The sequence below is a fragment of the Pararhizobium polonicum genome (assembly GCF_001687365.1).
In the GTDB taxonomy this organism is placed as follows: domain Bacteria; phylum Pseudomonadota; class Alphaproteobacteria; order Rhizobiales; family Rhizobiaceae; genus Pararhizobium; species Pararhizobium polonicum.
The window spans coordinates 55,803-170,417 of sequence record NZ_LGLV01000010.1 but is presented as its reverse complement, the minus strand read 5'-3'; the positions used below and the strand labels follow the sequence as shown (position 1 = coordinate 170,417).

The 114,615-nt window shown below is 61.9% G+C and carries 109 protein-coding genes, 1 tRNA gene and 2 riboswitches (2 of these 112 running past the window's edge); of the genes, 47 read left to right on the top strand and 63 right to left on the bottom strand.

The annotated features are described in order from the left end of the window. From atpA to ADU59_RS17040, 4 genes are all read right to left on the bottom strand, one after another. Positions 1-1,418, bottom strand: the 5' portion of a protein-coding gene (atpA, locus tag ADU59_RS17055) for a F0F1 ATP synthase subunit alpha (RefSeq protein ID WP_068955337.1). Its footprint begins 112 nt before the window's first position; 1,418 of the gene's 1,530 nt are visible here — the first part of the coding sequence; it begins with the start codon at positions 1,416-1,418; its stop codon lies beyond the left edge, outside the window. Beyond that, positions 1,418-1,984, bottom strand: a complete 567-nt coding sequence (locus ADU59_RS17050) for a F0F1 ATP synthase subunit delta (protein WP_068955336.1) — start codon at positions 1,982-1,984, stop codon at positions 1,418-1,420. Before ADU59_RS17050 ends, atpA begins: the two co-directional genes overlap by 1 nt. Positions 1,985-2,246: 262 nt before the next feature. Next, positions 2,247-2,633, bottom strand: a complete 387-nt coding sequence (locus ADU59_RS17045) for an AGROH133_08824 family phage infection protein (RefSeq protein ID WP_068955335.1) — start codon at positions 2,631-2,633, stop codon at positions 2,247-2,249. A gap of 254 nt (positions 2,634-2,887) precedes the next feature. Further along, positions 2,888-5,092, bottom strand: coding sequence for a primosomal protein N' (locus ADU59_RS17040; protein WP_068955334.1), 2,205 nt, complete (start codon positions 5,090-5,092; stop codon positions 2,888-2,890). 82 nt (positions 5,093-5,174) lie between these two features. Here ADU59_RS17040 and fsa point away from each other — a divergent pair, with 82 nt between their 5' ends. Further along, entirely contained in the window at positions 5,175-5,828 is a 654-nt protein-coding gene (gene fsa, locus ADU59_RS17035) for a fructose-6-phosphate aldolase (protein ID WP_068955333.1), read from the top strand. A gap of 60 nt (positions 5,829-5,888) precedes the next feature. Here fsa and ADU59_RS17030 read toward each other — a convergent pair whose 3' ends face one another. Beyond that, positions 5,889-7,022 (bottom strand): AAA family ATPase, encoded by a 1,134-nt coding sequence (locus ADU59_RS17030; protein ID WP_068955332.1) that lies wholly within the window; start codon positions 7,020-7,022, stop codon positions 5,889-5,891. Between the two features lie 9 nt (positions 7,023-7,031). Beyond that, the gene (locus ADU59_RS17025; RefSeq protein WP_068955331.1) at positions 7,032-7,958 is read right to left on the bottom strand and encodes a GNAT family N-acetyltransferase; all 927 of its coding nucleotides are present in this window, start codon (positions 7,956-7,958) and stop codon (positions 7,032-7,034) included. 128 nt (positions 7,959-8,086) lie between these two features. On the opposite strand from ADU59_RS17025, the gene ADU59_RS17020 reads away from it, so the two are divergent. The 3 genes from ADU59_RS17020 (at position 8,087) to ADU59_RS17010 (ending at position 11,348) form a co-directional block, all read left to right on the top strand. After that, the gene (locus ADU59_RS17020) at positions 8,087-9,028 is read left to right on the top strand and encodes a tyrosine recombinase XerC (protein WP_068955330.1); all 942 of its coding nucleotides are present in this window, start codon (positions 8,087-8,089) and stop codon (positions 9,026-9,028) included. A 70-nt stretch (positions 9,029-9,098) separates the two neighbouring features. Beyond that, on the top strand, positions 9,099-10,157 hold the full coding sequence (locus ADU59_RS17015; RefSeq protein WP_068955431.1) for a TraB/GumN family protein: 1,059 nt from the start codon (positions 9,099-9,101) through the stop codon (positions 10,155-10,157). Between the two features lie 99 nt (positions 10,158-10,256). After that, positions 10,257-11,348: a TraB/GumN family protein gene (locus ADU59_RS17010; RefSeq protein ID WP_068955329.1), complete on the top strand. Its 1,092-nt coding sequence runs from the start codon at positions 10,257-10,259 to the stop codon at positions 11,346-11,348. Positions 11,349-11,856: 508 nt separating this feature from the next. Here the strand turns inward: ADU59_RS17010 and ADU59_RS17005 are convergent. Continuing rightward, on the bottom strand, positions 11,857-12,348 hold the full coding sequence (locus tag ADU59_RS17005) for a type II toxin-antitoxin system YhaV family toxin (protein WP_068955328.1): 492 nt from the start codon (positions 12,346-12,348) through the stop codon (positions 11,857-11,859). Between the two features lie 2 nt (positions 12,349-12,350). After that, the gene (locus tag ADU59_RS17000; protein WP_068955327.1) at positions 12,351-12,683 is read right to left on the bottom strand and encodes a type II toxin-antitoxin system PrlF family antitoxin; all 333 of its coding nucleotides are present in this window, start codon (positions 12,681-12,683) and stop codon (positions 12,351-12,353) included. A gap of 251 nt (positions 12,684-12,934) precedes the next feature. Between ADU59_RS17000 and ftsZ the strand changes: the two genes are divergently transcribed. Continuing rightward, positions 12,935-13,966, top strand: coding sequence for a cell division protein FtsZ (gene ftsZ / locus ADU59_RS16995; RefSeq protein WP_083198314.1), 1,032 nt, complete (start codon positions 12,935-12,937; stop codon positions 13,964-13,966). Positions 13,967-14,091: 125 nt separating this feature from the next. On the opposite strand, the gene ADU59_RS16990 is transcribed toward ftsZ, so the two are convergent. The 20 genes from ADU59_RS16990 to sdhC all read right to left on the bottom strand — a co-directional run bounded on the left by ADU59_RS16990 (position 14,092) and on the right by sdhC (position 34,159). Further along, the gene (locus tag ADU59_RS16990; protein ID WP_068955326.1) at positions 14,092-15,360 is read right to left on the bottom strand and encodes an adenylate/guanylate cyclase domain-containing protein; all 1,269 of its coding nucleotides are present in this window, start codon (positions 15,358-15,360) and stop codon (positions 14,092-14,094) included. A 145-nt stretch (positions 15,361-15,505) separates the two neighbouring features. Beyond that, positions 15,506-16,003: a DUF2867 domain-containing protein gene (locus tag ADU59_RS16985; RefSeq protein ID WP_068955325.1), complete on the bottom strand. Its 498-nt coding sequence runs from the start codon at positions 16,001-16,003 to the stop codon at positions 15,506-15,508. Positions 16,004-16,094: 91 nt separating this feature from the next. Further along, positions 16,095-17,501 (bottom strand): dihydrolipoyl dehydrogenase, encoded by a 1,407-nt coding sequence (lpdA, locus tag ADU59_RS16980; RefSeq protein WP_068955324.1) that lies wholly within the window; start codon positions 17,499-17,501, stop codon positions 16,095-16,097. A gap of 23 nt (positions 17,502-17,524) precedes the next feature. Beyond that, complete coding sequence (locus ADU59_RS16975) at positions 17,525-18,283, bottom strand: SDR family oxidoreductase (protein ID WP_068955323.1); 759 nt, start codon at positions 18,281-18,283, stop codon at positions 17,525-17,527. Next, the gene (locus tag ADU59_RS16970) at positions 18,280-18,774 is read right to left on the bottom strand and encodes a hypothetical protein (protein ID WP_068955322.1); all 495 of its coding nucleotides are present in this window, start codon (positions 18,772-18,774) and stop codon (positions 18,280-18,282) included. Before ADU59_RS16970 ends, ADU59_RS16975 begins: the two co-directional genes overlap by 4 nt. Positions 18,775-18,776: 2 nt before the next feature. Further along, positions 18,777-19,418, bottom strand: coding sequence for a LysE family translocator (locus tag ADU59_RS16965; RefSeq protein WP_068955321.1), 642 nt, complete (start codon positions 19,416-19,418; stop codon positions 18,777-18,779). Between the two features lie 37 nt (positions 19,419-19,455). Further along, positions 19,456-19,869: an MAPEG family protein gene (locus ADU59_RS16960; protein ID WP_068955320.1), complete on the bottom strand. Its 414-nt coding sequence runs from the start codon at positions 19,867-19,869 to the stop codon at positions 19,456-19,458. Between the two features lie 178 nt (positions 19,870-20,047). Beyond that, the gene (gene odhB / locus ADU59_RS16955) at positions 20,048-21,286 is read right to left on the bottom strand and encodes a 2-oxoglutarate dehydrogenase complex dihydrolipoyllysine-residue succinyltransferase (protein ID WP_068955319.1); all 1,239 of its coding nucleotides are present in this window, start codon (positions 21,284-21,286) and stop codon (positions 20,048-20,050) included. A gap of 77 nt (positions 21,287-21,363) precedes the next feature. After that, positions 21,364-24,360 carry a 2-oxoglutarate dehydrogenase E1 component gene (locus ADU59_RS16950; protein ID WP_068955318.1) on the bottom strand — a complete coding sequence of 999 codons (2,997 nt, stop codon included), beginning with the start codon at positions 24,358-24,360 and terminating at the stop codon, positions 21,364-21,366. 159 nt (positions 24,361-24,519) lie between these two features. Then, positions 24,520-25,422, bottom strand: a complete 903-nt coding sequence (gene sucD, locus ADU59_RS16945; protein WP_068955317.1) for a succinate--CoA ligase subunit alpha — start codon at positions 25,420-25,422, stop codon at positions 24,520-24,522. An 18-nt stretch (positions 25,423-25,440) separates the two neighbouring features. Then, a complete protein-coding gene (gene sucC, locus ADU59_RS16940; RefSeq protein WP_068955316.1) occupies positions 25,441-26,634 on the bottom strand; it encodes an ADP-forming succinate--CoA ligase subunit beta in 1,194 nt (397 codons plus the stop codon). Between the two features lie 32 nt (positions 26,635-26,666). Continuing rightward, positions 26,667-27,629, bottom strand: coding sequence for a malate dehydrogenase (mdh, locus tag ADU59_RS16935; RefSeq protein WP_068955315.1), 963 nt, complete (start codon positions 27,627-27,629; stop codon positions 26,667-26,669). 195 nt (positions 27,630-27,824) lie between these two features. Beyond that, on the bottom strand, positions 27,825-28,979 hold the full coding sequence (gene zapE / locus ADU59_RS16930; protein ID WP_068955314.1) for a cell division protein ZapE: 1,155 nt from the start codon (positions 28,977-28,979) through the stop codon (positions 27,825-27,827). Between the two features lie 66 nt (positions 28,980-29,045). Next, entirely contained in the window at positions 29,046-29,594 is a 549-nt protein-coding gene (locus ADU59_RS16925; RefSeq protein WP_068955430.1) for a protease inhibitor Inh/omp19 family protein, read from the bottom strand. 411 nt (positions 29,595-30,005) lie between these two features. Next, complete coding sequence (locus ADU59_RS16920; RefSeq protein WP_068955313.1) at positions 30,006-30,785, bottom strand: succinate dehydrogenase iron-sulfur subunit; 780 nt, start codon at positions 30,783-30,785, stop codon at positions 30,006-30,008. Then, positions 30,778-31,236 carry a type II toxin-antitoxin system VapC family toxin gene (locus ADU59_RS16915; RefSeq protein WP_068955312.1) on the bottom strand — a complete coding sequence of 153 codons (459 nt, stop codon included), beginning with the start codon at positions 31,234-31,236 and terminating at the stop codon, positions 30,778-30,780. The genes ADU59_RS16920 and ADU59_RS16915 overlap by 8 nt, the downstream gene beginning before the upstream one ends. Then, a complete protein-coding gene (locus tag ADU59_RS16910) occupies positions 31,233-31,466 on the bottom strand; it encodes a FitA-like ribbon-helix-helix domain-containing protein (protein ID WP_068955311.1) in 234 nt (77 codons plus the stop codon). The genes ADU59_RS16915 and ADU59_RS16910 overlap by 4 nt, the downstream gene beginning before the upstream one ends. A gap of 53 nt (positions 31,467-31,519) precedes the next feature. Further along, the gene (sdhA, locus tag ADU59_RS16905; RefSeq protein WP_068955310.1) at positions 31,520-33,364 is read right to left on the bottom strand and encodes a succinate dehydrogenase flavoprotein subunit; all 1,845 of its coding nucleotides are present in this window, start codon (positions 33,362-33,364) and stop codon (positions 31,520-31,522) included. 6 nt (positions 33,365-33,370) lie between these two features. Continuing rightward, positions 33,371-33,751 (bottom strand): succinate dehydrogenase, hydrophobic membrane anchor protein, encoded by a 381-nt coding sequence (sdhD, locus tag ADU59_RS16900; RefSeq protein WP_068955309.1) that lies wholly within the window; start codon positions 33,749-33,751, stop codon positions 33,371-33,373. Positions 33,752-33,766: 15 nt separating this feature from the next. Continuing rightward, entirely contained in the window at positions 33,767-34,159 is a 393-nt protein-coding gene (gene sdhC, locus ADU59_RS16895; protein ID WP_068955308.1) for a succinate dehydrogenase, cytochrome b556 subunit, read from the bottom strand. 303 nt (positions 34,160-34,462) lie between these two features. Between sdhC and ADU59_RS16890 the strand changes: the two genes are divergently transcribed. Continuing rightward, complete coding sequence (locus ADU59_RS16890) at positions 34,463-35,050, top strand: hypothetical protein (RefSeq protein WP_068955307.1); 588 nt, start codon at positions 34,463-34,465, stop codon at positions 35,048-35,050. Here ADU59_RS16890 and ADU59_RS16885 read toward each other — a convergent pair. The 5 genes from ADU59_RS16885 to tsaD all read right to left on the bottom strand — a co-directional run bounded on the left by ADU59_RS16885 (position 35,037) and on the right by tsaD (position 38,780). Next, positions 35,037-35,702 carry a class I SAM-dependent methyltransferase gene (locus ADU59_RS16885; RefSeq protein WP_068955429.1) on the bottom strand — a complete coding sequence of 222 codons (666 nt, stop codon included), beginning with the start codon at positions 35,700-35,702 and terminating at the stop codon, positions 35,037-35,039. The genes ADU59_RS16890 and ADU59_RS16885 overlap by 14 nt on opposite strands. 221 nt (positions 35,703-35,923) lie before the next feature. Then, complete coding sequence (locus ADU59_RS16880) at positions 35,924-36,355, bottom strand: EVE domain-containing protein (protein ID WP_068955306.1); 432 nt, start codon at positions 36,353-36,355, stop codon at positions 35,924-35,926. Positions 36,356-36,357: 2 nt separating this feature from the next. Then, on the bottom strand, positions 36,358-36,651 hold the full coding sequence (locus ADU59_RS16875; protein WP_068955305.1) for a YciI-like protein: 294 nt from the start codon (positions 36,649-36,651) through the stop codon (positions 36,358-36,360). A 29-nt stretch (positions 36,652-36,680) separates the two neighbouring features. Beyond that, complete coding sequence (locus ADU59_RS16870; RefSeq protein ID WP_068955304.1) at positions 36,681-37,682, bottom strand: NAD(P)H-dependent glycerol-3-phosphate dehydrogenase; 1,002 nt, start codon at positions 37,680-37,682, stop codon at positions 36,681-36,683. Further along, the gene (gene tsaD / locus ADU59_RS16865; protein ID WP_068955303.1) at positions 37,683-38,780 is read right to left on the bottom strand and encodes a tRNA (adenosine(37)-N6)-threonylcarbamoyltransferase complex transferase subunit TsaD; all 1,098 of its coding nucleotides are present in this window, start codon (positions 38,778-38,780) and stop codon (positions 37,683-37,685) included. It lies immediately after the preceding gene. Between the two features lie 91 nt (positions 38,781-38,871). On the opposite strand from tsaD, the gene hemC reads away from it, so the two are divergent. From hemC to ADU59_RS16835, 6 genes are all read left to right on the top strand, one after another. Beyond that, positions 38,872-39,801, top strand: coding sequence for a hydroxymethylbilane synthase (gene hemC / locus ADU59_RS16860; RefSeq protein WP_068955302.1), 930 nt, complete (start codon positions 38,872-38,874; stop codon positions 39,799-39,801). Positions 39,802-39,805: 4 nt separating this feature from the next. Further along, positions 39,806-40,528: a uroporphyrinogen-III synthase gene (locus tag ADU59_RS16855; protein WP_158515731.1), complete on the top strand. Its 723-nt coding sequence runs from the start codon at positions 39,806-39,808 to the stop codon at positions 40,526-40,528. Positions 40,529-40,665: 137 nt separating this feature from the next. Continuing rightward, entirely contained in the window at positions 40,666-41,934 is a 1,269-nt protein-coding gene (locus ADU59_RS16850; protein WP_068955300.1) for a COG4223 family protein, read from the top strand. A 10-nt stretch (positions 41,935-41,944) separates the two neighbouring features. Next, positions 41,945-43,624 carry a heme biosynthesis protein HemY gene (locus tag ADU59_RS16845; RefSeq protein ID WP_068955299.1) on the top strand — a complete coding sequence of 560 codons (1,680 nt, stop codon included), beginning with the start codon at positions 41,945-41,947 and terminating at the stop codon, positions 43,622-43,624. Between the two features lie 29 nt (positions 43,625-43,653). Then, positions 43,654-44,139: a tellurite resistance TerB family protein gene (locus ADU59_RS16840; RefSeq protein WP_068955298.1), complete on the top strand. Its 486-nt coding sequence runs from the start codon at positions 43,654-43,656 to the stop codon at positions 44,137-44,139. A gap of 1 nt (position 44,140) precedes the next feature. Next, the gene (locus ADU59_RS16835; RefSeq protein WP_068955297.1) at positions 44,141-44,884 is read left to right on the top strand and encodes a glutamine amidotransferase; all 744 of its coding nucleotides are present in this window, start codon (positions 44,141-44,143) and stop codon (positions 44,882-44,884) included. A gap of 3 nt (positions 44,885-44,887) precedes the next feature. On the opposite strand, the gene ADU59_RS16830 is transcribed toward ADU59_RS16835, so the two are convergent. Then, positions 44,888-46,129 (bottom strand): MFS transporter, encoded by a 1,242-nt coding sequence (locus ADU59_RS16830; RefSeq protein WP_068955296.1) that lies wholly within the window; start codon positions 46,127-46,129, stop codon positions 44,888-44,890. A 129-nt stretch (positions 46,130-46,258) separates the two neighbouring features. Here ADU59_RS16830 and ADU59_RS16825 point away from each other — a divergent pair, with 129 nt between their 5' ends. Beyond that, entirely contained in the window at positions 46,259-46,552 is a 294-nt protein-coding gene (locus ADU59_RS16825; protein ID WP_099050855.1) for a YggT family protein, read from the top strand. Positions 46,553-46,873: 321 nt separating this feature from the next. On the opposite strand, the gene ppa is transcribed toward ADU59_RS16825, so the two are convergent. Then, complete coding sequence (gene ppa / locus ADU59_RS16820; RefSeq protein ID WP_068955295.1) at positions 46,874-47,407, bottom strand: inorganic diphosphatase; 534 nt, start codon at positions 47,405-47,407, stop codon at positions 46,874-46,876. Positions 47,408-47,558: 151 nt separating this feature from the next. Between ppa and ADU59_RS16815 the strand changes: the two genes are divergently transcribed. Continuing rightward, on the top strand, positions 47,559-48,209 hold the full coding sequence (locus ADU59_RS16815) for a hypothetical protein (RefSeq protein WP_244506453.1): 651 nt from the start codon (positions 47,559-47,561) through the stop codon (positions 48,207-48,209). A 57-nt stretch (positions 48,210-48,266) separates the two neighbouring features. Here ADU59_RS16815 and ADU59_RS16810 read toward each other — a convergent pair whose 3' ends face one another. Beyond that, positions 48,267-48,773, bottom strand: a complete 507-nt coding sequence (locus ADU59_RS16810; protein ID WP_068955294.1) for a GNAT family N-acetyltransferase — start codon at positions 48,771-48,773, stop codon at positions 48,267-48,269. Between the two features lie 535 nt (positions 48,774-49,308). Between ADU59_RS16810 and ADU59_RS16805 the strand changes: the two genes are divergently transcribed. Together ADU59_RS16805 and ADU59_RS16800 are read left to right on the top strand one after the other, a co-directional pair. Next, positions 49,309-50,172 (top strand): RNA polymerase factor sigma-32, encoded by an 864-nt coding sequence (locus tag ADU59_RS16805; protein WP_068955293.1) that lies wholly within the window; start codon positions 49,309-49,311, stop codon positions 50,170-50,172. Between the two features lie 374 nt (positions 50,173-50,546). Further along, positions 50,547-52,286 carry a peptidoglycan D,D-transpeptidase FtsI family protein gene (locus tag ADU59_RS16800; protein WP_068955292.1) on the top strand — a complete coding sequence of 580 codons (1,740 nt, stop codon included), beginning with the start codon at positions 50,547-50,549 and terminating at the stop codon, positions 52,284-52,286. Between the two features lie 29 nt (positions 52,287-52,315). Here ADU59_RS16800 and ADU59_RS16795 read toward each other — a convergent pair whose 3' ends face one another. Further along, on the bottom strand, positions 52,316-53,374 hold the full coding sequence (locus ADU59_RS16795) for a LacI family DNA-binding transcriptional regulator (protein WP_068955291.1): 1,059 nt from the start codon (positions 53,372-53,374) through the stop codon (positions 52,316-52,318). A gap of 147 nt (positions 53,375-53,521) precedes the next feature. Between ADU59_RS16795 and ADU59_RS16790 the strand changes: the two genes are divergently transcribed. Then, on the top strand, positions 53,522-53,740 hold the full coding sequence (locus tag ADU59_RS16790; protein WP_139093183.1) for a hypothetical protein: 219 nt from the start codon (positions 53,522-53,524) through the stop codon (positions 53,738-53,740). 45 nt (positions 53,741-53,785) lie between these two features. On the opposite strand, the gene ADU59_RS16785 is transcribed toward ADU59_RS16790, so the two are convergent. The 4 genes from ADU59_RS16785 to thiB all read right to left on the bottom strand — a co-directional run bounded on the left by ADU59_RS16785 (position 53,786) and on the right by thiB (position 59,146). Then, positions 53,786-55,309, bottom strand: coding sequence for a M48 family metalloprotease (locus ADU59_RS16785; RefSeq protein ID WP_099050847.1), 1,524 nt, complete (start codon positions 55,307-55,309; stop codon positions 53,786-53,788). Between the two features lie 290 nt (positions 55,310-55,599). After that, entirely contained in the window at positions 55,600-56,322 is a 723-nt protein-coding gene (locus ADU59_RS16780) for a thiamine ABC transporter ATP-binding protein (RefSeq protein WP_068955288.1), read from the bottom strand. After that, entirely contained in the window at positions 56,309-57,952 is a 1,644-nt protein-coding gene (thiP, locus tag ADU59_RS16775; protein WP_083198312.1) for a thiamine/thiamine pyrophosphate ABC transporter permease ThiP, read from the bottom strand. The genes ADU59_RS16780 and thiP overlap by 14 nt, the downstream gene beginning before the upstream one ends. 171 nt (positions 57,953-58,123) lie before the next feature. Next, positions 58,124-59,146, bottom strand: a complete 1,023-nt coding sequence (thiB, locus tag ADU59_RS16770; protein ID WP_083198311.1) for a thiamine ABC transporter substrate binding subunit — start codon at positions 59,144-59,146, stop codon at positions 58,124-58,126. A gap of 38 nt (positions 59,147-59,184) precedes the next feature. Next, positions 59,185-59,301: riboswitch (TPP riboswitch) on the bottom strand. 773 nt (positions 59,302-60,074) lie between these two features. On the opposite strand from thiB, the gene ADU59_RS16765 reads away from it, so the two are divergent. Both ADU59_RS16765 and ADU59_RS16760 read left to right on the top strand, forming a co-directional pair. Further along, complete coding sequence (locus tag ADU59_RS16765) at positions 60,075-60,551, top strand: hypothetical protein (RefSeq protein WP_139093182.1); 477 nt, start codon at positions 60,075-60,077, stop codon at positions 60,549-60,551. A gap of 59 nt (positions 60,552-60,610) precedes the next feature. After that, positions 60,611-62,245: a M48 family metallopeptidase gene (locus tag ADU59_RS16760; RefSeq protein WP_158515730.1), complete on the top strand. Its 1,635-nt coding sequence runs from the start codon at positions 60,611-60,613 to the stop codon at positions 62,243-62,245. Between the two features lie 123 nt (positions 62,246-62,368). Here the strand turns inward: ADU59_RS16760 and ADU59_RS16755 are convergent, their stop codons facing one another. Next, entirely contained in the window at positions 62,369-63,868 is a 1,500-nt protein-coding gene (locus tag ADU59_RS16755) for an MDR family MFS transporter (protein ID WP_068955285.1), read from the bottom strand. A gap of 134 nt (positions 63,869-64,002) precedes the next feature. On the opposite strand from ADU59_RS16755, the gene ADU59_RS16750 reads away from it, so the two are divergent. From ADU59_RS16750 to ADU59_RS16740, 3 genes are all read left to right on the top strand, one after another. Next, positions 64,003-64,533 carry a MarR family winged helix-turn-helix transcriptional regulator gene (locus ADU59_RS16750; RefSeq protein WP_099050846.1) on the top strand — a complete coding sequence of 177 codons (531 nt, stop codon included), beginning with the start codon at positions 64,003-64,005 and terminating at the stop codon, positions 64,531-64,533. A 222-nt stretch (positions 64,534-64,755) separates the two neighbouring features. After that, a complete protein-coding gene (locus tag ADU59_RS16745) occupies positions 64,756-65,406 on the top strand; it encodes a thiamine diphosphokinase (RefSeq protein WP_068955283.1) in 651 nt (216 codons plus the stop codon). Positions 65,407-65,408: 2 nt separating this feature from the next. Continuing rightward, positions 65,409-67,235, top strand: coding sequence for an ABC-F family ATP-binding cassette domain-containing protein (locus tag ADU59_RS16740; protein ID WP_068955282.1), 1,827 nt, complete (start codon positions 65,409-65,411; stop codon positions 67,233-67,235). A 134-nt stretch (positions 67,236-67,369) separates the two neighbouring features. On the opposite strand, the gene ADU59_RS16735 is transcribed toward ADU59_RS16740, so the two are convergent. The 3 genes from ADU59_RS16735 to ADU59_RS16725 all read right to left on the bottom strand — a co-directional run bounded on the left by ADU59_RS16735 (position 67,370) and on the right by ADU59_RS16725 (position 72,113). Continuing rightward, positions 67,370-68,176 (bottom strand): DNA adenine methylase, encoded by an 807-nt coding sequence (locus tag ADU59_RS16735; protein WP_068955281.1) that lies wholly within the window; start codon positions 68,174-68,176, stop codon positions 67,370-67,372. A gap of 1 nt (position 68,177) precedes the next feature. Beyond that, entirely contained in the window at positions 68,178-70,532 is a 2,355-nt protein-coding gene (locus ADU59_RS16730) for a DGQHR domain-containing protein (RefSeq protein ID WP_158515729.1), read from the bottom strand. A 1,149-nt stretch (positions 70,533-71,681) separates the two neighbouring features. Next, positions 71,682-72,113: a DUF4345 domain-containing protein gene (locus tag ADU59_RS16725; protein ID WP_244506452.1), complete on the bottom strand. Its 432-nt coding sequence runs from the start codon at positions 72,111-72,113 to the stop codon at positions 71,682-71,684. 134 nt (positions 72,114-72,247) lie between these two features. Then, positions 72,248-72,325: riboswitch (SAM riboswitch) on the top strand. A gap of 51 nt (positions 72,326-72,376) precedes the next feature. On the opposite strand from ADU59_RS16725, the gene metA reads away from it, so the two are divergent. From metA to ADU59_RS16705, 4 genes are all read left to right on the top strand, one after another. After that, complete coding sequence (gene metA / locus ADU59_RS16720) at positions 72,377-73,303, top strand: homoserine O-acetyltransferase MetA (RefSeq protein WP_068955279.1); 927 nt, start codon at positions 72,377-72,379, stop codon at positions 73,301-73,303. Positions 73,304-73,391: 88 nt separating this feature from the next. Beyond that, positions 73,392-74,414 (top strand): aldose epimerase family protein, encoded by a 1,023-nt coding sequence (locus tag ADU59_RS16715; protein ID WP_068955423.1) that lies wholly within the window; start codon positions 73,392-73,394, stop codon positions 74,412-74,414. Positions 74,415-74,487: 73 nt separating this feature from the next. Beyond that, positions 74,488-75,471, top strand: coding sequence for a D-erythronate dehydrogenase (denD, locus tag ADU59_RS16710; RefSeq protein WP_068955278.1), 984 nt, complete (start codon positions 74,488-74,490; stop codon positions 75,469-75,471). A 3-nt stretch (positions 75,472-75,474) separates the two neighbouring features. Beyond that, positions 75,475-76,242: an SDR family oxidoreductase gene (locus ADU59_RS16705; protein WP_068955277.1), complete on the top strand. Its 768-nt coding sequence runs from the start codon at positions 75,475-75,477 to the stop codon at positions 76,240-76,242. Positions 76,243-76,270: 28 nt separating this feature from the next. Here ADU59_RS16705 and ADU59_RS16700 read toward each other — a convergent pair whose 3' ends face one another. Together ADU59_RS16700 and ADU59_RS16695 are read right to left on the bottom strand one after the other, a co-directional pair. Then, positions 76,271-78,250, bottom strand: a complete 1,980-nt coding sequence (locus ADU59_RS16700; protein WP_068955422.1) for an ATP-dependent nuclease — start codon at positions 78,248-78,250, stop codon at positions 76,271-76,273. A 195-nt stretch (positions 78,251-78,445) separates the two neighbouring features. Next, positions 78,446-78,520 (bottom strand) — tRNA-Gly (locus tag ADU59_RS16695). Between the two features lie 249 nt (positions 78,521-78,769). Between ADU59_RS16695 and ADU59_RS16690 the strand changes: the two genes are divergently transcribed. From ADU59_RS16690 to ADU59_RS16675, 4 genes are all read left to right on the top strand, one after another. Continuing rightward, positions 78,770-79,279: a prolyl-tRNA synthetase associated domain-containing protein gene (locus ADU59_RS16690; protein ID WP_083198310.1), complete on the top strand. Its 510-nt coding sequence runs from the start codon at positions 78,770-78,772 to the stop codon at positions 79,277-79,279. Between the two features lie 59 nt (positions 79,280-79,338). Then, positions 79,339-80,331, top strand: a complete 993-nt coding sequence (gene trxA / locus ADU59_RS16685; RefSeq protein WP_068955276.1) for a thioredoxin — start codon at positions 79,339-79,341, stop codon at positions 80,329-80,331. Positions 80,332-80,468: 137 nt separating this feature from the next. Continuing rightward, on the top strand, positions 80,469-81,149 hold the full coding sequence (locus tag ADU59_RS16680) for an LON peptidase substrate-binding domain-containing protein (RefSeq protein WP_068955275.1): 681 nt from the start codon (positions 80,469-80,471) through the stop codon (positions 81,147-81,149). 10 nt (positions 81,150-81,159) lie between these two features. Continuing rightward, positions 81,160-81,348 (top strand): Trm112 family protein, encoded by a 189-nt coding sequence (locus ADU59_RS16675; protein WP_060638452.1) that lies wholly within the window; start codon positions 81,160-81,162, stop codon positions 81,346-81,348. A gap of 106 nt (positions 81,349-81,454) precedes the next feature. On the opposite strand, the gene ADU59_RS16670 is transcribed toward ADU59_RS16675, so the two are convergent. Continuing rightward, positions 81,455-82,750: a ubiquinone biosynthesis hydroxylase gene (locus tag ADU59_RS16670; RefSeq protein ID WP_425332025.1), complete on the bottom strand. Its 1,296-nt coding sequence runs from the start codon at positions 82,748-82,750 to the stop codon at positions 81,455-81,457. Between the two features lie 22 nt (positions 82,751-82,772). On the opposite strand from ADU59_RS16670, the gene tesB reads away from it, so the two are divergent. The 6 genes from tesB to ADU59_RS16640 all read left to right on the top strand — a co-directional run bounded on the left by tesB (position 82,773) and on the right by ADU59_RS16640 (position 89,924). Continuing rightward, a complete protein-coding gene (tesB, locus tag ADU59_RS16665) occupies positions 82,773-83,657 on the top strand; it encodes an acyl-CoA thioesterase II (protein WP_068955273.1) in 885 nt (294 codons plus the stop codon). A 223-nt stretch (positions 83,658-83,880) separates the two neighbouring features. Then, positions 83,881-84,231: a P-II family nitrogen regulator gene (locus tag ADU59_RS16660; RefSeq protein ID WP_062581476.1), complete on the top strand. Its 351-nt coding sequence runs from the start codon at positions 83,881-83,883 to the stop codon at positions 84,229-84,231. Positions 84,232-84,260: 29 nt separating this feature from the next. Next, a complete protein-coding gene (locus ADU59_RS16655) occupies positions 84,261-85,625 on the top strand; it encodes an ammonium transporter (protein WP_068955272.1) in 1,365 nt (454 codons plus the stop codon). Between the two features lie 267 nt (positions 85,626-85,892). Beyond that, the gene (locus tag ADU59_RS16650) at positions 85,893-88,571 is read left to right on the top strand and encodes a DNA translocase FtsK (protein WP_068955271.1); all 2,679 of its coding nucleotides are present in this window, start codon (positions 85,893-85,895) and stop codon (positions 88,569-88,571) included. A 151-nt stretch (positions 88,572-88,722) separates the two neighbouring features. Then, a complete protein-coding gene (locus tag ADU59_RS16645) occupies positions 88,723-89,391 on the top strand; it encodes an outer membrane lipoprotein carrier protein LolA (RefSeq protein WP_068955420.1) in 669 nt (222 codons plus the stop codon). Between the two features lie 14 nt (positions 89,392-89,405). Beyond that, positions 89,406-89,924 carry a P-loop nucleotide/nucleoside kinase family protein gene (locus ADU59_RS16640; protein WP_068955419.1) on the top strand — a complete coding sequence of 173 codons (519 nt, stop codon included), beginning with the start codon at positions 89,406-89,408 and terminating at the stop codon, positions 89,922-89,924. Positions 89,925-89,968: 44 nt separating this feature from the next. Here the strand turns inward: ADU59_RS16640 and ADU59_RS16635 are convergent, their stop codons facing one another. Then, positions 89,969-90,475: a GNAT family N-acetyltransferase gene (locus tag ADU59_RS16635; RefSeq protein WP_068955270.1), complete on the bottom strand. Its 507-nt coding sequence runs from the start codon at positions 90,473-90,475 to the stop codon at positions 89,969-89,971. A gap of 181 nt (positions 90,476-90,656) precedes the next feature. Between ADU59_RS16635 and ADU59_RS16630 the strand changes: the two genes are divergently transcribed. Both ADU59_RS16630 and ADU59_RS16625 read left to right on the top strand, forming a co-directional pair. After that, the gene (locus ADU59_RS16630) at positions 90,657-91,463 is read left to right on the top strand and encodes an exodeoxyribonuclease III (RefSeq protein ID WP_068955269.1); all 807 of its coding nucleotides are present in this window, start codon (positions 90,657-90,659) and stop codon (positions 91,461-91,463) included. Between the two features lie 217 nt (positions 91,464-91,680). Further along, the gene (locus tag ADU59_RS16625) at positions 91,681-93,840 is read left to right on the top strand and encodes a TonB-dependent siderophore receptor (protein WP_068955268.1); all 2,160 of its coding nucleotides are present in this window, start codon (positions 91,681-91,683) and stop codon (positions 93,838-93,840) included. A gap of 25 nt (positions 93,841-93,865) precedes the next feature. On the opposite strand, the gene ADU59_RS16620 is transcribed toward ADU59_RS16625, so the two are convergent. Continuing rightward, on the bottom strand, positions 93,866-94,321 hold the full coding sequence (locus tag ADU59_RS16620; RefSeq protein WP_068955267.1) for a cyclic nucleotide-binding domain-containing protein: 456 nt from the start codon (positions 94,319-94,321) through the stop codon (positions 93,866-93,868). Positions 94,322-94,371: 50 nt separating this feature from the next. Further along, positions 94,372-95,055: a response regulator transcription factor gene (locus tag ADU59_RS16615; protein ID WP_068955266.1), complete on the bottom strand. Its 684-nt coding sequence runs from the start codon at positions 95,053-95,055 to the stop codon at positions 94,372-94,374. A gap of 145 nt (positions 95,056-95,200) precedes the next feature. On the opposite strand from ADU59_RS16615, the gene ADU59_RS16610 reads away from it, so the two are divergent. Next, positions 95,201-95,752: a L,D-transpeptidase family protein gene (locus tag ADU59_RS16610; protein WP_068955265.1), complete on the top strand. Its 552-nt coding sequence runs from the start codon at positions 95,201-95,203 to the stop codon at positions 95,750-95,752. Positions 95,753-95,896: 144 nt separating this feature from the next. On the opposite strand, the gene leuC is transcribed toward ADU59_RS16610, so the two are convergent. The 3 genes from leuC to ADU59_RS16595 all read right to left on the bottom strand — a co-directional run bounded on the left by leuC (position 95,897) and on the right by ADU59_RS16595 (position 99,191). After that, the gene (gene leuC / locus ADU59_RS16605) at positions 95,897-97,306 is read right to left on the bottom strand and encodes a 3-isopropylmalate dehydratase large subunit (protein WP_068955264.1); all 1,410 of its coding nucleotides are present in this window, start codon (positions 97,304-97,306) and stop codon (positions 95,897-95,899) included. A 255-nt stretch (positions 97,307-97,561) separates the two neighbouring features. Next, the gene (locus ADU59_RS16600) at positions 97,562-98,383 is read right to left on the bottom strand and encodes an amino acid ABC transporter permease (protein WP_068955263.1); all 822 of its coding nucleotides are present in this window, start codon (positions 98,381-98,383) and stop codon (positions 97,562-97,564) included. Between the two features lie 10 nt (positions 98,384-98,393). Then, positions 98,394-99,191: a transporter substrate-binding domain-containing protein gene (locus ADU59_RS16595; RefSeq protein ID WP_068955262.1), complete on the bottom strand. Its 798-nt coding sequence runs from the start codon at positions 99,189-99,191 to the stop codon at positions 98,394-98,396. 286 nt (positions 99,192-99,477) lie between these two features. Between ADU59_RS16595 and ADU59_RS16590 the strand changes: the two genes are divergently transcribed. Next, positions 99,478-99,984: a nuclear transport factor 2 family protein gene (locus tag ADU59_RS16590; RefSeq protein WP_083198308.1), complete on the top strand. Its 507-nt coding sequence runs from the start codon at positions 99,478-99,480 to the stop codon at positions 99,982-99,984. A 108-nt stretch (positions 99,985-100,092) separates the two neighbouring features. On the opposite strand, the gene rplS is transcribed toward ADU59_RS16590, so the two are convergent. Both rplS and ADU59_RS16580 read right to left on the bottom strand, forming a co-directional pair. Next, positions 100,093-100,653 carry a 50S ribosomal protein L19 gene (rplS, locus tag ADU59_RS16585; RefSeq protein ID WP_068955261.1) on the bottom strand — a complete coding sequence of 187 codons (561 nt, stop codon included), beginning with the start codon at positions 100,651-100,653 and terminating at the stop codon, positions 100,093-100,095. Further along, entirely contained in the window at positions 100,650-100,955 is a 306-nt protein-coding gene (locus ADU59_RS16580; RefSeq protein ID WP_068955260.1) for a hypothetical protein, read from the bottom strand. The genes rplS and ADU59_RS16580 overlap by 4 nt, the downstream gene beginning before the upstream one ends. 20 nt (positions 100,956-100,975) lie before the next feature. Here ADU59_RS16580 and ADU59_RS16575 point away from each other — a divergent pair, with 20 nt between their 5' ends. Next, the gene (locus ADU59_RS16575) at positions 100,976-101,701 is read left to right on the top strand and encodes a sulfite exporter TauE/SafE family protein (RefSeq protein ID WP_193427089.1); all 726 of its coding nucleotides are present in this window, start codon (positions 100,976-100,978) and stop codon (positions 101,699-101,701) included. Between the two features lie 100 nt (positions 101,702-101,801). Here ADU59_RS16575 and ADU59_RS16570 read toward each other — a convergent pair whose 3' ends face one another. Then, a complete protein-coding gene (locus ADU59_RS16570) occupies positions 101,802-102,107 on the bottom strand; it encodes a hypothetical protein (RefSeq protein WP_068955258.1) in 306 nt (101 codons plus the stop codon). Between the two features lie 442 nt (positions 102,108-102,549). Continuing rightward, a complete protein-coding gene (locus tag ADU59_RS16565; RefSeq protein ID WP_068955257.1) occupies positions 102,550-103,146 on the bottom strand; it encodes a TetR/AcrR family transcriptional regulator in 597 nt (198 codons plus the stop codon). A gap of 141 nt (positions 103,147-103,287) precedes the next feature. On the opposite strand from ADU59_RS16565, the gene ADU59_RS16560 reads away from it, so the two are divergent. Next, a complete protein-coding gene (locus ADU59_RS16560; RefSeq protein WP_068955256.1) occupies positions 103,288-104,511 on the top strand; it encodes an MFS transporter in 1,224 nt (407 codons plus the stop codon). A 112-nt stretch (positions 104,512-104,623) separates the two neighbouring features. Here ADU59_RS16560 and trmD read toward each other — a convergent pair whose 3' ends face one another. The 5 genes from trmD to ffh all read right to left on the bottom strand — a co-directional run bounded on the left by trmD (position 104,624) and on the right by ffh (position 108,271). Beyond that, positions 104,624-105,304: a tRNA (guanosine(37)-N1)-methyltransferase TrmD gene (gene trmD, locus ADU59_RS16555; protein WP_068955255.1), complete on the bottom strand. Its 681-nt coding sequence runs from the start codon at positions 105,302-105,304 to the stop codon at positions 104,624-104,626. A 3-nt stretch (positions 105,305-105,307) separates the two neighbouring features. Then, complete coding sequence (gene rimM, locus ADU59_RS16550) at positions 105,308-105,871, bottom strand: ribosome maturation factor RimM (RefSeq protein WP_068955254.1); 564 nt, start codon at positions 105,869-105,871, stop codon at positions 105,308-105,310. 92 nt (positions 105,872-105,963) lie between these two features. Next, positions 105,964-106,326, bottom strand: coding sequence for a 30S ribosomal protein S16 (gene rpsP, locus ADU59_RS16545; protein ID WP_068955253.1), 363 nt, complete (start codon positions 106,324-106,326; stop codon positions 105,964-105,966). A gap of 63 nt (positions 106,327-106,389) precedes the next feature. Next, positions 106,390-106,692 carry a chorismate mutase gene (locus tag ADU59_RS16540; protein WP_068955252.1) on the bottom strand — a complete coding sequence of 101 codons (303 nt, stop codon included), beginning with the start codon at positions 106,690-106,692 and terminating at the stop codon, positions 106,390-106,392. Between the two features lie 13 nt (positions 106,693-106,705). Then, on the bottom strand, positions 106,706-108,271 hold the full coding sequence (ffh, locus tag ADU59_RS16535) for a signal recognition particle protein (RefSeq protein ID WP_068955417.1): 1,566 nt from the start codon (positions 108,269-108,271) through the stop codon (positions 106,706-106,708). Between the two features lie 314 nt (positions 108,272-108,585). Here ffh and ADU59_RS16530 point away from each other — a divergent pair, with 314 nt between their 5' ends. From ADU59_RS16530 to ADU59_RS16510, 5 genes are all read left to right on the top strand, one after another. Beyond that, entirely contained in the window at positions 108,586-109,605 is a 1,020-nt protein-coding gene (locus ADU59_RS16530) for an MBL fold metallo-hydrolase (protein ID WP_068955251.1), read from the top strand. Between the two features lie 139 nt (positions 109,606-109,744). After that, complete coding sequence (dapF, locus tag ADU59_RS16525) at positions 109,745-110,665, top strand: diaminopimelate epimerase (protein WP_068955250.1); 921 nt, start codon at positions 109,745-109,747, stop codon at positions 110,663-110,665. Then, positions 110,662-111,942: a tRNA (N(6)-L-threonylcarbamoyladenosine(37)-C(2))-methylthiotransferase MtaB gene (gene mtaB, locus ADU59_RS16520; protein ID WP_068955249.1), complete on the top strand. Its 1,281-nt coding sequence runs from the start codon at positions 110,662-110,664 to the stop codon at positions 111,940-111,942. The genes dapF and mtaB overlap by 4 nt, the downstream gene beginning before the upstream one ends. Before the next feature lie 90 nt (positions 111,943-112,032). Beyond that, positions 112,033-113,721, top strand: coding sequence for a signal recognition particle-docking protein FtsY (gene ftsY, locus ADU59_RS16515; protein ID WP_068955248.1), 1,689 nt, complete (start codon positions 112,033-112,035; stop codon positions 113,719-113,721). A 332-nt stretch (positions 113,722-114,053) separates the two neighbouring features. Continuing rightward, on the top strand, positions 114,054-114,615 hold the 5' portion of the coding sequence (locus tag ADU59_RS16510; protein WP_068955247.1) for a septation protein A. Its footprint extends 71 nt past the window's final position; the window shows 562 of its 633 coding nt (coding positions 1-562); its start codon is at positions 114,054-114,056; its stop codon lies off the right edge, out of view.

Sequence of the window (114,615 nt, the reverse complement as noted above, 5' to 3'; positions counted from 1 at the left end):
CGCATGTACGACAGCAGACCCTGCTCGAACGCGCCAACCTGGTTGACGGCGATCTTGTCGAGGTAACCGTTCACGCCGGCGAAGATGACTGCGACCTGTTCTTCCGTCTTCAGCGGCGAGAACTGCGGCTGCTTCAGAAGTTCGGTCAGGCGTGCGCCGCGGTTCAAGAGGCGCTGCGTCGCAGCGTCAAGGTCCGAACCGAACTGGGCGAACGCCGCCATTTCGCGATACTGGGCAAGCTCGCCCTTGATCGAGCCGGCAACCTGCTTCATCGCCTTGACCTGAGCGGCCGAACCGACGCGGGAAACCGACAGACCGACGTTCACCGCCGGACGGATGCCCTGGTAGAACAAGTCGGTTTCAAGGAAGATCTGGCCGTCGGTGATCGAGATCACGTTGGTCGGGATGAACGCCGAAACGTCGTTGCCCTGGGTTTCGATAACCGGCAGAGCGGTCAGCGAGCCAGCGCCGTTGGCGTCGGAAAGCTTTGCAGCGCGCTCGAGAAGACGCGAATGCAGGTAGAAAACGTCGCCCGGATAGGCTTCGCGGCCCGGCGGGCGGCGCAGCAGAAGCGACATCTGGCGATAGGATACGGCCTGCTTGGACAGATCGTCATAGCCGATCAGCGCGTGCATGCCGTTGTCGCGGAAATATTCGCCCATGGCGCAACCGGCGAACGGCGCGAGATACTGCATCGGAGCCGGATCGGACGCTGTTGCCGCAATGATGATCGAGTACTTCAGGGCGCCGCGCTCTTCGAGCACCTTGACGAACTGGGCAACCGTCGAACGCTTCTGGCCGATAGCGACATAGACGCAATACAGCTTTTCGGCATCCGGGCCATTGTCGTGAATGGCCTTCTGGTTGAGGATCGTGTCGAGAATGATGGCGGTCTTGCCGGTCTGGCGGTCGCCGATGACGAGCTCGCGCTGGCCGCGACCAACCGGGATCAGGGCATCGATGGCCTTGAGGCCGGTCGACATCGGCTCATGAACCGACTTGCGCGGGATGATGCCCGGAGCCTTGACGTCAACGCGCGAGCGCTGCCTGGCATTGATCGGCCCCTTGCCGTCGATCGGATTGCCGAGCGCGTCAACGACGCGGCCGAGCAGTTCCGGACCAACCGGAACGTCCACGATAGAACCGGTCCGCTTGACGGTGTCGCCTTCCTTGATGCCACGGTCGGCACCGAAGATAACCACACCGACATTGTCGGCTTCAAGGTTCAGCGCCATGCCGCGAATTCCACCCGGGAATTCGACCATCTCACCAGCCTGAACATTGTCCAGACCGTAGACGCGGGCAATACCGTCACCGACGGACAGAACCTGACCGACTTCGGAGACTTCCGCCTCCTGGCCGAAGTTTTTGATTTGATCTTTAAGAATTGCGGAAATTTCCGCGGCGCGGATATCCATCAGCCGACCTCTTTCAGTGCAAGCTTAAGGCTAGAAAGCTTTGTGCGAAGGGAAGTGTCAATCTGGCGGGACCCGACCTTGACGATCAGACCACCGAGAAGAGAGGGTTCAACCGTGACGTTGAGCGTCACGTCTTTGCCGGTGACGCCCTTGAGCGCCGCCTTCAATTCAGTCTGCTGCGCTGCCGAAAGCGCATGCGCCGAAGTCACCTCAGCGGAAACTTCGCCACGATGACGGGCTGCGGTTTCGCGATAAGACTTGACGATGCCGGGCACCGCAAACAGGCGGCGATTGCGTGCAACCACCTTCAGGAAATTGCCGACCAGACCTGTGATACCGGCCTTGGCGATAATCGCCGAAATGGCCTTGAACTGGTCGTCGGCAGAAAAGATCGGGCTGACGATGAGGCGCTTCAGATCGGCGCTTTCGTTGATCAGCGACTGGAACTTGTCCAGATCAGACCCAACGCTCTCCACCGATCCTGCTTCCAGCGCGAGATCGAAAAGCGAAGACGCGTATCTTTCTGCAACACCGGAAATAAGCTGGGATGTGTCTGCCACGGGCACAAGCTTCTCTCATTTTAATCCAAGGGCGATGTCTGCGGAGATCCGTAAACCCAACACCTTGAATTTGTTGCTATATTTTAAAGGATATACAGGCCGGGCGGCCTGTTTCCCCCACAAGTCGCGGTTCGTCTAGCATAGGATATCTGGACTCGCAACACGCGAACGGCACGAATGCGCGATAACTCTGCATCTTCGGCCAAATTTTGACAAAAATGGGGTATGAGCTGGCGAGGTCCACACTGCATGGACCTGCCGGCCGGCTTCAAACGAAACCGAACACATAGGCCAGAGGCAGAGCCGACAGCACCATCTGGACGACCAGAAAGAGCCAGTTCACAACCGTATTGCCGCGATCCGACAGCATCGACAGGATACGGCCAAAAGCCGCAAGCGCAAAGGCGGCCCCGAGCGCCAGATAGACCATCGGCTGGGCAAGAAGCAGCGCAGCGATGCCAAGCCCCAGATGAAAGCCGCCCATCGTCGAGCGCGCCTCGGCATAACCGCCGCGCCGGCCTTCGCGGAGATCGATCCCGAGCGCGCGAAAGGCGATGCCCGGCGCAAAGAGAAAAACAAGGCCGAGCAGCGACGTCGCAACTGCCGCGCAGAACGCCAGGAACTCTCCCGTTTCCGTCGGAATGTAGAATTCCATCTTATCCTCTTGACCCAAAGCCGTTGTTGCAACGAGGCAGCATTAACCCAGCGCAACGAAAAAGGGAATCGGGTGACGGCAGTAATCAGGCCAAGTGGGAATCACCATCTCAATATCGGATGCGGTAACCCGGCCCCTCACCCTCTCCCCGCAAGCAGGGAGAGAGGACAACAGAGTTTGCCGCGGGTCCTTCTCCCTGTGCACGGGGAGAAGGTGGCCGACAGGCCGGATGAGGGGCGAAGCCGGATACATCCTCACAAAAAACTCTGCGGATCGATGTCCAGCTGGACGCTGACCGAGCCACGCATCTTCGGTCCGTTGGCCATCATCGTTTTCACGAATGCCTGCATGTCGCTGTTGCGGCGGCCGTGCACCAGCAGCCGGAAGCGATGGCGGCCGCGGATGAGCGCCAGCGGTGCTTCGGCCGGACCGAGAATGCCGATACCGCTGACCTTTGGGGCGGCCTGGCGCAGGCCTCTTGCATGCCCCTCGGCGTCGGCGCGCGTATCGGCCGAAACGATTACAGACGCCAGCCGGCCGAACGGCGGCAGCAGCGCTTTCTCCCGCTCGTTGATCTCGCGCTCGTAAAACGCCTGCGAATCGCCGGAAACGATTGCCTGCATCACCGGGTGCTGCGGCTGATAGGTCTGCAGCAGGCCAAGCGACTTCAAGCCCGTTCGCCCTGCTCGGCCGGTCACCTGGCTCAGCAACTGGAATGTCCGCTCGGCGGCGCGCGGATCGCCATTGGCAAGGCCGATGTCGGCATCGACGATACCGACGAAGGTCATCATCGGAAAATTGTGCCCCTTGGCGACCAGCTGCGTGCCGACGACGATATCCGCCTCGCCCCTGGCGATGGCCTCCAGCTCCAGCCGCAGCCGCTTGACGCCCATCAGGTCGGAGGACAGCACGATGGTGCGCGCATCGGGAAAATGCCGGTCGACCTCCTCGGCGATGCGCTCGACGCCGGGACCGCAGGCAACCAGATGGTCGAACGTGCCGCATTCCGGGCAGCTTTCCGGTGTGCGTTCGGCATAGCCGCAGTGATGGCACTGGATCTGGCCGCGAAAGCGGTGTTCGACCAGCCAGCTCGAACAATCCGGGCACTGGAAGCGATGGCCGCAGACGCGGCACAGCGTCAGCGGCGCATAGCCCCGCCGGTTGAGAAACAGCAGCGCCTGTTCGCCGCGCTCCACTGCCTTGCCGATATGGCGCAGCAGCACCGGCGACAGGAAACCACCGCGTTCCGGCGGATGCCTGCGCATATCGACGAGACCGAGATCAGGGAGCGCGGCGTCGCCAAACCGCGTCGGCAGGTGGATCGGCTTGTAGCGGCCGAGATCGCCGTTGACCCGGCTTTCGACCGATGGCGTCGCCGAAACCAGCACCACCGGGAATTCGCCGATACGGGCGCGCACCACCGCCATGTCGCGTGCATTATAGAAGACACGGTCTTCCTGCTTGTAGGCCGGGTCGTGCTCCTCATCGACAATGATCAGGCCAAGATTCTCGAACGGCAGGAACAGGGCCGAGCGGGCCCCGGCAACCACCCGCACGCCGCCCTCCGTCACCTGCCGCCAGACCTTTTCGCGGGTTCGCGGCGCGAGGTCGGAATGCCATTCGGCCGGCTTGGACCCGAAGCGATCCTGGAAGCGCTCGAGAAAACTCGCCGTCAGCGCGATTTCCGGCAGAAGGATCAGCACCTGCCGGCCGGCCTTCAGGGTCGCCGCGATCGCCTCGAAATAGACCTCGGTCTTGCCGGAGCCGGTGATACCGTCGATCAGCGAGACGGAAAAGCCGCCGACATCGACGCTGTCGAGCAGATCCTGTGCCGCCTGCTTCTGCGGCCCTTCGAGACGATGCTCGGCATAATCCGGATCGGGCAGCGCCACCACCGGTGGCGGCGGCATGAAGATGGTTTCAAAGACGCCCTGCACCGCCAGTCCGTCGATCACGCTCGACGAGGTGCCCGCCGCATGCGCCAGTCCGGACCGTGTCCAGGCAAAGCCATTGTCGGCCGCCGCGATGACCCGTTGACGCGCAGGGGTCATCCGCTCGGGCCGCGTATCGGTCAGCCGCAGGCCCTCGATCATCGGTTCGGGATCGAAAGCGGCCGGTGCGCGCAGCGCCATGCGGGCAACCAGACCCGGCGGCGAAACGGTGTAGGCGGCCACCCAATCGAGAAAGGTGCGCATGTCTTTCGACAAAGGCGGGCAATCGAAGGCGCGGGTGATGGCCTTGAGCTTCTTCGGATCGACGCTGCCATCGTCGGTGCCGTCCCAGACGACGCCCACGACCTGGCGCGGCCCGAGCGGCACCTGCACGATCGATCCGGGCTCGACAGCCATTCCCTCCGGCACCGCATAGGAGTATGCTTTCGGGGCGGGCATCGGCACCAGAACGGGCACGACGCGGCGGGCGAACAGGTCGTCAAACAAATCGGTCGAATCTTCAGTCATCGGCCGTGACCTTGCCTCCGGATTGCGTTAAAGAAAACCCCGAAACAACACAGCAGCCCGCGCATCCCAAGGGAGATTACCCATGAAGTTTTTTGTCGATACAGCCGATGTGAACGAAATCCGTGCGTTGAACGACCTCGGTCTCGTCGACGGCGTGACGACCAACCCTTCGCTGATCCTCAAGTCCGGCCGTAACATCGTCGAAGTCACCAAGGAAATCTGCGGCATCGTCGATGGCCCGGTTTCCGCCGAAGTGGCTGCCACCGATTACGAGACGATCATGAAGGAGGCGGCTGTCATTTCGAAGATCGCCGACAATATCTGCATCAAGCTGCCGCTGACACTCGACGGCCTCAAGGCCTGCAAGAACCTGTCGTCCGACGGCCACCAGACCAACGTGACGCTGTGCTTCTCGGCCAACCAGGCCCTGCTCGCCGCCAAGGCCGGCGCCACTTTCGTTTCGCCCTTCGTCGGCCGTCTCGATGACATCGCCTTCGATGGCATGGACCTGATCCGCGAAATCCGCCAGATCTTCGACAATTACGGCTACGAGACCGAAATCCTCGCCGCCTCGATCCGCACGGTCAACCACGTCAAGGAAGCAGCCCTGATCGGGGCCGACGTCATCACCGCACCGCCGGCAACCCTGAAGGCACTCGTCAAGCACCCGCTGACTGACGCCGGCCTCGCGACCTTCCTCGCCGACTGGGCCAAGACCGGCCAGAAGATCGCCTGATATATTTCGTATATCGAATGAACAAGAAGCCCCGCGAGATGATCGCGGGGCTTTTTCTTTTTAATCCTCATCCTCATCCATCATCCCCGTCAGCCGCATCCCCTCGATCCATGTCGCCCCGTCATTGCGGATCACCCGTTTCGGGCGCGTACCACAGCGCTTCTGAATTTCCGCCGCCAGGAGTTCCGAATGGGTGACGATCCAGATCTGGCTGTCGGCGGAGGCACTGGCAATCATCGCGGCAAGGGCCGGTAGCATGTCGGGATGCAGGCTTGTTTCCGGCTCGTTGAGGGCGATGAAACGCGGCGTGCGGTAAGAGAGCAGCGCCCCGGCCAAGGCCAGAAACCGCATCTGGCCGTCGGACAGTTCGCGCGGCGAAAACCGGCGTTGCGGGAAATCCGGAAAGACCAGCGCGAATTCGGCGAATTCCTCCGGCTCGGGAACCGCCAGCCGGGCCCCGCCAAAGGCATCGGCAACGGCGCGGTCGAGATCGACCGTATCCTGGCGAGTGTGAAACAGCGTCGCGAAGACGGCCGCGAGGTTGGAGCCGTCCTCGTCCAGCAACGGCGCGGTGACGGCGAGGCACGGTGTCCGCAGCGGCGAATCGCGGTCGGTTCGAAACCCGTGGAAAAAGCGCCAGCCGTCGATGACGCGGCGAAACGCGCCGATCTCCGGATAGTGACCGGCATCCCCCAGAAGCGCGATGGCGGTCTCCGATGTCAGCGCCTGTTCCGGATATTCCTCCATCCGGCCGGCGGCGTTTCTGACGAAGATCCCCGGCCCGGCCCGCTTCATCACCGTCACCGGCCTGCCGGCATCGACCTTCAGTTCTTCTTCCTTCACCTGCGGTTCGAAAATGAAACCGGCAGCGGCTTTCGCCGGGCGCAATCCGGCCTCGACCCGGTAGTGGAAGCTGACTGCCCGCTCCTCGTCCAGCAATTCGACCTCGAGCTTGATGCGTACCGGATCGCCGCTTCGGCGTTTGCCGCTCCACAGCGCCGACGCCATGCCGCCTTCACGGGCGATCTCATGGGCAAGCCTGCCGCGAACGGCGGCCTGAACAAGCTGCAGGGCACGATAGAGATTGGATTTGCCGACGCCGTTTTCGCCGATGAACAGGTTCACCCCGGCCATATCCATCCGAATGGATTTCAGCGAGCGGTAATTGGCGGCAAACATCGAGCGAATCTGCATGATACAGATTTAGCCGATCATCTCCTTAAGCGAAACCGGATTGCGGAACGCCGCATCGCCATCACGCGCGAGATCATGGACAGTATGGCGCTCCAGCGCCCGCGTCACGTCCACCGGATCGCCGTCCAGCGCATCCGGCTGGATCAGATTGCCGATGGTGAAATCGAACATGTCGCCCTTCTTGTTGAGAAGCTCATGGAACACCGTCATGTCGCGCAGTTCCGTCGACCACTTGGCCAGCCAGTAGAACAGCCCGGAATTGCGCGCCGACATGTGAACCGGCAGGATCGGCAGATTGTATTTGCGGGCAAAGCTGACGGCCGAGGTCTTCCACGGACGCTCGTTGAGCTGCCCGTTTGCCCAATAGGCGATGCGGCCGGATGGAAAAAGGACAGTCGCCTTGCCCTCCGAGATGGCCCGGTTGGTGGTCTGCAGCGTTTCGCGCGCTTTCAGCTTGGTCTTGTGTTCGTCGCGCCACTCCACCGGAATGACCATCTCGGCAAAGCGCGGATTGACCCGGATGGCATCGCGATTGGCAAAGAACATCATGTCAGGACGGCAGTGTTTCAAAAGATCGAACACGGCGATGCCATCGGCAATGCCGGTCGGGTGGTTGCTCACCAGCAGAAAGCCGCCTTTTTCGGGAATGCGCTGCGGCTGGCGCACCCGGATATCCAGCGACAGGGTTTCGCTCAGATGCTCGAATGCCTGAAAGCCCGGCGCATTGGCAACGGCATCGGCAAACTCGATCGCCTTGCGGTAGTTCAGCAGCGTATAGAGAAACGGCCGCATCACCGGCCAGAGCGGATGCTTGACGATGCGCTGGCCGCGCTCGGCAATCAGCGTATCGACGATATGACCGGGCTGGCCGTGCGAAACCAGGGCGACCGTCTCTGCGAAATAGGTGAAACCGCTGACCGAATCCCGCCGTGCCATGGATTTTTCCGCTTTGCTTTGGCTGAGCTATCGCAGGTGAATATGATCCGAACATGACAAATTCCAAGGGCCGTTAGGAAAAACATAACGGGCTGACGCGCAGAGTCCCCGCGTGATTGTCGCGGAGTATGCCTGTGAACGAACTGTTGATCATTGGTCATCCGGAGCTGATGGCGGAGCGCCAGCGCTGGCTTGCGGGGCTGGGCGAAGAGCGGCGCCTGTCGGACAAGACCGTCGAGGCTTATGAGCGCGACACGCGGCAATTCCTGTATTTTCTCACCGGACATCTGAGCGGCCCGGCCCGGCTCAGCGACATCAGCGCGCTCCGGCCCGGCGACCTGCGCGGCTTTCTCGCCTCGCGCCGACGCGACGGTGCCGGTGCCAGAACACTCGGCCGCGGGCTTGCCGGCCTGCGCTCCTTTCTGCGGCATCTCGAAAAGAAGGGCCTTGCCAATGCGGCAGGCGCAGCCGCCGTGCGCTCGCCGAAACAGCTGAAATCCCTGCCCAAGCCGCTGACCGCAGTCGATGCTCTGATGGTCGTCACCAGCGAGGCGCAGCTTGCCGAGGAACCCTGGATCGCCACCCGCAATGCGGCGGTCTTGACCCTGCTCTACGGCTGCGGCCTGCGCATCTCCGAGGCGCTCGCCATGACGCCATCCGATTTCACCGGCGCGCCGACGGCACTGCGCATTGACGGCAAGGGCGGCAAGACCCGCATCGTGCCGCTGATTACAGCCGCGGTCGATGCGGTGCGCGCTTATGAAAAGCTCTGCCCCTATCATCTGGCGCCGGATGCGCCGCTGTTTCGCGGCGCCAAGGGCGGCAAGCTGCAACCGGCCATCATCCAGCGCGAAATGCAGAAGCTACGCGGTGCACTCGGCCTTCCCGATACCGCCACGCCGCATGCGCTGCGCCATTCCTTCGCCACCCATCTTCTGGCCGGCGGCGGCGACTTGCGCACCATCCAGGAACTGCTCGGCCATGCCAGCCTGTCGACCACGCAGGTCTATACCGGCGTCGATTCGGCAAGGCTCCTGGAAATCTACGATCGCGCCCACCCGCGCGCTTGAAGTCGGGCAAAGAACAACTCATAAGTGCATGCATCGTTTTCAGATCAAGTGCCTGTGGGTCAAATCCGTGATGCATCGCATTCCTTTCTTCGTCCATTTTTCCAGCCGCTGCCGATCTGCCGGCGCATTGCTTGCCAAGGCTTTCACCATCCTGGGTTTCCAGCTGGCACTGGCCGCCCCGGCAAACGCTGCCGAGCCGCCGGTCTGCACCGGCAAAAACCTGATGGCCGAAATGGAGCGCGACGATCCGCAAGCCTTGGCCGATCTGCGCAAACAGGCCGCGGAAACGCCGAACGGAAAAGGTATTTTCTGGAAGATCGACCGCGCGGGTGCAGAGCCGTCCTACCTGCTTGGCACCATGCATGTCACCGATCCGCGCGTTGTCGAAATGCCGGAGGAGGCATGGCTTCCCTTTGACGAGGCCGGGACCGTGGCTCTGGAGCTGGAAAGTCTCGAGCCGATGGATATCGGGCGTGCGCTGTTTGCCTATCCCGAACTGACGATGTTCACCGATGGCACCTCGATCCAAACCCTGCTCGATACCGATGAGGTCAGCCGGCTGGAAGTGGTGCTGAAGGCGCGTGGCATTCCCCTTTTCGCCGTCTCCAAAATGAAGCCGTGGATGCTGCTCATGCACATCAGCTCTCCTGCCTGCGAGAAAAGGCGGGCAGCGTCGGGATTGGCCCCTCTCGATCTCGCGTTGATCCGCGCCGCCCATGACGAGGGGAAAACGGTCATCGGGCTTGAGACCGCGCTTGAGCAGCTGGAATCCATCAATGCGGTCGATTCCGCGCCGCTGCTTCGCAGCCTCCTTCAGCAGATGGAGGCAGACGACAAGCTGGACGACATCTTTGCGACCATGACCGACATGTACCTCGATGGCGAGATCGGGCTGTTCATTCCCTTGAGCTACCATGTGCTCGGCACCACAGCAGCCCAAGATCCCAGCTATGAAGATTTCATGAAACACGCGATCACCGACCGCAATATCCGCATGGCAGAGCGCGCGGCCCCTCTCCTTAAAGACGGCAACGCTTTCATTGCGGTCGGCGCGATGCACCTGATCGGCGAGCAGGGACTGGTCGAGCTTTTCCGCAAACAGGGATATGCCGTCACCCGTCTGCATTGATTCCAGGCATCCGTTGTAAACAAGATTACCCGCTTCGTTAACGGATTGGGAAATCGGCGCCGGTATGGTTGCGGCAACGCCCGTGGAGAGCATGCCGACATGAACCGCCTTATCCGATCGATCCGTCTTTCCGTCACCGATCGTCTGGGCGACAATATCCTTGCGCTGATCGCCACGTTGCACGTCCTGTTCGCCCTCAGCCTGATCGTCACCCTCTTCTCCGTATCGAAGGCCCGCGCCGAAGATGTTGCCTGCGGCGGCAAGAACCTGATCGCCGAGATGCGGACCTCCGATCCGGCACGGTTCGCGGCACTGGAAAAGGAAGCCGCCGCCGTACCCAACGGCAAGGGCACGTTCTGGAAAATCGAGAAGCAGGGCATCGCCCCCTCCTATCTGCTCGGCACCATGCATGTCACCGATCCGCGCGTGCTGGCCATGCCGAAGGGTGCCGATGCCGCCTATCAGACGGCCAAGACCGTGATCGTCGAATCCGACGAGATCGTCGACGACCGCAAGGCAGCGGCAGCCATCATGATGCAGCCGGGACTGACGATGTTTGCCGACGGCAAGTCGATCAAGGATTTCCTCAAGCCCGAGGAAACGGAAAAGCTGGCAGCTGGCCTCAAAGAGCGCGGTATTCCACTGACGCTGGTTGCCAAGATGAAACCCTGGATGATCGCCAGCTTCGTCGCCCTGCCCGCCTGCGAAATGAGCCGCAAGGCGGCCGGTGCCTCCTTCCTCGACAAGAAGCTCGCCGAAGACGCGCTGAAGCAGGGCAAGAGCCTGAAGGGGCTGGAAACCATGGTCGAGCAGCTGCAGGCCATGGATGCGCTGCCGGTGCAGTTTCACCTGAATGCGCTGATCGAAACGCTGGCGCTCGGCGACACCGTGGCCGACGTCATGGAAACGACCACCGAACTCTATCTCAGCGGCGATACCGGCCTGATCATGCCGATGATGCGGGCCGTCTCGGAGGAGAAATCCACCGAAAGCGATGCCGGCTATGCCGATTTCGAGCAGCGCATCATCACCGACCGCAACAGGACGATGGCGACCCGCGCCCAGCCGATCCTCGACGGCGGCGCCGTGTTCATGGCCGTTGGCGCCCTGCACCTGCCGGGCAAGGACGGCGTGATCGAGCTTTTGCGCAAGGACGGCTTTACCATCACCAGCATGTCGGCCGCAAACTGAGCAACGGCGAAATGCCCCCGCGCGGTGTCCGCCGTGGTTTTCAAACCTGCACTCAATCGGACGGGGCACTGGAAACCGCCTCAATAGAGTAATTTTATATGACGCTTCCCAGCGCCCCGTTTGGCGTTCTCTCGGGAGCTTTCCTCCCTACAGACCCCGACTGCGGATTCTCTGACCCGGGACGATCGTCGCGACATAGGCTTCCGGTTCCGGCATTCAGCATCACGGTTCCGGTACATCACGCTTCTCATCCCGGCATGCGTGCCACACAGGCACACCCGCCCCAGAAGGACAGGGGGAATCCAGTTTCCGGGGGCTCTCCTTCCGGTCCGCCTGACGTTCGCAGCCTCTTCATTGAGACCACGAGGCTTTGCGTGGAGCGCCAGCCCTGCCTCGCCGCAAACGTCTTGCGGTGTATCCGTGACAGAACGTTGCCATCATGACACAGGATGGAAACGCGGGGATCAGCGGGGATGATTTTGTGCTTGTGGCATGGCTTTCGCGGCCATTATTCTCGACTGACGGAAGCCTTTTCGATGCTCTCGACCGCAGCCTGCGTCGATGCGGCCTGGAGAAGGGCTGCCCAGTCATCCGGCGGATTGCCATCGGTCAGCATGGTTTTGAAAACCTGATAGGCATCGGTTTTTGAGCCATAGGTCCGCAAAGTCTCCTGATCATTCACCCAGGCAAAAATGATGATCTTTGCTTTGGAATTATACCGGAAGAACAAACGGAACCGCCCATTGCCGAACTTCGCCCGGAACCAGTGTTTCCTGTCATGCCCCAGCGTCGTCCCCTGGCGATAGATCGCCAGGGTCGGGTCCGCCGGTATCTTGCGGAACACCAGTTCTTCAAGAACGGCCAGAAGCTTGGCGTTCGAACTGTCCTGAAAATCATCCGGACGTTTCTGCTTCAACGTCTCGACCGCAGCCGTCAGCTTGTCCAGCTGGGCGAGGAAAAGCGGATGCGCAAGGATGGCCCAGCCATTGACCACCGCCATGGCTAGAGAGCCACATCGCCTTCGATCGGCGCATCCGTATCCACCTCCATACCGGTGGTCAGCATGCCGATTCGTTCCCGCAGGCTCGCCGAAATTTCACCGACGGCCCTGCCCGGATGGTTCTGCATATCGCGCGCCAGGAACGCCAGAAAGCCATCGATAACAGGATCGTCCTCTTCGTCATCCACGCGTTCGACGGTGACATGCCGTTGGTCATCGACGTAAAAGGCGATACGCCCGCCCAGATCGATGCCCAATGCCTGCCGCACCGATTTGGGAACGGTCGTCTGGCCCTTCACGGTGATCGTGCTGACTTCCCTTAACAAAGCTGCCATAGCGGCCTCCATTCGTTGGAAGTCAACGTAAGGAAAATCCCTTACCTCGTCAAGACGCTCCAAATGCTGCGATCCAACGGCGGGCGGGCGCTATATTCTTCGGTGACTCTTGCACCCGTGCCGTCTCTCTGCCTTTTTGCCAATCTAACCTGCGGCGGCCTGATTCGCGCCCGCTCCGCTTCGCATTCGATTGCAGCTCCCGGAACGCGCTTCCACATGCCGGGGCCGCAATTACGTCCAAGGAGAAGACGATGACAGAGATCAAGAAACCCGTGATTTCGGAAATGAGACCGAAGATCACCGTCATCGGCGTCGGCGGCGGCGGCGGCAATGCCATCAACAACATGATCACCGAAGGTCTGCAGGGCGCCGAATTCGTCGCGGCCAATACCGACGCGCAGGCGCTGACCATGTCGAAGGCGACCCGGCTGATCCAGCTCGGCGCGCAGGTAACCGAAGGTCTCGGCGCCGGATCGCTGCCGGAAGTCGGCCGCGCGGCGGCGGAGGAATCGATCGACGAGATCATGGATCATCTCGGCGGCACCCATATGTGCTTCGTCACCGCCGGCATGGGCGGCGGCACCGGCACCGGGGCTGCCCCCGTGATCGCGCAGGCCGCGCGCAATGCCGGTATCCTGACCGTCGCCGTCGTCACCAAGCCGTTCAGCTTCGAGGGCAAGCGCCGCATGCAATCGGCCGAAGAAGGCATCGAGCGGCTGCGCGAAGCCGCCGACACCGTCATCGTCATTCCCAACCAGAATCTCTTCCGCATCGCCGATGCCAAGACCACCTTTGCCGATGCCTTCGTCATCGCCGACCGGGTTCTCTATTCCGGCGTCGGCTGCATCACCGACCTGATCGTCAAGGAAGGCCTGATCAACCTCGACTTCGCCGACGTCAAATCGGTGATGAAGGGCATGGGCCGCGCCATGATGGGCACCGGCGAAGCGCATGGCGACGGCCGCGCCTCGCGCGCTGCCGAAGCGGCGATCGCCAACCCGCTCTTGAGCGAAGTGTCGATGAAGGGTGCCAAGGGCGTGCTGATCTCGATTTCCGGCGGCTCCGACATGACGCTGTTCGAAGTGGACGAGGCCGCCACCCGCATCCGCGAGGAAGTCTATGAGGACGCCGACATCGTCGTCGGCGCGATCTTCGACAAGAACCTCGATGGTGTTTTCCGCGTTTCGGTCGTCGCCACCGGGCTCGACGCCCAGTCTCCGGGCGCGGGTGCAAATGTCCCAGCCGACCAGCCACCGCAGTTTCAGCAGCGGACGCTGCAGTAAGACGGCTGATCCCTCGACTGCTCAATGTTCGAGATCGAGGAGGCCTACCCCCCTCTGTCGGCGGCGCCGACAGAGGGGGGTAGGCCTCCTCGATCTCCGGTCAAACGGCCGGAAAATCTTGTGTGTCAGCTCAATGCTTCCACGACCCGCGCCCCATGCTCGAACCGCACCCGGAACGCGCTGACGGGGTGGGCGATATTCTTGACCTGCAAAAACCCCAGATCCTCGAAGCTCAGATGCCTCTGCTTGCGGATGTGATCGCGCACGGCGCGTGAGATGCAGATCCCGCCGGGCTCGGCCACCGGCTCCAGCCGGGCGGCGACATTCACCGTGTCGCCAAAGACATCGCCGTCCTGAACGATGACATCGCCGACATTGATGCCGATGCGGAACATCAGATGTTCGTCTTCCGGCAGCTCGGCATTGTCGGCCGCCATCGCCCCTTGTATCTCCACCGCGCAATCGATCGCCGACAGAGCGCTGGCAAAGGCAACCAGCACGCTGTCTCCGGCCGTGGTGACGATGCTGCCGCCATGGCCGGCGATGATCGGATCGATACGATCGCGTACGTCCTTGAGCCGGGACAGGGTCTGGGTCTCGTCCCCCTCCATCATCCGGCTGTAGCCGACGATATCGGCCGCCATGATCGCCAGAAGCTTGCGATCGAGGCGCTGCAGCAGCTCATCGCGCGACGCTTCGGCCGACCGCGCCCGGCGCAGCGTCGCGCGCACGGCGATCGCCCCCATCAGCGCCGTCAGCAGCGCCAGCCCGATCACCATCACCTCCAGCACGAAACCGGCACGCCGGGCCTGATTGGCCCGTAGCGTCATCAGGTTTTCCTCTTCGGTGCGCATGCGTTCGAGAACGTCGCGCACGCCGTCCATCAGGACCTTGCCCTGCCCGCCGCGCACGCCCGACACGGCCGCCGCCTCGTCGCCGGCGCGGCGGCGCTCGATGTTCTGGCGCAACTCCGACAGTTTCTGCGTGCTCAACGACCGCAGTACCGCGATATTGCCATCCTGCCGGCGATTGTCGGATACGCCGAGACCGAGCGCTTCGACGCTTGTGCTGATGGTGCTTGCCGCCTTGTCATAGGGCTCGAGATAGGAGGTATCGCCGGTCAGCAGAAAGCCGCGCTGGCTGATTTCCGCCTCCTGCAGCTGCGACTGCACAAGCGAGATGAGGCGTTCGTTGCGCACCGTATGCGCCACGGCCTCATCGGCCTCCCCGCCCTTCTTGGAAACCCAGAAGGATACGGCCAGCAGCAGGATGATGAAGATGGCGACGCCGGCCGTGATCAGCCGCAGGTTCTGGCCGGCCTCGTAGCCGAGCCGCCGGATGACCGTCGATGCCTTCGGATCGGGGATTTTGGATAGACTGAAATCGGATGCCACGAATACCTACCTTGGGCCATCGGCACCTGTTGCGCCGACCAGGAAAACTGGCGCAGAAACGTGGTTTTACAAGGGCGGACCGGAGGGCAGCATGGGCCACCACCAACGGACGCAGCCGCATGCACGACGCCTCACGCCAAGGATTTCAGTCCGCCTGTGCCAACGGATGCGAAAGCCGTGACAGCATGGTCCGGACGATCAGCCGGTGGAAGGGCGTGATGACGGCGATATAGAGCTTTCCCATGAGGATCTTCCGGTGAACCAGCGTCGTCACGCCGGCAATCTGGCCGGCTTCCCCGGCGCTGCGGACATCGACGACGACGTGAAAGTCGAGATGCGCATCATCGAAGCCGAGGACGATCTGTTGATCCGACCGGGAGATGACGGGAAAGAGCCCGATCATCTGCGCATTGCCGTCGGGATGATCTCCCGGGGCCTTCAGGCCGAAGGGGCGAACGGCTGCATTGCGCAGCCAGATCAAAGCGCGGACCCAGGCCGGAAAATCGCCCAATGTCCGCTGCGCGGCGGCCGTTGCCGTCAGCGCGCTGCCCGCGACCGTACGCTCGTAGCAATCCGCCCAATCGGCGCTGGGGAGCGCCGGATGCGGCAGGGTGACGGGGACTGGATGATTGCGCGGCGCCATCGGCATGCTCTCCCACTATGTGGCCGCAGAATAGGCCGCACGGGAACGAGCCGCAAAGGGGCCGATTGTCACGGCCCCTCGCAGGTATCGATTACATATGGATCGGCTTGAAGAAGGTGGCGAGCGCCGCTTCCTTGACCGCTTCAGACATGGTCGGATGGGCGTGGCAGGTGCGGCCGAGGTCTTCCGACGAGCCGCCGAATTCCATCAGCACGGTGATCTCGTGGATCATCTCGCCGGCGCCGAAGCCGACGATATGGCCGCCGAGAACCCGGTCGGTTGCCTGATCGGCAAGGATCTTGACGAAGCCGTCGGTCTGCAGCATCGCCCGCGCCCGGCCGTTGGCGGTGAATGGGAACTTGCCGACCTTGTAGGCGATACCAGCCGCCTTCAGCTCTTCCTCGGTCTTGCCGACGGAGGCGACTTCCGGCTGGGTGTAGACGACGCTCGGGATGACATCGTAATTCACATGGCCGGCCTGGCCGGCGATGATCTCCGCGACGGCGACGCCCTCGTCTTCCGCCTTGTGGGCCAGCATCGGCCCGCGCACGACGTCACCCAGCGCATAGATGCCGGGAACGCTGGTGAGGAAATGATGGTCGATCTCGACGCGACCGCGCTTGTCCAGAACAACGCCGGCTTCGGCCAGGCCAAGGCCATCGGTAAACGGCTTGCGGCCGGTGGCGATCAGGACGACATCGGCCTCGATCGTTGCGGCATCGCCGCCCTTGACCGGCTCATAGGTCACCTTCGCGCCCTTGCCGGATTTTTCAACGCCGGTCACCTTGGCGCCGAGCTTGAAATCGATGCCCTGCTTGACCAGCATGCGCTGGAACTGCTTGGAAACTTCGCCGTCCATGCCGCCAAGGATGGTGTCGAGATATTCGACCACGGTGACCTTGGCGCCGAGGCGCGACCAGACCGAGCCAAGCTCGAGCCCGATGACGCCGCCACCGACGACGACCAGGCTGGCGGGAACCTTTTCCAGCGCAAGACCGCCGGTCGACGAGATGATGATCTTTTCGTCAATCTCGACCTCGACACCCGGAATGCCGGCAACATCGGAACCGGTGGCGATGACGACGTTCTTGGTCTCGATGACCTGCTCTTCGCCCTTGTCATTGGTGACGGAGACCTTGCCTTCGCCGAGAACCTTGCCGGTGCCCTGGAAGGTATCGATCTTGTTCTTCTTGAACAGGAAGGCGACGCCGTCGACGTTGGACTTCACCGTCGCGTCCTTATGGGCGAGCATCTTTCCAAGGTTCAGCTTCGGGGCGGAGACCTCGACGCCGAGCGCATCGATGCCGTGGCCGGTCTGGTGGAAGACTTCCGACGCATGCAGCAGCGCCTTGGAGGGGATGCAGCCGATGTTGAGGCAGGTGCCGCCATAGGTGGCGCGCTTCTCGATGACGCCGACCTTGAGGCCGAGTTGGGCTGCCTTGATGGCGCAGACATAGCCGCCGGGGCCGCTGCCGATAACGATGAGATCATAAGCCATGAAAAAGTCCTTCCTGAGAGCGGCTATCGTCCGCCGCTGACGTTGAGAATGGCGCCCGTGACATAGGACGACGAAGGGGAAATGAGATAGAGAACGGCATCGGCGACCTCTTGCGCGGTGCCCGGCCGCTGCATCGGAATGGTCGGCGCAAGATCGCGGGCGCGATCCGGCAGACCGCCCGAGGCATGGATGTCCGTATCGATGACGCCCGGCCGCACCGCGTTGACGCGGATGCCGTCCGAAACAACCTCGCGCGACAGCCCGACGGTAAAGGTATCGATGGCACCCTTGGAGGCGGCATAGTCGACATATTGCCCGGCTGAGCCCAGAACGGCGGCCATCGAGGAAATATTGACGATGACACCGCCCTTGCCGCCGTGACGCACCGACATACGCCGGACGGCGGCGGCCGCACACAGGATCGAGCCAGAGACATTGATCCGCAGCATGCGCTCCAGCCGCTCCGCCGTCATCTCGTCGATCCGGGCCGGCGCATCGACGATGCCGGCATTGTTGACCAGCCCGTCGAGGCGGCCGAAAGTCTTGTCCACCGCCGCAAAGATCGCGGCGATGCCCGCCTCGCTGCCGACGTCGCCTTCAACCGCGATGGCCGTGCCGCCGGCTGCTTCGATCGCGGCAACGACCGCATTGGCAGCCGCCCGGTTCGAGGCATAATTGACGGCAACCGCCCAGCCCTGCCCGGCCGCCGACCGGCAGATGGCCGCGCCGATGCCGCGGCTGCCGCCGGTCACCAGCAGAACGGGTTGTTCGTCGTTCCTCATGAATTGCATTCCTTGAAGGTCAGGACATCCCAGGGCGCGACGGTGGCCTTGCCCCAGATCGCCGAATTGCGAATGGCGGGGCCGAGATCCGGCAGCAGCAATTGCGTCGCCGCCACAGCGCCTTCGTCCGGCAGAAGAGCAACCTTGCCGTCGGCACCGATGGCATAGATCACGCCTTCCCAGACGGTGCAGGCGGCGATATCGGCGCCCGTCACATCGCCTTCCGGGCACTTGTTCATGATCATGCCGTTCGGCCGGACCGGTTCGCCCGACTGCATGACGATGCCGTCGAGCACCAGATCGGTCTTGGCGACCGTGACCTTGAAATGGTTGCTGGTGACCGCACTGGCCGAGCCCACCGGCTCGAAGCGCAGCGCGTAGGCGCCGTCGGCATCGCCGTAGACAGCCTGTTCCTGCAGGCAATCCGCCGCCCATGCCGGCGTGGCCGCCAGCAAAGCGCTCAGGATCGATGCGGAAACGGCAACACGCATGCTCAGGCCGCCTTTTCGGTGGCGAGCTTCAGGCCGAGCGCGATGAAGACCAGGCCGCTGGCGCGGTCGATCCACTGGCTGGCGCGCGAGAAGGCGGCGCGCATCTTCGGCGTCGTCATGAACAGGCTGACGCCGACGAACCAGAGGATCAGGCAACTTGCCATGACAAGGCCATAACCGAACTTGACCGCGATCGGCGTATGGGCGCTGACCACCGTCGAGAAGATCGACAGGAAGAAGAACACCGGCTTGGGATTGAGCGCATTGGCGGCAAAGCCGAGGCCGAAGGCCTTCAGCCCGGACTGGCGCTTTTCGCCGCCTTCGACGCCCTCGGCCTCAACCGTCATGTCCGTCTTGCCGGCCCGCAGCGACTTGATGCCGATATAGAGCAGGTAGGCGACACCGCACCATTTGACGATGTTGAACAGGTAGATCGACTGCGAGATGATCAGCCCCAGTCCCAGGATCGTGTAGGTGACGTGGAACATCAGCGAGGTACCGACGCCGAACGAGGTGATGATCGCCGAGCGGCGGCCGTTCATGATCGACTGGCGCATGACCATGGCCAGATCGGCACCGGGGGAGACGATGGCGAAGGAAAAGATCGCCATCAAAGACGCAAGTTCGAACAGATAGGGATGCACGGCGGTGTCTCCGGTCGTTTACGGGTTCCGATATCCGTCAGAAGATAAGCACGGCCGTCATCACGAGCAAGCCGATGAGCGATCCGACCCAAACGAGCGAGCGGACATAGGCAATGCCCGCCAGATAGAGCGGGATATAGACGATCCGGCAGACAAGCCACAACCAGGCGCCAGCCAGGCCCCAGCCGCTCAAATCCCCCGTGACGGCAAGCGCAACAGCCAGACCGACGAAGGCCGGGTAGGTTTCACGGAAATTGGCAAATACCCGCTCCGCACGTCCGGCAAAGACGCCGGACGGCTTTTGTCCATCGTCGCGCGGGCCGGCATTCCATGCCGATCCCAGCTCCAGCGTGGCGGGAATGCTCTGCAGCCCGATATGGACGGCCAGCAGCACCACGCTCCATGCGAGAAGCGTGATGAAAGGCGATACGGCCAGAACTGCTGCGTCCATTAAAGACGATTCCCTTGTGATCGACTGAGCTCTTTTATTGCAAAGCCCCTCACCCTAGCCCTCTCCCCGCTCGCGGGGAGAGGGGACGACGGAGCCAGCCGCTTGTCCTTCTCCCCGCGAGCGGGGAGAAGGTGGCCGACAGGCCGGATGAGGGGCCTCAAGCCATGAGATCATCCAATTACAGATCGAGAACGAGACGCTCCGGATCCTCCAGGCTTTCCTTGACGCGCACGAGGAAGGTCACGGCCTCCTTGCCGTCGACGATGCGGTGATCGTAGGAGAGCGCGAGATACATCATCGGACGGATGACGATCTGGCCGCCGACGACGACCGGGCGGTCCTGGATCTTGTGCATGCCGAGAATGCCCGACTGCGGCGCATTGAGGATCGGCGAGGACATCAGCGAACCGTAGACGCCGCCATTGGTGATCGTGAACGTGCCGCCCTGCATGTCGGCCATGGAGAGCGCGCCATCGCGGGCAAGCTTGGCAAGACGGCCGAGATCCTTCTCGACTTCGGCGATCGACATCTCGTCGGCGTCGCGGATGACGGGAACGACGAGACCCTTGTCGGTGCCGACGGCCATGCCGATATGGCAGAAGTTCTTGTAGATGATGTCGGAACCGTCGATCTCGGCGTTGACGGAAGGAATTTCCTTCAGGGCGTGCGTCACCGCCTTGGTGAAGAAGCCCATGAAGCCGAGCTTGACGCCGTGCTTCTTCTCGAAAATGTCCTTGTACTTGGTGCGCAGCGCCATGACAGCCGACATGTCCACCTCGTTGTAGGTGGTCAGCATGGCTGCCGTGTTCTGGGCATCCTTGAGGCGCTTGGCGATGGTCTGGCGCAGGCGGGTCATCTTGACGCGCTCTTCGCGCGGCGCATCCTCGGCCGACGACGGACCACGCGACACGGCCTTGACCGGCTCGGAAGCCGCAGGCGTCGAAAGACCCTTGGTAACAGCGGCGATGACATCGCCCTTCAGCACCTGGCCGCGCTTGCCGGAACCATCGACCTGCTCGGCCGAGAGGTTGTTTTCAGCCAGCATCTTGGCAGCGGCCGGCGCTGCCGGCATGGCGGAGGCAACCGGCGTTGCAGCGGGGGCAGCAGCCGGAGCGGCGGCTGCGGGCTCGGCAACCTTCTTGTCGGCTACGGCCGGTGCAGCCACACCGGCACCTGCGGCACCGGCTGCGATATTGCCGAGCAGCGCGCCGAGACCGACGGTTTCGCCGGCGGCGGCAACGATTTCGGACAGCACACCGGCAGCCGGTGCCGGAACTTCGATCGTCACCTTGTCGGTTTCGAGTTCGAGGATCGGCTCATCGGCTTTGACGGTATCGCCAACCTTCTTGAACCAGGTACCGACGGTGGCTTCGCTGACGGATTCGCCAAGAGTAGGAACGCGGATTTCTGTGGCCATGATATTTTATCGTCCGTTGATCGGGTGTCTGTTTCTATAAGTGGAAGAACCGGGGGACTTGATCAGTCCCCCGGTTTTCAGCCTCCGAGGGCGTCTTCGAGGAAAGCGGCGAGCTGGGCGAGGTGCTTGGACATCAGGCCCGTTGCCGGCGAGGCGGCGGCCGGACGGCCGGTATAGCGCACGCGCTGATACTTCGCATCGATATGGGCCAGCACCCATTCCAGATAGGGGTCGATGAACGACCAGGCGCCCATGTTCTTCGGCTCTTCCTGGCACCAGACCATTTCAGCGTTGCGGAAGCGCGACAGTTCGTTGATCAGCGCCTTGGCCGGGAACGGATAGAGCTGTTCGACACGCAGCAGGTAGACATCGTCGATCCCGCGCTTTTCGCGCTCTTCCAGCAGGTCGTAATAGACCTTGCCGGTGCACAGCACGACGCGGCGGATCTTGGCGTCCTTCTGCAGCTTGATCGGGCCGTCCTTGATGACCTCGGCATCGTCCCAGAGCAGACGGTGGAACGAGGTCTCGCCGGCCATCTCCGACAGCGAGGACACCGCGCGCTTGTGGCGCAGCAGCGACTTCGGCGTCATGATGATCAGCGGCTTGCGGAAGTCGCGCTTCACCTGGCGGCGCAGGATGTGGAAATAGTTCGCCGGCGTCGTGACGTTGGCGACCTGCATATTGTCTTCGGCGCACATCTGCAGCCAGCGCTCGAGGCGGGCCGAGGAATGTTCCGGACCCTGGCCTTCATAGCCGTGCGGCAGCAGGCAGACGAGGCCGGACATGCGCAGCCACTTGCGTTCGCCCGACGAGATGAACTGGTCGAACACGACCTGCGCACCGTTGGCGAAGTCGCCGAACTGGGCTTCCCACAGCGTCAGCGCATTCGGGCGGGCCAGCGAATAACCGTATTCGAAGCCGAGCACGGCCTCTTCCGAAAGCATCGAGTTGATGACCTCGTAGCGGGCCTGGGTCGGCGACAGGTTGGCGAGCGGAATGTAGCGGTCTTCGGTTTCCTGATCGTAGAGAACCGTATGACGCTGCGAGAAGGTGCCGCGTTCGCAATCCTGGCCCGACAGGCGGATCTTCGTGCCTTCGACCGCCAGCGTGCCGAACGCCAGCGCTTCGGCCATCGCCCAGTCGATCCCTTCGCCGGTCTGCACCATGTTGGCGCGGCCATCCATGAAGCGCTGGATGGTCTTGTGGGCGTTGAAGCCGGCCGGCACTTCCGACAGCTTGCGGCCGACATCCTTCAGCACCTTCATCGGCACCGAGGTCTTGCCGCGACGCTGCTCGTCCTGATTGTCGGCGGCCCGAAGACCGGACCAGACGCCATCCAGCCAGTCGGCCTTGTTCGGCTTGTAGGACTGCCCGGCCTCGAACTCCTGCTCGAGACGCGCGCGCCAGTCGGCTCGCATCTTTTCCAGATCGCCTTCCGAGATCAGGCCTTCGGCGATCAGCCGAGCGCCATAGATCTGCACGACCGTCTTGTGGGCGCGGATGACCTTGTACATCTTCGGCTGCGTGAACGACGGCTCGTCGCCTTCGTTATGGCCGAAGCGGCGATAGCAGAACATGTCGACGACGACAGGCTTGTGGAACTTCATCCGGAATTCGGTGGCGATCTTGGCGGCGTAGACAACCGCTTCCGGATCGTCACCATTGACGTGGAAGATCGGCGCCTCGATCATCTTGGCGACGTCGGACGGATAGGGCGACGAGCGCGAGAAGGCCGGATTGGTGGTGAAGCCGATCTGGTTGTTGATGATGAAATGCACGGTGCCGGCAACGCGGTGACCGCGCAGGCCAGACAGTCCGAGAATTTCAGCCGTAACGCCCTGGCCGGCAAAAGCCGCGTCACCATGCAGCAAGAGCGGCATGACCTGCGCCCGCTCGGACAACGGAATGACGTCGCCTTCGAAGATCTTGGCCATCTGGTCCTGCTTGGCGCGGGCCTTGCCCATGACGACAGGATTGACGATTTCCAGATGCGACGGGTTGGCCGTCAGCGACAGATGCACCTTGTTGCCGTCGAACTCGCGGTCCGAGGAGGCACCCAGATGGTACTTCACGTCGCCGGAGCCTTCGACATCGTCCGGAGCGGCCGAGCCGCCCTTGAACTCGTGGAACACCGCACGATGCGGCTTGCCCATGACGTTGGTCAAAACGTTCAGACGGCCGCGATGGGCCATGCCGAGGATGATTTCCTTCAGGCCTTCCTGGCCGCCGCGCTTGATGATCTGCTCCAGCGCCGGGATCAGGCTCTCGCCGCCATCAAGGCCGAAGCGCTTGGTGCCCTTGTACTTGACGTCGATGAACTGCTCGAAACCCTCGGCCTCGATCAGCTTCTGCAGGATGGCCTTCTTGCCTTCCGGGGTGAAATCGACGCCCTTGTCCGGGCCTTCGATGCGCTCCTGGATCCAGCCTTTGATTTCCGGATCGGAAATATGCATGAACTCGACACCGAGCGTCGAACAGTAGGTCCGCTCGAGAATATCGACGATCTCACGCAGGGTCGCATATTCGAGACCGAGCACGTTGTCGATGAAGATCGGGCGGTCCATGTCTTCCGCGCCGAAGCCGTAATTCGACGGCGACAGCTCGTGATAATCGTCGACCGGAGCGGCAATCGCCAGCGGGTCGAGCTTGGCATGCAGATGGCCGCGCATGCGGTAGGCGCGGATCAGCATGATGGCGCGGACGCTGTCGCGGGTCGACTGGTGAACGTCGGCGGGCGCTGCGGCAACGCCGGTCGCGGCGGCCTGCGCCTCGGCCTTGGCCTGCACCTTCTTTTCGATGACCTTCTCAACCGTGCCCCAATCGCCGTCGAGCGCGGAAACGAGATCGCCCTTGGCGGCAATCGGCCAGTTCGGCTTTTTCCAGGAGGCGCCCTTGGCAGCCCTGATCACGTCTTCAGGCTGATCCTGCAGCGCCTTGAAGAACGATTGCCATTCGCCGGAGACCGACGACGGATCGCTTTCGTAACGCGCATAAAGCTGCTCGATATAGCCGGCATTCGCTCCGTCGAGGAACGATGTCAGCTGAAATTGCTCGTTGGCTTCTTGCCTTGCCATGATGTTTTGCGGACCTGTCCGTCCGCCTCCTGACTTGTTAACGCTGCCGGCTTCGGTGCCGGTCGACCCTGACGGGCATCGGCGCTGACGCCGTTGCCCTGCTTCAGATGGAGACGGGCGGGCGGCTTGCAACCACCTGCCCGATCACATCAAGGTGTCTCAGCCCTTGAGGACTTCGACCAGTGTCTTGCCGAGGCGCGCCGGCGACGGCGAGACGCGGATGCCGGCCGATTCCATGGCTTCGATCTTGGATTCGGCATCGCCCTTGCCGCCGGAAACAACGGCACCGGCATGGCCCATCGTGCGGCCCTTCGGCGCGGTACGACCGGCGATGAAGCCGGCCATCGGCTTGCTGCGGCCTTTCTTGGCTTCGTCCTTGAGGAACTGCGCCGCATCCTCTTCCGCCGCGCCGCCGATTTCGCCGATCATGATGATCGAGGTCGTGGCTTCGTCGGCGAGGAACAATTCCAGCACGTCGATGAACTCGGTGCCCTTGACCGGATCGCCGCCGATGCCGACAGCCGTCGTCTGGCCAAGGCCTTCGTTCGACGTCTGGAACACGGCCTCATAGGTCAGCGTGCCGGAGCGCGAGACGATACCGACCGACCCCTTGCGGAAGATCGAGCCCGGCATGATGCCGATCTTGCATTCTTCCGGCGTCAGGATGCCCGGGCAGTTCGGCCCAAGCAGCCGCGACTTGGAGCGGTCGAGGCGAGCCTTGACGCGCACCATGTCCATGACCGGGATGCCTTCGGTAATGCAGGTGATGAACGGGATCTCGGCTTCGATCGCCTCGATGATCGCGTCGGCGGCCCCTGCCGGCGGAACGTAGATCACCGACGCATCGGCGCCGGTCCGCTCCTTGGCTTCGGCGACCGTTGCAAAGATCGGCAGGCTTTCGCCCTTCGAACCGGTCCAGGTTTCGCCACCCTTCTTCGGGTGGATACCGCCGACCATCTGCGTGCCATAGTAAGCAAGCGCCTGTTCGGTGTGGAAGGTGCCGGTCTTGCCGGTCAGGCCCTGAACGAGGACCTTGGTGTCTTTATTGACGAGAATAGACATGAATTCGGGTCCTTCAAATTAGCCCTTAATCGCCGCGACGATCTTCTTGGCCGCATCGTCCAAGTCGTCTGCCGCCGTGATCGCAAGACCCGACTCGTTCAGGATCTTCTTGCCGAGCTCGACATTGGTGCCTTCGAGGCGCACGACGAGCGGAACCTTGAGGCCGACTTCCTGCACGGCAGCGACGACGCCTTCAGCGATGACGTCACATTTCATGATGCCGCCGAAGATGTTGACGAGGATGCCTTCGACCTTGGGGTCGGCGGTGATGATCTTGAAGGCTGCAGCGACCTTCTCCTTGCCGGCGCCGCCGCCGACGTCGCAGAAGTTTGCCGGCTCCTTGCCGTAAAGCTTGATGATGTCCATCGTCGCCATGGCAAGACCGGCGCCGTTGACCATGCAGCCGATGTTGCCGTCGAGTGCCACATAGGCGAGATCCCACTTGGAGGCCTCGATTTCCTTGGCGTCTTCTTCGGTCTCGTCGCGCAGCGCCTTGACGTCGTCGTGGCGGAAGATCGCGTTGCCGTCGAACGACATCTTGGCGTCGAGAACGCGCAGGTGATCGTTCTTCATGACGATCAGCGGGTTGACCTCGAGCAGCGCCATGTCCTTCTCGTTGAAGGCCTTGTAGAGCAGCGGGAAGAGCGACTTGGCGTCCTCGGCAGCAGCGCCCGAAAGCTCGAGAGCCTTGGAGATCGCGGCAACGTCGGCAGCCGTCACGCCGGTTTCCGGATCGATGGCGATGGTGTGGATCTTCTCCGGCGTGTCATGGGCGACAGCCTCGATGTCCATGCCGCCTTCGGTGGAAACCACGAAGGCAACGCGACCAACGGAGCGATCGACCAGCAGCGAGAGGTAAAGCTCGCGGGCGATGTCGGCGCCGTCTTCGATGTAGAGACGGTTGACCTGCTTGCCGGCTTCACCGGTCTGCGCGGTCACCAGCGTGTTGCCCATCATTTCCTTGGCATGGGACTTGGCCTCCTCGATCGAGAAAGCCAGGCGAACGCCGCCCTTGGCATCGGGGCCCAGTTCCTTGAACTTGCCCTTGCCGCGGCCGCCGGCGTGGATCTGGCTCTTGACGACGTAGAGCGGGCCCGGAAGCGACTTCGCAGCCGCTTCGGCTTCGTCAGCCGAGAAGATGGCGACACCTTCGGCGACCGGTGCACCAAAGGTCTTCAACAGAGCCTTGGCCTGATATTCATGAATGTTCATGGGGAGATTTCCTGTTTAAGCCGGCGGGCGAATTACTTGAGGCTCGGCGCAATGGCGATGCAGGCTTCGCAAAGGCTGGCCACCGAAGCGACCGACTTTTCGAAGGCTTCCTGCTCGGCCTTGTTGAATTCGACTTCGATGATGCGCTCGATGCCGCCGGCACCGATGATCGTCGGAACGCCGACATACATGTCTTTCACGCCATACTGGCCGTTGAGATAGGCGGCCGCCGGCAGCACGCGCTTCTTGTCCTTGAGGAAGCTCTCGGCCATTTCGATCGCCGAGGCAGCCGGTGCGTAATAGGCCGAACCGGTCTTCAGGAGACCGACGATTTCGGCGCCGCCGTCACGGGTGCGCTGGATGATTTCTTCGAGGCGTTCCTTGGTGACCCAGCCCATCTTGACCAGATCGGTCAGCGGAATGCCGCCGACGGTGGAGTAGCGCGCAAGCGGCACCATCGTGTCGCCATGGCCGCCGAGAACGAAGGCCGTGACGTCCTGGACGGAGACGTTGAATTCCTGGGACAGGAACAGGCGGAAGCGCGACGAATCGAGCACGCCGGCCATGCCGACGACCATGTTCTTCGGCAGGCCGGAAAACTTCTGCAGCGCCCAGACCATCGCGTCGAGCGGGTTGGTGATGCAGATGACGAAGGCGTTCGGGGCATATTTCTTGATGCCGGCGCCGACCTGTTCCATCACCTTGAGGTTGATGCCGAGCAGGTCGTCGCGGCTCATGCCGGGCTTGCGGGCAACGCCGGCGGTAACGATGCAGACATCGGCGCCTTCGATGGCCGAGTAGTCGCTGGCACCGGTCAGATTGGCGTTGAAGCCTTCGACGGGGGAGGACTGGGCGATATCGAGGCCCTTGCCCTGCGGGATGCCGTCGGCGATGTCGAACAGGACGATGTCGCCCAGCTCCTTCAGGCCGGCGAGATGCGCCAGCGTGCCACCAATCATTCCAGAACCAATAAGTGCGATCTTGTTGCGCGCCATGAAAGTGCTTCCTTTGCGATCCAAATCTGACAAGGCCTGACGTGGCGCCTGAAGCGCGAGCTGTGGCAAACCTTTCGGCGCAACGGATTAAACGCCCAAATCTAAAATATCAACAGATAGTTTTGGGTGGAACGATTTCAATCGGTTAGATCATAAATTTCTTACGTAAGCGTAAGAAGTTTCGTCGTCAATTTGTCACGAAACCGCAGATTCCCCGTGATGGTTCGCGGCATATTCGGCGCTCTGCATCTCGATCAGGCGCGAAACCGTGCGATCGAACTCAAAACCTTCGGTGCCTTTTTTCGCCGTCAGAAGGTCGATCGGCGCTGCTGCCGCCGAGGCGAACAGCCGGGCGCCATGATCGTAGATCGTGTCGACCAGCATGATGAAACGCTTGGTCTCGTTGCGGCGCTCGGGCCCCAGATGCGGGATGTTTTCGACGAAGATCGTGCGGTAATGCGAGAGGATGGCGAGATAATCGGCAGCCCCCAGCGGCCGCTGGCAAAGATCGGCAAAGGAAAACCGGGCGCAATCGCCCGCCGCCAGCGGCACCGCGATCTTGCGGCCCTTGAAGGCGACCTCGGCATGCGTGGCCTCCAGACCCGATGTCGCCAGCGCCCATGCCGCGTCCAGCGCCGCATCCGCCTCCGGCCCGAGCGGCGCCAGCCAGACCGGCAGGCCCTCCATCTTGGCAAGCCGGTAATCCGTTCCCGCATCCAGCGGCACGATATCGGCATGCGCCTTCAAAAGACCGACGAACGGCAGGAAGAGTTCGCGATTGAGACCCTCGCGATAGAGATTGACCGGCTCGACATTGGAGGTGGCGACCAGCACGCAGCCCTTGGCGAACAGCTCGTTGAACAACCGCGACAGGATCATCGCATCGGCAATGTCGGTGACGGAGAATTCGTCGAAGCAGAGCAGCCGGGCCTCGGCAAAGATCTCGGAGGCGACCGGCGGGATCGGATCGGCCTGGCGCGTCTCGCCGTTCTTCAGCTTCTGCCGGTGCTTGAAGATGCGATCGTGCACATCGGCCATGAATTCATGGAAATGCGCCCGCCGCTTGCGCTGGATCGGCACCGTTTCGAAAAACAGGTCCATCAGCATGGTCTTGCCGCGGCCGACGCCGCCATAGAGGTAAAGCCCCTTGAGCGGCGGATGCTCGTTCTTGCGCGAGGCAAACAGCCAGCCGAGCGCATTCGACTTGCGCTGGGCGCGGCTGGAGGCCAGTTCGCTCGACAAAAGATCGAGCCGTTTGGCAATGCCAAGCTGCGCCGGATCGCCCCGGAGCGCGCCGGTGGCGATCATGGCCTCGAGTTTTCGGGAAATGCTGTCTTGCGGATTGGGCACGCGCTGGACCGGTCTGGTGTCGGAAACGACGGCAAGAAAAAAGCCCGGCGGATGCCGGGCTGATGATTAGCGGCTCAGGCTGATCGACTGGCCGCCATTGGTCGAACCGTCGAAGCGCGCATCGGCGGTCTTGAACAGGCGGGCGAGCGGATTGCCGTTGCGGTCCTTGAGCACGACCTGCTTGCCGGCCACTTCCCAGGAGCCCATGGCCGTCAGTTCGCCGGCGCAACCGCGCGTGCCGCCGCGCGAACCGCTGCCAAGATTGGTGAGCGTCAGGAACATGTCGCAGGAGCTGCCGGCATTCGACACGCGCCAGTTGCCGACCATCGATTCCTTGGTGACGTCGAGCGCGTTGGCCGCAGCCGCAACCTCGGTGCCCGCCGGGGCTGCCTGCACACCGCCGACCGCGGCCGTGCCGCTGACAGGCGCTGCCGGGAACTGCGAGGTATCGCCTGTCGGCGCGGAAAGCTGGCCGGACGATACGCTCGGCACCGGCTGCGCCTGCAAGGGTGCCGGCGACACGGGGTTTCCACCGAAATCGGACATGGACGTCCTTTGACATCCAGCCAGCGCCAGCACCACGGCCAGTCCCGCAACCGCATGTATAGTCCGCATGTTTCTGCTCCCGATCATGTCTGCCATAGCCTTGTTCATGGGAATATAGGCGGAATTAGCTTAAAACTAACTTTAAAATCAAGACACGGGCTAATTCTTTGGACCTGTGGCACGATTGGAACGGTTGCTCCTGCTGCATCGGCAGGTTGCCGGGGTGGGGAGGATACCTAAAAGTATCCGACGAACGTTCAGCGTATGCGGAAGTTACCCCCCTCTGTCGGCGACGCCGACATCTCCCCCTCAAGGGGGGAGATCAGCCGCAGACTTCTGCTTCCCTAAGAAACGAAGACGACCAAGGCACCAAAGAGATAAGGGAAAAGAGTGATCTCCCCCCTCGAGGGGGAGATGTCACGGAGTGACAGAGGGGGGGAAGCCCAGCCCGCTATCACCTGCGTCGCGCAAGAACCAAAACTAAACCCGCCGCTCGACCATCATCTTCTTGATCTCACCGATCGCCTTGGCCGGGTTCAAGCCCTTGGGACAGGTCTGAGCGCAGTTCATGATCGTGTGGCAGCGATAGAGGCGGAAGGGGTCTTCGAGATTGTCCAGGCGCTCGCCCTTGGCCTCGTCGCGACTATCGATCAGCCAGCGATAAGCCTGCAGCAGCACGGCCGGTCCGAGATAGCGGTCGCCGTTCCACCAGTAGCTGGGGCAGGAGGCAGAACAGCAGGCGCAGAGAATGCACTCGTAGAGGCCATCGAGCTTGGCGCGGTCCTCGTGGCTCTGCTTCCATTCCTTGGCCGGCGTCGGCGAAACCGTCTTCAGCCAGGGCTCGATCGAGCGGTGTTGGGCGTAGAAATTGGTGAGGTCCGGCACCAGGTCCTTGACGACGGGCATATGCGGCAGCGGATAAACCTTTACCGTGCCCTTCACCTCGTCCATGCCCTTGGTGCAGGCCAGCGTGTTGGTGCCGTCGATGTTCATGGCGCAGGAACCGCAGATGCCTTCGCGGCAGGAGCGGCGCAGCGTCAGCGTCGGGTCGATCTTGTTCTTGATGTAGAGCAGCGCGTCCAGCACCATCGGGCCGCAATCGTCGACATCGATATAGAACGTGTCGATCGACGGGTTCTTGCCGTCGTCCGGGCTCCAGCGATAGATGCGGAATTCGCGGGTATTGGTGGCCCCGGCCGGCTTCGGCCAGACCTTGCCTTCGGTCATCTGCGAATTCTTGGGGAGAGCGAGTTCAACCATTCCTGTCTTCCTGTCCCGTCTCGAAGCGAGCGTAGGCTGCTTCCAAACTCAAAATCGTGTCGCCGAAACCGGCATTGGCACCTTTTGCCGCAAACTTCTTGTCCGCCGTGATCAGGCTCGCGTCGCCTTTGCGCAACGCGCAGACCAGATACAGCACGTCATAAACCGAATGATCCAGCTGCGAGGAAAGCGCGAAGGCATCCTCCAGCAGATCGGCAGATGGCGTTGCATCCGGAAAGGTCCGGAGCAGGATCTGCAAAGATTCCTTCGCCTGGCTTTCCGTTGTCTGCCCTAGACGGATCTTCCGCCGCAAAACATTTGCGACTTCGGCAAAGATCACGTCAGGGGCAACTAGACGGCCCTCATATCTGGTAATCTCCATCGCCATCGCCTGGTCCCCCTCATCGACGAACCATTTCATGGCAACGGAGGCATCGATGACGTAGATCACCGATCGCGATCCTCCCGCAACATCTCCACGCTGTCGGTCTGCTTGATGCCCTTCGGGGTCATCGCCGCGATCCGGCGCGCCGCATCATAAAGACTTTCTCTTTCCGGCCTTTCGAGAGCCCGCTCAAGAAGCACCTTCACCTCTTCATCAAGAGAGCGGTTATGGGCACGCGCACGATCTTCAAGCCGCGTGAACAGGCTCTCATCGATCTTCACGTTCATTTCGCCCATAACACGCATCCTGTTTCAGCTAACTGTTGCGAAACATCCTGCCACAAGCTGCCTCAATACACACGCGCCTTGGGCTCGATCTTTTTCGGATCGATGCCCTCGGCCAGAAGTTCGGTGTGAACCGGGCGGTAGTCGAGGCGGACTTCGCCGGCCTCGTTCACCCAGGACAGCGTATGCTTGCGCCAGTTGACGTCGTCGCGGCCGCCGAAAGGTCCGCTGGTGTAATCCTCACGCGCGTGGCTGCCACGGCTTTCCTTGCGGGCTTCGGCGCCATAGACGGTGACGATGGCATTGGCCATCAGGTTTTCCAGTTCCAGCGTTTCCACCAGATCGGAATTCCAGATCATCGAGCGGTCGGTGACCTTGACGTCGCTCAATTCCTGCCAGATGGCGCTCATCCGCTTGCAGCCGCTTTCCAGCGATTCCTGGGTGCGGAACACAGCGGCGTCGTCCTGCATGGTGCGCTGCATCTTTTCACGCAGCACGGCAGTCGGCGTCGAACCATCGGCAAAACGCAGCCGGTCGAAGCGCGTCATGATCTTTTCACAGGCTTTTTCGTTGATCGCCGGAATGGGCGCCGCCCGGTCGATGACCTCGCCGGCGCGGATTGCAGCGGCGCGGCCGAAGACCACCAGGTCGATCAGCGAGTTGGAGCCGAGACGGTTTGCCCCGTGCACCGAGGCGCAACCGGCTTCGCCGACGGCCATCAGGCCCGGCAGGACGCGTTCCGGATTTTCCCCGTCGGCGTTCAGCACTTCGCCCCAGTAATTGGTCGGAATGCCGCCCATATTGTAGTGAACGGTCGGCAGAACCGGGATCGGCTCGCGCGTCACATCGACACCGGCAAAGATCTTGGCGCTCTCGGAAATGCCCGGCAGGCGCTCGTGCAGAACGGCCGGATCGAGATGGTCGAGATGCAGGTAGATATGGTCCTTGTTCTTGCCGACGCCGCGTCCTTCGCGGATTTCCAGCGTCATGCAGCGGGACACCACGTCGCGCGAGGCAAGGTCCTTGGCCGATGGCGCATAGCGCTCCATGAAGCGCTCGCCTTCGGAATTGACGAGATAGCCGCCTTCGCCGCGCGCGCCTTCGGTGATCAGGCAGCCCGAGCCGTAGATGCCGGTCGGGTGGAACTGGACGAATTCCATGTCCTGCAAGGGCAGGCCGGCGCGCGCCACCATGCCGCCACCGTCGCCGGTGCAGGTATGGGCGGAGGTCGCCGAGAAATAGGAGCGGCCGTAGCCGCCGGTCGCCAGAACCACCATCTTGGCGGAGAAGCGGTGGATCGTGCCGTCGTCGAGGTTCCAGGCAACGACGCCGGTGCAGCGGCTGCCGTCATCCGACATGATCAGGTCGAGCGCGAAATATTCGATGAAGAATTCGGCGTTGTTCTTCAGCGACTGACCATAGAGCGTGTGCAGGATGGCGTGACCGGTCCGGTCGGCGACGGCGCAGGTGCGCTGCACCGGCGGACCTTCGCCGTAATTCTGCATGTGGCCGCCGAACGGCCGCTGGTAGATCTTGCCTTCGGCATTGCGCGAAAACGGAACGCCGTAATGTTCAAGCTCGTAAACGGCCTTCGGCGCTTCCATGGTCAAATACTGCATGGCATCGACATCGCCGAGCCAGTCGGAACCCTTGACCGTATCGTAGAGATGCCACTGCCAGCTGTCCGGCGTCATGTTGGTCAGCGACGCGGCGATGCCGCCCTGGGCTGCGACCGTGTGCGAGCGCGTCGGGAAAACCTTGGTGATGCAGGCCGTCTTGAAGCCCTGTTCGGCCATGCCGAGCGTGGCGCGCAGTCCGGCGCCACCCGCGCCCACGACGATCACGTCATAGGAATGATCCACGAACTCATAGGCGCGGCCGTTGATGTTCAGCGACGAATTGGGTGCCATTTTGAATTACCCTGCAAACGCGATCTTCAGGATGGCGAAAAGACAGAGCCCGCCAACTGCGATCGCAAAAAACGTATTGAGCATGACGAGGACGATCTTGGCGCCTTCGTTGTGGACATAATCCTCGATGACGACCTGCATGCCGAGCTTCATGTGAATGAGGCCGGAGATGAGCACCAGCCCCATGACCACGGCCATGAAGGGGTTCGACAGGGCAGCGACGACCTCGGCATAGGGGGCTCCTGCATATTTGATCAGGAACAGCACGAAGAAGATGATCAGCGGCACGTTGGCAACGGCCGTCAGCCGCTGGCGCCAGAAATGATCGGTGCCTTCCTTGGCCGAACCGAGGCCGCGGACCTTGCCGAGGGGAGTGCGCATATCCATGGAATTCTTGTCCTCTCAGCGAACCGCGTAGCCGACGATCCAGATCACCAGCGTGACCGCGACCGAACCGACCAGATTGGCAATAGCCAGCTTGGTCGCAAAATGCTTCTCGTAGCCATAGCCCAGATCCCAGACGAAATGTCTGATGCCGCCGAACAGGTGATGCACCAGCGCCCAGGTATAGCCGAACAGGATGAGCTGGCCGATGATCGTGCCGAAGGCCCACATGGCCCAGTCGTAGTAAGCCGGACCGCTGGCGGCAGCGATCAGCCACCAGGCAACCAGGATCGTGCCGAAATACAGCGCGCATCCGGTGATGCGGTGCACAATGGACATGACCATCGTGGGAATGGGCTTATAGATTTGCAGATGCGGCGAGAGTGGCCGGCTTTTGGTGACATTCGTCATCTGAACCTCACGGAAGAACCGGATACACGCCCAAAAACTGGACTATTTTCATCCGGTATTGCACATGATTGTGCACAATTCAGTCAGCCGACGTTTAATCACCATATTGATTAACGACAAGTGTGTTTGCACTGCAAAAACATTTTAATCGATTAGACAAAAATATGGCGCCGTAACGGCCCGAAAATCCGGCCGCATTAACGATAAGACGCGAAAATTCGACGCAAACCGTGACTTTTGCCGGTGCCTGCCCCACATTGACCGTTAAGGATTTGTTAAGAGTTATCCGGAGGGCAGCACGATATGCGTCCAATCATCATGCCGAATGCGACGAAAGTGTTGATCATGGCCGTGGCCCTGATCCTTCCGTTCGCCGATTTTGCCGAAGCACGCGACCGCAATGGCGAAGGCCACTTCGTCCGCCGCCATCATGAGCGGCCGCAGCACGATCGCCCGCAACACAACCGCCAGGAAGCGATCTCCGGCATCAGCGCCGACCACCATCACCGCCGCAACCGCAATGTGCGCCTGTCCGGCAGGAGCGCCGAGCGGCGGCATGTCGAGCGCGACTATGTCCGTGACCGCCGTCCGAACCGCCAGATCGTCGTGCGCGAATATCGCCGCAACGACAGCAACTATTGGGAACCCGCCTATGGCGGCGACGGCTTTCCGTCGAAAACCAGGGGCGGCACCTATTTCGGCGGCCTGTCCGCCTGGACCGATCCCGGCAACGGCATCTATTTCCGGTCCGAGCGCGATGCTTACGGCTATTATCCCGGCAACACCGATCAGGATTACCGCAACCCGCGCCCGAAGATCATAACGGTCAACCCTTCGACGAGCGGCCGCGCCTGCTCCTGGGAATCCGGCGTCTGCGTCATCCGCCGCTGATCGCCGGCCCGTTGAAGCGCCAGACCGTGGTCTTCTTGACCTCGCTGTCCTCCAGCGCCCGCGTCACCGGCACCTGATAGGTCGCCAGCATCTCCATCCGCTCGCGCGGGCAATAGGCGCGGCCGGGATCTCCGACCAGAACGGTGGCGCCCTGCTCGACGAGCGCGGCAAACCACGGCACCAGCCGGCCGGCAAAGGCGCTGTCATAGAACACGTCGCCGGCAAGATAGACATCCGCCCCGCGCGCATGGCCGATCATATCGGCTGGCGAGACCGAGACCGCCACATCGTTGAGCGCGGCGTTCAGGCGGATCGCCGTTTGCGTCCAGGGATCGATATCGGCGGCAACGACCGACGCCGCGCCCGCCTTCATCGCGGCGATCGCCACAAGGCCGGAGCCGGAAGCGAAATCGACGACCCGTTTTCCCGCCACCAGCCCGGGATGATCGAGAATATGCCGCGCCAGCCCCTGCCCGCCCGCCCAGGCAAAAGCCCAGAACGGCGGCGGCAGGCCGATTTCCTCCAGCTCTTCCTCGGTCTTCAGCCAGAGGTCATGCGCTTCGCTGGCCAGATGCAGCCGGATCTCCGGCACATGCGGCGGCGTCATGACACCGGTATTGGCGCGGATGAAGGTTTCGGGCTCGGTTTTCACGGGTGAGGTCCGGTTACTGTCTGGCAGGTAGGTGGTTTTGGCGGCCGGCACTCCCCACGCCTCCGTCATCCTCGCCCTTGTGGCGGGGATCCAGCAGCGGCGCGTCTGCGCCGCTAAAGGACTCCTTTCACGCGATGGACATCGCGTGGCTGGATTCCTGTGACAAGCACAGGAATGACGGAAAATCTGGGTGAACCGCCAATATGCCACATCAGGCGATATCAGCGCGGCGGGTTGTCCAACCCGCCAAGCCGGCAAATCTCCAGATATTCATCCTCGGTCACCGGCTGGACCGACAGCCGCATCGAGGTGACCAGTGCCATTTTTTCGAATTTCGGATTGGCCTTGATGTCCTTCAGCGATACCGGTTTCGGCAGGTCGCAGACCGCCCGGATATCGACGCAGTCCCATTTGGGATCGCCTTCGGCAGTCGAATCCGGATGGGAGAGCGCGCAAACTTCGGTAATGCCGACAATCTCCAGCCCCTCGTTCGAGTGGTAGAAGAAGCCCTTATCGCCGATCTGCATCGCCCGCATGTTGTTGCGCGCCAGATAGTTGCGCACGCCGGTCCATTCGGTGCCCTTCTCGCCCGCATCCTTCTGCATCGCCCACGACCATTTGAACGGCTCGGACTTGTAAAGCCAGTACCCCACGCTCAGGCCTCCGGCTTGTTGAAGACCCAGTTCCAGGGCTTGATATCGACATTGGCGAAGAGGCCTGCCTTGGCATAGGGATCGGCCGCCGCGATGGCGCGCGCGTCTTCGATCGTCTCCGCCTGGATCACCACAAGGCTGCCGTTCGGCTTGCCGGCGTCATCAAGGAACGGTCCGGCAAAGGCAAGCCCGCCCTTCGCGTTGAGATCATTGAGGAAGTCGACGTGCTCCGGACGGGTATCCATCCGCACTTGCAGGGCGTTCGGCTTGTCCGTGCACAAAACGGCAAACAGCATGATGTTCTCCTTGATTGACCTTGGATTGATTATTCCTGCGTGATCGGCCGCGACATCAGCCGCTCCAGCGCCGTCTTCACATCCATCTTTCCATCGATGATAGCAGCCACCGCCGCGGTGACCGGCATGTCGACGCCAAGTTGCCGGGCGACGTCGGCGGCGACGGAGGCTGCGAAGGCGCCCTCGACCAGCTCGCCCGAATGCCCGCTGGCGCTGCCGCTCTGGCCGAGCGCAATGCCATAGCGCAGATTGCGCGACTGATGGCTGGTCGCCGTCAGCACGAGATCGCCGAGACCGGACAGCCCCCGCACCGTATCGGCCTCGCCGCCGCGCGCCGCGACGAAACGCGACATCTCGGCCAATCCGCGTGAAATCAGCGCCGCACGCGCCGAATCGCCAAGACCGGCCCCCTCGACGATGCCGCAGGCGATCGCCAGCACGTTCTTCAGGGCGCCGCCAAGCTGCACGCCGATGCGATCGGCGGAGGGGTAGAGCCGGAAGGTCGCGCCGGACAGCGCCTCGGCGAGGACCGCCGCACGCTCGATGCTGCTTGCTGCAACGACCATCGCCGTCGGCAAGCCTTTGGCGATATCGGCGGCAAAACCCGGCCCCGAGAGCACGGCAACATTCTGCAGATGCAATTCTTCCTCGACGACATCGGTCAGCAACCGGCCGCTGGCGCGCTCCATGCCCTTGGCGCAGATGACCACATCCGCGCCCTTGCCGATGAAGCCGTACAGCGAGCGGCCGGCTTCGCGCTGCGCTTGCGACGGCATGGCAAACAGCACGATACCGGCACCTTCCAGCACCGCCGGATCGTCGGAAACAATGAGGGCTCCGGGCAGGTCGATGCCCGGCAGGGCGCTGTCGTTGCGGCCGGTCTGTTTGAAATCCTCGACAATGCTTTCGCGGCGGGCAAGCAGCGTCACGGACGCCTTGCCGGAGGATGCCGCAACGGCTGCCAGCGCCGTGCCGAAAGCGCCGGACCCGACGACGACGATACGATCTTTCTGCACAGATTCTGCTGCCATTTACGCTTTCGCTCCCCGTTTTCCGAATCCGATCAGCGCCTTCGCATCGGCATCGAGCGGCCAGCGCGAGCGCGGTGCGACATCCAGATCGTCGGCCGGCAATCCCGCCGCCATGCGCTCGGCGCCCGCCCAGGCGATCATCGCCGCATTGTCGGTGCACAGCTGCAAAGGCGGGGCGATGAAGCGGAAGCCGTTCCTGTCGCAGAGTTCCTGCAGCGTCGCCCGCAATGTCTGGTTTGCCGCCACGCCACCGGCCACGACCAGCGCCGGATGTTCGACGCTACCGGCAAACTCTCCCTTGAAACGCGCCAGCCCCCGGCCGATCCGGTCCTTCAGCGTGCGCGAAATCGCATTCTGGAAGGAGGCACAGATATCGGCGATATCCTGTTCGGTGACAGGGGCGATCGACTGCGCCGCCTGCCGCACGGCGGTCTTCAGCCCCGAGAAGGAGAAATCGAGCCGTGCTTCGCCGACCAGCGGACGCGGAAAGGAAAACCGGTCGGGGTTGCCGCTTTTTGCCGCACGCTCCACCGCCGGGCCGCCCGGATAGGGCAGTCCGAGCAGCTTTGCCGTCTTGTCGAAGGCTTCGCCCAGCGCATCGTCGATGGTCGTGCCCCAGCGCTCGTAGACGCCGACATCCTTCACCAGGATCAGCTGCGTATGGCCGCCGGAAACCAGCAGCATCAGATAGGGAAAGGCCAGTCCGTCCGTCAGCCGCGCCGTCAGCGCATGGCCTTCGAGATGGTTGACCGCATACAGCGGCTTGCCCGACGCACGCGCCATCGCCTTGCCGGTCATCAGCCCGACGAGCAGGCCGCCGATCAGGCCCGGCCCGCTGGTGGCGGCGATCGCATCGACGTCGGAAAGCGTCACGCCGGCCCGCAAAAGCGCTTCCTCGACCAGCATATCGAGCGCCTCGACATGGGCGCGCGCCGCGATCTCGGGCACGACGCCGCCATAGACACTGTGCTCCTCGAGTTGGCTCAAAACCACGTCACCGAGGATCTCGCCACGGCCGTTCTCATCGCGCAGCACCACGGAAGCGGCGGTTTCATCGCAGCTTGTTTCGATACCGAGAATGCGCAGGCGGGCGGACATGGACAGATTTACTCGAATATTGCGATCACAGGGAAAGGCGGATACAGGAACACCAGGTACAGGGAACTCCGGTAACAACGGATCGCAGTGGATGCAAACAAAACCTTTCCGGATCGGCACGCGCGGCAGCCCCTTGGCGCTGGCGCAGGCCCATGAAACGCGCGATCGGCTGATGGCAGCGCATGGCCTGCCGTCCGAAATGTTCGAGATCGTCGTGCTGTCGACCATGGGCGACCGGATCACCGACCGGTCGCTGTCGGAGATCGGCGGCAAGGGGCTTTTCACCCAGGAGCTGGAGGATATGCTTCTCTCCGGCGGGCTGGATTTCGCCGTGCATTCCTCCAAGGACATGCCGACGAAGCTGCCGAACGGCCTGTTTCTCTCTGCCTACCTGCCGCGCGAAGACGCCCGCGATGCCTTCGTCGGCCGCACCGCCGCAAAGCTCATGGACCTGCCGCAGGGCGCGACCATCGGCTCGTCGTCGCTGCGCCGCCAGGCGCTGATCAAGCGGCTGCGTCCGGATATCAACGTCATCACCTATCGCGGCCTGGTCGATACCCGGCTAAGAAAGTTGGCGGAAGGCCAGGTCGATGCGACGCTGCTCGCCTTTGCCGGCCTCAAGCGGCTCGGCAAGGATAACGTTCCGACCGAGCTTCTCGACCCAGAAACCTTTCCCCCGGCACCGGCGCAGGGCGCCATCTGCATCGAAAGCCGCATCGGTGACGACCGGATCAATGGCCTGCTGGAAGCGGTCAACGACGCACGCACACATGAAGCCGTAACCTGCGAGCGGGCCTTTCTTGCGACGCTCGACGGCTCGTGCCGCACGCCGATCGCCGGCTATGCCGTATCGGATGGCGACACGATCCGCTTTTCCGGCATGGTCCTGACACCGGACGGCAGCCAGCATTTCCGCGTCTCCACCGAGGGTAACGCATCCGATGCCGAACGGCTCGGCGCCAAGGCCGGCGACGATATCCGCATCGATGCGGGACCGGACTTCTTCTCGAGCTGGACCTGAGCCCATGCCCCTCCCTTTGCGCGTCCTTGTCACCCGGCCCCAGCCTTCGGCGGCGGCAACGGCGGCAAGGCTGGAAGCGCTGGGGCATGAAGCTATCGTGCTGCCGATGATGGAGCCAGTCCATCAGCCGCAGGCGGCGCTGGATGTTCTGGCGCTTGCCTATGACGCCATCGCCGTTACCAGCGCCGAGGCCATCCGCGCCCTGGCCACCATCACCGACCAGCTGGCGCCGCACCGGCACACACCCGTCTTCTGCGTGGGCGCGGCAACGGCGCAGGCCGCGCGGCAACTGGGGTTTCAATCGGTCATCACCGGGCCGGGAACGGGGATCGGCCTGGCGCAATCCATCGCCGGAACCTTCCGTTCACAGAGCGGCACGGTAGCCTATCTGGCAGGCCTGCCAAGATCGCCCGGCTTCGAAAACGCCCTTGCCGACGCCGGTATCGCCTGCCGCACAGCCGAGGTCTACCGGATGTCGCCGGCCGCATATGCCTCCGGTGACATCGAAGAGCTGCTCGAATCGCGCCTGCCGGACACCGCTCTTTTCTATTCCTACGAAACCGCCAGACGCTTCTTCGACCTCATCGCTCCGGAGAAAATCGCTGCCCTGCAGGACATTCGCCTGCTCTGCCTCAGCGATCAGGTGGCAACGGCGGTGCCGCCGGGCTTCAACACCATCGCCATTGCCGCAGACCCCAGCGAAGCCAGCCTCTTCGCCCTGCTCTGATCCGCCGTTCGGCAAGCGTCCCGCCTGCGCCTTCATCGCCCCCCGGTCAAGGAATTGTCGCATGGGGGCTTTCCCTAGCCCTGCCGCATGTCTAGGTTTAAGACGGTAGACTTACGCGATAACGGAAAGAGATCATCATGGGACCGGAAAAGCCTCCGCGCCGCTCGAAATCCGATCAGGAGCCGTTGACGATCGATCTGGAAGCCAACACGGCTGCCGCGCAGGACGCGGACAGGGACGATACGTCCGCCGAACGCGACACCGCCGAAACCGCGCACGCCGGCAGTGCCGAACCGGCCGGCATTCCGCAGCAGGATGCAAACGCCTCCGAAGCAGGCAATGATCAACCGGCCATTTCCGAACCGGATGAGGAGGACGCCCGCGCCGAGGCCGCGGCGGCCGCTTTCGCTGAAGAACCGACTTCGGCCGTGGAACAGCCGGTCCGTACCGAGCCCCGCACGTCCAATTCCGGCGCCCTTGCGGCCGGCATTCTCGGCGGACTGATCGCGCTTCTGGGCGCCGGCAGCCTGCAATATGCCGGCATCCTGCCGGTACTCGGTCCCGGCGCGGACAACAGCGCCATCGAGCAGAGCCTTGCCGGTGACGTCGAAGCCATCAAGACGCAGCTTGCCGCCGCTCCGGCGCCATCGGCAGCGGTCGATCTGTCGCCGATCGAAACCCGTATCGCAGCACTTGAAAAGAGCGCCACCGAGGCTGGAAGCGGCGCGGCCGTCGACCTGTCCGGCCTCGATGCCCAGATCGCCACTCTCACCGGCGAAATCGCCACGCTGAAATCGGCGCTGGCCGACGCCAGACAGTCCACCGAGACGGCGAAAACCGAACTTTCCGCGCGTCTCGATACCGCCGAAAAGAAGATCGACGAACCGGCCAGCGACGTGCAGCTGGCCCGCGCCGTGGCCGTCACGGCGCTGAAGACGGCGATCGATCGCGGTGGCCCGTTCCTGGCCGAACTCGACGCGCTGAAGAGCATCGCCGCCAGCGATCCGGCCGTCACCGGCCTTGCCGGCGATGCCGCGACCGGTATCGCCCCGCGCGCCGATCTCGCCCGCGCCTTCCCAAGCGTCGCCGATGCCATGCTGGAGGCAACGCGGCACACCGATCCCAACCAGGGCATTTTTGCACGCCTGATGGACAGCGCCTCCTCGGCCATCCGCGTCCGCCCCGTTGGCAGCGTCGCGGGCGAAGGCCCCGAAGCGGTCGTTGCCCGCATCGAGGACAAGCTGACCAATGGCGACCTCAAGGGCGCCAGCCTCGAATGGGCCGCCCTGCCGGAACCGGCGAAAACGGCCGGCGCCGATTTCAAGACCAAGCTCGACCAGCGTATCCGTGTCGAAGGACTGATCGATGCGGCCGTTGCCGGCGCCATGACGGCCAACCAGGGCTAAGGAAGAATTCATGATCCGTATCCTGTTCTATGTCCTCATCGTCCTGGCGCTCGGCGCCGGCTTTGCCTGGCTGGCCGACCGTCCCGGCGAACTGTCGCTGATCTGGCAGGGCCAACGCATCGAGATGAGCCTGATGGTGGCGGCAACGCTGCTCGCCTCGCTGATTGCCGCCGTGCTGATCGCCATCTGGCTGATCCGCGTCGTCTGGCTTTCGCCCCATTCGATCTCCCGCTATTTTCGCGCCCGCAAGCGTGATCGCGGCTACCAGGCGCTCTCCACCGGCCTGATCGCCGCCGGCGCCGGTGACAGCGTGCTCGCCCGCAAGATGACGGCCCGCACCCGTGGCCTGCTCAGTTCGGACCAGGAACCGCTGATCCATCTGCTCGAAGCACAGACGGCGCTGATCGAAGGCAAGTACGACGACGCCCGCAAGAAATTCGAGCTGATGGCCGACGATCCGGAAACCCGCGAACTCGGCCTGCGCGGTCTCTATCTCGAAGCCAAGCGGCTGGGCGCCAACGAGGCCGCCCGCCAATATGCCGAACGCGCCGCCGACAAGGCGCCGCACCTGCCCTGGGCGACGCTGGCAGCGCTCGACTATCGCAGCCAGACCGGCCAGTGGGACGAAGCAATCCGCCTTCTCGACCAGAGCCGCGCCTCCCATGTCGTCGAGCGCAAGGAAGCCGACCGCAAGAAGGCCGTGCTTTTGACGGCGCGCGCCGGTGACAAGCTGGAGGCCGACCCGAAGGGTGCCCGTGACGATGCGCAGGCCGCGCTGAAGCTGGCCGAGGATCTGGTGCCCGCCGGGCTGATTGCCGCCAAGGCGCTGTTTCGCGAGGACAATCTGCGCAAGGCGGCCTCCATTCTGGAAAAGCTCTGGAAGCAGGAGCCGCATCCGCAGGTCGCCAGCCTCTATGTCCGCGCCCGCAGCGGCGATTCGGCCACGGACCGGCTGAAACGCGCCAACAAGCTGGAGGCGCTGCGCCCCAACAACCCCGTGGCGCTCGCCGCCGTTGCCGAAAGCGCGCTCGAAGCCCGCCAGCTGCCGCTCGCCCGCGCCAAGGCCGAAGCCGCCGCCCGCATCCAGCCGAGCGAGGGCATCTTCCTGCTTCTGGCCGATATCGAGGAGGCCGATACCGGTGACGATGGCCGCATCCGCCACTGGATGAACCAGGCGCTGAAAAGCCCGCGCGATCCGGCCTGGACGGCCGACGGCGTGACGGCGCCGGACTGGCTGCCGGTTTCGCCGGTCAGCGGCCGGCTCGATGCCTTCGAATGGAAGCAGCCGGTCGCGCAGATTGCCGGACCTGTCGAAGAGGGCACGCTGGAGGCTGCCGATGCCGCGATCCGCAGCCTGCCGCCGGTCGCCATTACCCATCAGCGCCCCGAGCCACAGCCCGAGCACACCGTGGCACCGGCCAAGCCGGCACCAGTCGTCTCAGGCCCGGTCGTCCCCGCCCATGTCATCGACGTCGCGGAAAAGACCGTGGAGCCGGCGGTCAAGACCATCGCCGTGCCCGTGCCGAGCGAATCGGTAATCGTGCAGCAGACGGTCAAGACCGAACCGCGGCCGGCCCCCGTCAAGCCTGAGGAAGCCACCGTCGAGCCATTCTTCGGGCGGCCGCCGGACGATCCCGGCGTGCGCGACGACAGCAAGCCCCTGGAAAAAACCACATTTCGCCTGTTTTGAGACGTAACCCCGATTTTTGACGGAACAGCATGTTTGATCGATTTCGCACTTTCCTCGACAGCCTGACCGGCAGCGGCTCGTCCGTCATCGAACCCGGCGATCCGCGCATCGCCATCATGGCGCTCTGCATCCAGGTGATGGAGGCCGACGGCGAGATCCACGAGAAGGAGCGCCGCAAGGTACGCTCGATGATCAAGGATCACTACCAGCTGGACGATGCGGCGCTCAACGCGCTGATCACCGCCGGCGAAACGGCCGAAAGCCAGGCCATCGATTTCTTCCGCTTCACATCCGACATCAAGCGGCACTTTTCCGAGGAGCAGCGGATAGACCTTGTCGGCATGCTGTGGGAGATTGCCTATGCCGATGGCAAACGCAGCGAAATGGAAGATCACGTCATCTGGCGGATCGCCGATCTGCTCGGCGTTTCCGGCAGGGACAGGATCATCAAGCGGCAGGAGGTCGCCGCCAAGCTCGACGTTGTGGAGGAGACCACCGCGCAACAGGAAAAGTGAAATGCTTTTCGACGACCGCACGTTCTACGCACGCAGTACCGGCAAGCCGGTCCTGATCGTCCTGCATCAGGAACAGTCCAGCCCCGGCCGCGTCGGGCATCTGTTGCTGGAAAAGGGGCTGAGCCTCGATATCCGCCGCCCGGTGCTGGGCGATCCCCTGCCCGCGACGCTGCAGCGCCATGCCGGCGCCATCGTCTTTGGCGGGCCGATGAGTGCCAATGACGATATCGACTATATCCGCCGCGAGATCGACTGGCTCTCCGTGCCGCTCACCGAAAACAAGCCTTTCCTCGGCATCTGTCTCGGCGCCCAGATGCTGGTGCGCCATCTCGGCGGCGTGGTCGGCCCGCATCATGAAGGCATGACGGAGATCGGCTGGTATCCACTTGAAGCGACCGAAACGGGCCGCGCATTGATGGAATGGCCGTCGATGGTCTACCAGTTCCACCGCGAGGGCTTTGATCTGCCCGCAGGCACCGAACTGCTGGCCTCCGGCGGTACCTATCCCAACCAGGCCTTCCGCTATGGCGAAAACGCCTGGGGCATCCAGTTTCACGGCGAACTGACGCGGGCGATGATGCACCGCTGGGTCGTGCACGGCGCCCACCGCTTCGCCCTGCCGGGCGCGCAGGCCGGCCGCGCCCATCTGGAGGGCCGGATGAACCATGACGGCCCGCTGCGCGCCTGGATGGACCGGTTTCTCACCCATATCTTCCAGCGGCAGGACGAAAAGGTCCCCGCCTGACGATCAGGATTGCCGCTCCGGCACGCTGAGCGAATCGATCTTGCGCAATTGCGGAAAGCCGAGCGCCCAGATGACGGCGACCGCAAGGGTGCCGACGCCGCCGATCACCACGGCCGGAACCGCCCCGAAAAAATGCGCCATCGTGCCCGCGCGGAATTCGCCGAGCTCATTGGAGGCGCCGACGAAGACCATATTGACCGCATTGACGCGGCCGCGCACGGCATCCGGCGTCCACAATGCAATCAGTGTTTCACGCACATAGACCGAGATCATGTCCGCCGCCCCCATCAGCATCAGGGCCGCAATCGACAGCGAGGCGACGTGCGAGACGCCGAACACCACGGTTGCGATGCCGAACAGCGCCACCCCGGCAAACATCAGCCGGCCGGCATGGTGACGGATCGGATAGGCCGCCAGCGTCACCGCCACCAGAATGGCACCGAAGCCGGGAGCGGCGCGCAAAAGCCCAAGACCAAGTGGCCCGAGCACCAGGATCTCGCTGGCAAAGACCGGCATCAGCGCCACGGCACCGCCGAGCAGGACCGCGAACAGATCGAGCGATATGGCGCCCAGCACGACCTTTTCGGTGCGGATGAACCTGAAACCGGCCAGGATCGAGGACCAGTTGCGCGCCGTGCCGAGGCTGTGCTGCGCCGGCTTCTCGATCATGAAGACCAGGATGCTCGCGAAAATGAGGAAGACCAGCGCCGTGCAATAGGCAAGGATGGCGCTGACGCCATAGAGCAGGCCGCCGGCAACCGGGCCCAGAATGGCGGCCGTCTGCCAGGAGGACGAGTTCCAGGCGATCGCATTCGCCAGATCATGGGCCGGAACCAGATTGGGAGCGAGCGACTGCACCGCCGGCGCCATGAAGGCGCGCTCGATGCCGAAGACGATCAGGATGGCAAACACCGGCCAGGGCGAAAAGGCGTCGGCGATCGTCAGCCCGAGCAGTGCCGCCGCGCAGAGCGCGCCGAGGATCATGCAGATCGAGACGATCATCCGCCGGGAATAGCGGTCGGCGACCGATCCCGTCACCAGGATCAAAAGCAGCGACGGCAAAAACTGGAAAAGGCCGATCAACCCGAGATAGAGCGTGTTCTGCGTCTGCGCATACATCTGCCAGCCGACCGAGACGCTGATGATCTGGATGGCGAAGGAGGCCAGAAACCGGGCGAGGAAGAAGCGGGCATAGGAGACATGCCGGAAGGCTGCGAACCGGTCGGCACCCTGAAGGACGGACATGCGGGGATCTTTCCGAACAACGGCGGGGCAGCCTGCCGTATTAAACATGTTGAGACCATCGCGACGCGCGGACTTGCCGGTTTAGTCGTCAATGTCTACATGTCTGTCAACAACGAATTGGAGACCGGCATGCTTGCTGTTATTGCGACCCTGAATTTCATCATCAATATCGCGTGGTTCCTGGTCATCGCCTCGGCCATCTTTTCCTGGCTCTACGCTTTCAACGTCATCAACGTCAACAACAGCGCCATCAACATGATCGGCCGCTCGCTGTACCAGCTGACCGAGCCGCTCTACCGGCCGATCCGCCGGGTGCTGCCGGACATGGGCGGCGTCGACCTGTCGCCGCTGGTCGTTCTGGTGATCCTCTATTTCATCTGGTACCTGCTCAACACGACGATTGCCGCGGCTTTGCTCGGCTAAATCGGACGGTTCCCTGTAGCTATGAAAAAACCTCCGGATCGGCGCGATCCGGAGGTTTTCATTTGACTGCTGACAAAGCCATTTCCCATTCTTGACAGGTCATTGCGGAAATTGAGTGGCACCCAAATCTCCGTCATTCCTGTGCTCGTCACAGGAATCCAGTCAGCCCAAGTCCTTGGGCTGAAAGGTCTTTTGACCCGACGGACGTCGGGTCGCTGGATCCCCGCCACAGGGGCGAGGATGACGTAGAATGGAAGTGCACACTTCGCCAAGCAACGGTTTTAAAGCTTGGTCAGACTGAAAAAGCCGGACGCTTTTCGCTTACTTGGCAGCCTTGGCGCGCTCGATGGCTTCGAGGATCAGCTGCTGGGCGACGGTGACATCCTTCCAGCCGTAGATCTTCACCCACTTGCCGGGCTCCAGATCCTTGTAGTGCTCGAAGAAGTGCTCGATCTGCTGCAGGGTGATCTCCGGCAGGTCGGTATAGTCCTTGACCTTGTCGTAGCGCTTGGTGAGGTGATAGTTCGGAACCGCGACGATCTTCTCGTCCTTGCCGGAATTGTCTTCCATCATCATCACGCCGATCGGGCGCACATTGATGACGCAGCCGGGAACCAGCGGGCGGGTCGAGGCGATCAGCACGTCGATCGGGTCGCCGTCTTCCGACAGGGTATGCGGCACGAAGCCGTAATTGCCCGGATAGGTCATCGGCGTGTAGAGGAAGCGATCGACCACCAGCGTGCCGGCTTCCTTGTCCATTTCATACTTGATCGGGTGTCCGCCGACCGGAACCTCGACGATCACGTTGATATCTTCCGGCGGATTCTTTCCAATCGAAATTGCATCAATACGCATGAGTTTCCCCTAAAGGCCAGATATTCGGATGGCCAGTCCGATAACGGGAAACATGACGCGGCGCAACATCCGCTTTCGTCATGGCCGGAAAAATGCAAGATATAGCCGAATAATCGCGGACGCCGGGGCGTTCCCGGGACAAGGAGCGCGCATGAAACCGCTTGTCCATTCCAGCCATCTGGCCGGCCATTTGGCCCACCGCCTGGCCGTCCCCCTGCTGACTGTGCTGCTGATGGCGCCCGATACCGTCAGCGCCAATGACAGCATCTATACCGATCTCGACACGGATCATTGCCAGACGCTGTCGCCGGAAGACGAAGAAGGCGGCGGCATTTCGCTGCGATGCAAGGGGTTCAAGGATTACGCGGTCTATTACAAGGAAGGCGATCTGCGCCAGAGCCTGTTCTACGGCCATCTGGGCCAGGCCTATATCGACGGGGCATTCGAGAGCTTCGGGCCGTTCAACTATACCAGCCGCAGGATCGAATGGCGCCTGGGCGCCGACGGCCGGCCGGTGGCGACCATCCTGCGCTGGTTCATCGAAAATGCCGATCCCGCCACCGGCGAACCGGCACCGGAGCGCAAGGGACAGGTGCTGGTCATCTCGAAAGTCGCGGGCGAGGATGGCATGGGCTGCGTCGCCGGCTATGTCGATGCGCTCGCCAATCCCGACCCCAATATCGCCGCCCGCCAGATTGCCGATACGCAAACCGAAGGCTTTGCCTGTGGCCGCGACACGGCAGCGTTTCACGGCGTCCGCGGCCCGACGGCGGCCGATCCCACCGGCGACCTGCCCGAATAGCGCGGCGGCCGGCAGCATTGCGGACAGAATCTATGCGGCCAATGGCGTGACGGAACGTCAGTCCCAGATATAGCCGATCTTCTTCAGGTTCTTTTCGCCGAAATCCTCCATGCCCTCGCAGAGGTCGCGGCCACCGGCCATGCGGAAGAAACGGTCGGCATGGTGGCTGTCTTCCAGGCACCAGACGACGAGGCCCTGGCAGCCGAGCGATTTCAGCAGGCTTTTCGCCTCGCCGAACAGAATGCGGCCAAGCCCGATGCCCTGATATTCCGGGCGCAGGTAGATTTCGTAGACCTCGCCTTCCTGCGGCAGGGCGCGGGCGCGGTTGAGGCCGAGCGTCGCATAACCGGCGATGACGCCGGCAACCTCGACGACGAGCAGGGTGGAGGGGCCGCGCGTCGCCTTGCGCCACCAGGCATGATCACGCCGGTTGACCATCTGGGTCAGCGGCCTGTGCGGGATCAGCCCGCCATAGGCCTGAAGCCAGGAAACGCGGTGCACGTCCGAGATGGACGCAGCGTCCCTCGGCTCACCCGGCCTGACCTCGATGGATAGTGTTTTCATAGCGCGACTCTAGCCCGGTGCCGTACAAACAGGAATCCCGCCAAAGCCCTGTCTTTAACTAACTCACAGACAACTTATGGGGACAACCACCAAAAGTTAACGCTTTTTTAACTTTTCCGGCAAGCGGCAAAAAATGCGGCGCACAATAAATGGCGTGCGGGACACGCGCGCACCGTCGCGCGGTCCATCTCGCACGCCGCGCCGGCATATGGCCCTTCAGGACAGGGTGATTCGCCCGGAGCGGGGCGTCTTCGCAAGACCACAAAACACCGGACACAAAAATGCCCGCCGCCGCAAAATACGGCAGCGCAGCATGGAACCTTTTGACCGGTCGCGCGTTTGTAGACGTCCAGACCTGCACGCATGTCTTCTGCAGGACCGGGACAGCCACCGTGGCCTTCTCTTCCGGCCCCGGCTCTCAAAGCAGGAAGTAGGGCGTTTCGAATGCTGGTCAAGCTTCAGGCAGCGGAAATCCCGAAACACCGATCGATGCATCGTTCAGCGGCACGCCCTTGTGCCCGTCATGGAGTAGCCGATGAAAAATCTCTCAGCAGACAGGCGCATGATCAAGATCGCCATGGCGGCCCCCTATCTCGAGCGGGATGAGGAACAGGCTCTGGCACTGGCCTGGAAGGACCATCAGGATCAGGACGCCCGCAACAAGATCGCCATGGCCCATATGCGGCTGGTGATCTCCATGGCCTCCAAATTCCGCAATTTCGGCCTGCCGATGAGCGATCTGGTGCAGGAGGGGCATATCGGCCTGCTGGAGGCGGCAGCCCGCTTCGAACCGAGCCGCGAGGTTCGCTTCTCGACCTATGCCAGCTGGTGGATCCGCGCCTCGATGCAGGATTACGTGCTGCGCAACTGGTCGATCGTGCGCGGCGGCACCTCCTCGGCGCAAAAGGCGCTGTTCTTCAACCTGCGCCGCCTGCGCGCCAAGCTGGCCCAGGGCGACCGGCAGCTGACGGCCCGCGCCGTGCACGAGGAAATCGCCGTGGCGCTCGGCGTCAGCCTCGCCGACGTGCAGACCATGGACGCACGCCTGTCGGGCAACGATGCCTCGCTGCAGGCGCCGATCTCGTCGGGTGATTCCGACAGCGGCGAACGGCTCGATCTTCTCGCCTGCGATGCGCCGCTGCCGGACGAACAGGTGTCCGACATGATCGACGGCGAACGCCGCCGCACATGGCTCAACCATGCGCTCTGCCAGCTCAACGAACGCGAAATGAAGATCATCCGCGCCCGCCGCCTGTGCGAAGACAGCGCCACGCTGGAAGAACTCGGCACCGATCTCGGCATCTCCAAGGAACGCGTCCGCCAGATCGAAACCCGGGCACTGGAAAAGCTGAAGGCCGCCCTGGTCGCCGAGGCACCGGTGCTGGCGATGCAGCATTGATACAATCCCGGCCGAGCTGAAACCGGATGAACCCTGCGTCCGGCTTCACGCTCGCGCCAATCGATATTATCGACAAGAGCCGGACTCGACCCCGCTGATCCGGCGGTGGCCGCCAGGATCGTTTCGCAAATGGAGCGTTCTCCCGCTACAGCCGTTCGCAGGCCGCAGCACAGCGAGACCGCAAGAAAAAGTTAACGAAGACTCAAGCGGTCCATCTCAACTTTAAGTGTATATTAATCCAATTTTAATGATCGGCAATCATCCGCCCACTCTTCCGTTGGCGAGCCATCCGACAGCGTGCATTTTCCCATCCAGACGGCAACGAGAGCCGTTCAGGGGTGCTTTCGCCGGCGTATGGATGGGGATCGTTTGGAATGATTGGCTTTGTCATGCGGCTCAGGAGCCGCAATCATTTCAGCACACGGAAAAACCGGACCTTCCTTGGCGCCGCGCAGCGCAGAATGGATACCAAGCAGAGGCTTGCCATCATCATCGCCATTTTTGCCGTGATCTATCTCGCGACGTTTGCACGCCTTGTCCAGTACGGCCTCACAGACCCCATTGCCCTTGCCTCGATCGGCGACAGCACCACCGCAGTTGTCTCCCGGCCGGATATTGTCGATCGCAACGGACAGCTGCTGGCAACGGACCTGCGAACCATGTCGCTCTATGCCGAGCCGCGCAGGATCATCGATGCCGATGAGGCGGTCGAGAAACTCGCCACCGTCATTCCCAACCTCGACTGGAGCGACACCCACAGGAAACTGCGATCCGGCTCCGCGTTTCAATGGCTGAGACGGCAGCTCACGCCACGCCAGCAATCGGATATCCTGGCGCTCGGCATACCCGGCATCGGCTTTCGGCCGGAGAACCGCCGCTTCTACCCCGGCGGCCCCACCGCATCCCATATTATCGGCCATGTGAACGTCGACAATCAGGGTCTTGCCGGGATGGAGCGGTATATCGACCAGCAGGGGCTGGCCGATCTGCGCGCCGCCGGCCTGACCGGCGATGTGCCGCTGGAACCCGTCAAACTGTCGATCGACCTTCGCGTTCAGCACATCGTCCGCGACGTCGCGGCGCGTGCGATGAAGGACTATCAGGCGGAAGCCGCCGGCGCCGTGATTCTCGACATGGAAACCGGCGAGATTCTCGCCATGGCCTCGGTGCCCGATTACGACCCGAACCAGCCATCCCGGACGCTGGCCGACGGCAGCGTCGACAAGGAATACGAAAAGGGATGGTTCAACCGGATCAGCAACGCCACCTTCGAGATGGGATCGACGTTCAAGAGCTTCACCCTCGCCATGGGCCTTGACGCCGGAAAGATCACCGTGAATTCGGTTGTCGATGCCTCCCGCCCCATCCGCATGGGCGGCTTCACGATCAAGGATTTCAAGGGCCGGAACCGTCCTCTCTCCATCCTCGAGGTGTTCCAGTATTCGTCGAATATCGGCACGGCGGCGGTGGCGGACATGGTCGGCGTCGAAGGGCACCAGGAATTCCTGACCCGGCTCGGGCTGCTGTCGAAGATGGAAACGGAAATGCCGGGCGTGGCGACGCCAACGCAGCCGAGGGCCTGGAAAAAGATCAACTCGGTAACCATCTCCTTCGGCCACGGGGTCGCAACCACGCCGTTGCAGACCGCCGTTGCGGCCGCCTCGCTCATCAACGGCGGAAACCTGATCGCACCGACCTTTCTGCCCCGGTCGCGCGACGAGGCGCAATCGATCGCCCGCAGGGTCGTGAAGGAAAAGACGAGCGCCGATATGCGCTACCTGTTCAACTGGAACGGAACGAAGGGCTCCGGCCGCCATGCCCAGGTCGCCGGTTTCAATGTCGGCGGCAAGACCGGGACGGCCGACAAGGTCATCAACGGCCGGTACGCCAGCAACATCAACTTCAACGCCTTTGTCGCGGGCTTTCCGATGGACAAGCCCAGATATATCGTCCTCTCGATTATCGACGCGCCACAGACAGGAGAGAACGGAGGCCGCACGGCCGCATCCACCGCCGCCCCGATGATCAAGGACATCATCGGCCGCGCCGGCCCGCTGCTCGGCGTTCAGCCGCAGTTCGGGAAAGACGGGTCCCTCATTCTCGCCGATTACTGACGGCAAACAGGCTGGCGATGCCGCGCTCATCAAGGCGGCGGCGGCGCCGTGCTGCCGCGGACCACCAGCGTTACCTCCAGCGCTTCCTGTTGCGCAGGCACCGCATCCTCGAGAATGGCGGCCACGGCCCGGCGCGCGATCCCGGCAAGCGGCTGCGCCATCGTCGTCAGCCCCGGCACGGCCGTTGCCGCCTCCGGTACGCCGTCGAAGCCGATGACGGACACATCGCCCGGCACCGCATATCCCCGCCCGGCAAGCCATTGCATGGCAAAGAGCGCGATACGGTCGGACATGGCCAGGATGGCCGTCGGCGGCCTTGCGGCGGCAAACAGCGCTTCCAGCGCCGCATCGACGCTCGCCCTGTCGTTTTGCGTCGCATGGACCGGCACATCCGCGCGCCCGATGCCAAAATCCGCCAGGGCCTGCCAATAGCCGAGCGCCCGGTCGCGCGAGGTGAATTTCAGCGAATGGACGGCCTGTTCCGGCGTCATGACGCCCGCCTCGCCGCCAGTAAGCCCGATGGCCAGAATGGCAAACCGCCGATGGCCGAGATCGGCCAGATGCCGCGCCGCCTGCGCGGCCCCGGCGATATTGTCGAGACCGATCGCCGGGATCGCGGCATCCCCGTCACCCAGCGCCAGGGCAATGAACGGCAATTGCCGCCGCCGTGTCAGCGCCACCAGCTGTTCGCCGCCCTCGACGCACAGCAGGATGAAGCCGTCGACCAGCGCGCTGTTGATGTTCCAGGCCAGTTTCTGCTGGTTCTGCGCCGAGACCAGCGCGATGCCGGTGCCGGTGGCGTCACAGACCGCCGCGACCTCCGTCATCAGCGCCCGCGCCCAGGGATCCTCGAAGAAATAGGCCAGCGGCTCGATCGCCGCCACGCCGATGGCATTGACCCGCCCCGCCCGCAGCAGCCGCCCCTTGATATCCGGACCATTGTAGCCGAGGTCTTTGGCGATCCCCAGCACGCGCTCGCGCACCTCCTCGCGCACCACCTCCGGCCGGCTGAAGACATTCGACGCCGTCCCCTGCGATACGCCGGCCGCCCTGGCAACGTCGGCAAGCTTTACATGTCCCTTGATCAAGATCGCTCCCCTTCTGCAGAGGCCACCCTAGCAGATCGTTGAACCGATTCAAATTTTCTTGACTTCCGGTGCAGGACATTTATCATTTTGAATCGGTTCAATTGACTCGGCAACTTCGAATTGAATCGATTCAAGAAAGATCAGAACATGCTCCCGATCCATTGCCTTCTCGATGACCTTTACAAGGAACGCTGGGGCGATCCGCACGATCCGGACCCGGCCAACCCTCTGCCCACGTCCGGCCGGACAAGCGGCGCCGTTCGCCTGCTGGCGATCGTCCCCCTTGCCGGTCTTTGCCTGCGGCCGCGCCGGCGGCGGCCGGACGCCTGGTCCTTCACGATCCCGGTCGACCGCCGGTTCCGGTAGAACCGCCGGCTACCGTCTTTCGGCCTTGGCGTGAGAGGCCTGCTCTTACTCGGAGATGATCTTGACCTTGTCGCCCGGCTTGACGGTCGAGGTGACCTGCATCGCATTGATCAGGCGGAAGAGGTCGAGCTTGCGGTCGGTTCCCATCATCCGCGCCGAGAGCGTCGCCAGCGTATCGCCCGGCTTGGCGGTGACGACGCGGATGCGCAGCGGTTTCAGCGCGGCGGCCTCCTGCGGCGTCATCCGGCGGAAGGAGGCCCGCAGCACGTCGGCCGTCGGCTCCAGACTTGGCGACCCCTTCGGAACCGCCGTCAGGAAGCGATAGATCTGGGTGTCGATGCGGATCACCGTGACGTCGAAATCCCAGCGCTCGGCCGAGGCGCGCGCCGTCGCCGCCTCCAGCCCGTTGATGGTGATGGCATGGATGGTATCCGGCTGCAGGCCGGTGACCCAGCCGCTGGCGATATAGTCCGTCAGGCTGCGCTTCTGCGTATCGGCCACGCCGTCGAACCGCACGGCGACCTCGCCCGGTCCCGTCGCCAGCACCGCCTGCGCCTTGTTGTCGATCTGGAAACCGGCGGGCACGTCGAAGCGGATGCCGAGCTTGCCATGCAGGAATGTCTGGCCGCGGACATAGCCTTCCTGCGGGCTGTCGCCATAGAGCAGGCCGTCGATGCCGGCGAGATAATAGTCGCGGCCGCGATCGCCCACCTCCCCCTCGACGCCGAAGGCGCGGGCGTGGCGGCGGGCGAGATCGACGCGCTGCGGCGCGCTCGGATGGCTCGACAGGAAGTCCAGGCTCTGGTCGCTGTCGGGATCGACCGAGGAGAAACGGCTGTAGGCCGCCATCGAATCGAGGAAACGCGCCGCCGCATAGGGGTCGTAGCCCGCCTCGCCCAGCATGCGCACGCCGATCACGTCGGCCTGCAGTTCCTGATTGCGCGAGAACGCCGCCAGCCGCAGTTTTCCGCGCGCCAAGGCCTGCTTGCCGGCGAGATCGCTCGACAGCACTTCCGAGACGACGCGGCTGGCGATGACCTCCGCCTCCTCGCGCTGCTGCCGCTCGATGCCGTGATTGGCCGTCACATGGCCCATCTCGTGGGAGAGCACGGCCGCCACTTCGGAGGCGTCGTCTGCCAGCGCCAGCAGGCCGCGCGTCACATAGAGATAGCCGCCCGGCAGCGCAAACGCATTGATGGCGGGAGAATTGAGAATGGTGATCCGGTAGGACTGGCTGGGATTTTCCGACACCACCGTCAGCGCGCCGGCAATGCGCGCCACCAGACGCTCGGTCTTGGCATCCTGATACTCGCCGCCATAGCTGGCGACGATGCGCGGATGCTCGCGGGCACCGACCTGGGCGCGCGGATCGTCCTTCTGGACTTCCTCGACGATCTGCGGGTTTGACGATGGCGAGACGCTCGGCTCATAGGTCTGCTCGATCGCCGACTGGCAGCCGGACAACAGCACTCCCCCGAGCAGCGCCCCGAGCAACGCCGTGCCGGCGCGTCGGGACACGCCAGCGCTTTTTGCCCGAAACTGCCCGTCCATGCCTGTCGTTCTGTTCATCGCCTCAGCTCGTTTCCAGTCTTCAGGCCAGCCCTGCAACAGTACCCTGGTCCGCACGCACGTAAAATTCAGTATTCTTTACAGCCGTATACATAGGCCTGGCGGCGGTTACAGCAATAGACATGCTGTACCCTATTCGTGCCTTGCCTGCCTAGCCAGCAGTCACCCACAGAAATAGTTGCCCCGTGACATCTCGGCAACTATGGCGCGAACGCAACGGAAACGAGGTGTCAAAAGCGCCGTCGCACAGGCTATGGTCCAAATTGTGGCAGGACCATCGCAGGCGATGTTCACCGGCCGAGAAAGCGCGCCACGGCCGGAATATCGCTGTGATCGAGAAACTGCGCCGTGGGCTCGTGCAGCAGGATGCGGCCCTCGTCAAGGAAAACGACGCTATCGGCCAGCGCCCGCACGTCGTCCGGGTGATGCGTGACGATCAGCATCGTATTGCCTTCCTGCCGATGGAGATCGCGCAGCAGGCCGCTCATGCCGGCGCGCAAACCCGGATCGAGCGCCGCGAAGGGTTCGTCGAGAAGCAGCACCGGCTTGCGCCGCACCAGCGCGCGGGCCAGCGCCACCCGCTGGCGTTCGCCGCCCGACAGCGTCGGCGGCAGGCGCTTGCCGAAACCATCGAGCCCGACCCGTTCGAGCGCCGTAGCGATGTCTGCACGCTCTTTCAGCCCCAGCCGGAGCGACGGATCGATGCCCAGCCCGATATTGGTGCTGACGTCGAGATGCGAAAACAGATTGTGTTCCTGAAAGATCACCGAGACCGGCCGCTCCGCCGGATCGCGGCCGGCAACGTCTTCGCCAAGAATCTCGACGGTGCCCGCATCCGGCGTCTCGAACCCGGCAATGACATTGAGCAGCGTCGACTTGCCGGAGCCGGATGCGCCGGTCACCGCCACGATCTGCCCCTTGCCGATGGCGCAATCGAACCGCAGCCCGGTCTTGCCGAACCGCACGACCACGCCGTCAAGACGAAGGGCGGTATCCGTTTCAGGCGGCGGCATCGTGTCTCCTCCGATCATCATTACCAGCCGACGGCGTGCCGGCGATGGTCAGCACCAGGCAGACGAGGCCGAGAACCAGCGCCAGCCCGGCCGCATCGGTGGAACGGTAGCTGGCCATGCGGCTATACAGCAGCCAGGGCAGCGTCACCATATCCTGCGAGCCGAACAGCGCCACGGCCCCCAGATCCCCGAGCGACAGGGCGCAGGCAAAGGACAGGCCCATCAGCAGCGGCTTTTTCAGGCCCGGCCAGTCGATGAAGCGCAGCCGGTGCCAGCCGCCAAGGCCAAGACTTGCGGCAAGCCTTGCCGTGCGGGCGGCATGCGTCGCCATCGCCGGCTCAAGCACGCGGTAGACGAAGGGCAGCGCCATCAGCATGTTGATCAGGATCACCAGCAGCGGCGCAAAGACGGTGATATCGCCGAACGGCCGCAGCAGCAGGAACCAGCCGGCACCGAGCACCACCGGCGGCACCAGCAGCACCAGCGACGAACCGGCGGAAAGACCGGAGGCAAAGCCGCGATGGAGCGCAGACGGATGCCGCGACGCCAATACCGCCTGCCGCGCCCGGATCATCACCGCCGTGGCCACCACACAGAGCAGGCCGGAGACCAGTGCGATGACGATACTCGTCACCAGTGCCCGCCGCACCAGCGGTTCGCCGGCCAGACGCAGGAGATCGGCACGCAGGCCGGCAGAAACGACGGAGCCGAGCGGCAGCGCGACGAACAGAACGGCAAGGGCGATCGCCAGACCATCGGCCACCCGGCCCAACCGGCCCCTTCCATCGAACCGGCGCACCCTGCGCCCGCCGCCATGGCCCTCATCGGCCGTCGGTGTCAGAAAACGGATGGCAACCAGCAGCGCCGATGTCACGGCAATCTGCAGCAGCGACAGGGCGATGGCGCGCGGCGGATCGAAATCGAAGCGCAGCGCCTGATAGATCGCCACCTCGATCGTGCTGGCCGCCGGCCCGCCGCCGAGGATCAGCACCAGCGTGAAGCTGGTGGCGCAGAGCATGAAGATCAGCCCGGCAATGCCCGGCAGCAGGCCACGAATCACCGGCCATTCGATGAAACGGAAGATCGACAGCGGCCGCATGCCGAGATTGGCGCCGACCAGCCAGTATTCGCCGGGAATCCGCTCCAGCCCGCCCAGCATCAGCCGGGCCGCCAGCGGCATGTTGAAGAACACATGGGCGAGAAGGATGCCCGAAAGCCCGTAGATGCTGACCGGCTGATCCAGCCCCAGCGCAGCGAACGCCGTGTTCAGCACGCCCTGCCGCCCCCAGATGCCGATCAGGCCAAGGGCTGCGACCAGCGCCGGCAGCCCGAGCGGCAGCGCCATCAGCCGGATGATCCAGACCCGGCCGGGAAAACCCGCCTGCCGCGCCAGCGCCCGGGCGACCGGGATGGCGAAGAGGATGGAAAGACCTGTCGAGAGCGAAGCCTGCAGCAGCGTGAAGCGGGCGACACGCCAGACATAGGCATCGAACAGCGCCGCGTCGCTGCGTGTACCCGGCACATCGAAGGCCAGCAACGCATAGGCCGCCAGACAGACGAACAGCACGATGCCACCGAGGCAAAGGGCGCCGGCGGTCAGTGTCAGACGTCTCTCGATGCGGTTGATCATGATGGCTTTGTTTCCAACGGACAGTCCCAGCCCCTCACCCTAGCCCTCTCCCCGCACGCGGGGAGAGGGGACGACGGAGGTTGCCGCCTGGTCCTTCTCCCCGTTTACGGGGAGAAGGTGCCCGACAGGGCGGATGAGGGGCCTTTACTCAGACGAAACGAATCCCCCCTCTCAATTCTTGCTCATCGCCGAAAGCCACTCGTCGATCCAGGCCTTGCGGTTCGCCGCAACCTCATCCGACGACATCAGGAAGGTTTTTGCCGGCGTCACCAGCTTGCCGAAAGCCTCCGGCAGCGGCTCCCTGGTGGCGGCCACCGGCATCATCCAGTTGGTCGTCGGGATGATCGACTGGAACTCCGGGCCGGTGACGAAGGAGAGGAAATCCCTCGCCAGCGCCGGGTCCCTGGCAGCCTTGGTCATCCCGGCCACTTCGATCTGGATATAATGGCCTTCGGAAAACGCCGCCGCCTGATAGCGGTCGGTGTTTTCGGCGATCATGTGATAGGCCGGCGAGGTCGTATAGGACAGGACCATCGGCGCCTCGCCCTTGGTGAACAGGCCGTAGGCTTCCGACCAGCCGGGCGTGACCGTCAGGACGCGATCCTTGAGCTTGGCCCAGGCGGCACCCGCCTGATCACCATAGACCGATTTCACCCAGAGCAGCAGCCCGAGGCCCGGCGTGGAGGTGCGCGGATCCTCGATGACGATCTTCTGGGCGGGATCGCCCTCGACCAGGTCCTTCAGGCTCTTCGGCGGCACCTTGATCGCCTGCGTGTCATAGATCACGGCGAAATGGCCGTAGTCGTAGGGCACGAACGTATCGTCGGAAAACCCGCCGGGAACCTTGACCGCCGCCGTATCGATGCCATGCGGCGCAAAGAACCCGGTCGCCTTGGCCTCGGACACCAGATTGGTATCCAGCCCAAGCACGATATCCGCCTTGGAGGAGGCCCCTTCGAGCTTCAGCCGGGTCAGAAGCTCGACGCCATCGGCAACGCTGACATAGGAGACCTTGCAGCCGCAGGTCTTCTCGAACGCTTCAGCGACCTTGGCACCGGGGCCCCATTCGCTGGTAAAACTTTCATAGGTATAGACCGTCAGCACCTTGTCTTCGGCCGATGCCGAAAACGCGGTCGTCAGCGCCGCGATCGCCGCCAGAAATGGCCCGAGAAGTGGAATGATTGCCTTGCGCATCCGCGCCTCCTTTAAATCCAAAAATGGGGAAGAGGGCGCTGATTGTGCCGTCTAATCCCTCCGCCGGTACAAACCGGATCAGGTTCTTCGGGTTGGCTGGCGGCAGCCTCTCAGCCGGACGTCGAGAACGACGAACGGCACCCCGTTAGAGCAGGAGGAGATTTAGACGTGAGGGATAGGCTTGGCAAGGGGTGGGAGGGGACGCCCAATTTGGAAAGCGGCGAAAGTCACCAGCGGCGTGGAACGTATTTGTACCCATGACCAAGCAACCTGCGCATGATACGGCGTCGTAGGCCAATTGCTTACTTTTTGCCGCTTATGGTCAACCCGAGCAGCATTTTATCATAAAATGATACTTTTCATCGTCTCATAAAAACACTGCACCCCGCTCAGAGCCACATATTGCATTCCCGACAGTATCCCTTGGCTATGCAGCATTGTCGTTTTAATGTCGTCACGTTGCCCGCCGTCATCGAGGGAAATGCAATCGAATCTACGACGACGTAACTCTTAAATTGCGTTAGTGTCCGAATTTAAACAGATTATCTCTGTATATAGATATAATAATAGTTGAACTTGCATAAAATTCGTGTTCTATAAAGATATTTTTGGTTGATTATTAGCGACTTGATGTCAAATGGCGGATTTCATACGAATGGTTGCGCCGACGTATAGTAGTCAAATTTGCGCATCAAAGGCGGATAATTGGCGAAATTTCTCCGAATACAACTAAGTATTCTCGGTATAAACCAAATAAACTCGCGGCTTCGCACCGCCCATTTTAAAGATATTTCAAGTCGCATTGGGCTGAATCCATACTGTATTGTAACAGTGGTAACCTGGAATGCCTCGTCGATCTAGCCTTCTGCTCAGAACGAGCTGAGCAATGAAATATTTAAAAAATCGCTAAGATAGCTTGGGGGATACTATGAAAAACATCGAAAACGACTTGGCTCGCGAGTTCGGACGATACATGACGGCAGACATCGCACCAGAAGAAAGCCCGTTTTATGACGAGATAATCGACGCGTACAGTACCACACCAAAAGCGAAGAAGGACAGGACATTGGCCTTCGGTACGTCGCCAGGCGGGGTAATCATGGCGATAGTGCTGATGGACGTTGGAAAAATTGTCGTTCAATCGCTTTGGGCAATTGCTCAACCGATGCTTGTCGGGGTTGCGCAAGACGCGGCAGCAGAACTTCAAGCGGGCTTTAGCGAAAAAATCAGAACATGGATCAAGGGCCGCTTTCAGGAGTCCGCACCTGTGACGTTAACCGTGGAGGAGGTTGAAGGCATTCTCCAGGCGGTTGTGAGTGTTGCCGTGGAAAAGGGGTGTGACGAAACCCAAGTGGCAGGTATTACCAACTCTCTGAAGTCGGCTTTCGGTCGCTCGCAGCTATGACAATAAAGCGGGTAAACCTGTCGCATTTTCCAAGCGTTACCAGATCGCAGTTCTCACTGATGCTGTGTGCCGTACTTTTGCTGGCGTTCGTATATGGTCAAGCTTGGATTTCCATAAATCCTTCAGCACTGGGAAAGCTGTCTGACTTCGCAGGCTTGGCGAACGGTGCGGCAGGAGCTGTGCTTGCGTTTTCGGCGGCCTTTGCGCTCTATCTGGTTCACCCTTATTTCGAAAAGCGCTCGTTCGGAGAGATGCAGGAGGTCGCGAGCGAAAGCCCGCTTTTTCAACGAGCGAAGGAAATCAGTGTTCGGCTGGGGGTTGAAATGCCTCGGCTCCTTATGGACCGAGACATTGCCAATGGCGACGCGGTGGCGATGGGTCTGCCAGGCAAAAAAACGATATTGATGGGGCGCGGACTATTATTGCTTTTTATCAAGAGGCCGGAGGATTTCGACGCTATTATTGCGCATGAATTAGGACATATTAAGAATAAAGACGTTGCGGTAGCTTTCTTTGCTAGGGCACTTATTGTCGTTTCATTTGTTTTTTTGTCCGCCGCTATTATTTTGTATTTTTCTCAGCTTATCAATATCTTCGTGAGAATATGGCCAAAATGGCCGGGTGGCCATGAATCGATTGTTGAATTCGCCACGGTGAGATTTGGTTGGATCGGGTTCAACCTTATGATGCTCGCCGTACTCGCAGGCAAGACCCTGTTTTGGGTAGTCATTCTTAGAATCCAATATGGCGCATTTCTGAGGGTGCGAGAAAGTTACGCTGATATTACCGCGGCCTCGATTGTCGGCCCTCAGCCGATGAAAGGACTTCTTGCCGGTGGATTGACGTCGGAGGCGGCGAAGAAAGAAAGTAGATCTTTTCAAATTTTCTCAGTACACCCTAATCTAAAAGAAAGAATTCGCGCAGTCGGAAACCCCCTGATGGTTCTGAGGCCAGGCATTTTTCGCCTGGGTTGGAATGGTTACATGATAGGCCTTGGTGCTTCTGTAGTCGAGAGCATAGATCATATCCCAGAGGTGGATGCAAACACTATGGAAGAGGCTTTAAATTCCATGTTCACTGACGCTATTACGTTCTTTTTGTTATTGTTTTTTACTATTATCATTTTTGCAACGATACTCTCAATTATGTCGATGTTGATTAATTTATCTGTCTGGTTTAATTTGAGTGATATCCCTACTTTTCATAAAACCAGAATATTAATAATTGGAATTGTTGGTTTTATATGTGGACTTGAGCTAGCCCTCTCCGTTAATCCGCAATCAATACACGACATAGTAAATTCCCTTGGCGATTTAGATGCTATATTACTCGATTCTGCAGATATGATCGTGGGCATTTTTTTTGTTGGTATTGCGTTTGTTGGTTGGCTTCTAGTGTCGGTTGTCGTGTGGAGGCTGATAACGTCCTCTCGCTCCAATGCCCCTGGGAGGTTTCGTTGGGTAGCGATCAGTCTGCTAATATTTTTCGCACTTGAGTATATCTTCGGTATTGCCGGAGTGGTTACCGATCAAGCTATTGTGAGGAGAGGTGATGCAGTATCGACATCTTTAATCTTGCTTTCGATAGCTTTCGCTTTCTGGTTCGCCGCCTATCTCGTTGCCCGCCGATCATTTTCACTGAGGTTTCAGCCTGCTTCCGAGAAGGCAAACTGGGTTTTTGAACCAACGCCGTAAACAACGGTGGTATGCTGATAAGGTTTTGTAGAAGATCGCACCAACCGGACCATAAGCTGCGCAGAAGGTCTCGCGATATCTTAAAGCGGTACCGATCAATTGGGTGCGGGGGACGGTCACCCCTCACACCACCTTCTGCGGCAACCGTACCGCCTTCACGCTCACCGCCGAAACCAGCGCAATCAGCGATATGCCCATCGCCGTCAAAAACAGCGGCTGGAAGGCGGCCGTGTAGCTTTCGGCGACCAGCTGGCGCGTTGCCTGCGGCAGTGTCGACAGCACCAGCGGTGTCAGCTTTTCGATGTCGTCGATGCCCGGGATCGCGTTCGTGCCGCGCGCCAGACCGCTGGCGATAATGGCGCCGTAGATGGAGATGGCGATCGAGGCGCCGCCCATGCGCGACAGGGTGACGGCGCCGGTGGCGGCCCCGACATCGCCGCGCGCGGCGATGTTCTGCACGGCGACGATCGGCACCTGCTGGCCGAAGCCGATGCCGATGCCATGCAGCGCCATGACGGCGCAGATCACATAGAGCGGCGTGCCGGGGTGGATCTGCGAGAAGATCAGCAGCGACAGCATCGTCAGGCTGGCGCTGACGATGGCAAACGGCTTGTAGCAGCCCGAGCGCGCAATCAGCCGTCCCGCCGTCAGCGCGCCGCAGACGATGCCGCCGGTCAGCATGATGAACAGAAGCCCGGCGAGCGAGGGGCTGAGCCCCGTCGTCGTCTGCAAGAACAGCGCGAAATAATTGACCATGCCGATGCCGACCGCGCCGCTGGCGAGCGAGATCACCAGCATCAGGCTGAAGGTCGGATTGGAAAACAGCGCCAGCGGCACGACCGGCTCCGGCGCCCGCCGCTCGACCAGCACCCAGGCCACGGCGCACAGCGCGCCGATGGCAACGACCGCAAGGCTGCCGAGCGAAAACAGCGAGCCGAACAGTTCCGCCCCATCGCCGAGCAGCACCACCATCGTCACGGCACCCGCCAGAAGCAGCGCCCCGGCATAATCGATCGTCGGCCGGCGCGTCGGCCGGCGGAAGGGCAGGAAGAAAAACAGGCCGGCGAGCACGGCGATGCCGATCGGGATATTGATCAGAAAGATCGAGCGCCAGCCGAAGTGATCGCTCATCGCCCCGCCGAGCACCGGGCCGATGGCGCCGGACGCCATCAGCACCAGGCTGGAATAGCTCTGGTACCTGGCCCGCTCGCGCGGCTCGAACAGATCGGCATTGATGGAGAAGATCGACACCATGATGCCGCCGCCGCCCAGCCCCTGCAGCACGCGGGCGGCAATCAGCGTGTTCATCGACACCGCAAGGCCGCAGGCAATCGAGCCCAGGGTGAAGATCGTCACCGCCGTCAGCATCACATATTTGCGGCCGAACAGATCGCCGAGCTTGCCGTAGAGCGGCATCACCGCGCAGGTGGCCAAAAGATAGGCCGAGCCGATCCAGCCGAAGCGCTCCATCTGGCCGAACTCGCCGACGATGGTCGGCAGCGCGGTGGCGACGATCTGGTTGTCCAGCGTCGCCATGAACAGGGCCGTCATCAGGAAGAAGAAAAGCGTGAGCCGAAGCGCGGGGCTGGAGACCAGCGGCGCAGGCGTGACATGCATGTCCATGGGGGGTATCCGGTTGCTTTCGTCAATTAATGTGCTATCAGCATATAATTGTCAACAGCACATTTATGTGAACCGCACATTCCGGCTTTCTCAAGGCACCAGGCTTTGCTATTGTCCGGCCCATGGAAAACACGATGCCGACACTCGAAAACGACACCCGCCAGAGCGAGAAGGAGGCAAACCGCGCCTCCATCAGCCAGTCCATGGGCCGCTGGCGGCTGCTGGTCGGCCGGCGGGTGCTGGCCCGCCTTGCCATCGAAAATGTCGCCCCGGGCCTCGAAATCACCCATCTCGACGTGCTCGATGCCGTCTGGCGCGCCGAGCCCGAAGGCGAGGTGACGGTCGGCACGATCGCCGAATTCATGCGCATCGATCCGTCGCGCGCCAGCCGCATCGTCGCCGACATGGTAGCGCGCGGTGCTCTTCGCCGGGAAGCCTCGCAGGCCGATGCCCGCCGCATCATCGTCGTCATGACCGATCTGGGAAACACGCTGATGCGCGAGGTCAAGGCCGTCAAGCGCGAGGTGATCGGGAGCATCCTTGCTGACTGGCCGGAAGACGACGTCACCGCCTTTGCCGGCCTGTTCGACCGCTTCGTCACCTCCTTCGAGCGCGTCCATCAGGCGCGCGAAAAGGAAAATGCCGAGCGCCGCGCCGCGCCGTAACGCGCGCCTCCTCTTCTCCCCAGCGGGGAGAAGGTGCCCGCAGGGTGGATGAGGGGGCGGCGGGTTCGGAATATGCGGAAACGCCCTCATCGCCTCGTTTCACCCGGCACGCCTCCCCGCCGGAGAGAAGAAGGCGCCTGCCGCCCCTTTCAGACCGGCCTCGATGCAAATGCTGCGCTGCCCCTTCCCCTCCTCCCCCTGTTTACGCTATGGCCTTGCGCCATGAGACAACTGGCCTTTGCAATCCTGATGGGCGGCGCGCTGACACCGACGGACCGGCTGCGCGCGCACCTTGCCGGCGCCCGCGTGATTGCGGCCGATGGCGGCATGCGGCATGCGCAGGCATTGGGGCTGAAGCCCGAACTCTGGGTCGGCGATTTCGATTCCACGCCGGACGCGCTGATTGCCGAATGGCCGGACGTGATCCGCGAGCCCTATCCGCCCGCCAAGAACGAGACCGACGGCGAGATCGCCGTGGCCGCAGCCCTCGAGCGCGGCGCAACCCGGCTGATCTTCGCCGGCGCTCTCGGTGGCGAGCGCAGCGACCATGCCTTCATGCACCTGCTCTATGCCGCCAAACTCGCCGAAGACGGCTTCGACGTGCTGCTCACCTCCGGCGAGGAGGAAGCCTGGCCGCTGCTGCCCGGCAGCCGAGACATCGACCTGCCGAAAGGCAGCCTGTTTTCCATCCTCGGGCTCGATACGCTGACCGGGCTTTCCATAGCCGGCGCCCGTTATCCGCTTGACGATTTCCATCTGCCGTTCGGCTCCTCGCGCACCATCTCCAATGTCGCCGAAGGCACCGTCCGCTTCACCCTTTCCTCCGGCCGGGCGCTCATTCTTGCCCGTCCGCAAGACCTTCCGGGAGCCTGACCATGGCGCCGCCCATTCTGAAACTCGACGATATCGTCCTCTCCTTCGGCGGCACGCCGCTGCTTGCCGGCGCCAACCTTCAGGTGGAGCCGGGCGACCGCATCTGCCTTGTCGGCCGCAACGGCTCGGGCAAATCGACGCTGATGAAGATGGCCGCCGGCCTTGCCGAACCGCAGACCGGCGAGATCTTCCGCCACCCCTCCGTCACCATTCGCTACCTGCATCAGGCGCCGGATTTCGACGGCTTCGATACCGTCCGCGCCTATGCCGAAGCCGGCCTTGGGCCCAGCGACGACCCCTACCGCGTCGCCTACCTCTTGGAACATCTGGGTCTCACCGGCGACGAGGACCCCTCGCAGCTGTCCGGCGGCGAATCCCGCCGCGCAGCCCTTGCCCGCGTCATGGCGCCGGAGCCGGATATCCTGCTTCTCGACGAGCCGACCAACCATCTCGACCTGCCCACCATCGAATGGCTGGAAGGCGAGCTGATCAAGAGCCGCTCGGCCCTTGTCGTCATCTCCCATGACCGCCGCTTTCTCGAAAAGGTCTCGACCGCCACCGTCTGGCTCGATCGCGGCCAGTCGCGCCGCCTGTCCCAGGGGTTTGCCTTCTTCGAGGCCTGGCGCGACAAGGTGCTGGAAGAGGAAGAGATCGAGCAGCACAAGCTCGGCAAGGAAATCGAGCGCGAGGAACACTGGCTGCGCTATGGCGTGACGGCCCGGCGCAAGCGCAACATGCGCCGGCTGGGCGCGCTGCAGGACCTGCGCGCCAAGCATCGCGGCCATAACGGCCCGCAGGGCTCGGTGCAGGCAACGGTCTCCGACGCCCGCGAATCCGGCAAGCTGGTGATCGAGGCCGACCAGATCACCAAGACCTATGGCGACCGCACCATCGTCGCCCCCTTCTCGATCCGCGTCCATCGCGGCGATTGCATCGGCCTTGTCGGCCCCAACGGCGCCGGCAAGACGACGCTCCTGAAGATGCTGACCGGCCAGATCAAGCCCGACAGCGGCTGGGTCAAGCTCGGCACCAATCTGGAGATCGCCACGCTCGACCAGCGCCGCGAGGACCTCAACCTCGAGGATACGCTGGCGCATTACCTCACCGACGGCCGCGGCGACAACCTGCTCGTCAACGGCGAGCAGCGTCATGTCACCGGCTATATGAAGGAATTCCTGTTCCAGCCCGAACAGGCGCGCACCCCGATCAAGAACCTGTCCGGCGGAGAGCGGGCAAGGCTGATGCTCGCCCGCATCCTGTCGCGCCCGACCAACCTCTTGATCCTCGATGAGCCGACGAACGACCTCGATATCGAGACGCTGGACCTGCTCCAGGAAATCGTCGCCGGCTTCCCCGGCACCGTCATCCTCGTCTCCCACGACCGCGACTTCCTCGACCGCACCGTCACCTCCACCATCGCGCCTGCCAACCCGGACGCGCCGGATGGCCGCTGGATCGAATATGCCGGCGGCTATTCCGACATGATGGCCCAGCGCAAGGGCATGGCCGACGAAAAGAAGCGGGCCGACAAGGCCGAAAAAGCCCGCTCCGCCGACACCGGCACCTCATCCTCCGCGCCAAAAGCGGGCAAAGGCAAACTCTCCTTCAAACAGAAATTCGCACTGGAGAATTTGCCGAAGGAGATGGAAAAGGCAGAAGCCGAGATCGCCAGGCGCGAGACGGAAATGGCCGATCCGAAGCTGTTTGCCAAGAACCCGGCCCGGTTTTCGGCGCTGGCGGCTGAGATGGAAAAGCTGCGGGCGGGGATTGTGCGGATGGAGGAGGAATGGCTGGAGCTGGAGATGTTGCGGGAGGAGATTGAGGGGTAGGGGGGGTTGAGAGAACGGCCGCTCCGCCCCACAAGGGGACGGCAGACGATGATCACTCGCAAAGGCTTCCTCGAATGAAGTGGTTGTCTAACGAGAAAACTCAATGCTGATGGTCAAGGAATCGGGCATGCCCATTAACCTTCGAGGTTACATGTAAATATCGCCTCTGTGGTGCCGCCACGCTTGTTGGACTTCCCGGCCAATACCGATTGCCGGGCAAGCTTCCGGTATTGAAATTTTTGCACGTAAAGTTGGCGGACTGATTCATGGTCAGCATTAGTCAACACGATGGAAACCCCCCGATTTGCCGCCTTTTGCAGGGCATTACTCAAGCGTATTTGATCCTGCCAACTGAAAATCTGTTCATTGTACTTCAGGAATCCATTGAAATTGTGCTGGACAGTGTATGGAGGATCGACAAACAGAAAATCTCCATGCTGGGTCTCATCAATTATTTTCTCAAAATCCTCATTTCGTAGCTCGGCCCGTTTTAAAGTCTCGGAAACAGCTAAAAAATCATCAGTACTCATCACGACAGCTTGCTTTGTGCCAATAGGAACGTTGAATTCGCCTCGTTTATTAACTCGGTATAAGCCATTCCAACACGTTCGGTTTAGGTACAGAAAACGAGCAGCAGCGGCATCAGCATCTACACATAATTTCGCTCGGATTTGGTAATAGTATTCCTTAGAATGCATGGCTTGATGAGCATGCATTCTTTCTTCAAATTCCCACGGATTATCCCGGACAACTTTGTAGAGGTTTATTAGATCGGCGTTCAAGTCCGACAATATTGCGCTTGAAGGTTTCAGGTGAAAGAATACGGCCCCACTTCCCAAGAACGGCTCGACGTAACGCTGATATTTCGAAGGCTTAGGGAGGCGATCAGCGACAACGAGCCATCGCTTTCCTCCGGCCCACTTTAATATAGGACTGACCATACTAGGAAATACTCTTCAATTTCGGCGTTAATTCAGACCTAAGCCAGTCAAGAAACTCGATATCCTCTTCTGTGTACGTTCTCATATTATTCTTATGGGCTGCAACTCTTCTCAATTCGTTATACCTAGATATCCAGTCAAGATAGTACTTTTTCCCCTTTTTCTCGTCTTCCATTGGCATGTTAAATATGTACTCAAAATGATCCCAGTTATTCTTTTGCTTAACAATCTCCTCGAGATCAATCAAATCGAAATAAGCTTCCCTTGGTTTTCTCCTCTCCTGCTTATCTTCTTGTTGTTTTCTATAAGCGTTATCTTTAACCCGCCGACTCTCGACTCCGACCTCCCAAAACGCAGCATCCCCCGACGGAAGGATGTGAGTGCCGTGAATTGATTTCAAAGTTTCGATGACGTAATTAGTAAGTCGCTCTGACAAGTTCATCACAAACGCGTTGGCTTCATCGACCCTCGCGGACTCACGTTGTGATATCCACGTTATGAATTCTTGCGGCCCGAAGTCAGGATGCACATCGTGTATCACCTTCAGCAGGTGATACAGGTACTCTTTGACACCACCCTCGCCAAACTTGCGAGAAAATTTTTGCGAAATGGCGTCATCGTCTGCCGAACTAAAATGATCAAAAAGAGGCTTGGTAAAATCGACAACGCAGGCAGCAAACTCTTTTTCTTGAATTGCATGGAAGTCCTGACCTGTTTTTTGACTTAGATATTTCACAACCTCGGCGATTAACCCAAGATGGGCGCGTATGCCAGGATTGGTCGAGATATAACCTGTTCGTCCGGCTTCCCATCGTTCTGGATTGGTCTTTCTGAGTTCCTCAAAATAGGCATTCAATACAATCTTTGCGCGAGTAATGGTAGCCTCGTCGGTTGGGCCAGAAAGCGGTCCTCCCAACCGCCCCTTGCCAATGACCCGCCCAATAAGCTCGGATCTCACCAGACCATTGACCGCCTCGGATACGGTTAGATTCTGATTGGCCTCAGGTGGAACGCCGTGTGTAATAAAGCGACGCGAAAGAGGGCTAGTCTTATCGGTATTAATCGCCCGGACCACAGCAGAAGCCAGTGCCGACGTTGCTGTCCTTGCGTCGCTATCTCCTAGTCGCAAATCGGCAAGAAGGCTCACCAATAGACTTTTCGGAACGCTTTTCTGCTTGTGGTTGATGGTGATAAATAGATCTGCCTCCTTATGTGTATCCATCCCATTGAATGCCAATACAAAAAGGCTTTGATCAAGAAATTTATCGGTGATACTCGAATATCCATATAGTCTATGTTGTCCGTCAATAATCCATGCTGACCTATATAGTTGCGGAAGTGTAAGCCATCCAAATTTGATATTATCATCCGTATTTTCTTTATTTGAAATAGGATCGAATCGTGGAGGGGATGTGAAGTTTACGAGGATATTGGTCGGAAAGAATCCCCCTTGTTTGATGAACTCTCCGATTTCTTTGATTCGGCTTGACGAAATCATTCGCTGGTAAGCGGGTTTTCCGTCAGGATGATTGAGCGCCTGATGATTAACAAACGCAATACGTAGGAGATTTCTAGGTGTAACTACAAAACTAAAGAATGTTTCTCCAGCGATCCTTCCTTTGATCGCGGGTATTTTAACTCCCTCGAGCCCGGGAACTTTTTGTCCTTTTAAAAACTCACCAAGTATTTGATATTTTCCTGCTGGGCCCATATGCTTCAGAAACGCTTCAAAATACTGAATTTCATTCTCGGTCGTTACTGTTATTTTTCCGTCTTCAGCTCTCTCCAAATCCGACTCTGACCAAATTATATTATTGGTAGCATAAAGCCAAATTATCTTCGGCTTGGCTGTGTTCGGATAACTTGAGTAAATCAATTTTCTTATATATTCTTGTAGTAATATTGTATCTTGGAGATCTTTCTGAAGGCTCTTTCGGCCTCTCGTTTCTCGTGATTTGCATTCTGCAACTATCGCAGTCTCTGCGTCAGCCGCGAATACATCTATTTGTTTTCGGCCTATTGAACCATCGGTTCGTTTAAATTCGATAGTAGATCTGTGTCCATTCATCTGCTGGTAGCCCATCATGCGCAGCAAGGACCAGATCCGATCTTCAAGTAATTGATCGTGTTGTTTCGGCCGTCCCAACGTAGTTTGCCGTTTACCGGCTTTCTTTACGGCCCAGCCATTGCCCAACTCTTCAGCAACGTCCTCAGGACGTACTGTTTTAAAATTTAATGGGGGTTTGCGACGCTTGGCCTCTGCGCGAAGATCGGTCTCAAGCCTCAATAGTGGATTGAACACAGCGTCAGGCTGAGTGATAACTGCTTCTATTTTGTCGCTGATGTACTGGTTCAAGGCTTCCCCCGATCGCCTAATTGAGTCGTCAGCGCGATATAACAACATGATGTAGATGATATCTACCACTTCTAGACGCATAGAGATCGATCATTTGATTTTTAGCTGTATATGAATGTGGAGGTAAGGGCGCAGCCTCTCCTGTTAAGTCGGGCTTTCTTGCTTGAGACGCTGAATCATGCGGCGCAGAGACGCAACAGGAGGGCATCATGCCTCCCTCGCGGCCCGGAAAACGTAATTTCCGAAGCCTTTGAGCGTTGATGGTGTTTCTCCTAACCGATTGCCTGGACCGTTTTAGGGTGAAGGCGGCCACTTCCGTCCCTCTTCCAAAACAAAAAATCATCCCCGCAAATCCCCGCCCTTTCGTTCCATGCCATCATGACTTCGTTCCGCCGAGGATACACCGGATTGCGTTGCCGGCGAGGCGGAGCCGGTGCCCGGATGGTTTGGCGAAACGCGCGCGAAATCCCCGGGGCTGCGTGAAAGGCGGTTCTCCTCCGGTTCGTGAAAGCGGGCCGGGCGTGCCGGGTAGCCACACCACGGGCGGTTCACCCCGCCGGACGGCTTTGCCGTCCAAGGGTCCAGGGCTAAACCCCGCCGCATTGAAAGGCCTGGCGAATAAGCGGCCGGGCCGGGGCATTGGAGGCTTTTTCCTTCACAAGAGGCAAAAGCGTAGAAGAACCTGAGAAGCGCGGCAAAAGACACCGAAACGGGGCACGGCGTGTGTCACCTACTACTTTACTCTGAGGCATACGTTGTGCCCCGGCCACCTGCTCTTTGAAAACCCACGGCGAATTGTTCGCGCGTGGCTACAGGACGTTGTGGATCACCCACCTCCCCCTTGAGGGGGGAGGTCGCCGCAACGCGGCGGGTGGGGGTGACCACCGCGAACACAAGAGACAATTGCGTATGCCGCAGGTCACCCCACCCCGGCACTGCGTGCCGACCCTCCCCCTCAAGGGGAGGGTGAGAGTTCTCTCACCGCGCCGACGCGCGGTGGCTGGATCCCCGCCACAAGTCCTCGGGTTAAACCCGAGGAGAGGAAGACGGAGGGGGAGGCAAGCGCCGGACCGCTCCCTCCCCCTTGTGGGGAGGGTTGGGGAGGGGAAGGCCGCGACCTCGAAGCCGGGCGAGGAGCCGAACACCCCTTCAACTCCGCCTCCGGCTGAGCGCCGCCACCCGTCCGTGCCAGACGACAAGGCAGGGCACCACCACGAGTTCCATGCCGAGCCCCAGCAGGTGCCCGGCCGATGGAATGCCGGTGACCGCCAGCGAATAAAGCCGCGCCAGCCCGCCGCAGAAGGTGAGGATCGCCAAGAGCCGGATGCGCTCCGCCTTCGTCTCGATCGCCGGAATGCAGCTGTACCAGCCGATGCCGAAGGCAAGGAACAGGCCGGAGAGAAACCGCAGATGGCTGTCGAGATCGGCAGGCCCGGCCTTGACGCCGAGAAAGCCTGCGCCGGTGACGACACCGCAGACGCCCGCAAACACCGGCAGCAGGGCAAGAACGGCGATGGTTGCCTGCAGCAGCCGGCGCTGCCAAAAGTCCATCGGGCTGATCTGATAGGCGAGGCCTGGCATCGCGTTTCCTCCATCGATACCGACAGAACGGCGGCCGCGACCTTTGAGTTTCAGCCCGCACGGCACATCCCCATGCGCAGGCCGAAACGGGCCCCGCCGCAACGACATTGATTTTCGCAGCCGGTGGCGTTATGGAGAGAGTTCGTGGTGATTTGGCCGGCCGGCTTGCAGCCACGTTAAATAAGTTGCTAAAGGGCCGTGCATGCGCAAGCAAGCGGGCCGTTAGCGTTGTGTCGCTGCCATCAGACCCTCGAGTGTTGCCCATGCCCATCAAGATTCCCGATACGCTGCCCGCCTATGAAACCCTCGTCAAGGAGGGCGTGCGGGTGATGACCGAGACCGCGGCGATCCGGCAGGACATCCGGCCGCTGCAGATCGGGCTGCTCAATCTCATGCCGAACAAGATCAAGACCGAGGTGCAGATGGCGCGCCTCGTCGGCGCCTCGCCGCTGCAGGTCGAATTCTCGCTCATCCGGCTGGGCGGCCACAAGGCGAAGAACACGCCGGAGGAGCATCTGCTCGCCTTCTACGAGACCTTCGAGGAGGTGAAGCACCGCACCTTCGACGGCCTGATCATCACCGGCGCCCCGGTCGAGACGCTGGACTACGAGGACGTCACCTACTGGAACGAGATGCGCGAGATTCTCGACTGGACGCATACGAATGTCCATTCGACGCTCAACATCTGCTGGGGGGCGATGGCGGCGATCTACCATTTCCACGGCGTGCCGAAATACACGCTGAAGGAAAAGGCCTTCGGCGTCTACCGCCACCACAATCTCAACCCGTCGTCGCCCTATCTGTCCGGCTTCTCCGACGATTTCCAGATTCCGGTATCGCGCTGGACCGAGGTGCGCCGCGCCGATATCGAGAACAAGCCCGGGCTGGAAATCCTGATGGAATCCGACGAGATGGGCGTCTGCTTCGTGCATGAGAAGGCCGGCAACCGGCTCTATGTCTTCAACCATGTCGAATATGATTCGACCTCGCTGTCGGACGAATATTTCCGCGATGTCGATGCCGGCGTGCCGATCAAGATGCCGCACAACCATTTCCCCCACAACGACCCGGAACTGCCGCCGCAGAACCGCTGGCGCAGCCACGCCCATCTGCTGTTCGGCAACTGGATCAACGACATCTACCAGACGACGCCCTATGATCTGGCCGATATCGGCAAGGACAGGCGATGAGCGGCCAATCGGCCGTGAATTGTATGACTTTCCGGTTGCCGCTGCCGGCGAAATGACGCAGTTTGCCGCCGGGAACAATGGAGGAAGAATGGCCGTGCAGACAGAGACTGAAGTGTTCGGCCATACGGCATCCGGCGAACCGGTGCACCGCGTCGTCATCAGGGGCGGCGGCCTGACGGCGCATATCCTCACCTGGGGCGCGGTCATCCAGGACCTGCGGCTCGATGGCCATGCGGCGCCGCTTGTGCTCGGCTTCGAGACTTTCCCGGATTACCTGGCGCATTCCCCCTATTTCGGCGCGACGCCGGGCCGCAACGCCAACCGCATCGGCGGCGGCCGCTTTGAAATCGACGGCACGGCCTATCAGCTGGAAAACAACGAAAAGGGCGTCACCCATCTGCATGGCGGCAGCGACGGCATCGCCAAGCGCCTGTGGACGATCCTCGAGGCGACGGAAAATCGCGTCGTGCTGCAGATCGTCGATCCCGACGGCCGCGCCGGCTATCCCGGCAATTGCACCGTCACCTGCACCTATACGGTCAGCGCCGGCGGCGTTCTCAACGTCCTCTACGAAAGCAGCACCGACCGCGCCACGATCTGCAACATCTGCCAGCACAGCTATTTCAATCTCGACGGCACCGCCGATGCCTTTGGCCATGACGTGATGATTGCCGCCAACAGCTATCTGCCGACCGACCCGCTGCAGGTGCCGACCGGTGAAATCCGGCCCGTCGAGGGCACCGCCTTCGACCTGCGCGCCATGACGCCGATGCGCCGCCAGCTGGAAGGCGAAAAGATCGGCTACGACCATAATTTCTGCCTGTCGGACGAGCGCGGCGCAAAGCAGCCGGTGGCGCTGGTGCGCAGCATCAATTCCGGCGTCTCGCTGGAAGTCCGCACCACCGAGCCCGGCGTGCAGTTCTATACCGGCTTCAAGATGAACATCCCGGTTCCCGGCCTCGAAGGCCGCCGCTACGGCCCCTTCGCCGGCTTCTGCCTGGAAACCCAGATCTGGCCGGATGCCGTCAATCATTCCGGCTTCCCGCAGGCCATCCTGCGGCCGGGCGAAACCCTTCGCCAGGAAACCGATTACGTCTTCACGAAAAGCTGACGCCAGTCCTTCCGGAGAGGCCTTCGGGAGGGGCCTTGCCGAGGCTGCCGTTCCATGGGGAGGTTGATGGAACATGCATGTTCTGGTGATCGGTGCGGCCGGCATGCTCGGCCGCAAGCTGGCGGAGCGGATTGCCGCCGATAGCGGCCTGTTCGGCTGCGATATCGACCGCGTCACGCTGGCCGACGTCATCCGGCCGCCGGTGCCGGCCGGCCTTGCCGGCATTGCCCGGGCCATCGCGCTGGACCTTGGCGAAGACGGTGCTGCCGGCACGCTGATCGCCCAGCGCCCGGACCTGATCTTTCACCTGGCGGCGATCGTCTCGGGCGAGGCGGAAGCCGATTTCGGCAAGGGTTACCGCGTCAATCTCGATGGCAGCCGGCTGCTGTTCGAGGCCATCCGCGCGGAAGGCCTGCGGCAACCCTATTGTCCGCGCCTTGTCTTCACCTCGTCGATCGCGGTGTTCGGAGCGCCCTTCCCCGACAGGATCGGCGACGAATTCCTCAGCGCGCCGCTGACCAGCTACGGCACCCAGAAGGCCATCTGCGAACTGCTTCTCGCCGACTATTCGCGCCGCGGCCTGTTCGACGGTATCGGCCTGCGGCTGCCGACGATCTGCATCCGCCCCGGCAGGCCGAACAAGGCCGCCTCGGGCTTCTTCTCCAACATCCTGCGCGAACCGCTGAACGGCGAGGAAGCCATCCTGCCGGTCGATGACAGCGTGCGCCACTGGTTTGCCAGCCCACGCGCCGCCATCGGCTTCTTCATCCATGCGGCGCGGCTCGACCTTGCCCGTCTCGGCCCCCGCCGCACCCTGTCGATGCCCGGCCTGTCGGCCACCGTCGGCGAGGAGATCGAGGCGCTTGGACGACTGGCCGGAGAAAAGGCCGTCCGCCTCATCCGGCGCGAGCCCGATCCGGCCATTGCCCGGATCGTCGCCAGCTGGCCGGCCGATTTCGACACGCAGCGGGCAACGGCACTCGGCTTTCGCGCCGAAAGCGGTTTCGATCAGCTGATCAGGGCACATATCGACGATGAACTGGGTGGAAGGATTTGAAGCATGACTGACGCGAACACAGCAAGGATCGCACTGGTGACCGGCGGCGGCACCGGCATCGGCCGCGCCATCGCCGAAGCGCTGCTGAAAAACGGCTACACCGTCGTCATCTCCGGCCGCCGCGCCGATATTCTCCAGACAGCGGCAGAGGAGCTTGCCGCGCAGACCGGCGGCACGGCACGGGCATTCGCCGCCGATGTCGGCGATCCGCAGTCGGTCGCCACCCTGTTTCAGGCCATTACTGACGATTTCGGCCGTCTCGACTTGCTGGTCAACAATGCCGGCATGGGCTTGCCCGCGGTGCCGATGGAAGACATTACCTTCGAGCAATGGAACGCCATCGTCGCCGCCAATCTCACCGGCGCGTTCCTGTGCACCCAGCAGGCGATGAAGCTGATGAAGGCGCAGACGCCGCGCGGCGGCCGCATCATCAACAACGGCTCGATCTCCGCCTCGACCCCACGGCCGCTCTCGGCACCCTATACGGCGACCAAACACGCCGTTGCCGGCCTGACCAAATCCACCGCCCTCGACGGCCGCCCCTTCGACATCGCCTGCGGCCAGATCGATATCGGCAACGCCTCGACGGAAATGACCTCAAGGATGAGCGGCGGCGTTCTCCAGGCCAACGGCGAAACCGCCAGCGAACCGACCATCCCCGCCCACCTCGTCGCCGACGCCGTCCTCTACATGGCCGGCCTGCCGCTCAGCGCCAACGTGCTGACAATGACGGTGATGGCGACACAGATGCCGTATGTGGGGCGGGGGTGAAGGGGGGACCCTTTGTTTTGCGACATCCCTAAGGTTGAATTTCCTCGTTCCTGAAAAAGCGCCAGATTGCCCGGACTAGCTCCAGTAGCATAGCGCATTCGTGTCCCTGTTCCCTAGCCAGACGCAGAATACCGAACATTACTTCGGGAACCTTGTGTGTTTCGTTGCTCGGTGTAAGGCCGAAGGGTTCACAGACCACCGCCAAACACGCCTCGTGAACGGGAGGTGTAAGATCTTCTTTTATTTTCCGTTCAAGCGTCTCGGCAAAATGGGCAAAAGTCATTCCTACGTGATTCGTTTCAGGAGGAAGTTCGGGATTACCATCCAAGTCTGCAAGCTTCAGTAAGGCAAGATTTATATCCACCTTTCGATCTCGAGGCGCTTTGTCCTGATCGCAATCCCACAATGGGAATGTAGGAATACCGAGTTCACGAAAAATGACTAAGGGGCGATCAAGATTGCCTTTGCCCTCAACTGACAAAATTGCGATTCCGGCGCTCTCAAAGCTCACACCCAACATCCGCGCTGCTGCGGTCAGTGCAGCTTTATCGCTTCGCCCCTCGACGAGAACGACCCCGGCAGCAAAAAAGCCTTCCGCGAGTTCTGTGCCAAGTATATGAAGACGGGGCGTCAGCGTTTGGACATTGAATGTGCCGGGCTCCTTCCCCCAGCCCCGCTCCAGTTTTCGTGCTACATTTGCAAGGTCTAGTGATTGAAGCGCACATTCTTTTAAGCCGCCATCGAGGGGTGTGACACGCCTGACAAGACGAACCTCCTCTGGTTTTCCCATCGAAATGAACATAGGCGAGTGAGAGCCGAACAGGACTTGAGTATGCCCCCTTGCACCGGGCAAAGTGCCATTGCTTAGGTCGCGAAGCACCTCTGCAAAGTGACGCTGTTTCGTCGGATGTTGATAAAGTTCCGGTTCTTCAATCGCGAGGATCAATGTAGGTGCAAGGGGCGCATTTTCGTTGTTGGGATTTTCCTGACCATCTTCTGCATTTGTTTCTTCGGTTGCTGTTCTTGCCAGATGTTGCAGTAATGTGAAAATAAATGCTCGCTGGAGACCGTGCCCTTGACGATCCACAGGACCGCCGAAACCATCATCCTCCAAGGAGACGTCTGCCATGGGTAGTGGGACAGGCATTTCTCCAACTTCACGCCAAGCAAGCGAGACTTGAGCATCACGATAAAGATTCCTCAAATCTGTTGTCAGAGTTCCTGCCAACGCTCCGAGTTCGGGCATATTTTCAGGGGCGACTAGACGCTGGTAGCGCTCGGTCATTTCCTGTTTGAATTCTTGTATTTCACGCCGTTTGAGGATTTGGCTTCTCACTAACAGCTCAAGTAACCTCCCAATAACACTTGACTTGCCATCCGCGGCGTCTGCCGACGCCTCTCGAACGGCAGGTATAAAGACGAAGCTGGTATGCTGCTGCAGTTTGCCTCGACTGTTATTTTGAAAGCCAAAAAACTGCCCATCATCAGGCAATAGCTGGAGCTGTTCTGGATGGGCGGCTTCCCACGCAAGAAGAGCTTGGTCGACCGCTATTGCACTATTTGCGGCAGGTAGGGCTGCGTAAACTGGATTGGTTTCGCGTAGTGCACGATAAGCGTCACGCTTGGGATTTGCGGTAACATGAGATCGGACAGCCACAAAGTCCGAGTTTTGTAGCGTGACCCCGTGATAACGACCACTATTTGCGGTTCCGTCAAAAATTCGCGTCACAACAAGTTTGCTGTCTCGTACGCGGTCGTCGAACGCTTCAAGCTCCCGCTCATTCAAGCTCTTGAAAGTCAGCTCAATCTCTATTGGTGCGTTCGGATTCCTGCCGAAAAAATCATCGAGTTCACATACCTTTGAACTGGAGTAGAACTTCTCGACTGCCTTGAGGATCGAGGATTTTCCTGCACCGTTCCCACCGATCAGGGCGGTGTGTGCGCCAAATTGAACATCTATATCTTTGAGAGACCGAAAGTTTTTTATCCGCGCGCGTTCCAGCTGCATCCCACCCTCCAGATCAACCATCATGGCGTTAACTGAGTTCGAAATACAAGTCGAACGTTTAGCGGGTTTGTTTGCCAGCGCGTTACCCTGCGGTAACCGCGTGCCTTGCGCCACAATCAGCAACTGCGATTTCAGCCGCGCCAAAAAACACAAAAGCCCCGGAAAACCGAGGCTTTGAAAGTCTTGAAGAAAAAATGGAGCGGGTGAAGCGATTCGAACGCTCGACCCCAACCTTGGCAAGGTTGTGCTCTACCCCTGAGCTACACCCGCTCATCATCCAAGGTCCGGGGGTAGTCGGTGGACCGTGGCGCCGCCGCTTGTTTGCGGCGACGACGGCTATATGGCCCAGACGATTTTCAAATGCAACAGGGAAATGACGGGCGATCCAAAAAAAATTGGAAGAAATGTCGCAAGCCCCTGAAAACAAGGCGTTTTGCAGCCTGCATTCTGTGGAAGATTGCGATTTTCTGCCCTTCGCCGTAAGGAAGGCCGCCATTTTCAAGCCAGAAGGAAGCCGTCATGAGTGAAATGCAGCCGAAGACACAGGATGATTTGTTCCGGTTTCTCGACAGCCTCGGCATTGCCCACACGACAAAGCGGCACGAGCCGGTTTTCACCGTCGCCGAATCGGTGTCGCTGCGCGACGAAATCCCCGGCGGGCACACCAAGAACCTGTTCGTGAAGGACAAGAAGGACAATTATTTCCTTCTGACCGTCGAGGAACACGCGACCGTGGACCTCAAGACCGTGCACACGATCATCGGCGGCGCCAGCAAGGTTTCCTTCGGCCGGCCGGAAAAGCTGATGGAGTATCTCGGCGTCATTCCGGGTGCGGTCACCGCCTTCGGCGTGATCAACGACGCGGGGCAGAATGTGAAGATCATCATCGATGCTGATCTGATGAAGGACGAAATCGTCAACTGCCACCCGCTCACCAACGATGCGACGACATCGATCGCATCGAAGGACCTCCTGCGCTTTATCGAGGCGACGGGACACGAACCGCTTGTCTTGAAAGTGACGTCCTGACATACGATCTTTGACGCAAGCACAGTTCAGACGGACGAGGATGTCCGCGAGGAGACACGATGAGCGGCAACGACAATCCCTATGCAGCCTCCTACGGCAACCAGATGACCGCGACGGCCAGCTATGGCGGCGCGCCGGCACCGGCGGCGGCAACCCCGGCCGCAGGCTCTGCCGCCGGTCTGATCAAGGAAACCACCACCGCCAATTTTGCCAGCGACGTGATCGATGCCTCCCGCCAGCAGCCGGTCCTGGTCGATTTCTGGGCGCCCTGGTGCGGTCCCTGCAAGCAGCTGACCCCGGTGATCGAAAAGGTCGTGACCGAAGCGCAAGGCCGCGTCAGGCTGGTCAAGATGAATATCGACGATCACCCCTCGATCGCCGGCCAGCTCGGCATCCAGTCGATCCCCGCCGTCATCGCCTTTGTCGGCGGCCGGCCGGTGGATGGTTTCATGGGCGCGGTTCCCGAAAGCCAGATCCGCGAGTTCATCGACAAGATCGCCGGACCGATGGTCGATGACCAGCAGGCCGAGATCGACGCCGCGCTGGCCGAGGCCAAGACGTCCTTCGACCAGGGCGACCTGCAGAACGCGGCCGGCCTCTACGGCGCCGTGCTGCAGGCGGACCCGGACAATGCCACCGCCCTTGCCGGGCTTGCCCAGTGCATGATTGCCGCCGGAGACCCGCAGCAGGCCCGCGACGTGCTGACCGATCTCTCCGAGGAACTGGCAAAGGATGCCGGCATTATCGCCGTGCTGAAAAAGCTCGACCAGATCGAAGAGGCCCGCAAGCTCGGCGATCCCGATGCGCTGGAACAGCTGCTGGCCACCAATCCCGACGATCACGGCGCCCGCATCAAGCTGGCCAAGATCCGCAATGTCGAGGGCGACCGCGACACCGCCGCCGATCACCTGCTGAAGGTCATGAAGCGCGACCGGACATTCGAGGACGACGGCGCACGGCGTGAACTCCTGCAGTTCTTCGACGTCTGGGGACCGATGGATCCGGCAACGCTGTCGGCGCGGCGCAAGCTGTCGTCGATCCTGTTTTCGTAACGGCCTGTTCTCGCAACAGCCTTATGACGCGCGCTCTTGAGATTTTGAGACAGCGCACCATTTCTTGTCGATAAGCGACAACGGCGCCACCGCGATTGCCAAGAAGAGCGCCCGACAGCGACGGGGTATGTTGGACCATGCAAGTTGGAAATGCACGCTATCTGAGGCCTCAGGACCTGCCGGAGACGCTTCCGGTATTCCCGCTGACGGGCGTGCTCCTGCTTCCCGGCTCGCAGCTGCCGCTCAACATCTTCGAGCCGCGCTATCTCTCGATGTTCGACGACGCACTGGCCGGAAACCGCCTGATCGGCATGATTCAGCCGTCTTTCGGCGAAGTCCGCGAGGAGGCGGGCCAGGCGCATGTGCAGGCGCTCTGCCAGGTCGGCTGCGTCGGCCGGATTACTTCGTTCGCGGAAATGGAGGACGGCCGCTATCTCGTCTCGCTGACCGGCATCTGCCGCTTCCGCCTGTTCGACGAAATGCCGCTGATAAAAGGCTACCGCTCCTTCCGGATCGCCCCCTTCGCCGCCGATCTCACCGGGCCGGACGATGAAGCCCAGGTGGACCGCGAAGCGCTGCTGGCCGCCTTCAAGGCCTATCTGGATGCCAACAAGCTGGAAGCCGACTGGGAAAGCGTCGAGCGGGCAAGCAATGTGACACTGGTCAACTCCATGGCGATGATGTCGCCCTATGGTCCGGCGGAAAAGCAGGCCTTGCTGGAGGCGCCCGACCTCAAGACCCGCGCCGAAACGCTGATCGCCATCACCGAGATCGTGCTTGCCCGCACGTTCGGCGATATCGAAACCATGCTGCAATAGGGCGCAAACGATGGAAGACAGAACCAGCCGGGTCGATCCCAAACTGCTCGAACTCCTCGTCTGCCCGCTGACCAAGGGCCGCCTCAGCTACCATGCCGCCGACAACGAGCTGATCTCGGAAAAAGCCCGCCTCGCCTACCCGATCCGCGACGGCATTCCGATCATGCTGATTTCCGAGGCGAGGAAGATCGAGGATTGAGGCTGGCGTGTACGTTTGGCGATTCGCCCAAAACTCTCCGTCATTCCTGTGCTTGTCACAGGAATGACGGCAGCTTATGAGCTCCCGCTATCAACCGCGCCCATCGTCAAATCGGCAGCCCACCGAGCAATTTCGGCTCGCTCTGCCCACCCAGCCCTGACGCCTGGCGGATGAAGAACGACTTGACCGACGGCAGGCGATCGACGATCCCCAGGCCGAAATCGCGCAGCGCCCGGACCGGGGTGATGTCGTTGGAAAACAGCCGGTTCAGCACGTCTGTCGTCAGCCCCATGCGGAACGTATCGAAGCGCCGCCAGCTCTGGTAGCGCTCGAGTACCGCGAGCGAGCCGATATCCAGTCCCAGCCTGTCGGCATCGACGATGGTTTCGGCCAGCGCCGCCACATCCTTGAAACCGAGATTGAGGCCCTGGCCGGAAATCGGATGAATGCCATGGGCGGCGTCGCCGGCAAGGGCAAAGCGCGGCGCGATGAAATCGCGGGCCAGCGTCAGGCCGAGCGGAAAGGCGCGGCGGCCGCCGACCACTTTCAGCGCGCCGAGCCTGTGGCCGAAGCGCCGCTCCAGCTCTTCCTCGAACACCAGGTCGTCGCTGGCGATCAGCCGGTCGGCATCGCGCGTCCGCTCCGTCCAGACCAGCGAGGAACGGTTGTTTCTCAGGGGCAGCGTCGCAAACGGTCCGGCAGGCAGAAAGTGCTCCTCCGCCGTGCCCTCATGCGGGCGCTCATGCTCGACGGTGGTGACGATGCCCGACTGGCCATAGTCGAAATCGACGGTCTTGATGCCGGCGGCATCGCGCAGTTTCGAGCGCACGCCGTCGCAGGCGACCAGCAGGCGCGCCTCGATCGTCTCGCCATTGGCCAAAGCCACGGAAACCGCATGATCGCCGCTCTTGAAACCGGCAGCTGCGGTCGCTTGCCGGATCTCGATACCCAGATTGTCCGCTGCCTTGCGCAGCGCGCCGACCAAGGCGACGTTCGGCACCATATGCGCAAACGGCCGGCCTTCGACAGCCTCGTCCTCGAATGTGAGAAACACCGGACGCACCGGATCGGCGGTTTTCGAATCGGTGATCACCATGCGCCTGATCGGCTCGGCCTCCGGCTCGATCCCGCTCCACACACCCAGCACGTCCAGCATCTGCGCGGCGGCGGCGATGATCGCCGAGGCGCGTTCGTCCTTTTTCCAGGCATCGCCCGGAGCGCCGTCGATCAGGGTCACGGCGAGATGCGGCGCGGCCGTCTTGACCGATACGGCCAGCGACAGCCCGACATAACCGCCGCCCGCAATCAGCACATCGATCATCGCACATTCTCCCGTCGCTCTTGAGCATTCCTTGAGGCCTATATAGATCATTGATGCGCTCCTTCCTACCGCCGGAGCCATTCTACCGCTGGAGATTGCCGAAATGTCGCGCCCCGCTGAAAATCCCGCCCCGATGAATGTGCTGCTGCAGACGCTGGATCTGGAGAAGCTGGAAGAGAACCTGTTTCGCGGGCGCTCGCCACAGGTCGGCTGGCAGCGCGTGTTCGGCGGGCAGGTGATCGGCCAGGCGCTGGTGGCAGCGCAGCGCACCGTCAGCGAAGGCCGCTACGTGCATTCGCTGCATGCCTATTTCATGCGGCCCGGCGATCCCGCCGTGCCGATCATCTACGATGTCGACCGCATCCGCGACGGCGCAAGCTTTGCCACCCGCCGCGTCGTTGCCATCCAGCACGGCAAGGCGATCTTTTCGCTGTCGGCCTCCTTCCAGTTCGACGAGGACGGCTTCGACCACCAGATCACCATGCCCGACGTGGCACCGCCGGAAACACTGATGGACGAACAGGGCATCAAGGAGAAATTCCTGCAGAACGCCCCGGAAGCCATCCGCCGCTACTGGGAGCGGCCGCGGCCGATCGAGATCCGCCCCGTCTCGCTCAAGCATTATTTCTCGCGCGACAAGCTGCAGCCGGCGCAGGACGTCTGGGTCAAGGCCGTCGGCGCCGTCCCGGACGAGCGCCATATCCAGGCGGCCGTGCTTGCCTATATCTCCGACATGACTTTGCTCGACACGGCGCTCTATGCGCACGGCACCTCGGTCTTCGACCGTGACCTGCAGGTGGCGAGCCTCGACCACGCCATGTGGTTCCACCGGCCCTGCCGGATGGACGACTGGCTGCTCTATACCCAGGACAGTCCAAGCGCATTCGGCGCGCGCGGCATGACGCGCGGCAGCCTTTTCGACCGGTCAGGCATGCTGATTGCCTCCGTTGCCCAGGAAGGCCTGATCCGGAAAAAGGCATCTGAATAAAAAAACACCACTTTTTTATTTTTGCTCATTTTTTCATCATTTAAATTGACGATTTTTTGACATTCCGCCGCCCATTCCCGGCGAAATGTGGCATTTCCGCGTCTTTTCATGGACTTAACCGGCCGCTTCCGAACTGGCACGCCCCTTGAATAGCATTGGGCGGTCGTTGGGGAATTCTGCTCGGCGGCAAGGAGAGACGGCCCCGAGCCGCAGATGAACAAGGATGGGAAACCAGATGAAAATTGTGATGGCCATTATCAAGCCGTTCAAGCTCGATGAGGTTCGTGAAGCCCTCACCGCCGTCGGCATCCAAGGTCTGACCGTGACCGAAGTGAAGGGTTACGGGCGCCAGAAGGGACATACGGAAATCTACCGCGGTACGGAATACGCCGTAAGCTTCCTGCCGAAACTGAAGATCGAGATCGCCGTTGCCAGCGAAATCGTCGACAAGGCCGTGGAGGCGATCGCATCGTCGGCCAAGACCGGCCAGATCGGCGACGGCAAGATCTTCGTCTATTCGATTGACCATGCCGTGCGCATTCGTACCGGCGAAACCGACACAGAAGCGCTGTAAGTCACGGCCGTTCAGGGAGCTATAATTTCATGTCCTCATTTAAACTTTCGACCTCTCTCGGACGCGTGAGCGCTGCTGCCGCAGCCTTCCTCGCCCCGGCCATCGCGTTTGCGCAGGAAGCGGCGCCCGCCGCGGCTGAAGCCGTTGCCGCAGCACCGGTCCCGAACAAGGGCGACACGGCCTTCATGTTCATCTGCACCATCCTCGTTCTGTTCATGCTGGTTCCGGGCCTCGGCCTGTTCTACGGCGGCCTCGTTCGCGCCAAGAACATGCTGTCGGTGCTGATGCAGTGCACGGTCGCCGGTTCGGCCGTCATGCTCGTCTGGGTGATCTACGGCTATTCCTTCGCTTTCGGCGGCGGCACCTCCGCTTTCTGGGGCGGCACGGCCAAGATGTTCCTCTCCGGCGTCAATATGGAATCGACCGCCGCCACCTTCTCCGACGGCGTCGTCATTCCTGAGTTCATCTTCATCATGTTCCAGATGACCTTCGCGGCCATCACGCCTGCCCTGATCGTCGGCGCCTTTGCCGAGCGCATCAAGTTCTCGGCTGCCGTGCTGTTCTGCATCCTGTGGGCAACCTTCGTCTACTTCCCGATCGCCCACATGGTCTGGGACGCAAACGGCCTGATCTTCGGCTGGGGCGCTCTCGACTTCGCCGGCGGTACGGTCGTTCACATCAACGCCGGCGTTGCCGGTCTGATCGGCGCGATCATGGTCGGCAAGCGCACGGGCTTCGGCAAGGACATGATGGCTCCGCACTCCATGACGCTGACGCTCGTCGGTGCGGCCATGCTCTGGGTCGGCTGGTTCGGCTTCAACGCCGGTTCCAACCTCGAAGCCTCGGGCGGCGCCATGCTGGCAACCGTCAACACCTTCGTCGCAACGGCTGCTGCCATCGTTTCCTGGTCGCTGGTTGAAACCTTCACCCGCGGCAAGGCCTCGATGCTCGGTGCCGCTTCCGGCATGATCGCCGGTCTCGTCGCCATTACGCCTGCCGCCGGCATCGTCGGTCCGATGGGCGCGATCGCCATGGGCCTGATCGTTTCGCCGCTGTGCTACTTCTTCGTCTCCTTCGTGAAGAACAAGTTCGGCTACGACGACACGGCTGACGTGTTCGGCGTTCACGGCGTCGGCGGCCTGTTCGGCGCTCTTGCCACCGGCATCTTCGCATCGGCCTCGCTCGGCGGCATCGGCTATGCCGAAGGCGTCACCATGGGCGGCCAGTTCATGACGCAGCTCTATGCCGTCCTCGTCACCCTCGCATGGTGCGGCATCGGCTCGGCGATCCTCTACAAGGTCGTCGATGTCATCGTCGGCCTGCGTGTCCCGGTCGAAGCCGAACGCGAAGGTCTCGACCTCTCCTCGCACGGCGAAGCCGCTTACCACTCCTAAGCCATTTACGGAGCCGGACAAACCGGCTCCGTATCCAGTCCCGTCGCGGTTTCGTATTTCACGAAACCGCATTTCGCCCGGATCTCGCATCCGGGCTTTTTTTGACCTGCACAGCGTTGCCGAAAGGACCTTCGCCGGGGAAAACCGACAGGACCGGCCAGTTTCCCGTAAACGAAGCGTCAAGGTTAATAGGGCTTTAACCCTCCTCTGCTTACCTTCGGATCCTGTGCGCATTGCACTTTCGAGATAACGGGCAAGCAGGTCATCATGAGCAGAAACAATCAGGCGGTATACGACAACCGTTCCAACCGTTTTGTGCTTTCCACCTTCGTCTGGAAGCAGATCGCCGCGCTGGCGGGCTTTGCGCTGTTCGTAGCGCTCGGCTTTGCGGTGGCAGCGCTATCGACCTGGAACGTCTCGGATCCGAGCTTCTCCTACGCGACCGCCGATGCGCCGACCAACATCCTCGGCTATACCGGTGCTGCCTTCTCCGACATCTTCATGCAGTTCTTCGGCATCGCCAGCGTCGTGGCGCTGCTGCCGGTCGTCGCCTGGGGGCTGGTGCTGATCACCGGCAAGCCCTTCGATCACATCGTCAAGCGCGCCGGCGCCTGGTTTGCCGGCTCGGTCTTCGCCTCCGCCGCTCTGAGCTGCATTCCGGCTCCCGTCACCTGGCCGCTGCCCAACGGCCTTGGCGGCGTCTTCGGCGACATGATCCTGCGTTTCCCCGCCCTGTTCACCGGCACCTACCCGACCGGCACCTTCGGCACGGTGCTGGCCGTGCTGTTTGCCCTGCCCGCCGCCTATTTCCTGATCTACAGCGCCGGCCTGATCGGCGTCTCCGACCCCGAGGACGAGATTGCCCCGCCGGCTCCGGCCCCCAGCAAGGCCCGCACCGTCAGCGACGAGACGGAAGAAGACGATTCCGAAGGCATCATCATGGTGATGGCCGGCGCGCTTACCCATATGCGCTTTACCGCGCAGGCGCGCCTGCGCCGCCTGTTCGGCCTCAGCGGCCGCCGCAAGCCGGCATCGCGTCATTATGACGAGCCCTACGACTTCAACACCGACGAATTCGGCACGCTGAACGAGCCGGCCCGCCCGAAGGCCGCTGCCCGCTCCGAGCGTGTCGAACCGTCGCTCGACCGCAGCGAACGCCGCGTCGTCGCGGCACCGCCGATGTCGATCGATGACGACGAAGATGGCGATTTCCCGGATCTGGATACCGGACGCCGCACTGCCGGTATCCCACCGCAGGATCACGAGGACGACGATCTCGACCCCGCCGCCGACTGGGCGCCCGTTCCGGCCCCGCGCAAACAGGCCCCGGCACAGCCTGCGGCCACCGCACGCGTCGTTCCGGCCGCTCCCCGCCCCAAGACCGGCCAGCGCATCGAGCGCGAAGCACAGGCCTCGCTGGTCACCGACGATGACGATTTCACCCTGCCGCCGCTGCATTTCCTGGCCGAACCGAAGAACGTCGCCCGCGACGCGACGCTGTCGGCCGATGCGCTGGAGCAGAATGCCCGCATGCTGGAAGGCGTGCTGGAGGATTTCGGCGTCAAGGGCGAGATCATCCATGTCCGCCCCGGCCCGGTCGTCACCATGTACGAGCTGGAGCCCGCCCCCGGCATCAAGTCGTCGCGCGTCATCGGCCTTGCCGACGATATCGCCCGCTCGATGTCGGCGATCGCCGCCCGCGTCGCCGTCGTGCCCGGCCGCAACGCCATCGGCATCGAACTGCCCAACAACCGCCGCGAGACCGTCTATCTGCGCGAGCTGATCGGCTCCCGCGACTTCGAGACCAGCAAGACCCGTCTTGCCATGGCGCTGGGCAAGACGATCGGCGGCGAACCCGTCATCGTCGATATCGCCAAGATGCCGCATCTGCTCGTCGCCGGCACCACCGGCTCCGGCAAGTCCGTCGCCATCAACACCATGATCCTGTCGATCCTCTACCGGCTGAAGCCGGAACAGTGCCGCCTGATCATGATCGACCCGAAGATGCTCGAACTCTCCGTCTATGACGGCATCCCGCATCTTCTCTCTCCTGTCGTCACCGATCCGAAGAAGGCCGTCGTCGCGCTGAAATGGACCGTGCGCGAGATGGAAGAGCGCTACAAGAAGATGTCGAAGATCGGTGTGCGCAACATCGACGGCTTCAACTCACGCGTCGAGCAGGCGCTGGCCAAGGGCGAACAGATCAGCCGCACCGTCCAGACCGGCTTCGACCGCCAGACCGGCGAGGCCGTCTACGAGACGGAAGAGTTCGATCTGGCGCCCATGCCCTATATCGTCGTCATCATCGACGAGATGGCCGACCTGATGATGGTCGCCGGCAAGGATATTGAAGGCGCTGTCCAGCGTCTGGCGCAGATGGCGCGTGCCGCCGGCATCCATGTCATCATGGCGACGCAGCGCCCGTCGGTCGATGTCATCACCGGCACGATCAAGGCCAACTTCCCGACCCGCATCTCCTTCCAGGTGACGTCGAAGATCGACAGCCGCACCATTCTCGGCGAACAGGGCGCCGAGCAGCTGCTCGGCATGGGCGACATGCTCTATATGGCCGGCGGCGGCCGCATCCAGCGCGTGCACGGCCCCTTCGTCTCCGATACCGAAGTCGAGGATGTCGTCAAATACCTGAAGATGCAGGGCGCGCCGCAATATCTCGATGCCATCACCGAGGATGACGACGAGGACAATGAAGGCGGCGGCCCGGCCGGCACCTCCAATCTCGCCGAATCCGACGACCCCTATGACCAGGCGGTCGCCATCGTGCTGCGCGACGGCAAGGCCTCGACCTCCTATGTCCAGCGCCGGCTCGGCATCGGCTACAACCGCGCCGCATCGCTGATCGAGCGCATGGAACAGGAAGGCATCATCGGCGCCGCCAACCATGCCGGCAAGCGCGAGATCCTGGTGCCCACCGAAAGCGACATGTAAAACGCCCGCAAAGCCCGTTTGCCGCCGGCCGCGGGCTTGCCCGCGAACGCCGCCCGAAGCGGCCTCACGCGGAATTGAAGATGAGCGCAAACAACGCCTTGAAGGTGCCGTACTTGCGCTCCACATGAGACTGGAACTGAAGGAGATTGCGATGACAGACACAGAAACCGGCCACCACACGCAGAAGGCCCGATTTTTGCCGCTGTCGCGCCGATCGCTCGTCGGCGGCCTTGCCGTTTTCGCCGCCCTGTCCTTCATCGGCCTGCCCCTCGAGCCCGCCCGGGCACAGACCGCCGTCGCCCAGAAAATCGCCGATCATTTCGCCTCCGTCAAAACCATGAGCGGCGAGTTCGTGCAGTTCGGCCCGCGCGGCGAGCAGACCGGCGGCAAGTTCTATATCAGCCGTCCCGGCAAGATCCGCTTCAACTATGACGCCCCCTCGCCGATGCGGGTGATCGCCGACGGCAGGTCCGTGGTCATCGGCAACCAGAAAATGAAGACCTGGGATATCTATCCGCTGTCGAAGACACCGCTGAAGCTGCTGCTCTCCGACAATATCGACCTCACCGGCAAGATGGTGCGCGACGTCAAGGAAGAGCCCGATCTCATCACCATCGTGCTGGGCGACCGCAGCATCTTCGGCGATGCGACGATCACCCTGATGTTCGACCCGAAGACCTACGACCTGCGCCAGTGGACGATCACCGACGCGCAGAAGAAGGACACGTCGGTGATGATCTTCAACGTCAAGAACGGCGTGCCGATGGACGACAAGGTCTTCAAGATCCCCTATGACGACATCAACAATCGCGGCAAATGATGCGGCCGGCCGGGATGCTGATCATTCTTTCAGGGCTTCCCGGCACCGGCAAGACCACGATCGCACGTCATCTCGCTGCACGCATGGACGCCACGCACATCCGTGTCGATACGATCGAGCAGGCCTTGCGGTCCTCCGGCACGTTAAAGGATGATGTCGGCCCGGCCGGATACGCGATTGCGTATGCGGTTTCGCAAGACAATTTGCGGCTCGGCAGGACGATCATCGCAGACAGCGTCAATCCCCTGCAGATCACCCGCGACGCATGGCGTTCCGTTGCGCAGCGAAGCCTGTCGCCATCCGTGGAAATCGAAGTGATCTGCTCCGATAGGGACGAACACCGCAGACGCGTCGAAACCCGGCACTCCGATATCGAAGGATTGAAACAACCGACATGGCAGGATGTCGTGGACCGGCGCTATGACAGCTGGGACCACCCACCGATCGTCGTCGATACCGCCCTTGGCGATGCCGACAATATCGTCACGGACCTGATCGCCCGCATTCGCCGGGCGCAGTCCGCCTCCGCCTGAAAGACACGACGACGGGCTGCCTGAAAACCGTCGCCGGGACGGCATCAGGCCAATGCCCCCATGCCGTCGATCCGGCGCGTCATCAGGATCTCGTCGATCTCCCTGCCCTCGTGGATCGTGCCGCCGGCAATGCGGCCGGCTTGCTCGAATCCCTCGCGCTTGTAAAACCGGATCGCCGCCGGATTTTCGGCGCTGACGGCAAGTTCCAGCTGCCGGATACCGGCTGCGCGGGCATGATCGGTGAGTGCATCGAGCAGTGCCTTGGCATGGCCCGCCCCGCGCCGGTCCTTGCGCACATAGACCATGATGACGGTGGCGCGATGCGCCATCTTGCTGGCGCCCTGCCGCATCAGCCCCATGATGGCGACCGGTTCCTCCGCGTGGAAATCGACGAAGACGGCATTGGCGGTCAGGCGGCGGCGCCATTCGGCATCCGGCAAACCTTCCCAGTCCTCGACACTGCTGGCAAAGACGGCAGGCTCCATGCGCAGGGCCTCCAGCCGGATGCGGCGGAAGATATCCACATCCTGTGGACCGAGATGCCGGATCATCGATCAATCCTCCATAAGCCGCAGGCCCCGCGCGTCGCGGCGGCACGGCCCGAACGGCAATGTTCAGGGCTATCAATATCGCCCGCAAAGCCAATGGCCAAGCCTGCAAAAAATCCTTATGACATGACGCGCGGACCGGCGGCGTCCGTCTCAACCGAACACGTCCAAGGAAGAATCCCGCATGGCATTGTCGATCGCGACCTGGAACATCAATTCGGTGCGCCTGCGCATGCCGCTGGTCGAGCATCTGTTGAAGACCTGGGCGCCGGACATTCTCTGCCTGCAGGAAACCAAGGTGACAAACGACCTCTTCCCGTTTGCACCGCTGAAGGCGCTCGGCTACGAGCACATCGCCATCCATGGCCAGAAGGGCTATCACGGCGTCGCCACCATCTCCCGCCTGCCGCTGCATGAACTCACCGACCGGCGCGACTATTGCGGCGTCGGCGATGCCCGCCATCTCTCGGTGATGTTTGAAAAGTCGGCCAAGAAGATCCGGCTGCACAATTTCTATGTGCCGGCCGGCGGCGACGAACCCGACCGGACGATCAATCCGAAATTCGGCCACAAGCTCGATTTCATCGAGGAGATGAAGCTGCTGCATGCCGAAGGCGAAGCCGGCATCTCGTCGGTTCTGGTCGGCGATCTCAATATCGCGCCGCTGGAACACGACGTCTGGTCGCACAAGCAGCTCCTGAAAATCGTCAGCCACACGCCGATCGAGACCGAGGGCCTGACGGCGGTGCTTTCCGGCGGCGCCTGGGTCGACCTGATGCGCCAGCACACGCCATCGCCGGAAAAGCTCTATACGTGGTGGAGCTACCGCGCCAAGGATTGGCAAGGGGCCGACAAGGGCCGCCGGCTCGACCATGTCTGGTCTTCCGCCGACCTTTCCCCACACCTGACCCGCGTCGAAATCCTCAAGGAAGCCCGCGGCTGGGAACGCCCGTCCGACCACGTGCCGGTCATCGCCCATTTCGATCTGTAGAAAGCGCTTCTTTTTCCGGGAAATCGCTCTCGAACAATAATATGACCGTTTAAGTCATATTTAACTTGAAGCCCGAATCCAAACCGATTATCCCTTCGCAGGACGGCGGGGACACCGTCTCCAGCGGCGTCCTGCCGCTGTTTCCATTGTTGATCGGGCGCTTTGGTCCGGCTTTTGCCGGAGGGTTTTCGTGCGCCCTGTAAGAGGGGCTTTTTGCATGACCACACCCATTCTCCCGCGCAAGCGAGCCGGCGATCGCAACGCCTGGAAGAGCTCGACCATCCTGTTTGGCCTGCTGGCCGCCTCGCTCGCTCCAGTCGTTGCCGCGGCACAGGATGCAGCGGAAAAGACGACACGGCTGGAGGCGCTGACCATCACCGGCAGCGGTGCCGCCACCTCGATTGCCGAAGACAACGACACCGTTGTGCCGACACGCAACATCTCGGCGCTGAAGACCGACACGCCGCTGATCGAGACGCCGCGCGCGGTTTCCGTCGTCACCCGCAAGGAACTGGAAGACCGCGGCGTCCAGGACATGATCCAGGCGACACGCTACACGGCGGGCGTCACCACCGGCGCCTTCGGCTATGATCCGCGCTTCGACCAGATCTACATCCGCGGCATCTCGACCACCACCGACAGCGATTTTCGCGATGGCCTGCGCCAGCCCTATATGAGCTACAGCACCTTCTCCACCGAGGTCTACACGCTCGACCGCATCGAGATCCTCAAGGGCCCGGTTTCGGTGATGTACGGCGCAGCCAGCGCTGCCGGCATCGTCAATCGCATCTCGAAGATGCCGCTTGAAGAAACCCACCGCGAAGTGGAGCTGCAATACGGCACGATCGGCCGGACGCAGGCGGCCTTCGATTTCGGCGGCCCTGTCAGTGACGGCATGTTCTACCGCGTCGTCGGCCTCGCCCGCAACGCCGAGACCAATTACGACATTGCCGACGACCGCTATCTGCTGCAACCATCGTTCACCTGGAAGCCGGACGAGGCGACCTCGCTGACGATCTACGGCCTTGCCCAGAAGGGCGAGACCGATGCGAGCCCGCGCATGTTCGAACATGACGGCAAGCTGCTGCGATACAGCGATCCCGACTACGACCACCAGAAGGTGACGCAATACCAGATCGGCTACCAGTTCAGCCACGAATTCGACAACGGCCTGACCTTCCGGCAGAACGCCCGCGCCAGCGACGTCGATCTCAAGGCCCGCTATATTGACACGTCGAGCAGGGTTATCCCTGTAAACCCCCTCGATCCACCCCGCTCCTATACGTCCACGGCAGTCACCGACGAGCAGCGCGCCTACCAGATCGACAACCAGCTCGAGGCGAAATTCGACACCGGAGCCGTTTCTCATACGCTGCTTGCAGGGCTCGACTATACCTGGATCACCTCCGATTTCGGCCTCGGCTTCGGCTCTGTCGCTCCCGCCGACCTTTCAAAGGCGCCGACACCGGAGCGGACGACCTTCAGCGGCCGCGAACTGCGCCAGACCGGCGTCTATGCCCAGGAACAGGCCGAATTCGGCAACTGGCGGGCGGTCGGCGGGCTACGTTACGACTGGGTCGATCAGACATCGACCAACAAGGTGACCGGCGTGCAGGATCGCAAGGATGACGGCGCGCTGTCCGGGCAGGCAGGCCTGCTTTACCTCTTCGACAACGGCATCGCACCCTATGTCAGCTACGGCACCTCCTTCGTTCCCTCGACGCAACAGTCAGCCGATGGCACCGTGCTTGATCCGACAAAGGGCGAGCAGATCGAAGTCGGCGTCAAGTACCAGCCGGAGGGCGAACATTACTCGCTGACAGCTGCCGCCTACCGGCTTGTCGAATCCGGCAAGCCGCAATACGTGTTGGGTGGCTCACTGCCGGCCGGCTATTACTACAAGTCATCCGGCGAAAACACCTACAAGGGGTTCGAGCTGGAAGGCCGCACGGAGCTCGACAACGGTATCAGCCTGATTGCCGCCTACACCTACAGCCATGCCGAAATCACCGGCAATGTGGACCCGGCGCTGATCGGCAACACGCCCTCGACGACACCGCGTCACACCGCCTCGCTCTGGGCGAAATACGCCGTCGCGGAAGACACCCAGCTCGCAGGCCTCGCGCTCGGCGCCGGTGTCCGGGTCACCGGTGAATCCTACACGTCGGACGCAAACACCGACCGCAATTCGGGTGCCGCCTATCTCGATGCCTCTCTGTCCTATGATTTCGGCAAACGCACGCCGCAACTCGACGGCCTGAGCCTCGCCATCAGCGCCACCAACCTCGCCGACCGCCGCGAACGCGTCTGCACCGAGGGCTATTGCTACTATGGCCAAGGCCGCGCGGTGCTGGGATCGCTGAAATACAAGTGGTAAGACCGCAAAAACAGGCGCTGCGCGTTCACCCGAACCGCGGCGCCAGTTTCTGCATGGCGCGGATCATCGTCTGGAGATTGTCCTTGATCCGCGCTTCGACGACGACGGCGACATCCGGATATTCCTCCAGCATGCGGCGAAACAGCGGACGGTTGATGCGGATGACTTCGCTGTCTTCCTCGGCCGTCGCGGTGAACTTGCGTTCGACGAAGGAAATCATTGCCAGTTCCGAAAGCAGTGTGCCCCGCCCGACCGTCTCGACAGTCTGGGCGCTGCCATCGACAAGGCTGCGCGTCAGGCTGAACGAGCCGCTGGCGACCGCAAAGGCGCAATCGGCAGGGGCACCCTCGCGAAACAGCTGCTGGCCCCTGTTCAGCCGGCGGCGCTCGGCCCCGAACGCGATCAGCCGCAGCTTGTCGTCATCGATATCCGCAAACAGCGGCACAAGGGACAGAAGGGCAATATCGTCATTCAGCGCCAAAGCGATACCTCGGGGCGGGCGCGATCACAGCTGGCATCGCGCCCCTGTCTTCAGGGAACTATCTTGTAGCCGCCATTCTCTGTCACCAAAATCTCCGCATTGGAAGGGTCGCGCTCGATTTTCTGGCGCAGCCGGTAGACATGGGTTTCGAGCGTATGGGTGGTGACCCCGGAATTATAGCCCCAGACCTCTTCCAGCAGCACGTCGCGGGTAACCACTTTCTGCTCGGCGCGGTAGAGATAGCGGATGATCGCCGCTTCCTTTTCGGTGAGCCTGATCTTCTGGCCGTTTTCCAGCGTCAACAGCTTCTGCCCCGGCTTGAACGTGTAAGGGCCGACGGTGAAGGTGGCGTCCTCGCTCTGCTCGTGCTGGCGCAGCTGCGCCCGGATGCGGGCAAGCAACACGGCAAACCGGAACGGCTTGGTGACATAATCGTTGGCGCCGGCTTCGAGCCCGAGGATCGTATCCGAATCGGTATCGTGGCCGGTCAGCATGATGATCGGCGACTTGAAGCCGCCCTTGCGCAGAAGCTTGACCGCCTCGCGGCCGTCCATATCGGGCAGACCGACATCCATCACCAGAAGGGCGATCTGCTGCGCGCGCGCCGTCTGGATGCCCTTGGCGGCGGTCGGCTCCTGAAGAATGGTGAATTCCTCATAGAGAGAAAGCTGCTCGGTCAGCGTTTCACGCAGATCGTTGTCATCGTCGACGAGAAGAATGGTGCGGGCCGACATGCTGAAATCCCTCCTTGCTTCCGGTTTGAAACTAGCTCAATCGGTGCTTTTGGCAAGCAGCGGAAGCCTTCACCCGCTTGTTACATATTGTGTAGTGCTATGGTTATGTTTCAGATCACGGACAACGCAAAAAACTGTGAGTAAAATGCGACGAAAACCCCGCAAGGCCGCAAATTCCACCGGCATCATCACCGTCAGGCCCAAGCCGGGAAGCCGGACCAGGGCGCTCGTCACCTTCGCCGGCCGCACCGAAGAGGCTGCGATCGGCCGCAGCGGCATCACATCGCGCAAGCGCGAAGGCGACGGCGCCACCCCGATTGCCGCCATGCGCCTGATCGGCGGCTATATCCGCAACGACCACGTGACACCGCCACCGACCGCCCTGCCGCTGCGCTTCACGCCGAAAAACCTGCTCTGGTGCGACGAACCCCGCCACGCCCTCTACAACCGCCCCGTCAGCGCCCCCTTCACACCCAGCCACGAAAAGATGCGCCGCGACGACGGCCTCTACGATATCTGCCTGGTGATGGACTGGAACCTGCGCAGCCGCAAACGCTACGGCGGCTCGGCGATCTTCTTCCACCTCGCCAAACCCGGCTACACACCGACGGAGGGCTGCGTGGCGGTGAGCTTGCCGGCGATGCAGCGGCTGCTACGGTTCATGCGGCGGGGGACGGTGGTGAAGGTGGTGAGGTAGCACCTCCCCCTTGAGGGGGGAGGTCGCGACGCAGTCGCGGGTGGGGGTGACCGCCGCGAACACCACAGTCCATTGTGTATGCCGCAGATCACCCCACCCCGGAGCTTTGCTCCGACCCTCCCCCTCAAGGGGAGGGTAAAGGTCTCACTTCCAGTCGCGGATATCGACGAAGTGTCCGCTAACGGCGGCTGCCGCTGCCATTGCCGGCGACACCAGATGGGTGCGGCCCTTGAAGCCCTGGCGGCCTTCGAAGTTGCGGTTGGAGGTCGAAGCACAGCGCTCGCCCGGCTTCAGGCGGTCGTCGTTCATGGCAAGGCACATGGAGCAGCCCGGCTCGCGCCAGTCGAAGCCCGCCGCCTTGAAGATCACGTCGAGGCCTTCGGCTTCCGCCTGTTCCTTGACGAGGCCGGAGCCCGGCACGATCATCGCCGAGACGGTGGAGGCCACCGTCTTGCCCTCGACGACCTTGGCGACTTCGCGCAGGTCCTCGATGCGGCCGTTGGTGCAGGAGCCGATGAAGACGCGGTCGATATTGATATCGGTGATCTTGGTGCCCGGCTTCAGGCCCATATAGTCGAGCGCCCGCCATTTGGAGGTGCGCTTGTTCTCGTCCTGGATCTCGTCCGGGTTCGGCACGATGCCCTGAACCGAAATAACGTCTTCCGGCGAGGAGCCCCAGGAAACGATCGGCGGCAGGGAGGCGGCGTCGAGCACGACGACGCGGTCATAATGCGCGCCCTCGTCGGTCTGCAGCGTCTTCCAGTAGGCGATCGCCTGTTCCAGCTCTTCGCCCTTCGGCGCGCGCGGCTTGCCCTTGATATATTCGAAGGTCTTTTCGTCCGGCGCGATCAGGCCGGCGCGGGCGCCGCCTTCGATCGTCATGTTGCAGACGGTCATTCGGCCTTCCATCGACAGCGCGCGGATGGCTTCGCCGGCAAACTCGATGACATGGCCGGTGCCGCCGGCCGTGCCGATCTCGCCGATGATGGCCAGGATGATATCCTTGGCGGTAACGTGCTCCGGCAGGACGCCATCGACACGCACCAGCATGTTCTTGGCCTTCTTCTGGATCAGCGTCTGGGTGGCGAGCACATGCTCGACCTCGGACGTGCCGATGCCGTGCGCCAGCGCGCCGAAAGCACCATGGGTCGAGGTGTGGCTGTCGCCGCAGACGATGGTCATGCCCGGCAGGGTAAAGCCCTGCTCCGGACCGACGATATGGACGATGCCCTGACGGATATCGCTGGCCGAATAATATTCGACGCCGAAATCGGCCGCGTTCTGGGCCAGCGCCTCCACCTGGATGCGGCTTTCCTCGTTCTTGATGCCGAGATGACGGTCCGGCGAGGTCGGCACGTTATGGTCGACGACGGCCAGCGTCTTTTGCGGAGCCCGGACCTGACGGTTCGTCAAGCGAAGGCCTTCGAACGCCTGCGGGCTCGTCACTTCGTGAACGAGATGGCGATCGATATAGAGAAGACAGGTTCCGTCGTCCTGGCTGTCGACCAGATGGTCGTCCCAGATTTTGTCGTAGAGAGTACGCGGTGCGCTCATGGCTTTTCATCCATAGTGAAGAAGAAGGTCAGGAAAAATCCGGCAAAGGGGCGCCGGCGCCACATCGGGGCTCAGGCCCCGGATATCACGGACGTCGGCTGTTGAGCGCGCCGGAAATGCACGCAAAAAAGCGTGCCGGCAGACGCTTGTGGTCCTGCAGCACGACGATTTTCTGCCGTAAACATCCGAATTTGGATTCCATGGGCGGGATATATCAATTTTTTGCCGGTTCGGCAATTGCCCTGTCACGCCCCGTCAGCGTTGCCCTGTCCGCCGCAGCCTCATCTCCAGCCGCCGCAGCCCCAGCGAAAGCCCGATCGTCAGGATCAGATAGATATAGGCCACGATCGAATAGGTCTCGAAGAAGCGGAACGAGCCGGAGGCGTAGATCTTGCCCATCTGGGTGATGTCGGCGACGCCGAGCACGGAGACCAGCGAGCTGTCCTTGATCATCGCCACGAAATCATTGCCGAGCGGCGGCAGGATGACGCGGATCGCCTGCGGGAAGACCACCAGCCGGAAGCGCTGGGTGCGCGTCAGGCCGAGCGCCTTGGCCGCCTCGATCTGCCCCTTGTCGACCGACTGGATACCCGCGCGAAACACCTCGGCGATGAAGGCGGAATAGCCGATGGAGAGCGCGATGACCGCCCGCCACATCAGCGACAGGTCGCGCACCAGCACCGGCTCCATCGAGCCGGCCGAAATCAGCGGCGACAGGATGAGATTGATCAGTGCCACCAGCGCCGGGGCGCCGACAAAGGCGATGTAGAACAACAGCACGAGGATCGGGATGCCGCGAATGACCTCGGTATAGAACCGGGCGATCTGGCGCAGCACGGCGCGCTCCGACAGCGCCATCAGCGCGATGCCGAGCCCCAGCGCCGTGGCGAAGAAGAAGCCGAGCAGCGTCACCAGGATGGTGATGCCGATACCGGCCGAGACGATGGTGAAGACCTGGATATAGATGTCGCTGGAAACGATCACCACGGCCAGCGCCACGGCGATAACGGCAAGGGCGACCAGCCACCAGGGATAGTCGCCCTTTTGAGAGCTGTCTTGCGGATGGGCAGGCGTCATCGGATGCGCATCATTCGCCCATCTTGTAATCGACGAACCATTTCTGGTTCAGCCTGTCGAGCGTGCCGTCTGCCTTCAGCGCGGCGATCGCGGCATTGACGGGGGCGACCAGATCGGAGCCCTTCTTGAAGATGAAGCCGAAATCCTCCGTGCCGAGCGGTCCGCCGATCACTTTCAGCGCACCGTTGGAGGAATCGACATACCCCTTGGCCGCAACGCTGTCGGTCAGCACCGTGTCGACATCGCCGGCCTTGAGCGCCTGCACCGTCGCGCCAAATGTCTCGAACAGCTTGACGCGCGGGTTCTGTTCGTTGCCGTCGAGTATCTCGTAGACCGCCGTGTAGAACGGCGAGGTGCCCGGCTGGGCGCCGACCAGACCATCCGTAAACGCGCCAAAGGTCTTGCCGTCGGTAAAGCGGCTTTCGTCGCCGCGCACCAGCATGAACTGCTGCGAGCGCATGTAGGGATCGGAGAAATCCACCTTGGCCTTGCGCTCGTCCTTGATGGTGATGCCGGTCATGCCGATATCGTACTGGCCGTCGGAGACCGACTGGATCATCGCGTCCCAGGAGGTATTCTGGATTTCCAGCTTGAAATTCAGCCGCTTGGCAATCTCTTCCATCGCGTCATATTCCCAGCCGATCGCCTTGCCCGACTTCGGATCGACGAACTGCAGCGGCGGATAGGCATTCTCGGTGACGACCACGACGGTGCGCCCGGCCAGATCCGGCAGATCGGCGGCGGCAACGCTGAACGGGGTCAGAACAAGGGCGGTCAGGCCAGCGAGAACGGTGCGGCGGGAAAACATGGATGGCTCCTGAATTGTGGCAACTGGAACGTGTCACAGAAGCCGGCGGGCTGGCAAGGGATGAGAGACTTTGCCAGCCGGTTTCGCGGGCAACATTCCTGAAAATAGCAGAGAGGCGGATGACGGCGCACGGAACCTGGTTATCTTTTTGACACCATCAGCGGAAAAACTGCCTTCTTTCGCAAGCCCGCGCCTGTCCCTACTCTGCGACGCGCACGACCGCACGATTGCCATGCCACTCCGGCCCGCTGCGGCTGACACATGGCCCAACAAGGAAACCCGTCCCATGAAACAAACCCTCGCCCCGGCTGCCCTGGCGCTTTTTCTGCTCGGACCGATGATGGCAGCCACGCCTGCCGTAGCGCAGGAAGCCGTGGTCGCGGCGCCCGACGCGGAGGCTCTGTTCACCAGCCCCGATCCAAAGCTCAATGCCAACAAGCAGGTGGTCTACGGCATCATCCGCGATCTGCTCGAGGCCAATCACTGGGACAGGGCGGACCGGTACCTGACCGAGCGCTACCTGCAGCACAATCCCAATGCTGCATCAGGCCGCGCCGGCGTGGTGCAATATTTTACCCAGGTCCTCAACACCAAGCCATCGCCCATTCCCGAAAAGATCAAGACGCCCGTCGCCTTCGTCACGGCGGAAGGCGATCTCGTTACCGTCGGCTATGTTCGCGAGATCAAGGACGAGAAAGATCCCGCCAAGACCTACACGACCACCTGGTACGACACCTGGCGGATCAAGGACGGAAAGGCCGACGAGCATTGGGACCCGGCCACCAAGCCGTGATCAGACCTTACAAGGCCGCCATCATGCCAATGGCTGCGGCCGGGCTTCCCCCCAAAACGAAAAAGGCGGCCCGGAGGCCGCCTTCCAACAATCCCGATGGATTGAAACTTATTCTGCTGCCGGCTCGGCGGCTGCTGCGGCAGCGGCTGCTTCTTCAGCAGCCTTGGCTGCTGCTGCTTCTGCCGCGGCGGCTTCGGCGGCTGCCTTTTCCGCGGCCAGAGCCTGTGCTGCTGCGACCTTTTCAGCTTCCAGACGTGCCTTTTCTTCGGCAACGGCGGCGCGCTCGGCGTCGTTCAGCTTGCGGGCGCGAACGCCGGTGTCTTCAACGATACGAGCCGACTTGCCGCGACGGTCGCGCAGGTAGTAGAGCTTGGCGCGACGGACCTTACCGCGGCGAATGATCTCGACACCTTCAACGAGCGGCGAGTAAACCGGGAATACGCGCTCGACGCCTTCGCCGTAGGAAATCTTGCGGACCGTGAAGCTTTCGTTGATGCCGCCGCCGGAACGGGCAATGCAAACGCCTTCATAGGCCTGGATACGGGTACGGGTGCCTTCCGTGACGCGGACGTTGACGCGGACGGTGTCGCCTGCCGAAAATTCCGGAAGCGTGCGCTTGGCGGCAATCTTGGCGACCTGTTCGGCTTCCAGCTGCTGGATGATATTCATTGTCTAACCTTCTCAAGTTCTTCTGAAACAGCCAGAGCGCTCAAACGGACCTTCCGGATCACCCTCTTGCGAGGCGCCTCAAGGTTTTGTTCCTCATCGAGAAACAGGAGCGAATTCACCATTCTTTGTTTTCGGCTGACGGGATTTTTCCCGAACCGGTCGGGCGAATACACCAAAGCGCGGCACTTGTCATCCCCAGGCGGCAAAAATTCTCCCGGCCGCAAGCCGAAGGAGATGATTTCCGCGTCTTGCCGCCGGTCAACCTGCGGGGTATGGCATTTATATCGCTGGAGGAGCGTCATTGTCCATATCCACTGCCATCATGCTGTTTGTCGCCGGTTTCCTGTCGAGCGCGGTCAATGCGGTTGCGGGCGGCGGCACGTTTCTCACCTTCGGCGCCATGACGCTGGCCGGCCTGCCGCCGATCGTCGCCAATGCCACCTCCGCCATCGTCCAGTTTCCGGGTTACGTCACCTCGGCGCTCGCCTATCGCCGGGAAATCCGCAGGGATTTCCGCGAAGCGGCCATTCTCGGCATCCTGTCGCTGATCGGCGGCCTTGCCGGCGCGCTGATCCTGCTGTCGCTGTCCAATCCGTCGTTCCGCGCCATGGTTCCCTGGCTGCTGATCGCCGCGACGGTGATCTTTGCCGCCGGTCCGCTCCTGCGCCCCGGCATCCCGGCGGAGGGCACGCCCGTCGGGATGTTCGGCCTCGCCGGCCAGTTGCTGACCGCGATCTATGGCGGCTTCTTCGGCGCCGGCATGGGCATCATGATGCTGGCCGTGCTGGGCCTGTCCAAGGGCGGCGATTACCACCGGCTGAACGCCCTGAAGAATTTCCTCGCCATGGTCATCGCCGCCGTCGCCATCGTCGTCTTTACCGGCGGCAACGTCGTCGGCTGGCTGCAGGCCGCCGTCATGATCCCCGGCGGCGCGCTCGGCGGCTATGCCGGCGTCTGGCTCGCCCGCCGCGTGCCGCAGGCGCTGATCCGGGGGCTGGTGGTCGCCGTGGGCCTGCTGCTGGCGGTCTATTATTTCGTCACGGGGTGAGACAGAAGGCTAAGGGGCAGAAGTGAACGGATGAGCGTCGGCTCGTCACTCTTGGCACATAGAAAACTTCAAAACGGAGTCCCCGGCTTCTGACGAACCGTCAATCAAGATCGGCGAGAGGAAGCTCCACTCGCTTGATCGCGGCTCCAAGAGGGTCGTCGTGTAGTTCCAAAAAAGAGCCGACTGGGATTGAACCTCGGGACAGGATGGCCTTCATTTTCGCAACCAGCGTGTCGGGGTTCACGCCATAGAAGTATATGCGGAAGAAACCTTCGCCTGTTTCATGTCCATCCAACTCACCAAAATCTCCGACTGCAGATTCCAATTCATCTTCTAGTCCATACAACTCAAAAGTTTCACCGGCCGCATCGAAAGCACTGTCAGAAAGCCGAATGGAAATAATCACGGCCCCGATTTCCGATCGTTGCCCTTGGAGCGCGCTAAACGGAAGTGACGCACCAAGAAAAGTTGTCAGCAAAAAATGAGTGGCTTTGCAAAACAATTTTTGAAATCCTTTGAGAGAAAAAGCACATCCTATGTAGATGTGAAGTGCGCCACAGACAAATGAACGCAAGAATATATGACTGATAGTTTCTGGCGCACGATTGCCACTAGGTTTTCTCTATTATCGATAAGCTTGGCGGCAGCTGTCCACACCAAATGCCTGTCATAGCAACCAATCCAGCCGCTGCTCTTTCGCGAGCCGTCCCGTCTCGACCTTCCTTCACTTTGCAACATCATTGGCTGCCTACATCCCGCAGGCGCTGATCCGGGGGCTGGTGGTCGCGGTGGGCCTGCTGCTGGCGGTCTATTATTTCGTCACGGGGTGAGACTGTATTCCCATCTCTTCATCCGGCCTGTTTCGATCTCAAACCTTCGAGCAGCGTGCGAAAACCCTGCACCGCCCTTTTTGAGGTTTCCTCCGGATTATCGGAATTGGCAACCCACAGGGCGGCATTGCTGCTGGCGCCATTGATCATCCGTGCCGTCACCTCCTCGTCGAGGTCGATGATCACCCCGTCCTGCTTGAGCTGGGCAAGGCTCTTCTTCTGCGCTGCAATGCAGCCGCTGGTGGTTGGCCATTGCGATATGTCGCCAAGCACGGCGGGGCCATCGCGGAACATGATCCGCTGGATTTCCGGCTCCAGCGCCATCTCGATATAGGTGGCGCATTCATCCACAAACCCCTGCCAGCGGGTTGCGGCTCCGGCCGAGACCCTGCTCAACCGCGCCGTCATCTCGGCATCGATCTGCTGGATGACCGCCTGCAGCAAGCCCTTCTTGTCGCCGAAATGGTGGTAGAGCGCACCGCGCGTCAGCCCTGCGGCGGCCGTGAAATCATCCATCGAGGATTGCGCATAGCCGACGGTCCCGAAGGCATGCCGGGCGGCGGCAAGCAGCTTGGCGCGTGTTTCGGCGATCATTTCCGGGCGCGGCTTGATCATGGGATCTCCTATTTGACATACGCCACGTATTTATTTTCACATACGCAGCGTATTTTAATTGACATACGTGGCGTATGCAATCACCTTATCGCATACGCCACGTATGTAAGTGGTGCATCCGGACGATGACAGGAGCATCCGATGTCCAATCCTTACAGGGAAATATTCAGTGTGCCGGGGACAAAGGGCTTTTCCGTCGCCGGTTTTTTCGCCCGCCTGCCGATTGCCATGGCGCCGATCGGCATTGTCGCCATGCTGTCGCAGACACGCGGCGAATACTGGATCGCCGGCGCGGTCTCGGCAACCTTTGCGCTGACGAACGCGCTCATCGCGCCGCAAATCTCGCGGCTGATCGACCGGTTCGGACAGAGCCGTGTCATCGGTCCGGCAACGATTGTCGCGGTCATCGCCTTTGCCTTCCTCATCCTGTCGGCCCATCGAAACTGGCCGGCATGGACCCTGTTCGCTTCGGCCCTTCTTGCCGCCGCCATGCCCAGCATGCCGGCCATGCTGCGGGCGCGCTGGACGGAGATCTTTCGCGGCAGTCCTGCGCTGAACACCGCCTTTGCCTTTGAATCCGCCGCCGACGAGCTGGTTTATATCGCCGGAGCCTCGCTCTCTGTCGGGCTGGCGGTCTCGCTGTTTCCTGAAGCCGGCATGCTGGTCAGCACCCTTTCCCTTGCCTTCGGAACCCTGGCCTTCACACTCCAGCGGTCGACCGAACCGGCGGTGCGCCCGGTCGAGGCCGGCACGCCGCGGAGATCGGCCATCCGCCTAGTGCCGGTGCAGATCATCACGCTAGCGCTGGTGTTTGTCGGCTCCACCTTCGCGACGGCGGAGGTCACCACCGTTGCCTTCACCAGGGAACTCGGAGAGCCGGGCGCCGCCAGCCTCGTCATCGGCGTCTACGCGATCGGATCGTTCATCGTCGGGCTGGTCCTTGGCGCCCTGAAGCTGCGCACGCCGCTGCAAAAGCAGCTGCTGATCGCCGTCAGCGTCCTGGCCCTCACCGCCCTGCCCCTGCTGCTTGCCGGTACAGTGCCTCTTCTGGCCCTCGCCGTCTTCATCAGCGGCGTCGCCATTTCGCCCACCTTCATCACCGCCTTCGGCCTGATCGAGCGCCGGGTGCCGGAATCGATGCTGACGGAAGGCATCACCTGGGTAACGACCGGTATCGGCATCGGCATGGCCATGGGGGCGTTTCTGGCGGGCTGGGTCGTCGACAATTTCGGCGCGCAAAACGGCTTCTGGCTCTCCGTGGCGGCCGGCGTGGCCTCCGTGATCACCGTCGCATGGGGCCAGAAAACCCTGGCGGGCGGCGACCCGGAAACGGCCGTCGGCGCGCTGCCGCAGGCGGCGGAATAGGCGCCAGATTGCCCGTTGTTGGGATTGCCGTTATTACGGATGATCGATGATCCCGAAAGGCATGGCGCGCTGGAAAAGCGCGTCATGCCGACTGTGACGCGGCGACAAGGGCCTACCGTCGCTGCAGATCCGGCCGCCGCTCCAGCGTCAGCCGCTTCGCCTCGGCCTCCCGCCATTTGGCGATGTCGCCGTGATGGCCGGATGTCAGCACGGCGGGGATCTCCTGCCCCTCGAACACCGGCGGCCGGGTATAGTGCGGATGCTCCAGGAGCCCGCCTTCGAAGCTTTCGTGCACGCCGGAAAGATCATTGCCCATCACACCGGGCAGGATGCGCACGATGGCATCGAGCAGGATCAGCGCCGCCGGCTCGCCGCCGGAGAGAATATAGTCGCCGATCGAGACCTCTTCGAGCTGACGCCCGTCGATTACCCTTTGGTCGACACCTTCGAAACGGCCGCAGACGATGATGGCGCCGGGACCATCGGCCAGTTCGCGCACACGCTCCTGCGTCAGCGGTTTGCCGCGCGGGCTCATCAGCAGTCGCGGCCGGTCGTCGCCGGCAGAGGCATTATCGATCGCCTTGGCGAGAATATCGGCCCGCAGCACCATGCCGGCGCCGCCGCCGGCCGGCGTATCGTCGACGGTGCGGTGCTTGTCCTCGGCAAAATCGCGGATCTGGACAGTATCAAGCGACCACTGGCCGCGCTCCAGCGCCTTGCCGGACAGCGAATGGCCGAGATGCCCCGGAAACATGTCCGGGTAGAGCGTCAGGATGGTGGCGCGGAAGGACAAGGCTTACTTCGCCTTGGGCTTGAACTGGCTGGTCGGATCCTGATCCTTGTCGTCGGTGAGACCGGCGGCCAGCGGATCGACCAGCATGGTACCGGCTTCCAGATCGATTTCCAGCACCGACCATTCGGTAAAGGGGATCAGCACCGGCCGCTTGCCGGGACCTTTGAGCTCCAGCAGATCGCCCGCGCCGAAATCGAACACGCCGGTGACCATGCCATAGCTCTTGCCATCGGCATCGAGCGCTTCCAGCCCTTCGAGATCGGCATAGAAGAATTCGTCCTCGTCGAGATCGTCGTCCGGCAGGTTGTCGCGCTCGACATAGAGATCCAGCCCGTTCAGCGCCTCGGCGGCATTGCGGTCGTTGACGCCGCGAAACCGCACGATGACGACGTTCTTCGCCTCGCGCACTTCCAGCACCTCGAACGAGCGGCCGTCCTGCGCATGCAGATGGCCGTAGTCACCGATCGCCGTCGGCTCCTCGGCAAAGGATTTGACCCGCACTTCGCCGCGCAGGCCCTGAGCGCCGCCGATCGTTCCCATCAGCACAGGGTTGTTGAGTTTGCTCATCGCAGGCTCGATCTCCAGATTGTGCCCTTCGCATAAACGAAAACGGGCGGCATGAAAACGCCGCCCGCTTCAAAAATAGGCTATCGCCTGGCTTATTCGGCGGCGGCAGCCGCTGCGTCTTCAGCCTTCTGCTTGGCTTCGGCGATGCGCTCGACAGCCTTCTTGCCCGGCAGGCCCTTGGTCGGGTTGACGCGTGCTTCGCGGGTTGCGACGCCGGCTTCGTTGAGGAAGCGCAGGACGCGGTCGGTCGGCAGCGCGCCGTTCGAGATCCAATACTGGATGCGCTCGACGTTCAGTTCAACGCGCTTTGCGTCGTCCTTCTTCAGCATCGGGTTCCACGAACCGACCTTTTCCAAGAAACGGCCGTCGCGCGGCGAACGCACGTCGGCGATAACGATCTGGTAGAACGGGCGCTTCTTGGAACCACCGCGGGCGAGACGAATTTTCAGTGCCATGTCATATACTCCTTGAGATATCCAACCGCCCGAGGCGGCCTTTTTGTTTGGTTGTTGAGCTGATCAATCCTTGAGATCGGCAGCGATGGCTTCATGATGCCGGATGACTTCGTGGATGATGAAGTTCAAGAACTTCTCCGCGAAATCCGGGTCCAGATGGGCATCCTTTGCCAGATGGCGAAGGCGTTCTATCTGGTATTCCTCGCGCGCCGGGTCCGCCGGCGGCAAATTGTACTTGGCCTTCAGCACGCCCACCGCCTTGGTGCAGCGGAAGCGTTCGGCCAGCATGTGCACGAGCGCCGCGTCGATATTGTCGATCGACTGGCGGTAGCCCGAGAGTTCCTGTTTGACTGCGGGATCAATCATACGGACCCAATCCTCACTTCTTCTTCGGCAGGCCGGGCAGGCCCGGAAATCCGCCACCGAGACCGGGCAGCTTCAGGCCGCCACCGCCCAAACCGGGCAGGCCACCGCCACCCATGCCTTTGCCGAGACCGGCGGCTTCGGCCTGTTTCTGCAGGGCTTCGAGCTGCTTGGGGTCCATCTTCGACAGATCGGGCATTCCACCCATTCCGCCGCCCATCCCGCCAAGGCCCATCTTGCCGGCAAGGCCGCCCATCATCTGCTTCATCATGCCGCCCTTGCCCTTGCCGCCCATCATTTTCATCATGTCGGCCATGGAACGGTGCATTTTCAGCAGCTTGTTGATTTCGGCGGCATCGGTGCCGGAACCGGCCGCGATGCGCTTCTTGCGGGAATGCTTGAGAATATCCGGATTGGCGCGCTCGGCCTTGGTCATCGACGAGATGATGGCGAGCTGGCGGCCGAACATGCGGTCGTCGAGACCGGCGGATGCCATCTTGTCCTTCATGCCGGCCATGCCGGGCATCATCCCCATGATGCCGCCCATGCCGCCCATCTTCTGCATCTGGCCGAGTTGGTCGGCGAGATCATTGAGGTCGAACTTGCCGGTCTTCATCTTGGCGGCCATGGCCGCCGCCTTCTCGGCATCGATGTTTTCGGCAGCCTTCTCGACCAGCGAAACAATATCGCCCATGCCGAGGATACGGTCGGCGACGCGGCGCGGGTGGAACTCTTCCAGCTCCGACATCTTCTCGCCGACACCGATCAGCTTGATCGGCTTGCCGGTAACGGCGCGCATCGACAGGGCAGCACCGCCGCGGCCGTCACCGTCCATGCGGGTGAGCACGAGGCCGGTAATGCCGACGCGCTCGTCGAAATTGCGGGCAAGATTGACGGCATCCTGACCGGTCAGCGCATCGGCGACGAGCAGGATTTCATGCGGGTTGGAGCGGCGCTTGATCTCGGCCATCTCGAGCATCAGCGGCTCGTCGATATGCGTGCGGCCGGCGGTATCGAGGATGACGATGTCATGGCCGCCGAGCTTGGCTGCCTGAACGGCGCGCGCGGCGATATCGGTCGGCGACTGGCCGGCGATCACCGGCAGCGTATCGACGCCGGTCTGGGCGCCGAGCTGGCGCAGCTGCTCCTGCGCTGCCGGACGGCGCGTGTCGAGCGACGCCATCAGGACCTTCTTCTTGTCCCGCGTCTTCATCCGAAGGGCGATCTTGCCCGTCGTCGTGGTTTTACCCGAGCCCTGCAGACCGACCATCATGATGACGACCGGGGCGGCCGCATTCAAATCGATCGGCACGCCTTCGGAGCCGAGCATGGCGATCAGCTCGTCATGGACGATCTTGACGACCATCTGGCCGGGCTTGATGCTTTTCAGAATTTCCGCGCCGACAGCCTTTTCCCGAACCTTATCGGTGAAGGAGCGGACGACTTCGAGCGCGACGTCGGCTTCCAGGAGCGCACGGCGAACCTCGCGCAGGGCGGCAGCCACATCGGCTTCCGACAGCGCGCCACGGCCGGTCAATCCATTCAGAATGGATCCAAGGCGGTCCTGGAGACTTTCAAACATCGCTTCATCCTTGTCGTTTCGAGCTTTTGCGTGGTTCGAAACGTTGTGCTTTTCCGTGACGAAAACAAGACGCAAAGCCAAAAAGCACCCGAGGGCGCAACGCGCTGTCGGGTGTTGACCTCCGGGATCTCCGCAATGGGTCCGGGTCGGTGGCTACAAGTCTTGTTCTTGTCGCAGATTGCAGGCGGTAAACACGATATGGGCGGGAAAGTCAAGGATCGCGGGCGATTTTGCCGGATTGTCGCCCGCGGGCCCTTTCAAAAAGCGCCGGATGATCCCAGATCAGACCGACACCTCCCACCGATCGGTTCCCCATGTCCCAGCCGCCGCCTTCCCGGAAGCCACGCAATCCCTACTACACCGGCCCCGTCTCCGATCATTTCGACGGCACCGTCTTCTTCAACCCCGAAGGCGAGGCCCCGCTCGGGTTTCGCGAGCTGATGCGCTGGCAGTTCGGCGGCGGCCGCAGCGCCTGGCCGACACAGGTGCCAAGCCCCTTCCCGCCGGCAAAGCCCGATGATCGCGTCGACGGCAATGGCCTGCGCGTCACCATGGTCGGCCATGCCTCGCTGCTGATCCAGGTCGCCGGCCTCAATATCCTCACCGATCCCGTCTGGTCGCCACGCACCAGCCCGTTTTCCTTCGCCGGACCGAAACGCGTGGTCGAGCCCGGCATTGCCTTTGACGATCTGCCGCCGATCGATATCGTCCTCGTCACCCACAATCACTACGACCATCTCGACCTTGCCACCCTCAAGCGGCTGCATGCGGAACACGCTCCCCATATCGTCACCCCGCTCGGCAACGACACGATCATCCACCGCGCCATTGCCGATGCCAAGATTTCCGACATGGACTGGGGCGAGCAGATTTCCTTCTGGGACGGCGTGACCATCGATTGCGAACCGTGCCATCACTGGTCGGCCCGCGGCGCCCGTGACCGCCGCATGGCGCTCTGGGCCGCCTTCGTCATCTCGACGCCAGCCGGAAAGATCTACCACATCGGCGATACCGGCTTTCACGACGGCATCAACTACCGCGCCGCCGCCGAAAAACACGGCCCCTTCCGCCTCGCCAACCTGCCGATCGGCGCCTACGAGCCACGCTGGTTCATGAAGGCCCAGCACCAGAACCCGGAAGAAGCGGTGCAGGGCATGCAGCTCTGCAACGCGTCTTACGCAGCAGGCCACCATTTCGGCACGGTGCAACTGACCAACGAGGGGATCGAGGAGCCGGTTCGGGCGCTTGAAGTGGCCCTGAAGGATCAGGGCGTGGCCCCGGAGCGGTTTCGGGCACTGCGGGCGGGCGAGGTTTTCGACGTGCCGACAGTTTGACGGCAGCCTCCCTCTTCTCCCCAGCGGGGAGAAGAGGGAGCCGCCCCTCAAGGGAAGGGTGAATCGCACCACCCGCCCCACTGGTAATTTCCCTGCAATTCCGCCATATACACGCCAACAAACACTGGAAATGGACGTCATGAGCACTACGGTCGAATTCGCGCGGATGAACGGGCTTGGCAACAAGATCCTGGTCGTCGACATGCGTGGCCGCAAGGACAAGGTGACGCCGGACGCGGCGATCGCGCTGAACGCCGATCCGGCCACCCGGTTCGACCAGATCATGGCGATCCACGATCCGAAGGCCGACGGCACCGACGCCTTTATCGACATCCTCAATTCCGACGGCTCCAAGGCGCAGGCCTGCGGTAACGGCACGCGCTGCGTCGTCCAGGCGCTGTCAGCCGAAACCGGCAAGAAGGTCTTCACCTTCCAGACCGTCGCCGGTATCCTGAATGCGCAGGAACATGCGGATGGAACCATCTCCGTCGACATGGGCAAGCCGGTGTTCGAATGGGACAAGATCCCGCTGTCGGAGGAATTCTACGACACCAGCCGCATCGAGCTGCAGATCGGCCCGATCGACGATCCGATCCTGCATTCGCCCTCGGTGATGTCGATGGGCAATCCGCATGCGATCTTCTGGGTCGACCGCGACGTCATGTCGTTTGATCTCGAACGCTTCGGCCCGCTGCTCGAAAACCACCCGATGTTTCCCGAGCGCGCCAATATCACCCTGGCCCAGGTCACCTCGCCCTCTTCCGTGACGACGCGAACCTGGGAGCGCGGCGCCGGGCTGACGCTCGCCTGCGGTTCCGCCGCCTGTTCCGCCGCCGTCTCGGCTGCCCGCACCGGCAGGACCGGCCGCACCGTCGCCATCAAGGTTGCCAGCGCCACGCCGCCGGGCATTCTCACCATCGAATGGCGGACAAGCGACGATCACGTCGTCATGACCGGCCCCGCCGAATGGGAATGGTCCGGCCGCGTCGATCCCGTGACCGGGATCTGGTCGCGCGAAGAGGAACAGGAAGCCCAGCACACGGGAAGCGCCGCACTTTGAGCGGCGTCGACGTCATAACCTTCGGCTGCCGTCTCAACACCTACGAATCCGAAGTGATGCGCACGCAGGCCGAGAAGGCGGGGCTGAACAACGCCATCCTCGTCAACACCTGCGCCGTCACCGGCGAAGCCGTGCGCCAGGCCCGCCAGGCGATCCGCCGCGCCCGCCGCGAAAACCCGCATGCCCGCATCATCGTCACCGGCTGCGCCGCCCAGACCGAACAGCAGACCTTCGCCGCCATGCCCGAGGTCGATGCCGTTCTCGGCAACGAGGAAAAGCTGAAAAGCGCCTCCTACCGGTCGCTGCCCGATTTCGGCGTCTCGGCGGAGGAAAAGCTGCGCGTCAACGACATCATGAGCGTTCGCGAAACGGCGCCGCAGATGGTCAGGCTGATCGAAGGCCATGTGCGCGCCTTCATCCAGGTGCAGAACGGCTGCGACCACCGCTGCACCTTCTGCATCATCCCCTATGGCCGCGGCAATTCCCGCTCTGTGCCGATGGGCGCCGTCGTCGATCAGGCGCGCAAGCTGACGGAGGGCGGCTACCGCGAAATCGTGCTGACCGGTGTCGATGCCACCAGCTACGGCGCCGACCTGCCCGGAGCCCCGAGCCTCGGCCTTCTGGCGAAAACATTACTCAAGCAGGTGCCCGACATCCTGCGCCTGCGGCTTTCCTCGATCGACAGCATCGAGGTGGACAGCCACCTGATGGACCTGATTGCCGATGAGCCGCGCTTCATGCCGCATCTGCACCTGTCGCTGCAGCATGGCGACGACCTGATCCTGAAGCGGATGAAGCGCCGCCATTCGCGCGCCGATGCGCTGCGGTTCATCGCGGACGTGCGCCGCCTGCGGCCGGAAATCAGCTTCGGCGCCGACATGATCGCCGGTTTCCCGACCGAGACCGAAGAGATGTTTTTAAACGCCGCAAGCCTTGCCGAAGAAGCCGGCATTGCCCATCTGCACGTCTTCCCCTACTCGCCGCGCGAGGGAACGCCCGCTGCCCGCATGCCCCAGCTCGACCGCGCCCTGGTGAAAGAACGCGCCGCCCGGCTGCGCGCCACTGGACATCAGCTGCATCAGGCCCATCTTGACAGTATGGTCGGAACGCAGCAATGGCTGCTCGTCGAGAACAACGGCCTGGCGCATACGGAAAATTTCACGCTTGCCGCTGTCCCCGGGCTCAAGGCCCGCGATATGGTTCAGGTGACGGTCACCGGCCACAATGGCAAGCACCTGATGCATGCCGCCCAAAAGTGCGACGCGGTTTTGGGATGACGGCATGGCGACAATAAGAACCTGAAGTGCGGCGCGCTTCAGACATGCAATTGATGGCCGCCGGCGCGGCCTGAGTTTTACGGATACCCAATGGCGCTCAGCTTTCTGAAAAAGGTCTTCACGTTCGGCAAGGACAAGCCGGTGGAAGGCGAGCCTGCCGCAGCGCCCGCGGTCGATGCGGTCATGGACCAGGCCGAATCGACGTTCAGCCCCGAGGAAACCCGGGCGATCGAAGCCGAGCTGGAGCCGCATTCCCGCACCGAGGACCTGCCGGTCGCTGATGATCCGGTGCTGCCGCCGGAAATGGACACCGCCGGAGGTCCGTCCGCCGATGAGGTTGATGCCCCGGAATCCGAGGCAGAGACCGCCGCCGAGGACGAAGACGAAACCCACGCCATTCTGCCTGCCGTTGAAGAGGCGGGCGATCTCGGCCTGATCCCGCTGTCGCTGCTGGAGGCGGAAGCCGAGGCGTCCGAGAGTGTGGAGGCTTTACCCCCCTCTGTCCTTTCAGGACATCTCCCCCACAAGGGGGGAGATCAGACGGAGGATGATGCTCCTTCACTGCAAAAGAATACGCTTGATGAGCCGCAGGAGCTTTCCGCAAGCCCAATCTCCCCCCCTGCGGGGGAGATGTCGGTGCAACCGACAGAGGGGGGTAAAGCCTCCGCGCTCTCGGAAACCGACGACCACAACGAAAGCGCCCCGCCAGCAATCTCCCCCCTTCAGGGGGAGAGGCCCGACAGGGCAGAGGGGGGTGAAGCCTCCCCGACCACCGAGCCACCGGCAGCAGCACCCATCCTCCCCAAGGGCTTCGCCACCGGCCGCACCCCCGAGCCGGAACCGGAAACCCCGAAGCAGAAGCTGACCTGGTTCCAGCGGCTGCGCCAGGGCCTTGCCCGCACATCCTCGCAGCTCACCGGCCAGATCACCGCGCTGTTCACCAAGCGCAAGCTCGACGACGAGACGCTGCAGGATCTGGAAGACCTTTTGATCCAGGCCGATCTCGGCGTCGAGACGGCGCTGCGGGTCACCGACACGCTGGCCTCCGAGCGCTACGGCAAGGACGTGACCGGCGAGGACGTTTCCCGCATCATGGCCGCCGAAATCACCCGCGTGCTGGCCCCTGTCGCCAAGCCGCTGCAGCTTGACCTCTCCCATAAGCCGCATGTCATCCTCGTCGTCGGCGTCAACGGCACCGGCAAGACCACGACGATCGGCAAGCTCGCCGCCAAGCTTTCAGGCGCCGGCCTGAAAGTCATGCTCGCCGCCGGCGACACCTTCCGGGCCGCTGCCATCGAACAGCTGAAGATCTGGGCCGAGCGCACCAAGTCTGACATCGTCTCCTCCAAGCTCGGTGCCGATGCCGCCGGTCTCGCCTACGAGGCTTTCGAACAGGCGCGACTGAAGAAGAGCGACGTGCTGATCATCGACACCGCCGGCCGGCTGCAGAACCGCACCGAGCTGATGGCGGAGCTGGAAAAGATCGTCCGCGTGCTCGGCAAGCTCGATCCCGACGCGCCGCACACCGTCCTCCAGACGCTCGACGCCACGACCGGCCAGAATGCGCTCAACCAGGTCGAGATCTTCCGCAACGTCGCCGGCGTCAACGGCCTGATCATGACCAAGCTCGACGGCACGGCGCGCGGCGGCATCCTCGTCGCCATCTCCGCCAAGCACAAGCTGCCGGTCTATTTCATCGGCGTCGGCGAAGGCGTCGACGATCTCGAACCTTTCGAGGCCAAGGATTTCGCCGAGGCGATTGCCGGAATTCCCCATTGACCCGGATATCATTTTGCCTTTTTGCTGATGTTATAGGGTTGCAAATGAACGGCTTGGACGCGACCTTCCATTTTCTCCGTCATCCTCGCCCTTGTGGCGGGGATCCAGCAGCGGCGCGTCCGCGCCGCTAAAGACTCTTCGACGCGGCAGACGCCGCGTCACTGGATTCCTGTGACAGGCACAGGAATGACGGACAGTGAAGAACGCCGCCACGAACCGCACGAGAGTGCGGACCGAGACGACCAAAACCGAAATACCCGCGTGAAAAAACATCCACGCACCCGAAACTTGCAATACCATCGCTCCATCGAGCAGGCGTTAGGAAAGTCAGTATGTCATCGATCGAGGCGGACAAGCCGCGCAAGGAAATCAGCCCGCTCCTGAAAATGGCGCTGGAACTCGGCCCGCTGGTGGTCTTTTTCTTCGCCAATTCGCGCGGCGAGTGGCTGGCCCGGGAATTTCCTGCGCTGACCGAGCTCGGTGGCCCGATCTTCATCGCCACCGGCCTGTTCATGGCGGCAACCGCCATCGCCCTGACGGCGTCCTGGCTGCTCACCCGCACCTTGCCGATGATGCCGCTGATCTCGGGCGTCGTCGTCTTCGTCATGGGCGCCTTTACGCTCTATTTGCAGAACGACACGTTCATCAAGATCAAGCCGACCATCATCAACTCGCTGTTCGGCATCATCCTGCTGGGCGGCCTGCTGTTTGGAAAATCGCTGCTCGGCTACGTCTTCCACACCGCCTTCAAGCTCGATGAAGAAGGCTGGCGCAAGCTGACCATCCGCTGGGGGATCTTCTTCCTGGTTCTGGCGGTGCTGAACGAAGTGGTCTGGCGCAACTTCTCGACCGATTTCTGGGTCGCCTTCAAGGTCTGGGGCACGATGCCGATCA

Coding starts and splice junctions, on each gene's coding strand:
- sdhD (WP_068955309.1), bottom strand. CDS start 33,751: ATGGATATGCGCACTCCCCTCGGCAAGGTCCGCGGCCTCGGTTCGGCC.
- fsa (WP_068955333.1), top strand. CDS start 5,175: ATGAAGTTTTTTGTCGATACAGCCGATGTGAACGAAATCCGTGCGTTG.
- mdh (WP_068955315.1), bottom strand. CDS start 27,629: ATGGCGCGCAACAAGATCGCACTTATTGGTTCTGGAATGATTGGTGGC.
- ADU59_RS16830 (WP_068955296.1), bottom strand. CDS start 46,129: ATGTCCGTCCTTCAGGGTGCCGACCGGTTCGCAGCCTTCCGGCATGTC.
- ADU59_RS16735 (WP_068955281.1), bottom strand. CDS start 68,176: ATGGTCAGTCCTATATTAAAGTGGGCCGGAGGAAAGCGATGGCTCGTT.
- ADU59_RS16920 (WP_068955313.1), bottom strand. CDS start 30,785: ATGGTTGAACTCGCTCTCCCCAAGAATTCGCAGATGACCGAAGGCAAG.
- ADU59_RS16540 (WP_068955252.1), bottom strand. CDS start 106,692: ATGATTGATCCCGCAGTCAAACAGGAACTCTCGGGCTACCGCCAGTCG.
- ADU59_RS16660 (WP_062581476.1), top strand. CDS start 83,881: ATGGGAAACCAGATGAAAATTGTGATGGCCATTATCAAGCCGTTCAAG.
- ADU59_RS16565 (WP_068955257.1), bottom strand. CDS start 103,146: ATGATCAAGCCGCGCCCGGAAATGATCGCCGAAACACGCGCCAAGCTG.
- ADU59_RS16825 (WP_099050855.1), top strand. CDS start 46,259: ATGCTTGCTGTTATTGCGACCCTGAATTTCATCATCAATATCGCGTGG.
- ADU59_RS17000 (WP_068955327.1), bottom strand. CDS start 12,683: ATGGCAGCTTTGTTAAGGGAAGTCAGCACGATCACCGTGAAGGGCCAG.
- ADU59_RS16925 (WP_068955430.1), bottom strand. CDS start 29,594: ATGCGGACTATACATGCGGTTGCGGGACTGGCCGTGGTGCTGGCGCTG.
- ADU59_RS16780 (WP_068955288.1), bottom strand. CDS start 56,322: ATGCCGCCGCCTGAAACGGATACCGCCCTTCGTCTTGACGGCGTGGTC.
- ADU59_RS16595 (WP_068955262.1), bottom strand. CDS start 99,191: ATGTTTTCCCGCCGCACCGTTCTCGCTGGCCTGACCGCCCTTGTTCTG.
- dapF (WP_068955250.1), top strand. CDS start 109,745: ATGAGCACTACGGTCGAATTCGCGCGGATGAACGGGCTTGGCAACAAG.
- rpsP (WP_068955253.1), bottom strand. CDS start 106,326: ATGGCACTGAAAATTCGTCTCGCCCGCGGTGGTTCCAAGAAGCGCCCG.
- ADU59_RS16650 (WP_068955271.1), top strand. CDS start 85,893: ATGAGCAGAAACAATCAGGCGGTATACGACAACCGTTCCAACCGTTTT.
- ADU59_RS16610 (WP_068955265.1), top strand. CDS start 95,201: ATGCGACGAAAACCCCGCAAGGCCGCAAATTCCACCGGCATCATCACC.
- ADU59_RS16705 (WP_068955277.1), top strand. CDS start 75,475: ATGACTGACGCGAACACAGCAAGGATCGCACTGGTGACCGGCGGCGGC.
- ADU59_RS16745 (WP_068955283.1), top strand. CDS start 64,756: ATGAGACAACTGGCCTTTGCAATCCTGATGGGCGGCGCGCTGACACCG.
- ADU59_RS16975 (WP_068955323.1), bottom strand. CDS start 18,283: ATGAGGAACGACGAACAACCCGTTCTGCTGGTGACCGGCGGCAGCCGC.
- ADU59_RS16655 (WP_068955272.1), top strand. CDS start 84,261: ATGTCCTCATTTAAACTTTCGACCTCTCTCGGACGCGTGAGCGCTGCT.
- ADU59_RS16835 (WP_068955297.1), top strand. CDS start 44,141: ATGCTTTTCGACGACCGCACGTTCTACGCACGCAGTACCGGCAAGCCG.
- ADU59_RS16985 (WP_068955325.1), bottom strand. CDS start 16,003: ATGGCGCCGCGCAATCATCCAGTCCCCGTCACCCTGCCGCATCCGGCG.
- thiP (WP_083198312.1), bottom strand. CDS start 57,952: ATGATCAACCGCATCGAGAGACGTCTGACACTGACCGCCGGCGCCCTT.
- rimM (WP_068955254.1), bottom strand. CDS start 105,871: ATGAGCAAACTCAACAACCCTGTGCTGATGGGAACGATCGGCGGCGCT.
- odhB (WP_068955319.1), bottom strand. CDS start 21,286: ATGGCCACAGAAATCCGCGTTCCTACTCTTGGCGAATCCGTCAGCGAA.
- ADU59_RS16790 (WP_139093183.1), top strand. CDS start 53,522: ATGCTCCCGATCCATTGCCTTCTCGATGACCTTTACAAGGAACGCTGG.
- ADU59_RS16785 (WP_099050847.1), bottom strand. CDS start 55,309: ATGAACAGAACGACAGGCATGGACGGGCAGTTTCGGGCAAAAAGCGCT.
- ADU59_RS16560 (WP_068955256.1), top strand. CDS start 103,288: ATGTCCAATCCTTACAGGGAAATATTCAGTGTGCCGGGGACAAAGGGC.
- ADU59_RS16635 (WP_068955270.1), bottom strand. CDS start 90,475: ATGATCCGGCATCTCGGTCCACAGGATGTGGATATCTTCCGCCGCATC.
- ADU59_RS16765 (WP_139093182.1), top strand. CDS start 60,075: ATGAAAAACATCGAAAACGACTTGGCTCGCGAGTTCGGACGATACATG.
- ADU59_RS16615 (WP_068955266.1), bottom strand. CDS start 95,055: ATGTCGGCCCGCACCATTCTTCTCGTCGACGATGACAACGATCTGCGT.
- ADU59_RS16625 (WP_068955268.1), top strand. CDS start 91,681: ATGACCACACCCATTCTCCCGCGCAAGCGAGCCGGCGATCGCAACGCC.
- rplS (WP_068955261.1), bottom strand. CDS start 100,653: ATGAATATCATCCAGCAGCTGGAAGCCGAACAGGTCGCCAAGATTGCC.
- ADU59_RS16840 (WP_068955298.1), top strand. CDS start 43,654: ATGTTTGATCGATTTCGCACTTTCCTCGACAGCCTGACCGGCAGCGGC.
- ADU59_RS16590 (WP_083198308.1), top strand. CDS start 99,478: ATGAAACAAACCCTCGCCCCGGCTGCCCTGGCGCTTTTTCTGCTCGGA.
- ADU59_RS16815 (WP_244506453.1), top strand. CDS start 47,559: ATGAAACCGCTTGTCCATTCCAGCCATCTGGCCGGCCATTTGGCCCAC.
- ADU59_RS16700 (WP_068955422.1), bottom strand. CDS start 78,250: ATGCAGCTGGAACGCGCGCGGATAAAAAACTTTCGGTCTCTCAAAGAT.
- thiB (WP_083198311.1), bottom strand. CDS start 59,146: ATGCGCAAGGCAATCATTCCACTTCTCGGGCCATTTCTGGCGGCGATC.
- tsaD (WP_068955303.1), bottom strand. CDS start 38,780: ATGTCCGCCCGCCTGCGCATTCTCGGTATCGAAACAAGCTGCGATGAA.
- ADU59_RS16950 (WP_068955318.1), bottom strand. CDS start 24,360: ATGGCAAGGCAAGAAGCCAACGAGCAATTTCAGCTGACATCGTTCCTC.
- ftsY (WP_068955248.1), top strand. CDS start 112,033: ATGGCGCTCAGCTTTCTGAAAAAGGTCTTCACGTTCGGCAAGGACAAG.
- ADU59_RS16800 (WP_068955292.1), top strand. CDS start 50,547: ATGATTGGCTTTGTCATGCGGCTCAGGAGCCGCAATCATTTCAGCACA.
- ADU59_RS16580 (WP_068955260.1), bottom strand. CDS start 100,955: ATGACGCTCCTCCAGCGATATAAATGCCATACCCCGCAGGTTGACCGG.
- ADU59_RS17010 (WP_068955329.1), top strand. CDS start 10,257: ATGAACCGCCTTATCCGATCGATCCGTCTTTCCGTCACCGATCGTCTG.
- trxA (WP_068955276.1), top strand. CDS start 79,339: ATGAGCGGCAACGACAATCCCTATGCAGCCTCCTACGGCAACCAGATG.
- sucC (WP_068955316.1), bottom strand. CDS start 26,634: ATGAACATTCATGAATATCAGGCCAAGGCTCTGTTGAAGACCTTTGGT.
- ADU59_RS16760 (WP_158515730.1), top strand. CDS start 60,611: ATGCTGTGTGCCGTACTTTTGCTGGCGTTCGTATATGGTCAAGCTTGG.
- ADU59_RS16670 (WP_425332025.1), bottom strand. CDS start 82,750: ATGGCTCCGGCGGTAGGAAGGAGCGCATCAATGATCTATATAGGCCTC.
- ADU59_RS16910 (WP_068955311.1), bottom strand. CDS start 31,466: ATGGGCGAAATGAACGTGAAGATCGATGAGAGCCTGTTCACGCGGCTT.
- leuC (WP_068955264.1), bottom strand. CDS start 97,306: ATGAGCGCACCGCGTACTCTCTACGACAAAATCTGGGACGACCATCTG.
- ADU59_RS17005 (WP_068955328.1), bottom strand. CDS start 12,348: ATGGCGGTGGTCAATGGCTGGGCCATCCTTGCGCATCCGCTTTTCCTC.
- ADU59_RS17040 (WP_068955334.1), bottom strand. CDS start 5,092: ATGACTGAAGATTCGACCGATTTGTTTGACGACCTGTTCGCCCGCCGC.
- ADU59_RS16630 (WP_068955269.1), top strand. CDS start 90,657: ATGGCATTGTCGATCGCGACCTGGAACATCAATTCGGTGCGCCTGCGC.
- sucD (WP_068955317.1), bottom strand. CDS start 25,422: ATGTCTATTCTCGTCAATAAAGACACCAAGGTCCTCGTTCAGGGCCTG.
- ADU59_RS16890 (WP_068955307.1), top strand. CDS start 34,463: ATGCGTCCAATCATCATGCCGAATGCGACGAAAGTGTTGATCATGGCC.
- metA (WP_068955279.1), top strand. CDS start 72,377: ATGCCCATCAAGATTCCCGATACGCTGCCCGCCTATGAAACCCTCGTC.
- ADU59_RS17045 (WP_068955335.1), bottom strand. CDS start 2,633: ATGGAATTCTACATTCCGACGGAAACGGGAGAGTTCCTGGCGTTCTGC.
- ADU59_RS16960 (WP_068955320.1), bottom strand. CDS start 19,869: ATGGACGCAGCAGTTCTGGCCGTATCGCCTTTCATCACGCTTCTCGCA.
- ADU59_RS17020 (WP_068955330.1), top strand. CDS start 8,087: ATGCCTGTGAACGAACTGTTGATCATTGGTCATCCGGAGCTGATGGCG.
- hemC (WP_068955302.1), top strand. CDS start 38,872: ATGCAAACAAAACCTTTCCGGATCGGCACGCGCGGCAGCCCCTTGGCG.
- ppa (WP_068955295.1), bottom strand. CDS start 47,407: ATGCGTATTGATGCAATTTCGATTGGAAAGAATCCGCCGGAAGATATC.
- ADU59_RS17030 (WP_068955332.1), bottom strand. CDS start 7,022: ATGCAGATTCGCTCGATGTTTGCCGCCAATTACCGCTCGCTGAAATCC.
- ADU59_RS16675 (WP_060638452.1), top strand. CDS start 81,160: ATGGAAGACAGAACCAGCCGGGTCGATCCCAAACTGCTCGAACTCCTC.
- tesB (WP_068955273.1), top strand. CDS start 82,773: ATGTCGCGCCCCGCTGAAAATCCCGCCCCGATGAATGTGCTGCTGCAG.
- lpdA (WP_068955324.1), bottom strand. CDS start 17,501: ATGGCTTATGATCTCATCGTTATCGGCAGCGGCCCCGGCGGCTATGTC.
- ADU59_RS17015 (WP_068955431.1), top strand. CDS start 9,099: ATGCATCGCATTCCTTTCTTCGTCCATTTTTCCAGCCGCTGCCGATCT.
- denD (WP_068955278.1), top strand. CDS start 74,488: ATGCATGTTCTGGTGATCGGTGCGGCCGGCATGCTCGGCCGCAAGCTG.
- ADU59_RS16850 (WP_068955300.1), top strand. CDS start 40,666: ATGGGACCGGAAAAGCCTCCGCGCCGCTCGAAATCCGATCAGGAGCCG.
- ADU59_RS16805 (WP_068955293.1), top strand. CDS start 49,309: ATGAAAAATCTCTCAGCAGACAGGCGCATGATCAAGATCGCCATGGCG.
- ADU59_RS16530 (WP_068955251.1), top strand. CDS start 108,586: ATGTCCCAGCCGCCGCCTTCCCGGAAGCCACGCAATCCCTACTACACC.
- sdhC (WP_068955308.1), bottom strand. CDS start 34,159: ATGACGAATGTCACCAAAAGCCGGCCACTCTCGCCGCATCTGCAAATC.
- ADU59_RS16875 (WP_068955305.1), bottom strand. CDS start 36,651: ATGCTGTTTGCCGTTTTGTGCACGGACAAGCCGAACGCCCTGCAAGTG.
- ffh (WP_068955417.1), bottom strand. CDS start 108,271: ATGTTTGAAAGTCTCCAGGACCGCCTTGGATCCATTCTGAATGGATTG.
- ADU59_RS16715 (WP_068955423.1), top strand. CDS start 73,392: ATGGCCGTGCAGACAGAGACTGAAGTGTTCGGCCATACGGCATCCGGC.
- ADU59_RS16690 (WP_083198310.1), top strand. CDS start 78,770: ATGAGTGAAATGCAGCCGAAGACACAGGATGATTTGTTCCGGTTTCTC.
- ADU59_RS16645 (WP_068955420.1), top strand. CDS start 88,723: ATGACAGACACAGAAACCGGCCACCACACGCAGAAGGCCCGATTTTTG.
- ADU59_RS16855 (WP_158515731.1), top strand. CDS start 39,806: ATGCCCCTCCCTTTGCGCGTCCTTGTCACCCGGCCCCAGCCTTCGGCG.
- ADU59_RS17025 (WP_068955331.1), bottom strand. CDS start 7,958: ATGGCACGGCGGGATTCGGTCAGCGGTTTCACCTATTTCGCAGAGACG.
- ADU59_RS16750 (WP_099050846.1), top strand. CDS start 64,003: ATGCCGACACTCGAAAACGACACCCGCCAGAGCGAGAAGGAGGCAAAC.
- ftsZ (WP_083198314.1), top strand. CDS start 12,935: ATGACAGAGATCAAGAAACCCGTGATTTCGGAAATGAGACCGAAGATC.
- ADU59_RS16755 (WP_068955285.1), bottom strand. CDS start 63,868: ATGGACATGCATGTCACGCCTGCGCCGCTGGTCTCCAGCCCCGCGCTT.
- ADU59_RS16640 (WP_068955419.1), top strand. CDS start 89,406: ATGCTGATCATTCTTTCAGGGCTTCCCGGCACCGGCAAGACCACGATC.
- ADU59_RS16870 (WP_068955304.1), bottom strand. CDS start 37,682: ATGGCAGCAGAATCTGTGCAGAAAGATCGTATCGTCGTCGTCGGGTCC.
- ADU59_RS16600 (WP_068955263.1), bottom strand. CDS start 98,383: ATGACGCCTGCCCATCCGCAAGACAGCTCTCAAAAGGGCGACTATCCC.
- ADU59_RS16680 (WP_068955275.1), top strand. CDS start 80,469: ATGCAAGTTGGAAATGCACGCTATCTGAGGCCTCAGGACCTGCCGGAG.
- ADU59_RS16845 (WP_068955299.1), top strand. CDS start 41,945: ATGATCCGTATCCTGTTCTATGTCCTCATCGTCCTGGCGCTCGGCGCC.
- ADU59_RS16970 (WP_068955322.1), bottom strand. CDS start 18,774: ATGCGTGTTGCCGTTTCCGCATCGATCCTGAGCGCTTTGCTGGCGGCC.
- ADU59_RS16740 (WP_068955282.1), top strand. CDS start 65,409: ATGGCGCCGCCCATTCTGAAACTCGACGATATCGTCCTCTCCTTCGGC.
- sdhA (WP_068955310.1), bottom strand. CDS start 33,364: ATGGCACCCAATTCGTCGCTGAACATCAACGGCCGCGCCTATGAGTTC.
- ADU59_RS16725 (WP_244506452.1), bottom strand. CDS start 72,113: ATGCCAGGCCTCGCCTATCAGATCAGCCCGATGGACTTTTGGCAGCGC.
- ADU59_RS16575 (WP_193427089.1), top strand. CDS start 100,976: ATGCTGTTTGTCGCCGGTTTCCTGTCGAGCGCGGTCAATGCGGTTGCG.
- ADU59_RS16810 (WP_068955294.1), bottom strand. CDS start 48,773: ATGAAAACACTATCCATCGAGGTCAGGCCGGGTGAGCCGAGGGACGCT.